The sequence below is a fragment of the Arthrobacter luteolus NBRC 107841 genome (genome assembly GCF_001552075.1).
Taxonomy (GTDB): Bacteria; Actinomycetota; Actinomycetes; order Actinomycetales; family Micrococcaceae; genus Arthrobacter_B; species Arthrobacter_B luteolus.
Map to the genome: position 1 here is coordinate 287658 of NZ_BCQM01000002.1, position 115343 is coordinate 403000.

Consider the following 115343-nt stretch of genomic DNA (forward strand, 5'->3'; position numbering starts at 1 on the left):
GCGTGCTGGCCGCCCGGGGCGTCCGCGCGCTGGTGTTCCGCGGCGGCGACGGCCTGGATGAACTGACGACGACGGGTCCCTCCACCGTCTGGGAGGTGCGTAACGGCACCGTAGAGCGCTCCGTGGTGGATCCCCTTGATCTTGGGATCAGCAGGGCCACGCTGGATGATCTGCGCGGAGGAGACGCCCCCGCCAATGCCGCCGTCGTGCTCAGCGTCCTGGCCGGAGACAAGGGGCCGGTGCGGGACGCGGTGCTGCTGAACGCGGCCGCAGCGCTGGTCGCCCTGGATTCTTCTGCTGACGGGACGCTGCCTGATCGGCTCAGGGCCGCTCTGCGGCGCGCCGAGGAGTCGGTGGACAGCGGTCAGGCGCGGGAGGCCCTGGACCGGTGGGTGGCAGTCACGCAGTAAGTACGCCGCCGCGCGTCCGTCACCGCAAAAAAGAGAGGCAGGCCAGGCGGCCTGCCTCTCTTTTTTGGTGCCGCTATAACCTGGGTCACCCTTGAAGTTCGTTCCCCTAACGCTGCGCAGGACGCTGGGTTAGGGGAACGAACTATCTGTTTTGCCAGCCTAATTAGCCGTCGAAACCGAGGGAAAAAGCGGCGTCCAGATCGTGTTTGGAGTAAGCCCGGAAGGCTATCTGGGTGGTGGTGCCGATCACGCCGGGGACTTTGGAGAGCCGGTTCGCGATGGTGTCGGCCAGGTCCTCGTGGCGGCGGACCCGGGCGATGGCAATCAGGTCCCACTCACCGGTGACCGAGTAGACCTCGCTGATGCCCTCGAGCTCGGAGATTTCCTCGGCACATTCAGGGATCCGGGCGGAGTCGGTCTGGATGAGTACGAAAGCGGTGATCATTGCTTGCCTTTCGAAGGTCCTGCAGGGCGCGGAATGTCAGGCCCTGTCCTTGAGCCTAGTGGAATCCCGGCGGGCGTGCCCGCGCGTGAGAATGGAGCACACGGCCCGCGGCAGCAGCAGGAACGCTGCCAGCACACCGAAAGTCACCAGGGCGAAGCTGGGGGCAACTCCGCCGCCGGCAAGGAAACGGATCACCAGTCCTGCGCCGGCCGTAATGAGCCACAGGACGACGCCCGCCGGCCACAGCACCTCCGGGCGCCGCCAGGCGCGAAGCGCCAGCCAGCCGGCCAGGCAGGCGGCGATAAACGGCGAGGCTGTCAGCAGCACACCGGCCGGATCCACTCCGTGGGCATGCGTGTCCCTGCCGAGGGCCGCGAAGGTGATGATGAGTACGACGTCGATGGCCAGGAAGGCGGGCCAGAAACGGGAGAGCGGGGATTTCACTGGGTAGGTCCTTAGTCCTGTGGATGTCCGCCATGGGCCCGGACATAGGGGCCCAGCAGCTCGTGCACGCGTTCGCGCACCTGTTCGTGCGGGACGCCGGCTTCGAGCAGGCGGGTCCCGGTGTGGACGATTGCGTTGATGAGGGCCGCAGTGCTGGCGGGGTCCTCGGCGCCCATCTCCTCAAGCGTGCCGACCAGCGGGTCGAGCAGCTGCTGGTGCATACGGGTGCTTTGGGCGTCGAGTTCCTCACTGGGCGCAACGGCAGCGAGGGCGCTTCCGACTGCGTGTTCGCCTTCGGCGACCAGGGCGATGTTGGTCAGAACGTAGGCGAGGATCCGGTCGGCCGGAAGGCTCTCCGCAGCCATGGCTTCCTCAACCCGGCGCGCCCAGCGCGGGAAAACGTCGAGCACGAGGGCGTTCAGCAGATCGGTCCGGGACTTGTAGTACTGGTAGGCGCTCGGCCTGGCCAGGCCCGCCAGGGCAGCGACCTCGGCCATGCTGGGAGCCTCACCCGTCTTCGCAAGCAGGGTCCTGGCGGCGTCCAGGAGTGCCCTTTGCTGCGCCGCCCGGTGCTCGGCGACCGTCGGGGCAGTGATGCGGGGCAAAGGGCACTCCTGTTCTTGCATTCTCTAGCTGGCCAGCCGGCCGTCCACCATCTCAACAACCCTGTCGCAGTGATGGAGGACATCGTGATCGTGGGTAACCATAACTGTAGCAACGCCGTGCTCGTGGGTTTCCCTGGCCAGCAGTGCCACGACGTCCTGGCTGCGTTTGCGGTCCAGTGCGGCCGTCGGCTCGTCAACGAGCAGCAGGGTGGGTTTCGTCACCAGTGCCCGGGCGATGCCGACACGCTGCCGCTCACCGCCGGACAGCTGGCCGGGGCGGGCCTTCTGCTTATGTCCCATTCCGACGGCGTCGAGCAGGTCCTGCGGATTGAACCTGCCGCCTCTTTTGGCCATCCGGTGCACCAGCTCGAGCTGTTCGGCGGCATTCAGCGCGGGGATAAGGTTGCCGGACTGAAAGACGAAGCCGATGTTCTCCAGCCGGAACCGTGCTTTCGCAGATTTGCCGAGCCTGCCCAGATCGGTCCCGTTAACGCTGACCTGTCCGGAGTCTGGAGTGGTCAGCGCGCCGGCGATGGCGAGCAGGGAGGACTTGCCCGCACCGGACGGTCCGACGACGGCGACGAGTTCCCCGGGTTCAACGCTCAGGCTCACGTTGTCCAGGGCCTTGACGGTGCTGGAGCCGTCTCCGAGGGAGAGGTTGGCCGCCTCGATGACCAGCCCGCGGGTTCGCAGGGTTTCGGTGGTGATGATCTGCGTGCTCAACGCTGTCCTCCCAGGGCAGCCAGGGGATCCACCCTGGAAATACGGACGATGGCGATAGCGGCTCCCAGGACACCCATGAGGATGGTCAGGGATGCGGCCACCGAAATGGGGCCGGCCTCCAGGGTGAAAGGCATCGCCGTCCCGGACATCCACGTCCCAAGGCCGAGACCGGCTGCAAGTCCGGCCGCGGTTGAGAGGACCAGGATCACGACGGCCTGGAAAATTCCGTCGCGCAGGAGGTAGCCGGTGGACGCGCCGACCGCGCGGAGGACAGCGAGTTCATGCTTCCGCTGGATCGTCCAGACGGTGAAGAAGGCACCGACGACCAGGGCGCAGATTGCGTAGAGGAAGACCTGGATCATCTCCAGCGTCAGGGTTTCTGCGGTGTAGCCGGGGGAGGCATCGAAGGAGTCCTGCAGCGTGGACGTCACCGTACCGGCTGCAGCGTCACCCGCTGCGAAGTCCAGGTCCGCGCCGTCCGCGGCTTTGATGGCGATGGTGCTGGCGGTCTCGAAGCCCGGCGCAGAGATGTCGCCGGCGGATGGGGCACCGGGCTGGGACTGGCCGCTGGCAATCAGCTGCCAGGTTCCAAGCGGAAGGTAGGCAACGGTGACATGGCCGAAGGTTGCCTGGCCCTCGGTGTAGCCAACGACGCGCAGCTCGGTCCCGATACGGTCCAGGGTGATCACTGAACCAAGCTCGATTCCTTCTTCTGCGGCGGTGGGCGAAACGACGATTTCGTCGACGGCTTCGATGCCCCGGCCTTCCCCGATCCGGGGAGCCAGGAAGGATCCGGTGTCCACTCCGAAGAGGGAAAGATCCACCTGGGTCCCGTCTGCGGTGGCACCGTTCATCATGGTGGAGCCCATCATGGTGACCTCGTCGACACCGGGCTGGGTGCGCCAGGCCTCCGCCTGCGACGCGTCGACAACACTTCGTGAGAAAGCGTTGTCTGTTTTGGTGCCCTCGTTGAAAGCGAATGCGGTGGCGGGCATGCTCTTCAAGCCGGAGACGCCGTCGTTGACAAGGCCGGAGGACAGGCCGGAAAGGAGGACCATCAGCACGGAGATGAGCGCTATGACGCCGCCCATCAGTCCGAACCTGGCCCGTGCGAAACGCAGCTCGCGCAGCGCTAGATACATGGGAATTCCTTGGTAGTGGGGATGCAGGTATGTTGCCGACAGTGCGTCAGCAACATACCAACATGATGTCAGAAAGATGCTCTTCGGAAAACCGGAAGCGGCAGCTGCTGCCGTAAGTGCCGCTGGAACCTAGTGCCCGGGCACCGGCTCTGCTGTGCTTGGTGGATGACCGTGGTCCGGGGATTCTGGCGGCGCCTGCGCCGTTCCCGGTTGGTGCGGTGGACAGCGGCGGCGGTGGTGGCGCTGCTCATCTTCGAGTACGTGGTCCTGCCCCAACTGGTGGGCTCGGACAACGTCCTGCGGGCGCTGGCAGGGCTATCCCCGGTCCTGATTGGGGCAGCGTTCTGCCTGGAAGCTGTGTCGCTGTGCTGTTACAGCGCGCTGACCAGGGAAGTTCTGCCGGGTGCCCGCCGCCCGCGCTGGTTCACTCTGCTGCGGATCGATCTCAGCGACCTGGCCGTGAACCACACGGTGCCGGGAGGGGGCACCACGTCAGCTGCCGTCCGGTACAGCCTCCTGACCCGGGCGGGGGTGCTGCCCCAGGACGCCCTGAGCGCCGCGATGGTGCAGGTGGTGGGCGCGAACCTGGTGCTCGGAGCACTCTTTGCCGCAGGGCTGCTGAGCGCGCTGGGCGAGGTGCGGGTGAACCGCTATTTTGCTGCAGCCGGCGTTATTGTGCTGGTCCTTCTGGCCGTGAGCGCGCTGGTCCTTTCGGTCCTGGACCGCCACCTGGCCGGAGCTGTCCACGCGGCGCGCCGGATCGCCGGATGGAGCCGGCTGATCCAACCGGATGCGGCCGAGCGTTTCGTGCGGACCATGGCAGCCGAGACTGCCATGTTCCGGCAGGATCCAGGACGCCTGGCCCGGGCACTGATGCTCGCCGTCAGCTACTGGGTCTTCGACGCGGCCTGTCTCTGTTTATTCGTTGCCGCCTTCGGGCACGTACTTGCGCCCGGGGAACTCCTGACGGCCTACGCACTGGGCAACCTGGTGGCCCTGGCACCGCTGACTCCGGGCGGCCTCGGGCTGGTTGAGGGGGTCCTGGTTCCAGCCCTGGTGGGCTTCGGTACTCCGAATTCGGCCGCCGTCCTGGGCGTGCTGTCCTGGCGGATCCTTAACTTCTGGCTGCCGATCCCCGCAGGCGGCCTGGCGTGGCTGTGGCTGCGTGCGGGCCCGCTGCGCCGGCCGGCACGGCAGGGGAGACGGCGGGCGGGCCCGGGCTGAGACGGATATCCGGGCCTGGCTGCGCTGGGATCTAATGCAGCAGGCTCATCCAGTTCTGCGGTACCCGGCCGGCTGGGCCGGGCACCGGCTGGCTGTCAGGGTGCGCCTGGGGCGGGGCGAGGTCCGGACCGGCAAACATGGCCTGCTCCGGATAGCTGTAGAACCAGTCCTCCCCGGGTTCGAAACTGCGGACCACTGGATGCCCTGAGGCCTGCTCATGCGCGGAAGCGTGCTGCGAAGGGCTGGAATCGCAGCAGCCGATGTGGCCACACTCGGCACACCGGCGGAGGTGGAACCACCAGCCATCCTGCTGGAGGCACTCAACACAGCCTGTCCCGCTGGGTGCAGCCGCCGGATCGATGCCGGGAATAGGGTCCATGATGGGTCTCCTTGGGGTAAGCGGCTGCCGGAACTGACGGAACTGACGGAACTGACGGACCTGCCGGTGCTGCCGGAACCGCCGGAACTGCCGGAACTGACGGACCTGCCGGCCGGGGCCAGCCGGGAGGGTGCTTCCCGGAACGGAACGGGGTGGGCCCCGCTCTTCTTCAGGGTAGCCACGGGCCGGGCGTGCCAGAAGCGGCACCGCCAAATAGCCCGGTGGTGCCCGCGGATCCTAGTGCGGGCGGGCGCAGCGCCAGCCCCGCTGTCCGGACCGCGCGCAGTGGGCCGGGCCGGCCGGGTACCCGGCCTGGAAGCATCTGGCGGGATGCGGCACCGGACACAGCGGGAAAGTCGGATGCGGCACAACAGCCTGTGAAATCCGGCACCAGCAGCGCCGGAGCTTCGCTCTGCGCCGCGGAACCTGCGGCAGAGTGATTTCCGCCGCGCCCTAGCCTTAAAAAATGAAGATCCTGCCTTTGGCGGCAGCGGGGTTCATGGCTGGAGCTGTGGCAGCAGCCGGCACGCTTGCCGCAACTGCAATACACAGAGACCCACGGCCATCGGCGCTTTTTATCCGCGGAGTGTTTTCCAGCGGGGGAAAGGTGCAGCTCCGGACCCTGCGCAAGCACGTTCATGGAGGCGGCGTTAAAGCACACCGCGGCCTGAGCTATCTCGGGAAGTCCAAGCGTCCCAGCCTCGACGTTTTCCTGCCCGAAAATGCCGGCCGGAACCCGCTCCCCGTGGTGGTGTGGGTGCACGGCGGAGCCTGGATTTCAGGGTGCAAGGAGAACGTGGCACCCTATCTGGAAATCCTCGCCGGTCAGGGGTACGCCGTCGTCGGCGTCGGCTACTCGATCTCTCCGGAGGCCAACTATCCGCAGGCCGTGACCGAACTTAACGGTGCGTTGGCCTACCTGCGTGAGAACGCCGGGCAGTTTCACCTGGATCCGGAGCGGATCGTCCTGGCAGGGGATTCCGCGGGCGCCCAGCTGGCCGCCCAGCTCGGCCTGATCATCACCGACCCGGAATATGCCCGCAGCACCGGAGTCGTGCCGGCAGCCGCCCCCGGGCACCTCCGGGGCATGCTGCTGTTCTGCGGTGTCTACGATCTGAAGACCATGGCACGGCTGAAGGGACCGCTCGGCTGGGGATTCCGGACTGCCCTGTGGGCCTACACGGGAAGCAAGGACTGGTCCAACACGCCGGCGGCGGAGCATATGTCCATCGTCGACCATGTCGGCCCGGACTTTCCGCCGACGTTCATCTCCGGAGGCAACGCCGACTATCTCACGGACCAGCAGTCCAAGCCCCTGGCAGACAGGCTCGAAGAGCTCGGCGTGCAGGTTGTCCGCCGTTTCTGGCCCAAGAACCACAAACCTGCGCTGGGCCACGAATACCAGTTCAAGCTCCAGCTGACGGATGCCCGCCTGGCACTGGCCGACACGCTGAACTTCCTGGACGCAGTCACCGCCGGCCGGGCGGCGGAGCCGCGCCCTGCGAAGCACCTGCAGGCTGCCGCTTAGGGGGACGGGAAAAGCCGTTCGGCACCGGCCGTCCCTCGCACTGCCCTCCGGCAGGCACACCTGGTTCGTCCAGACAAATCGCCAATAAACTGAGCGGCGGCCGTATCCCTTTGAGGGGTACGGCCGCCGCTCAGGAAATTAGGACTGCCAGATGTCGTCGCCGCGCAGGGAGGCATCAGCGCCGCCGTCGCAGTAAATCGTCTGTCCGGCAAGGTGGGTGTTCTCTTCGCTGGCCAGCCAGGCGAGCAGACGGGCTATAACCACGGGTTCCGAATGCCCGTTCAGCGGCATGGGGACGTTCTCATCCACCATCTTGGCGCCTTCCGGCGTCGCGAGCAGTTCACGGGTCATCGCGGTCAGGACGGTGCCCGGAGCGACGGCGTTGAGCGGAATCCCGTTGCCGGCATACCGTTCGCTGATGGATTCCCGGCGGACCCAGCGGCTGAGGGCGCGCTTGCTGGAGGGGTAGTTCAGGTAGCCGATCTGGGGACCCTGGTCAGCCAGTTTCTGGCCGATCTGCCGTGCCATGGCCTCATCACCGGCAAGCAGGGCGTCCACGAGTTCGGGGGAGTTCGGCTGCAGGGATGCCATGGAGCTGACGACGACGGCGCGCGGCGCCTCACTGCGTGCCAGTACGGGGGTGAGCCGGTCCAGGAACTCGGTGACGCCGAAGAAGTTCACGGAGACGGTCAGGGGGATGGGAGCTGAGATGCCGGCGCAGGCAATAACAGCGTCAATGGAGCCGCCTGCGGCTTCCAATGCGCGGTCGGCGGCGATCTGCCGTCCTTCGGGAGTGCTGAGGTCCGCCTCGACGTCTGCGTTGCGCAGATCGACGCCGATGACTTTGTGGCCGCGTTCCCTGAGCAGTTCAGCGGTGGCTGACCCAATGCCGGAAGCGGACCCTGTGACGATATAAGTACGTGTTGTCATACTTCGAGCCTACTCCCGCCCCGGGCATGGTATAGGGGGGGTGGGGCGGGCAGCAGGCTAGGTTGCGGGCTGGGTCGAAACCGCCAGCGGAGTGTCTGCTCCGGCAGCCCTGGAGCGGCCGCCGATGAGCGCTGCCCCGACGGCTGCTGCCGGGAAGCTGCGCGGCAGCAGGTTCACGCTGCTGGACAGATCGAGTGAGGCAATGAACCTGGAGTCAGCGGCGGTTTTGTCCAGGCTCCTGCGCACACCTGCCAGCAGCGGTGCCCCCAGGGCGCTCAGGCCTCCGCCGATGACGACGGTTCCCACGCCCGCGCTGAGGGCCAGGATCCGGACGGCCGCGGCCGCGCCGTCGTACAGATCATTGAGCACCCTGATTGCTGCCGGATCGCCGCTCTCCGCGGCGAGGGCAAGGCCGAGGGCCGGCAGGGCCTCGCCGGAGGGCCAGGAGCGTGCAATGGCCGAGCCGGAGGCAAGGGTTTCGAGGCAGCCACGCTGTCCACAGGGGCAGAGCAGGCCGTTGGGCCTAATGGGAATATGGCCGATCTCACCGGCCGCACCGTTACTTCCGCGCCAGATCACGCCGTCGCTGACCAGGCCGGCGGCGAGGCCGGTTCCGAGGTTGAGATACGCCATCAGCCCGGCACCTTGGACTGTTCCGGCACCCAGCCACTTGTGGGCTCCCAAGGCGGCGGCGTTGACATCGTTTTCAATGTGGACCGCCGTGCCCATCCGGTCGCTCAACACCGGCCCGAGCGCCAGCGACTCGAAGCCCAGGTTCACGGCGTGGGAGACGGTCCCCGTGCTGTGATCCACATGTCCCGGGATCCCTGCTCCGATCGATTCGAACGCGCCGAAGGGCAGGCCGCAGGCCCTGCGGACTTCTTCGGCTGCCTCCATGACGGAGCTGACCACTGCGGCAGCGCCGTAACCGGTCGGTACCGTGCAGCGGTGCACAACCCCGCCGTCGTCAGCGGCTACTGCCTCCGTTTTCGTCCCGCCGATGTCTATGCCGAGCCTCATTGCGCACCCTGCGGAAGACCCTGGGTGAGCAAGCCCATCAGCGCGGCGCTGACGAGGCGGGACGCACCGAAGGTGCAGACATCTGCCGGGTCACCGTCAACAGACGGCCAGCCCATCTCGACGACAATGAGGTCTGCGCCGCTCCGACGCAGCTCAGCGATCAGCTGCAGGCTCTGCTGGTGCAGATGAAGGTTCCGCCCCACCAGGGCCAGCCGGCTGCCGGCAGGGGGAGAGGGCAGGCCTTTGCCAGGGTCAACGATGCTGACCCCGGTGGCCGGCTCTCCGGTCCGGTCGAGCGACGCCGGCCCCCAGGGGACGTTGCCCACGGCCTGGTTGGCGGTGCTGGAGATTTGATGAAGCTCGAAGGGCTGTGTGCTGTTGCTCAGCCAATCCTTCGCCGTGCCGTTCAGGCGGAAGGCGGCAGCGGCCTGAGCGGCGCTGACAAGCAGGTCAGGGTCCAGGCCGGGCAGGCCGTCTCCGGCCTGGGCATCCCGGGGGAGAAGGTCAAACAGGCGGGCGGACCTGCTGCACGCTTCCTCAAGCCGGCTGAGCTGAAGCTCCCCGGCACGCAGGGCCTCAAGTACTGCGGCAACAACGGCGTTGTACTCCGCTTCGCTCGTTTCAGAGCCGAGGCACAGCAGATCACATCCGGCCGCCAGGGCACGGACGGCGGCTGCAGGTATCCCGGTACCGCCGCTGGCGCCCCGCATATCCAGGGCATCGGTCATGATAACCCCGGTGAAGCCGAGCTGCTCCCTGAGCAGGCCCTGGAGAATGGATGGCGAAAACGTCGCGGGACGGTCCGGGTCGAGGGCGGGCACCAGGATATGGGAGGTCATGACCGCGGCTGTTCCGGCGGCGATGGCAGCTTCGAATGGTTTCAGCTCGCGTTCAGCGAGAACAGCCAGTTCAGCATCGACGGTTGGCAGTGTCAGGTGTGAGTCCTGGGCGGTGTCGCCGTGGCCCGGGAAGTGTTTGGCGCAGGCAGCTACGCCCGTGGACTGCAGCCCCTGCACCCAGGCCGCTGAGTGCTCAGCGACCAGCGGGACGTTATCCCCGAAGCTGCGGACCCCAATGACGGGGTTGTTGGGGTTGGAATTGATGTCTACGGATGGAGCGAGGTTCAGGGTGCAGCCGGCGTGGCGAAGCTCGCTGCCAATCGCCGCTGCTGACGCGTAGGTCGCTGCTGGGTCGTCCAGGCGGCCGAGGACAGCGTTGCCAGGGTGGGGGGATCCGGCGCCGTAGTGAAGCCGGGTGACGTCCCCGCCCTCCTCATCAATGGCAATGACCGCGCCGGGACGTGCTGCGCGGATGGCGCCGGTCAGCTCGCGCAGCGCTTCGATTGATTCAATGTTGCTGCCAAACAGGCAGACTCCGGCAAGTCCTTCCTCGAGTTCCACAGCAAGCCACTCCGGCAGCCGGGATCCGGCGAAACCGGGAAGCAGGGTTCCTCTGACCAGCGCCCGGAGGTTTCCGGTTTCATGATCTTGGCGGGTAACGGTCATCCTTTTACTGCACCTCCGACCAAGCCGCTGCTCATCCGGCCCTGGACAATCAGGAAGAAAATGATCACCGGCACGGCAACCAGCGTGGACGCTGCCATCACCTGCCCCCAGTCGGTTTCCCGGCTGGCACTTGACTGCAGGAATCCCCGCAGCCACAGCGGGATTGTTTTGCTTGAATCACTGGTCATCACCACCAGCGCCACGGTGAACTCATTCCAGGCCTGCAGGAAAGCATAAACTCCTGAAGCAATCAGACCGGGTGCCAGCAGCGGGAACGTAATCCGCAGAAAAGCCTGCGTGCGCGTCAGGCCGTCCACCATGGCCGCCTCTTCGAGTTCCACCGGTATGCCGGTTACGAATCCCCGAAGCATCCAGATGGTGAACGGGACCACAGCCGCTATGTAGAGAACGCTGATACCCAGCACTGAATTAAGCAGGTCTGCGCTGGCCATCATTTTGTACTGGGCGATGAACAGGCCTTCCGCGGGCAGCATCTGCACCAGCAGCAGAGCAAGCACAAATCCCTTCCGGCCCCTGAACCGGAACCGGCTGATGGCCAGCGCGCCAAAGAAGGCGAAAAGCAGGCAGCAGACGACGGTGATGGAGGTAACGGCCAGGCTGACGCCCAGTGCCGAGAAGAAGCTCCCGGAGGCAGTCACGGCCACAAAGTTGTCCCAGGAGCCGCTGAACGGAACGAAGGTGGGGGTGGCTGACTGCAGGGTGACGTTCGGAAGGAACGCTGAGTTGAGCATCCAGTAAACCGGGAAAGCCCAGCATGCTGCTGCGAAAACTGCTGCCGCGCTCCAGAGGACCGTTGAGATCCTGGGGGGCCGGCGCCGGGTGGTTCCGGTAAGCACGCTCATGCCGCACCGTCCTCTCGAATCATTCTGCGCACATAGAACCAGCTGATGCTGAGGGTCAGCAGGAGCATAAAAATTGACACTGCGCTGGACATGCCGAAGTCTCCCGACCCGGTTCCCAGCTGATGGATGTAGGTGCCCAGCAGGTTTGTTTCGCTGGGAACGGATCCCACGTCCTGGAGCAATCTGATCTGGGTAAAGACCCTGAGGTCCCAGATGACCTGCAGCAGCATGACGATCGCCAGGACCGGCCGGATCATCGGGATCATGATGTGGACCAGCCGCTGCCAGCCCGTTGCCCCGTCCAGCTGGGCCGCTTCCAGGACTTCGTCCGACACCTGGGTCAGCCCGGCATAAACGCTGAACGCGACGAAGGGCACGCTCATCCAGATCACAATGACCGCCGCCACCAGATAGAAGGTGAGCGGAGCAGCCAGCCAGTTGAATCCCTGGAAATTCAGCCCTGCCTCAGTCAGCAGCCAGTTCACGATGCTCCGACGCCAGTCAAAGAGCCAGATCCAGACGGTCATGGCCGCAACAACCGGCATGGCCCAAGCCAGCAGCAGGGCGATCTGCAGAATGTTGCGGATGACCTTATGGACCCTTTTCATCAGCACGGCCAGTGCTATGCCGACTGCCATGGTGCCGCTGGCACAGACCAGGCAGAAGAGAAGTGAGCGGGCAACGACTGCCCAGGTATAGCTGTCGGTCAGAAGCTGGATGTAGTTCTGCAAACCCACAAACTCAGGTGGTTGTCCGAACTGCTGGGCCAGGCCGAACTCCTGCAGCGAGGTGACGATCTGCCAGGCCAGGGGGTATCCCATGGCAGCTGCCAGGACCAGGACCGCGGGGATCAGGAGAATGTACGGTGCGGACCAGCCACGGCGTGGCCTGCGGCGGGAACGCCGCCCGGGGGCTGCAGCCGGTGTGGTTGCAGAACCCGATGTGGCAACAGGCGGGGTATGGACAGTTGTCACAAACCTGCCTCCTTCTGAGTTCGAGCTGAGTTCGACGGAAACTGTGCGCGGTGCCGGGGCGTCCCGGCACCGCGCTTGTACTGCTCTGCTGCAGTTAGCTGTTGGCGTTCAGCATGGGCGTGATTTTCGCGTCGTATTCTTCAGCCAGCGACTTGAGGTCGTCCGTGGTGGCGATTTTGCCGAAGAACTCTTCGAGGATGGAAGCGCCTTCCACAGCAGCCCAGCCGGGTGCGGCGGGGGTCAGCTTGGAATTCGATGCAGCCTCGATCGCGGTCTTGGCGAACTGGTCGTCGCCGAGACTGGAGACGTAGTTCTGGTTGCCGGGGCCGAGTCCGGCACCACCAAGCATGGTCTGGTATTCCTCGGAGAAGATGATCCGCAGGAGTTCCTTCGAGAGGTCCTGGTTCTTGGACGCTGCCGAAATACCGATGTTCGAGCCGCCGGCGAAGACCGGAGCGGGCTTGCCGTCATTGCCCGGAAGAGCGAAGGCGCCGAAGGTCTCATCGTTCCAGACACGTGCGGGCTTGCCGTCCTCGCCGGTTCCGAGATCACCGATGGACCCATTGGCCCACCCCGGTGCCATGATCGTGGCAGCGGCAAGGGACGTCGTCCCCGTGGGGTTGCCTTTTTCGTCCAGAATCTCGTCCGCGTCGTTGATGTAGAGCCAGGGGGTGATGTCCTTGGCGTCCGCGGGTGCCTTGGAAGCGTTCCGGTAAATTCCCTGCAGCTGTGTCAGGCCGGTGATCGTCTTGGGATCGGAGAGGGTGGAGACCCACTGGTCACCGTCCTTGCGGGCCAGGTCACCGCCGTTGGCGAATACCCAGGAGATACCGTTGCGCCAGTCCTGGCCGCCAAGGAAGAATCCGGAGAAGTTCTCGATTCCGCGGGGGTTCGCGCTGGCCAGGTCCTGGACGGCGGTATTGAATTCGTCCAGCGTCTTAGGCTGCTCAATGCCGGCTTCGCTCCAGAGGTCCTTCCGCTGGAACATGTAGCGGGATCCGAAGTAGTAGGGCAGCGTGTAGTTGGCGCCCTCCACTGCACCGACTTCAACGAATGACTGCAGGAGGTCATCACCGCCGAGTTCGTCGTACATATCCGAGATATCTGCGAACGCTCCGACGTTGGTGAAGGTGGGGGACTGGGTATTACCCAGTTCGACGACGTCGGGAGTGTTGTTCGCGTCGGGCAGCGAGGTCGTGAGTTTGGTGACAATGTCACCCCAGGACTGTTCCTCGATGACCAGGGTGGCGCCGGTTTTTTCCTGGAAGGTTGTTTTCAGGTAGTCACGGAGCTCGTCATTGGTGTCACCGCCAGCCAGCCACAGTGTGATTTCCTTGCCGGCGTCAGCAGAGGCATCGCTGCTGGGCTGGGTTTCCGTTCCGCCGGAGCCACAAGCCGCCAGCATCAGCGCCGAGGCCGTGGCAAGAGCCAGGACTTTGTACGGTTTTTTCATTTGAAGCTTCCCTTTCGTCATTGAAATACCGGGTGACCAATCGGTTGGAGACCCGGTTCAGGCAACTCCAAGTTGCGCTGAAAGGACCATCACTGCTGCTCCGCGCAGGACGATGTCCTGGCCTTGGGTGGATCTCCGGAAGCTCACGCCGCTGGTGAATTCCGCCAGCGTGCGCTTCTGGAGTGTTTCGGCGGCCGCATCAAGCAGCGGACCGTCAAAGAGGTGGGAAGGACCGCTGAGGACTACCTCTGAGAGGTTCAGCGCTCCGACTATCGGGGCCAGGGCAATGCCCAGCCGTTGGCCTGCTTCACTAAGAACAAGGTCCCGCTGGCTGCCCGTCCTGCCTGACAGGGCCGCCTCAAGGTTGGGGACTGACAGCCAGGTTTCGAGGCAGCCGATTTTTCCGCAGATACAGCGGGCTCCGCCATCCGTGCCCACGGTGACGTGCCCGATCTCGCCTGCAGCGAACCGGCTGCCCAGCAGCGGGCGGCCTCCGACCACCAGGCCGGAACCAACACCGTGACCGATCTTGATCAGCATGAGGTCATTTGAGGGATTGGAGAATGTGGTCTCGGCCAGCACGGCAGCGTTTGCGTCATTGGCTATCGTGACCGGCAGGCCGGAGGCTTCGGACAGGACCGCCCTCAGATCAAGGTCGAACCAGCCCAGGTTGGGGGCGGACTGGATGACTCCATGGGCATCTACGATTCCGGGGGAGCCGACGCCGATGCCGAGCACGGGAGCAGTCGCCAGCTCGAGGGTCTGTTGCAGGAGACGGAGAGTTTCCTCGACAGTGCCTTTGCCACGGCCGGCGGCGCGCTCAATTTCGCTGCGTTCCAGGACGTTGCCGTCCAGGTCCAGCACCGCGCCGCGGAAGACCGAATGCTCTGCCAGGTCGAGACTGACGATCTGCAGGCCATCCCGGTTGATGTCCACGAGCATCGCCGGTTTGCCGGGCCGGGAACCCTCGCGGTGTCCGCGTTCAACCACGTATCCGTTGGCGATCAGCTCCGCCACGAGGTCCGACGCCGTAACCCGGGTGAAGCCCAGTTCCCTGGCCAGGTCTGCCCGGCTCAGCTCCCCGGCCCGGTACAGGGTCTGCAGCACCAGTGCCAGATTATGGCTTCTTGCATGCCCGGGCAGCGCCCTCGACTCAGGCTGGAAGCCAGGGCGGGAGAGCCGTGAGGTGGCTGGCGCCGCAGGGGACCCTGCCTTGGTTTCGGGGAGCAACATGTTTGAAAGTATGGTTTACAAACAAACTCCTGGCAAGAGGTTTTCGGGTACAAGTTTTGAGGGCATCTTGAACCGTGAAATGACGGGATCCCGCCAGCGTGTTAGCTGCGTGGGAGAGGAGGGCTGAGGTCTGTAAAGGGGCAGGAGCCAGGTGTTAACCCGGTGTTTGGTTGCCTGCTGCCGGGCTCTAGGCAGCTCGGCTTCGAGGAGCTAGCATCTTCATAAGATTCATAAGATTCATAAGATTCACAGAGACTCACCAGGAGCTTTGAGTGGAGAACCCTTTTCGGCCGACTGCCGGAGCTGCGCCGCCTGATCTGGTGGGCCGCGGGGGAGTCCTGGATGAGTTCGCCTATGGCCTGCAGATAGGTTCGGGCGCGCCTGGACTCCTGACTATTTTCACCGGGGCCCGTGGCATCGGCAAGACCGTCATGCTGGGAGCGGCGGAGGATCTGGCGCTCCAACGTGGCTGGGCGGTCGTATCCGAGACGGCAACCCGGGGATTTGTTGGGCGCATCGGCGAGTCCATGCGCAGACTGGCGGAGGAATTGGGGGAGGGGCCGGCCGGCCGCCGGGTCACGGCAATGTCAGTGGCGGGTTTCTCCGTAACCACCCAGCTGGCACCGGAAGCGCAGGTCCACTGGCGCGCCCGCGGCACCGAGCTGCTCCGGTTGCTGGCAGAGCAGGGAACAGGCCTGGTCATCACGGTGGACGAGATTCACGCTGCCGACCGCACTGAACTATCCCAGCTTGCTGCTGACGTACAGCACTTCATCCGGGAAGGGCTTCCGATAGGGCTCATCTTCGCCGGGCTTCCCGCAGCTGTCTCCGACCTGCTGAACGAGGGGGTGGCAACGTTTCTCCGCCGTGCCGACCGCATTGACCTGCACGCCGCCTCCATCAGTGAAGTTGAGCGCTCGTTCCGTGAGACCTTTGCACGCGCAGGCATACCGCTTGGTGCCGGCCTTGCCGGTGACGCCGCCGCAGGAACCGGAGGGTATCCCTTCCTCATCCAGCTGGTTGGCTATTTTCTGTGGCAGGAAGCCGAACGGATGCCAGGTGAGCTCGATGGCGCCGCCGTCGGGCGTGCGGTCAAAGCGGCTCGACGGCGCAACGAACGGGTGGTTATCGAGGCAGCCCTTTCCACCGCCTCGGGCAGGGACCGCGAGTTCCTGCAGGCCATGGCCGAAGATCCGGGACCTTCCTCTGCCGGCGATATCGGTGTGCGTACCGGGATGCGCTCAAACCTGGTGGGCAACTACCGCACCCGACTGATCGCCGCCGGCCTCATCGAACCCGCGGGGTATGGCCGGGTGGACTTCGCCATTCCCGGACTGCGGGAGTATCTGGCCGTTGAGCCGAACCGGCATGCCGGACCGAACACTCGAGGCTGAGGATTGGCGCCTGACGGGCAGTGTTCCTGCCGGAGCCGGCTTCGGCAGAAACACTGGCACGCACGGTCTCCGGAACGGGCCCCGGAGGAGTCGTACCGGCTTCGCGTGCAGGGGGACTGCCAGCGCCGCATAGCCAGCCGCTTCCAATCCTCTAGTTGACATAATGTGGATTATCGGCGCAAAGGATCAGTACCTGAAAGTGGCTCACGTCACCCCCGGGCTGGCTTTGTACCAACCTCTGGATAGCCGCCTTTTCTCCTGCTTCGGCAAGGAGCTGACGCCGTAAAAGTCTGCCGGCAGGAGCCCTGGTGTCCGCCGGAAGTTTCCAGGCAGTGGAATCTGCGAAAGGACCTTACGTGTTTTTGCTCTCGCCCGCGGCGGGGCCGTCCGCCGATTTGAGTTGACATAACTCCCCCGCAGGGCGGCCGGCCATGATTGTCAGCTTTACATAACGTCCACCTTCCCCAGCGGGAACATTTCTACACGCTGGGCCGTTATACCGGGCGTTGACCTGCAGCTGGACAGTTTCGTACCTTCGGAAGCCCATGGCCGGATCTCCCGGCAAACCACCCGGCATCCGTACCGGAGGCATCCGGGATGCCGGCTGGTCACAGGACAAGCCTTATTCGGACCAATATGGCCAACAGAGAAGCGCCGTTTGGTGTGATCGGCCGCTTCGCCTATATGATCTACGCTCGAACCCCCCACAATTTCAGGAGAAAAGCACTACAAATGGCTACCGATTACGATGCCCCGCGCGTCAAGGAAGAAGATCAGCCCACCGACTCGCTGGAGGGGCTGAAAGCCCAGCAGCGCGGCGGAGCGATGACGGCGGTTATCGATGTCGAAGAGTCTGACGCCATCGATGGCTTCGACCTGCCGGGCGCTGACCTTTCGGGTGAAGAACTGCTGATCAAGGTCGTTCCGGCCCAGGCTGACGAGTTCACCTGCATGTCCTGTTTCCTGGTCCGCCACCGTTCGCAGGTGGCACGGGAAAAGAACGGCGAAAAGTACTGCGTGGACTGCGAGGGCTAGCAGCTCTCCCCCGGCACTCAGCGCAGCAAATCAGCACATGCGCCAAATCAGCACAGTGCACCAAACCAGGCCCGAGGCAGAAATGCCCCGGGCCTGGTCTGTTTCCGGAAGTTTTTCGTCTGCCGTCCGGTCTCACCGGACGGGAGACGGCGGCGGCAGCCGGACGGCAGCCCGGCGGCAGGAAACGCTGCGCCCCTTAGGATGGATCCGTGATCTTTGAACCCGGTCCGGCCGAATCCACTGCCGCCATCCGCAGCCTTGTCCTGCCCCTGCTGGAACATGATGTCGTTCCCATCGTCCAGCTCGGACACCCTGTCCTCCGCCGCCGGGCCGTCCCGTTCGAGGGTCAGCTGGCGCCGGATGAACTGGCGGCCCTGGTGGAACTGATGCGGAGGGTAATGCACCACGCTCCCGGTGTGGGGCTGGCCGCCCCGCAGATCGGCATCCCGCTGCGCCTGGCCGTGCTGGAGGACGGGTTCGTCCCCGATCCCGAGTCAGCCGAACTCAGGGAGCGGTCTCCGCTGCCGTTCTTCACCATCCTGAATCCCCGCTACGAACCGCTCGATGACCGTACCGCCTCGTTTTACGAGGGCTGCCTCTCGTTTGAGGGCTATCAGGGCGTAGTGGTCCGCCACCGTTCGGTTGCGCTGGATTACGACGACGAAGCCGGCGTTGCCCGCCGGCGCGAGTTTCACGGGTGGCCTGCCAGGATCGTCCAGCATGAGACAGACCACCTCAACGGCGTTGTTTATGTGGACAAGGTCCTCACCCGGTCACTGTGTGCCAACTCTGAGTATCACCGCTGGGCCGCTCCGGGGATCAGCGAAGCCCAGCGCGGGCTGGGTTTCTAGCCCGCGCTGGGCACCTGGGCATCTGCCCCGGAAGCGATCCGGGCTAGACGCCGGCTGTGGCCGGTTCGCCGTCGTCGGCCATTGATTCCGCCGCGGAGTTTGCCGGGGTGGGCAGCCAGCGTGCCCACCAGTCCAAGATGTGCTCGAACCGCTGGCGCCGGTGCCAGGGAGTACCGGACCGGGACAGCTCGTGGTTTTCCCCGGGGAACAGGAGAAGCCCGGTGGGGATATTCCGGAGCTTCAGCGCCGTGTAATAGCGCTGCGCCTGCTCCACCGGGCACCGCAGGTCCTCTTCGGAGTGGACCACGAGGGCCGGGGTCCGGACCTTGTCCACCTGTGCGAACGGACTCTGCGCGAGCACCCGGTCCGGATCATTGCCGGTGTAGGCCTCGGAGAAGAACCAGCCGATGTCCGAGGATCCGATGAAGGAAAGCGGATCCAGGAAACCGCGCTCGACGACCGCGGCAGTGAACCGGTGGTCCTGGGCGATGGTCCAGGCGGTCAGGTAACCGCCGTAGGAGCCGCCCATCACGCCCAGCCGCCCGGAATCGAGTTCCGGGTGGGACGCAAGCACGCCTTCGAGGAAGCCCAGGACATCCTGCAGGTCAACCGTGCCCATGGCCTCCTTGATGGCACGGCCGTGTTCCTGGCCATAGCTGGCGGACCCGCGGGGATTGCACATCACCACGGCATAGCCGGCAGCGGCATAAATCTGCGCCTCGTCGAAGAGCCCCCACCCGTACTGGGAGAACGGGCCGCCATGGATATTCAGCAGCACCGGATGCGGGCCCTCGCCCGCCGGCACCACCACCCAGCCGTGCACCGGGTAGCCGTCTGCGGAACTGTGCGTTTCTTCCTGCAGCGGCTGCACGGTTGTCCCGCTGTGCAGCGCGGCGGAGAAGTCCGTCAGTACCCGGAGATTCCCTGGCGACGCGGGATCAACGGCGGCCACGTCGCCGGCAGTGTCCTGGTCCGTGAACGTCACGACGACGGCGCCCGAATCCGCTGCGGCGGCACCGGTGACCACCCGCGGGCCTGAGATCAGGGTGCTGACGGTGCCGCGGGCCTGCACCCGCAGCAGTTCACTGCTGCCCCGGCTGAGATTCAGCACCAGAACCGCATCAGCGCCATCGGGAACGATCCCGCCGCCGGACAGGTCCATGGTTGCGGGATCGGTCAGCCGGACGGCGGAGGCGGGGTCCAGGGCCGGCGCAGCATAGAGAGCGGTGTTGCGGGCAACAAAGTCCAGGCCGGATTCCGTGAGGTCCTGGGCCAGGTAGTAGAGCCATTTCCCGTCGAGGCTCTGGGCCGGATCGGACGCGGCGAGCCGTGTCCCGGTCCCGAGGTTGCTCAGGCGCAGCGGCTGTCCCCCGCCCGTGGCGGGGATGGCGTAGACATCCGTCACCAGGTCGGTATCGGCCTCCGGATGCAGGGCGGCCGAAAACAGCACGTGAGTGCCGTCGGCTGAGAACACCGGGTTCTGCACATCTGCATCGAAGCTCGTCAGCTGCAGGATCTCCGGCAGGCCGTTGCCGCCGTTGACGCCGGGAGTTCCGGCGTCAACAGCGGCGCGGCCGGCCGGCTTGATGAAGGGCTCATCCGTGAGTCCCGGCACGGTCAGTACAAACGCCTGGACGCGCTTGTCCCGGGAGTACCCGGCGCCGTTCATCCGGTAGTTGAAGGTGGTAATCAGCCGGGGATCCTCTGCGCCCGGGGATACGCCGTCGACGGTGCCGTAGCGGCCGTGCTCCGGTTCGCGGGAGGAAAACACGATCTTGGTGGAGTCGGGCGAGAAGCGGAACCAGGACACCCCCAGCCGGCGGTCGGTCAGCTGCACCGGCTCGCCGCCTCCTGCCGGCATGGCAAAGAGCTGTGGGCGCTCCCCGGGGCCGGAGCGTAGAAAAGCAAGGATTGCCCCGTCAGGCGAAAAGCGGGGTGCCGCGTCGTTGAAGCCGCGGGTTATCCGCTGCGGTTTCCCGCCATCGAGGCGAACGTTCCACAGCTGCCCCACATAGGCATCGGCGGAAAAGTCAGGCCGTTGGACGGAGACGACGGCGCGGCTGCCGTCAGGATGGAAGGCCGGTTCGGAGACAGAGTTCAGGAGATCCAGGTCACTTGGTTTCACGGTTCCGAGCTTAGCAAGGCGGCGCCGGCGCCTTCACCGGCGGGTACGGGGCGTACCGGTGGGAATCCGCCGCCTAGGATTGGGGTATGCCCTCCCGAAACCGACTGCTGCTGACCTGCCCTGTTTGCCAGGACGCACTCCTCCCACACCGGGAGCGGAAGCAGCTGGGTTGTCCTTCCGGGCACCGTTTTGACGCGGCACGCCAGGGATACTTCAATCTCCTCACCGGAGCGGGCACCAAATTCCAGGCAGACACCGCGGACATGGTCCAGGCGCGGTCGGACTTCCTGGCAGCCGGGCACTACCGCCCGCTTGCCGAGGGCGTCGCTGCCCTGGCAGGGGCGGCTGGATCCGCCCCCGTGCTCGTTGATGCCGGGGCAGGCACCGGCTACTACCTCGCCGAAGCCGCGCGGGCGCTGGATGCTTCCGCCACGGTTGCGCTGGACATTTCCAAGTTCGCCCTGCGCCGTGCGGCCAAGGCCCTCCCCCATGGATACGCGCTGGTGTGGGACGTCTGGCGCCGGCTTCCGTTGGCCGACGACGCGGCAGACGCCGTGCTGAACGTGTTCGCTCCGCGGAACCCGGAAGAGTTCCACCGGGTCCTGCGCCCCGGTGGAATCCTCGTCGTCGTCACTCCCCTGCCCGGGCACCTGCGTGAAATCAGATCGCTGGGCGGGCTTCTCGGTATCGGCCCGGAAAAAGAGGACCGGGTGGCCGGTTCACTCGGTGCGGGCTTCGCCCTGGAGCGCAGCCAGCACGTGGAATACACCATGTCACTGACCCGCTCCGACGTCCGCAATGCAGCACTCATGGGTCCTTCCGCCCACCACCTCGACCCGGCAGCCCTGGAGGCAGCGCTGGACGCAGCAACGTTCCCGTGCAGCGTCAGCGCGGCGTTCGCGCTGCAGCGGTTCCGCGCCGTGGAATCCGGCGGTGCGCAGTTGACGAGGGACGACGCCGGCCCCGGCAACTGACGCGCCGTTACCGGGCCGCCTAGGTAATGGGCTGAAGATCAGGCAGAATAAGCCAAAAGCCTGCATATACTCCTCCGCCCGCAGCCGGTCGGCCAGCAACTCCCGGCACGGGAACGGGTGGAGCCGGAGGGAAGCATCATGCAAGAAGTGTACGAATGGCTCGTGGCTTACGGCTGGGTGGTCTGGCTGGTTCTTTTCCTCGGCCTCGCTGCCATTGAGACCCTGACCCTGGATCTCTTCTTCGCCATGCTCTCGGCTGGCGCCCTCGCGGCCATGCTCACGGCAATCCTGTCCGCCCCCCTGTTCCTCCAGGTGGTGGTTTTCTCCGTAGTTGCACTGCTCATGATTGTCCTGGTCCGCCCGGTGGCCCTTAAACACCTGAATATGGGCACCCGCGACCAGCGCTCCAACATCGACCGGCTCATCGGCGAAGCGGCCGTGACGCTGGAACCGGTTGGTTCCCGCACCGGAACCGTCAAGATCGGCGGGGATACGTGGACTGCCCGCTCGGGTGACGGCTCGCTTCTGCCCGCGGGTGAACAGGTATCCGTGACGAGGATCGAGGGGGCCACGGCAGTCGTGGAGCCCCTGCGTCCCGCCGGAGGCTCAGAAACCGCCGGCCCCTTCGGCCAGGACGACGGGCTGACCGGGCGCTGACAAACCTAACCTGTCCGGAAGGTGCAGCCCTCCGGACACCGGCCGCCGGTTTCGACCGGAGGCAAATATCAGGCAGGACCGCCAAGGATCCCGCCGCAATGCAAGGGGGAATATGAACAACACCATCGTTCTGCTGATCATCCTGGCCGTCCTGGTCATTTTTGTCCTGGTCGTCCTGGTTAAGTCCATTCGGATCATTCCGCAGGCGCGTGCCGGGGTTGTTGAACGCCTCGGTAAATACCTGCGCACCCTGAACCCTGGCCTGAACATCCTCATTCCCTTTGTGGACCGGCTGCTTCCGCTGCTGGACCTGCGCGAACAGGTGGTCTCGTTCCCTCCGCAGCAGGTGATTACGGAGGACAGCCTGGTGGTGTCCATCGATACGGTGGTTTACTTCCAGGTCACGGACGCCAGGGCGGCCACTTACGAAATCGCCAATTACATCCACGCGGTTGAACAGCTCACAACCACCACGCTGCGCAACGTCGTCGGCGGATTGAACCTCGAAGAAGCGCTCACCTCCCGCGACCGCATCAACGGCCAGCTCCGCGGTGTCCTCGATGAGGCGACCGGACGCTGGGGCATCCGTGTCTCGCGGGTTGAGCTCAAAGCGATTGAGCCGCCCCTGTCCATCCAGGATTCCATGGAGAAGCAGATGCGGGCGGAGCGCGAACGCCGCGCGACCATCCTGACGGCCGAAGGTACCAAGCAGTCACAGATCCTCACCGCAGAGGGCCGCCGGCAGGCGGCCATCCTGGCGGCGGAAGGCGATGCCAAGGCTGCGATCCTGCGGGCCGACGGCGAATCCCAGGCAATCCAGAAGGTCTTTGACGCCATTCACAAGGGCAATCCGGACCAGAAGCTCCTCGCCTATCAGTACCTTCAGACCCTGCCGAAGCTGGCGGAGGGCAGTTCCAACAAGGTGTGGATCATTCCGAGCGAGCTCGGGGAGGCACTGCGTGGGGTGGGTTCCGCGCTCGGCGACTTCCTGCCGGACATCAAGGGCGGCTCGGGCCATGCACCCGCCGGACCGGTCCCAGCCGCGGAATCCGGTGCCGGCGTTGCTGGCAGCGTTTCGCCGCAGCCCGCAAAGCCGCTCGGCGGCGAAGAGCCCGCCCCGTAGTCAGCGGTCACGGGCTTGGCCTGCTGCCGGTATAATTGACTGTTTGCCGGGTTCGGGCGGTTGATCCGTTGTGCCGGGAACAGGATCTGCAGCGAGGGCGTTGTACCTGACGGGCCTGTTTGTGCGGCAAGAGGATTTTTAGCGGCTGTGCTCACGCGCAGCGGGCACTATGGATGGACCTTCACGGGTCCTTCGAAACTGATTTAGGGAGAAGAAATGAGCGATCGTAGCCTTCGGGGTATGCGTCTGGGTGCGCAGAGCATGGAGACGGAATCCGGTGTGGAGCCGGCTCCCCGCCAGCGTGTCGAGTACCGCTGCGAAGACGGCGAACGCGTGTTCGTGACCTTCGCCGCGGAAGCGGAAGTTCCTCCGGTCTGGGTTTCCAAGACCGGCAAGGAAGCGCTGCTGGTGGATGGCGAGAAGCCGGACACGAGCAACGAAAAGCCCGTCCGCACCCACTGGGACATGCTGCTCGAGCGACGCAGCATTGAAGAACTCGAAGTCATCCTCCAGGACCGCCTGGACAAGCTGCGGGAACGCCGCGGCGAGCGTACAGCTTCCTAACGGAACACCGCGCATCGGAGATCTGTTGGTCTGCGGCGCGGGCGCCCTGAACGATATCTGAACAACAACAAAGGGCCGGCTGCCAGAAATGGCAGCCGGCCCTTTGTTGTGTCTGCTAGCTGTTGTGTCTGCTAACCGCGGCCGGTCAGCTTCTGCCACCGGGCGGAGAGGCCCCACTTGGTAACGTTGGACATCGCCTCGAAGACGATGTTTCCGCTCATCTTGGAAGCACCGAACTCGCGCTCCACGAAGGTAATGGGGACTTCCTGGATGGTCATACCGAGACGCGCCACCCGGAACGTCATGTCCACCTGGAAGCCGTAGCCGACGGATTCAACGGCCGCGAGGTCCAGCCGTTCCAGCGTGCTGCGGCGGAAGGCGCGGTAACCGGCGGTGATGTCACGGACCCGGATGCCCAGCATCAGCCGGGAGTAGGTGCTCCCGGCACGGGAGAGAAGCTTGCGGTGCAGCGGCCAGTTGACGACGGAGCCGCCCGGAACCCAGCGGGATCCGATAACCAGGTCGGCTCCGGCCTTGGACGCTTCCAGCAGCAGGGGGAGCTGTTCCGGCTTGTGGGAACCATCGGCGTCCATTTCCACCAGGATGTCGTAGCCGTTCTCCAGGCCCCACCGGAAGCCGGCAATGTATGCCGCGCCCAGACCTTCCTTGCCTTTGCGGTGAAGGACGTGGACCTGCGGGTCGCGTGCCGCCTGTTCATCGGCGTAGGCGCCGGTGCCGTCCGGGCTGTTGTCGTCCGCAATCAGTACGTCGGAGTCCGGGACCGCAGTCCGCAGCCGCTGGAGGGTCTTGGGCAGCGACTCGATCTCGTTGTAAGTGGGGATGATGGTCAGGACGCGCACGCAAAGGGCCTTTCAACGGACACGAGCCGCGCTGCTCGCGGCTCGGAGGGCTGCCGCACCGGCGGCAGAATTACCAGTATATGGGACCACCTGTGGAGTTCCGGTTCCGGGATCCGGCACCTGCAGGCAGGCAAAGGGGCGGGTTCCGCCGTCTTCGGGCCAGTCCCGGGAATCCCGGACCTGTTTTCTACTGACGGATGAACCCACCCCAGTGTGTTGCAACTGATGACCCCGCACCAAAATGGGCGGAAGGTCCATCAACCCCCCACGCACGCGTGCTCGGGCCGTGGCAGCTCCAGACCGGCCTGGGCCGGTTCGGACTGCGGTCTCCCTAGACTACGTGCTGAGCGGAAAGTGTCAACACGCTGCTGACTAGGTCAAACTGCATATCCGCAGGTCAGAGGCACAATTCGTGGTTCGCGGGCACCGGAAATATTTTTCGGGTACCTAACTGAAATCGGCTGCGCGGTAGAGTTCCTCGCCGTGGTGCACTGTCTGCAGGCACCGTGGAAGTGTATCGGTATCCAGTGCCGGAAGCAGGGGTGTTCCCGCGCGCGGATCCGTGCTCCAGGAAGCCACGGAGGCATCCGGAGTCTGGACCATCAGCTCATCGGCCTCCCACACGGCAAAGGATGCCGGGGTGCCCGGTGCGAGCTGGCCCAGCATCGGATTGCCGGTTCCCGCGGCCCGCCATCCGGCCCGTGTGTGCGCGATGAAGGCGGCACGTGCAGATATCCGCTCCTGCGGGTTGGAATGCATCACGGCGGCCTGCACCGCGCGCCAGGGATCCAGTGCCGTGACGGGCGCGTCCGAGCCGAACACCACCGGGACACCCGCCGACAGCAGGGATGCGTACCGGTTCATGCTGCCGCTGCGGGAGCCGAGGCGCTGGGAGTACATCCGGTCGGGGCCGCCCCACATCGCGTCAAAGACTGGCTGCATGCTGGCCGTGACCCCGAAACGCACCAGGTCGGCGATCGCGGCGTCGTCGCTGAGTTCCACGTGCTCCAGCCGGTGGTGGGCGGCGCGGACGGCGGACTCCCCCACGGCGTCGGCGGCGAACCGCAGTGCGCTGATGGCTGCATCCAGGCCGGCGTCACCGATCACGTGGAAACCTGCCTGAAGACCGGCACGGGTGGCCAGTTCCAAATGCCGTCCTGCGTCGTCGACGCTGAGGTACAGGCTGCCGGACGTTTCCGGGGCGTCCGTGTACGGCTGGCGGAGCGCTGCGGTCCGGGCGCCCAGGGAGCCGTCGATGTTCAGGTCCCCGCCCAGTCCGAGGAGCTGTCCGCCGAACATTTCTGCCAGCTCTGAGAGTTCGGCTTCACTGCGCACCAGCTGCCCCCAGTATGGAAGGACCTGGGGCGCCGGGCCGGCTCCGAGGCTGCCCTCCAGACCCAGGAGCTGCCGCAGGTCCTCCGCTGGAACGATGTGCGGGGCCGCCATTTCCGCCACGGCAACGATTCCGCGCGAGGCCGCCAGGTTCAGGGCAGAGCGCTGATAGCCCGCCCGTTCGGAGAGACTGAGGTTCCGGGAAACGGTGCGGGCGGTGTCATGGGCGCCGCGGATGACGAACCCGTTGTCCCAGCCGTCCATGCCGTCCAGGCGCAGCTCCGCAGCCAGCGTCCCGGAGACTACCGCACAATGGACATCAGCCCGGGCCAGGTAGACCCGGCGCTGGCCGGACGCGGCATCCAGCTCTGCAGCCGTTGGCACGCGGCCCTCCGGCCAGCCCGATTCGTCCCAGCCATGCCCGGTGATCAGGCCCGGCGTCCTGCGGGATGCTGCAGCGACGGCGTCGAGCAGTTCCGTGAGCGACCGCACCGCGGAGAGGTCCAATGAGGTTTCGGCGAGGCCGGCCTCAGTCAGGTGGACGTGTGAATCCACGAAGCCCGGCGCGGCCAGCGCACCGTGCAGGTCCACCACCCGCATGGTGGAGTCCTGGATGGAGGTCGCAGCCTGCTCTGAACCAACCCAGGCGATGGTTCCGCCGTCCACAAGCATGGCGGTTGCGAAGGGGTCGGCGGAACTGTAGACAGAACCGTTGCGGTAAAGGGTCAGGCTGTTTGCCGGGGCCGTGGTGTTCAAGGACTCACCTGTTCTTCTTTTCGTGCAGATGGAACCGCCCTTTTGAGCGGGACCGGTATATGCCGGCAGCGGAGGGTGCTGCAGGGACTCATCATTGACGGGGACTATTCGCTGACGGCGGAGTACGCGACGACGCCGCGCCGGATCAGCTCGATGGCTTCGCGGCAGCGGCGGCGCAGGGCATCGGGAATCTCCGGGACCTTCGCCAGCTGGTCGATCAGATCGATCACCTGCTTGGACCAGCGCACGAAGTCGCCGGCCGCCAGTTCCGTGCCGCTGAGCGCCACCTGGAGGTGCTTGCCGTTGACCCACTTGTACATCGGCCAGACGAGCCCGAGCTCCGGCTCACCGGTCAGCGGCAGTTTCTCCGCCTCCTCGATGTCCGTCAGTTCCGACCACTGGCGGATGAGGATGTCGACGGCGCCGTCCAGCACTGCGCTCGGCATCCGCGGACGGAGGCCGCGTTCTTCACGTTTGGGCTGGTACACCAGTGCCGTGGCCAGGCATGCCAGCTCCACGGCGTCGACGTCGTCGAACGCGCCGCGCTCGAGTCCGAGGGCCGCCAGCAGGTCTTTTTCGCCGTAGATCCGGCGCAGCTTGTTCCCAGCCGGTGTTACGTGCGGAACGCCGTCGGCGTCCGGGGCGACATAGCCGTAGTGGGACAGGACACCGCTCACCCGGTCGAAGGTCTTCGCAATGGTGTTGGTGCGTCCCCGGATCTGCGCGGAGAGGTTGTCCGTTTCGCGCCGCAGCTTCCACCAGCGTTCGGCCCAGCGCGCGTGTTCCTCCCGGTCACTGCAGCCATGGCACGGGTGGGCGCGCATGCGCCGGCGCAGGTCGGCGATGGCCTTTTCCTGGGCTTCGCTGCCGGCCGCGTGCAGGGAGGCTCCCCGCCCGCCGGCCGGCCGGGGCGGGCGGTGCTCGCGGAGCGCGTTGCGCAGCGAGGATGCAAGGTCCCGGCGGTCCTTGGGTGTGCGGGCATTGAATGATTTGGGGATGCGGATCTGGGAAACAACGTTCACCGGGCCGTCCAGGTCCTGCACATGGAGGCGGCGGATCTGCTTGTCCTCGGTCAGGATGGACGGGACAGGTTCGCGGCCGTTGGTGTCGGTGCTCAGGACGACGGCGTAACCGGGGCTGCGGCCGCCGGGGACGTCAACCACGTCGCCCGGCCGAAGTGTTTCCAGCGAAGCCGCGGCGGCACTGCGCCGGTTCTTCGCCTTGGACCGTGAGGCCGTGTGCTCCAGGTCGGAGAGCTGCCTGCGCAGTGCGGCGTATTCGCCGAAGTCGCCCAGATGGCAGGTCATCGCCTTTTCGTAGCCGGCGAGCGATTCTTCGCGTGCGCGGACCTGGCGTGCCAGTCCCACGACAGACCGGTCGGCCTGGAACTGGGCGAAGGAGGACTCCAGGATCTCGCGGGCGCGGCTGCGCCCGAACTGGGCAATGAGGTTGATGCTCATGTTGTACGTGGGTCGGAAGGATGAGTTCAACGGATAGGTGCGCCGCGACGCAAGGCCCGCTACGGCAGCCGGGTCGGTTCCCGGCTGCCAGAGGACCACGGCATGGCCTTCGACGTCGATCCCCCGCCGTCCGGCGCGGCCGGTGAGCTGGGTGTACTCCCCCGCCGTCACGTCCACGTGGGCTTCGCCGTTGAACTTGTCCAGCTTTTCGAGCACCACCGAGCGGGCGGGCATGTTCACGCCGAGTGCAAGGGTCTCGGTGGCGAACACGGCACGGACCAGCCCTGCGGCGAACAGCTTTTCCACCACCTCCTTGAAGGTTGGGAGCATACCGGCATGGTGGGCGGCAAAACCGCGGATCAGGCCTTCACGCCAGGTCCAGAAACCAAGCACCTCCAGGTCATCCTCCGGAATGTCCTGGCTGGCTTCATCCACCATCCGCGCGATGACCCCGCGTTCCGATTCGCTGGTCAGCGTGAGGCCGGCGTCGACGCACTGCCGGACGGCGGCGTCGCATCCGTTCCGCGAGAAGATAAACGTGATGGCAGGCAGCAGCCCGCGCTTGTCGAGCTGGGCGATCACCTGGGGCCGGGACGCCCTCGGTGTGCGGGTCAGGGTGCCGCCCGCGCCCGAAGCGCCGCTGCCCCGGGACTGGCTCCGTGCCTGGCTCCGGCCACCCGGGCCGGAGCGTCCGCTGCCCCAACGGGCGCGCTGGTTCAGGCGGGACTCCGCGCGTGCGAGTTCCTGCAGCTCTGGATTGACCTTGAACCGGTCCTTGATCCCGGCGGACCCGTCGGAGTCTTCGGCAGCTTCGTCGAAGGAGACATCAGTGGCGAAGAGGTCGAGGATCTCCCGGCCCACCATAACGTGCTGCCACAGCGGCACTGGCCGGTGTTCGGTGACCACCACGTCGGTATCGCCGCGGACGGTGTCCAGCCAGGCCCCGAACTCTTCGGCGTTGGAGACCGTGGCGCTGAGGGAGACCAGCTGCACGTCGGACCGGAGGTGGATGATGACTTCCTCCCACACGGCTCCGCGGAACCGGTCCGCCAGGTAGTGGACCTCGTCCATCACCACGTAGCCCAGGTCATCGAGGGTTTCAGAGTTCGAATAGAGCATGTTCCGCAGGACTTCGGTGGTCATCACCACCACCGGGGCGTCGGGGTTGATGCTGGTGTCACCCGTCAGCAGCCCAACGTTCTCCGCGCCGTAGGAGGCGGACAGCTCAACAAATTTCTGGTTGCTCAGGGCCTTGATCGGTGTGGTGTAGAAAGCCTTGAGGCCCCGCTCCAGTGCCATATAGACGGCGAACTCACCTACGACCGTCTTTCCGGCGCCGGTGGGCGCGGCGACCAGGACGCCGCGGCCTGCTTCCACTGAGCGGCAGGCTTCCAGCTGGAAAGGATCGAGGTCGAACCCCAGGGACTGTTCGAAGACTCCCAGATGGGTCCGTGCGTGGCCGGTTCGTTCTTTGGCGGCAAGATACCGCTCAGACGGGGAAGTCATATATCCAGCCTAGACGCTGTGGAGTCAATGGACTGACTCACCGGTTCCTGCCTCCTGCCGCGCTCCCCGGAGGGGCGGAGGCAGGAGGCAGGCTACAAATCCTCCAGCGATGACGCCTTGTCCGCGTCAGCTCCAACCGCGGCTTCCCGGGCGGCATTCCGCCGGGCCCGCCGCTTGTCGTTGAGGAAGCACAACCCCACGGCCACCGCGAAGAGCACCAGGAGCGGCGCCGCAAGATAGAACATGCTCAGCGCGTCTCCGCCGGGGGCTGCCATAGCCGCGAAGAGGCAGATGATGAAGACGGTGATCCGCCAGTACTTCACGATGGTCCTGCCGGGGAGCAGCCCGAGCAGGTTCAGGCCCACCATCACCACGGGGATCAGGAACGCTATTCCAAAGGCCAGCAGCAGCCGCAGGACGAAGGCCAGATAGACCGAGGCGGTAATGACGTTCGCCGCGCCCTCCGGCGTGAAGTCGGTGAGGACTCCGACGGCGTTGGGCAGAATCAGCCAGGCAAGCCAGACGCCTGCCAGGAAGAGCGGGACGGCGGCCGCCAGGAAACCCAGCGCGGCGCGGCGCTCCTTGGTCTTCAGGCCGGGGGTGATGAACGCCCAGAGCTGATACAGCCAGAAGGGGCTGGAAACCAGCAGGCCGATGAAGACCGAGACTTGGATCATCTGGTCGAAGGAGGTGGCCACGCCGTCGAAGTTGATTGTGGCGAGGCGCCCCTCCTGCTCCGAGAGTTCCCGGACCGGACGGGTCAGTTCGTTAAAGACGGGCATGTAGAGGAAAAATCCGCCTACCGTGCCCAGAACGATGGCGATGGCCGCCTTGAAGAGCCGGTTGCGGAATTCCCGCAGATGATCCTTGAGGGCCATCCGCCCCTCAGGGTTGGATTTGCGCCCTCTTGTCAGCGCCACTGCCACTACGGATTGGTGGGCGGATTACCGGTGCCGGAACTGGTGCCTGACGGCGGGGTCTGTCCGGTCTCGGGGCCTGGGTTCCGGGTGGGGGCAGCCGGGGCCGGGTTGTTCACAACGCGGCCTTCGACGGGTTCCCCGTCAGCGGTGCCGGTTGTATTCTCGTCCTTCATCTGGCGCACCTCGGACTTGAAAATCCGCAGGGACTGTCCAACGCTGCGGGCGAGCCCGGGCAGCTTTGGCGCACCAAAAAGCAGGATCGCAATAACAATGATGATGACAATATGCCAGCCTTCTAGGCGCATGCCGGTGTCCTTTCGTTTGACGTTATTTTATGTCAGAGCCCGGGGATATCGCGCCACGCGCGCGGTTGTCCCCGCAGGCGCCGGCGTTCCACCCGGCGTTCGCGCCGGGCATCCTTCCGCTGTGCCTTGCCCTCTTCATACCGGCGGCGTGCTGCCTCCGGGTCCTCGAAGATGGCCGGCCCGCGGGTGCCTGCTTCCTCCGGTGCTGCCGGAGTTGGGGCGGGCGTGAAAGACAGCCGGGATCCGGCAGCCTGGACTTCGCTGAGCACTGCCATGAACCGGCGGAAGATCCGGTAGCCGATCAGGGCATAGAAGAGCAGGGCCACCGCTGTGAGGGCAACCCATATCAATATCCACGACCACCAAGGCATGGTTCCAGCATAGATGAGGTAAGCAAGGCTGCGTTGCCGGTACTGCTTGCCGCTGTCGAGGTTTCACCGGCTGTTCATTCGTAGTTTCCGAGGGCCGCCGTGAGCCAGGCCGTGGTCCGGGCGCGCAGTTCGGGCGGCTCTGTCACTGCTCCTGCACCGCCCAGGCGGGCGATGAAACCGGGAATCCAGCCGGTTGACGGAGTCCGCAGGACCACCGCCTGTCCCCCGTCGGGCAGGGCGCTGCGCAGTTCAGCGTGGTACGCCTCGGCTACCCATGCGGCTTCGGCACTAAGGCGGATTGTGACGGATTCGTCGCTGTCTCCGGGAGTGAAGAGGCTGGCCGGGAAGTGTGGAGAGGGCTCGGGTACGTCCGCGGTGATCGGGCCGGCGTCTTCCCAGCTCACAATCCGGTCCACCCTGAAGAACCGGGTTGCCTCAGCCCGGTGGCACCAGGCATCCAGGTACCAGGTGTCGTTTTCGGAGAAGATGCGGCGCGGGTCAATGACCCGTTCAGAGACTTCGTCCCGGCTGGGAACCACGTAGCGGATCGCGAGCCGTCTGCGGCCCACGCTGCCGCGCAGCTCTTCGAGGATGGCAGGGGCCGAGCCGGCGGGAACGAGAGTGGCCGCGAGGGTGTTGCCGGCAGCGCCGGCGGTTCCAGCCGCCTCGCTCAGTTTCGCGTGGGCACTGGAAATGGCATCCGGCGGCGCGATGCCCGGCAAGGCGGCCAGCGTGTCGAGTCCCACGATCAGGGCTGCCGCTTCGTCCATGGCCAGCCGCACCGGCTGGGACAGGTTATCGGCGTTGTCAATGAAGATTTCACCGGTTTCGAAGTTTACGTCCATCAGGCCATTGGGATAGTAGCGCGGGCCGCTGACGAACAGCAGGTTCAGGTCAGCTGCCAGCTGATCGCGGCTGATGCCGAATTTCCGGGCCGTTTCATCCATGTCTGCGCCCTGGTTGGCCAGGATGTACGGGACCAGGTCCAGCAGCCGGCTCAGGTGTTCCTGCGCCCCGGAGGCTTTGGCTGGCCGCGTCCGCGCTGCAGCCGGTGTCCGGTGCTCGGGGACGGGTTCTTCCTGTGCTGCCAGGGCACGTGAGAGCGCGTTGCGGACGGCGCTGCGCAGCTCGGGGGGATGGATCGCCTCGGCCGCGGGGCCTAGCGCAGCGGTATCCGCAGCCAGGGTGTCAAGGTCGGTGACCGAGAAGCACAGGCGGTCCCGTCCAGCTACCGGGGCCGGAAGGCCGGCGGGCAGAGAACCGGAACCGGCTGCGCGAAGCCGCAGTTCAGCGCCCGCACCTGAGCTGACGTCGACGACGGCGGTTTGCGGGTCGAAGACAGTGTCCAATGACGCCAGGGAAGCGTGAATGTCGAAGCCCGCCGGGACGGTGAATGCTGCCTTACCGGTCTTGACCGGGGTGGTCATCCGGGAAAGCCGGAAAAACCGCTCTGCCTGGCGGTCCAGGTCCCAGCCCACTACATACCACCGCCCGTAGCGTGAGCCCATTCCCCAGGGCTGAAGGCGCCGGGTGCTTTCCGCTCCCCCGGACGCACGGTAGCCGAAGCTGATGGGCAGGCCGTCGGAGGCTGCCCGGAACACGGCCGTGAAGTTGGGATCCGTGGTCCGGATTCCGGGCTGCACGGGACTGGCTGCGGCGTCCTCGGCCAGAACACCGCGGGCGCGCAGTTTGCGCAGCGCCCGCGCGGCAGCGGAACCAAGGGCGGCCTGTTCCCACATTTGTGCCGCGAGGGCCAGCACCGCGGACTCAGCGGCGGTGAACGCAACCTCCGGCAGGCGGTACTCCTCGCTGCGGATACGGTAGCGCTGTGCGGAGTTGTCCTGTTCGTAAAGCAGATCGTCGCTGTAGGACTCCACCGGGATGCCCTGCTCACGCAGGAAGGCCTTGTCCCGGTCGAAGAGCTTTTCCCGGGCTTCCGGGGTAGCTGCCTCGGAATAGAGCTCGATTTCCTCGAAGAGCTCATGCTTGGTGAAGCCCCGCCGGCTGGAGAGCAGGGCTATGACTAGGTTCAGCAGGCGTTCGGTTCGCTTCTCGGCGGGTTGCGGGCTCACACGGCTAATCTACCGCCCGTCCGCGGGCAAATGCGCAAAGGGCGGACAGCCAGCGGGTTGCGCTGGCCGTCCGCCCTTTGCAGCGGCGGAAGAAACTCCTACCGGACGCCGAGCAGGTCAACCACGAAAATCAGCGACTCGCCCGGGGCAATCGCAGATCCTGCGCCGCGGTCACCGTAGGCGAGGTGGGCGGGGATCTCGAGCCGGCGGCGGCCGCCGACCTTCATGCCGAGCAGGCCCTTGTCCCAGCCCTCGATGACCTGGCCGATTCCCACCTTGAAGTCCAGCGGCGCGCCGCGGTTCCAGGAAGCATCGAACTCTTCGCCAGTCGAGAACGCCACACCGACGTAGTGGGTGGAGACCATGTCCCCGGCCTTCGCCTCGGCGCCGTCACCGACGGTGATGTCTTCGATGACCAGATCGGTCGGGGCGTCGTGCTCCGGGAAATCGATTTCCGGCTTCTGACGGTCGTATTCGCGCTTTCCGAATGACATGTTGCTCCTTCGTTGTGGGACTGCCTGCAATCTTATCCGGATGAGCCGGTTACTTGGCTTCCAGGATGTCGACCACGAACACCAGGGTCTCGTTCTGGAGTTCGTTGCCCTCAGCTGCGCCGTAGGCAGTGGCAGGCGGCGCAACAATCAGCACCTGGGATCCGACCTTCTTGCCGGCCAGTCCGTCGGTCCAGGCCGAAATAACCTGGTCCAGGCCGAAGGAGGTGGCGCTTCCGCGCTCCCAGCTGGAGTCAAAGACGCTGCCGTCGGAGTACTTCACGCCGTGGTACTGCACCGTGACTGTGTCATCGGCTTCCACTACGGCGCCGTCGCCGGTTTTGAGTTCCTGGGCCACCAGTTCCGTGGGTGCTTCACCTTCGGGAATGGTGATGGTCGGCTTGCCGTCCTCAGCGAGGGTAACCGTCGGCAGGCCGTCGACCGGTGCGACGTCGGCGCCCCAGGCACGGGTGGGGACGTCGCGGGCGTCGGAGAGGGTGAAGACGATGAACTGCGCGGCGGTGCCGGCAGTCTCATTGGCAGGCACGTAGTACGCGAAGTCTGAGCCGATGGGCGCACCGACCAGTGCGCTGTACATCTGCTCATTACCCTGCTTCAGGGTGTCGTCCACGGCAATGTCTTCGGCTGTTTCAGCGGTGTAGGTCTCCTGGCCGGCTTCTCCGCTCTCCGGATCGAGCACCACGAGGCGGACGGAGGCGGTCTGTCCTGCGGTGAGTTCCTCCCCGTCGCCGTCGTTGACCCGCACCAGGGTGGGCTCGTCAACGCTCAGGGGCGTGTCGAACTCGACGGTCGGCACCGTGTTGTCACCGTTGGAACTGACCTTCACGGAGGACAGGGGCTCGGAACTGCTGCTGCCGGAGCAGGCGGTGAGCAGCAAAAGGGCGGGCAGGAGCAGAGCTAGTACTTTTCGCACCGTACTTCTTTCAGTGGTGGGCAATGACACGGCCGCCGGGAACTGCACGGCCGGAAGCCCGGCCAGCCCCAGGGCAGCAAGACCCACCCTAACGCGTGGACCTGAAAGGAGCCTAGATCAGCTGCCCTCCGCAGCCCTACAACGTGGAGAGCAGGGCTTCGACCCGCTCATCGACGGCAGCGAATGGGTCTTTGCACAGCACGGTCTGCTGGGCCCGGTCATTGAGTTTGAGATGGACCCAGTCCACGGTGAAATCCCGGTTCGCGGCTTTGGCCCGCCGGACAAAGTCCCCGCGCAGCTTGGCCCGGGTGCTCTGCGGCGGCACATCCACGGCTTCCTTGATCTCCCGGTCATCGACCACCCGTGCCGTTTCACCCCGGGACTGCAGGAGATAGAACAGTCCCCGCCGCCGCGAGATGTCATGGTAGGTGAGGTCGATCTGGGCGAGACGGGGAGAGGCCATGTCCAGGCCGGCCCGTTCCGCATAACGGTCCACGAGCTTCTTTTTGATGGCCCAGTCGATCTCCGTATCGATCCCGGAGGTGTCGCCCGATTCCACGGCTTCCAGGGTCCGCTGCCACAGGTCGAGGACCCGCGGAACATGCCGGTTGTGGGCGCCGTTCGTGTTCACGAACTCCTGTGCCCGCTCCAGATAAATGTGCTGGAGCTCAAGGGCAGTCATGGTGGAGCCGTTGGCCAGCTTCAGGGGGGCGGAGCCGGTGAGGTCGTGGGAGATTTCCCGGATGCTGCGGATCGGATTCTCCAGCCGGAGGTCGCGCATGATCACCCCGGCTTCGATCATCCGCAGCATCAGATCCACGGAACCAACCTTGAGCATGGAGGTGGTCTCGGACATGTTGGAGTCTCCGGCGATGACATGGAGCCGCCGGTAATGTTCAGCGTCCGCGTGCGGCTCGTCACGGGTATTAATGATGGGCCGGGACCGGGTGGTGGCTGAGGAGACGCCTTCCCAGATATGGTCGGCCCGCTGTGAGAAGGCAAACAGGGCACCGGACTGGGTGCGCAGGACCTTGCCCGCACCGACGAGCAGCTGCCGGGTGACCAGGAAGGGAATCAGAATGTCTGCCAGCCGGGAAAACTCCAGCCGCCTCGGGATCAGATAATTTTCGTGGCTGCCGTAGGAGTTCCCTGCCGAGTCGGTGTTGTTCTTGAACAGGTAGACGCTGCCGTTGAAGCCCTCAGCCTTGAGCCGCTCTTCCGCCTCCTCCACCAGGTCTTCCAGGATGAGTTCTCCGGCCCGGTCATGGGCAATGAGCTGGGCCAGGTCGTCACATTCCGCAGTGGCGTACTCCGGATGGGAGCCCACGTCCAGATACAGGCGTGAGCCGTTGGTGAGGAAAACGTTGGAGGACCTTCCCCAGCTCACAACCTTGCGGAAGAGATACCGGGCCACTTCCTCCGGGGAAAGGGGGCGCGAATCGGGTCCCGAGTAGGCGATCCCGAACTCTGTTTCGATCCCGTAGATCCTGCGGTCCATCAGTCTCCCTCCGCGCTGGCCAGGAAACGGTCCAGCTCCACCGTGCCGATCCGGCGGAAAGCCCGGACGCTTCCCCGGGCAGACTGCGGATCGCGGTCCAGTACGGCCACTTCCAGCAGACTGGCCCCGAGGAGCTCAGCGCTCTGGCCGGTGCCGGCGGATTCACCGTTGGTGGTTGTTTCCGGGGCCTGCCGCGTCGAGGAGAGTGCCCTGACCGCCACCAGGATGGCCTCGCTGAACGATGTATCCGGCGACCACGAACGGGCAAGCGAATCGTTGACGATGTCAGCCTGGCCGCCCATCACCACATAGTTGCTTTCATCGGCGATGGACCCGTCGAAGGTCAGCCGGTACAGGTGGTCGCTGTACGGGTCGGCGCCCACTTCGGCGACGGCCAGCTCCACCTCGAAGGGTTTCCCCTCCGTGGTGAATACCGAGCCCAGGCTCTGCGCGTAAACGCTGGCCAGTCCCCTGGCTGAGACGTCCTCCCGGGCGTAGGAATACCCGCGGACGTCGGCATACCGGACACCGGCCTGCCGGAGGCTTTCGAACTCGTTGTACTTGCCCACCGCGGCAAACCCGATGCGGTCGTAGATCTCGCCAAGTTTGTACAGTGAGGGCGACGGGTTCTCTGCCACCAGGGCGATACCGTCGCGGCAGGTCAGGACCACCACGGAGCGGCCCCGTGCGATTCCTTTCCGGGCAAAGTCAGCCCGGTCCTTCATAAGCTGTTCGGGTGATACGTAGAACTGCTGGGTCATGTCCTACGCCTCCAGTCCGGCGGCACTGCGGCGGCTTACGAGCTCCTGGGCGAGCTGGTGCAGCTCACGTTCGGGGATTTCCCGCATTCCGGCGGAGTTAACCACGTAGACCACCGGCCACAGCTGGCGGACCAGGTCCGGACCGCCCGTGGCGGAGTCGTCGTCGGCGGCGTCGTAAAGGGACTCGACGGCAACCTGCACGGCTTCATCCTCGTCCAGCCCGGGACGCCACAGCTTCTTCAGCGCCCCGCGTGCGAAGACGGAGCCGGAGCCGACGCTGTGGTGTTCGTACTCTTCGTACCGGCCGCCGGTGACGTCGAAAGAAAACAGCCTGCCCACGTGCTTCTCGGTGTCGTAGCCGGCAAACAGCGGGATGACGGCGAGGCCCTGGAGGGCCAGCGGAAGGTTCTGCCGCACCATGGCGGCCAGCCGGTTGGACTTGCCGTCCAGGCTCATTGCCGTGCCTTCGATTTTCTCGTAGTGCTCAAGCTCAACCTGGAAGAGCCGGATCATGTCCAGGGCCAGTCCGGCTGTCCCGGCGATGCCGAGCACCGAGTAGCTGTCGGCCGGGAAAACCTTGCGGATATGGCGGCTGGCGATGATGTTGCCCATGGTCGCCCGCCGGTCACCGGCCACAAGGACGCCCCCGGCATAGGTGAGGGAGACGATGGTGGTCGCCTGCGGTGCGGCCGCGCCCGCCGATCCTGCCGGTGCCGATCCGAGGCTGCGGGCCGAGGGCAGCAGCTCCGGATAATGACGGCCAAGGTGCTCGGTGAAGGACGAGCCCGCTGCCGCGGCGACGGCCTGGGCAGGATCTGAGTGCGTCATCCGCTACTGACCGCCCTTCTGGATGAAACCCCTCACGAACTCTTCGGCGTTGTTTTCCAGCACACCGTCAATCTCGTCCAGGAGGTCGTCCACGCCTTCGGTCTGCGCCGTGGACTGCTCCGTGGGTTCTGCGGCAGGCGGCGGAGTAACCTCGTCGGTTTCTTCGACTTCCTGCGGACGTGATCCTGTGTTCCTGCGATCCTGGGTTGCCATGCTGCTGCCCTTTCTTGCTGAGCGGATGTGCCCTACGTCCTATGGTGCCACGGTAGGTTCCGGACCGGTCAGCAGCCGGGTCACAAAATCCTCCGCATCTGCAGAAACGTCAAAAAGTTCCCCGGTGAGCTCTTTCGTTCCGCGCAGCGGTTCGCGGGTGGGGACCCGCTGCAGGCGGCGCCTGGAGGGCAGTTCGAAGATGATTGAATCCCAGCTCGCACCGATCACCTCGTCCGGGAACCGGGTGACGCACCGGCCCCGGAAGTAGGCGCGGGTGTCTTCCGGGGGGTGGGTTACCGCCGCGGCGATTTCCTCATCCGTCAGGATCCGTTCCATCTGGCCGCGGGCCGCCAGCCGGTAGTACAGCCCTTTCTCCGGGCGCATATCCGAGTACTGCAGGTCGATCAGGTTCAGGCGGGCATCATCCCAGGCCAGTCCGTCGCGGTCGCGGTAGGCCTGCAGCAGTTTCAGCTTGGCTACCCAGTCCACCTGCGCAGCGGCGGCCATCGGGTCCCGTTTCAGGGTTCCCACCACCGAGGTCCAGCGGTTCAGCAGATCCTCGGTGGCCTCATCCGCTCCCCCGCGGCCCCGGGCGTGCCCGGCGGCGGCTTCCAGGTAGATTTCCTGCAGGTCGAGTCCGGTGACCATCCTGCCGTCCTTCAGCTCCACCAGCTGGGACAGCGTGGGATCGTGGCTGATGGCCTGAAGCGCCCCGACGGGATCGCGCAGCTCCAGCACCGGGGCGGTTCCGTCCTCGATCATCGAAAGGACGGCCGACGCCGTGCCCAGCTTCAGGAGCGCCGAAACCTCGCTCAGGTTGGCGTCGCCGATGATCACGTGCAGGCGGCGGTACTTCTCCGCGACGGCGTGCGGTTCGTCGCGGGTGTTGATGATGGGCCGGCGGATGGTGGTTTCCAGGCCCACCTCGGTTTCGAAAAAGTCCGCGCGCTGGCTCAGCTGGTAGCCCTGCCGCTGGTTGCTGGTTCCGATGCCCACCCGCCCGGAGCCGCAGATCACCTGGCGGGAGACAAAAAACGGCAGCAGTCCGGCGACCAGGCGGGTAAACGGCACGCTGCGCGGCACCAGGTAGTTTTCATGCGCGCCGTAGGAGACACCCTTGTTATCGGTGTTGTTCTTGTAGAGGTGGACCGGAGCGAAGCCCGGGGTCGAGGCAATGTGGCGCATCGCTGCCAGTACGACGGCGTCGCCCGCCTTGTCCCACAGCACCGCGTCCCGCGGATTGGTGACTTCGGGTGAGGAATACTCGGGATGCGCATGGTCGACATAGAGGCGCGCCCCGTTGCCCAGGACCATGTTCATCAGCACCGCATTGTCCTCGGTGTCGCCGTACAGGGCCGACGGTCCCCCGCCCTCCATGGCAATCTGTTCCGCGTCCATGACCGGAGGCGAATCGGTGAGCTGCGAGGGGTCTGCGGCGGTCCGCGGAACCGTATAGCCGCGGGCATCGTTCAGGGGCGCCTCGTCCGTGTAATCCCAGCGGGTTCCGGTGAGGTTTCCCATTCCGGAGCGCACCGTCGCAGCGTAGGCGTTGACGATCTGGCTGGAGAGGACGGTGGCGTTGGCGCTCGGCAGAGCGGGTGCGAGTACGCCGTACTCCGTCTCCGTCCCCATCACCCTGCGGACCGTCACAGATACTGTCCCGGATTGGCTGTCGTTTCGATGGTCCGGCCGGGTTCCTGGCCCGCCTTGCCCTGGATGATTGTCCGGATGTAGGTGATGCGTTCGCCCTTTTTGCCGGAGATGCGTGCCCAGTCATCAGGATTGGTGGTGTTGGGCATATCCTCGTGCTCGCGGAACTCGTCCACGACGGCGCGCATCAGGTGCTCGATGCGCAGCCCGCGCTGGCGCAGCGTCAGGAAATCCTTGATGGCGTACTTCTTCGCCCGGTCCACGACGTTCTGGATCACGGCTCCGGAGTTGAAGTCCTTGAAGTAGAGCATTTCCGTGTCCCCGTTGGCATAGGTCACTTCCAGGTACTCGTTGGACTTGTCCTCCGCGTACATCTTCTCCACCGTCCGGCGGATCATCTCGCGGACCGTGGCCACCGGATCGTAGCCGTGCTCGGCCAGGTCATCCCGGTGCAGCGGAAGGTCAGGCGTGAGGTACTTGGCGAAAATCTCCCCCGCCCCTTCGGAATCGGGGCGCATGATCTTGATCTTCACATCCAGCCGGCCGGGGCGCAGGATCGCCGGATCGATCATGTCCTCACGGTTCGAGGCGCCGATCACGATCACGTTTTCCAGTTTTTCCACGCCGTCGATCTCGCTGAGCAGCTGCGGCACAATCGTGGTCTCGACGTCGGAGGAAACCCCGGTTCCGCGGGTGCGGAACAGCGAGTCCATCTCGTCGAAGAACACCACCACGGGGCTGCCGTCGGACGCCTTCTCACGGGCGCGGGCGAAGATGAGCCGGATATGGCGCTCGGTTTCGCCAACATACTTGTCCAGCAGCTCGGGTCCCTTGATGTTGAGGAAGTAGCTGCGGGTTCCCAGCGTGCCGGTCTGTTCCATCACCCGGGCTGCCAGCGAATGTGCGACGGCCTTGGCGATCAGGGTCTTTCCGCAGCCGGGAGGGCCGTAGAGCAGAATCCCCTTGGGTGCCTTCAGGCCGTGCTCACGGTAAAGGTCCGGATGCATAAAGGGCAGTTCGACGGCGTCCCGGATGGCCTCGATCTGCGGACCCAGGCCGCCGATATCGGAGTAGGAAATATCCGGGACTTCCTCCAGGACCAGATTCTCGACTTCGCTGCGCGGGATTTTCTCCAGGGCGTAGCCGATGCGGGTGTCCACGGTCAGGGCGTCGCCGACCCGGATTTTCTCCTCGATCAGCGGCCCGTTGAGCCGGACCACGCGCTCGTCGTCGGCCCGGCCCACCACCAGGGCGCGGTCCCCTTCCAGGAGTTCCTGCACGGTAAAGAGTTCGCCGGCCTTCTCGAAACCAAGCCCGGCCACCACCGTCAGCGATTCATTCAGCAGGACTTCCTGGCCCGGGACAATCTGGCCAAGGTCCAGGAGCGGGCTCACCGCAACCCGGAGCTTGCGCCCGGACTGGATGATGTCCACGCTTTCCTGGACCGTGGCTGTGGTGCTGACGCCGGGTTCGGGTTCCTGCCGTCCGTTGACGGCGATGACCGTGCCGAAGCTGAAGGGCGTGGCGCCCTCCTTCTCCAGCGCGTCCTTCAACCGGATGATCTCCGCCTTGGCGGTTTCCAGCATTGCCACCAGCCGCGCATTGTTGTGCGTCAGTGCTGCCAGCTGACGGTCCACGTTGCGCAGCTTATCCCGCAGGATGTTGAGCTGCCGGGATTCCGCACCGGCTGCAGTTCCGTAAGGGGCATCGGTACGCGTACCTTCAACCCCGGCCCCGCTGGTGTTTTCCGCTTCAACCATTGTCCGACCGCCTTCATCGCTCCAGGGTCCCCTGGTTTGACGATAACGCAGTGGCGCACGCAATGCACCGTGCCCGGAGTCTTGTGTTTTCCAGCTTTCCGGCTATGGCGGGGCTACTCGGCGCCGTTGTCCTCCTGGAACCGTTCAGCCTTTGCCAGGGCACCGCGCTGGACGGTCGAACTGGCGTCCTTCGCGGCCCGGCGGAGCTTCTTATCGGAGACCTGACGTTCGCCGACGGCTGCCGGAGTCCAGGCGTTCAAATCCTCCTGGCTGAAGTCCGTTTTGGAGGCGCGCCGCTTGGCGACCAGGCCGGTGGCGCCCTCAGCGAGCCGGCGTGCTGAAAGCAGGAACCCGGTGTGGGCGACCATCCGGTGGTCCGGACGCACTGCCAGACCTTCCAAGTGCCAGCCGCGGACCATGGATTCCCAGCCCTCGGGCTCGGTGAACCGGCCGTCGGCGCGGATGGCTTCAGCTGTCCGCGAAAGCTGGGTGACCGTGGCGACGTAGGAGATCCAGACGCCGCCCGGGGCCAGGACCTCGGCCACCGCGTCGGTGCATTCCCACGGAGCCAGCATGTCCAGGACCACTCGGTCCACGCTGCCGGGTTCCTGGTTTTTGACGACCTGGTCCTGGAAGTCGCCCAGGGTGATTTCCCAGGCGGGGTGCGGGCCGCCGAAGAAGGTCTCCACATTGCCGCGGGCGATGTCAGCGAATTCCTCGCGGCGCTCGTAGGAGTGCAGCGAGCCGTTGTCTCCCACGGCGCGGAGCAGCGAGATGCTCAGCGCGCCGGATCCGACCCCGGCCTCGACGACCCGGGCGCCCGGGAAGATGTCTGCCATGGTGACGATCTGGCCGGCGTCTTTCGGGTAGACCACGGCTGCCCCGCGGGGCATGGAGAGCACGAAGTCCGAGAGCAGCGGCCGGAGGACCTGGTACTGGTGCCCCGTGGTGTTCGTGACAATCGTGCCTTCGGGAACGCCGATGATGCTCTCGTGCGGGAGGTAGCCGCGGTGGGTGTGGAAAGCCCCGCCCTCGGTGAGGGTGATGGTGTTCCGGCGCCCCTTTTCATCGGTGAGCTGGACGCGTTCCCCGGGCCGCAGGGGTCCACGGCGCATTTCCGCGCCGTGGGCAGCGGGAGAAGAGGGTGTACCCGGGTTGTTCATATGTGGCTGTCCTTCGGTTTCGGGCGGTGCGGTTGAATGCGGGGCCAGGCCTGCTGTCCCGCTGGTGGGTGGTTAGCTGCTGGTTTTCGGCCGGCGGCCGGTGACAGCGGCGACGACGGCGGACTGGCGGAGCAGGCCGACCACCGTGCCTTCGCGGTTGATGACGGCATACTCGCTGCCGGTCAGCTGCGATAGGTACTGGATGAGTTCCTGACCGGTGGCGGCATCCGGAACGTAGGCTCCGGCAGCCAGCGCGCGGGCCACGGCGTTCACCGGGGTCTGGAGCGCCAGGTGGGCGGGCACAGAGGACATGGCGCCGGGGTCGACGACGGCTTCCGGCCGCCCGGTGGGGCCGGTCACCACAAGCACTGTGCCCGGAGGGCAGTCAGCTGCGAGCCGCCGGGCTTCGGACACCGGCGTCCCCGTGGGCAGCTGCCGGGCCGGTTCCATCAGGCTGCCGGCGGAAACCTCCGGCAGCCGAAGCCGCAGGCGGGCATTGCTGATCGAGGCTGAGGCACCCATCCACAGGAAGCCTGAGACCAGGGCCGTGATTATCACCAGGCTCAGGCCGGGCGTTTCACCTTGCAGATAGGGGGGAATAAAGACGGCGGCCACCAGGGCGGCGGCAATAATCCGCCCGGCCCAGCCGGCGGCGATCGTGCCCTTCTCCTGGACGCCGGTCGCCTTCCAGACCGCAGACTCCACGATGCGTCCCCCGTCCAGCGGAAGGCCGGGGAGGACGTTGAAGATGGCGACCAGAACGTTGGCCCAGACAAATATGTCCGTCAGCAGCCAGCCCACGGTTCCGGGTTCGAAGAACGGCAGAACCAGGCGTCCGGCGAGGGCGAGGAGGAAGTTCGCCGCGGGTCCGGCCAGGGCGACGACCAGGGACCTGCCGGGGGTGGCGTTCACGTCGCCGAACTGGGTGTGTCCGCCCCACAGTGTCAGGACGATCCTGGGTGTGGGCCATTTCCAGGCCTGGGCAGTCAGGGCATGGGCCAGCTCGTGGGCCAGGACGGAGAGCAGCAGGAGCAGCGCATAGCCCAGGGCGACGGCGTACGCCCCGGGGCTGCCCAGTTCCGGGAGCGCCCGGGCGACCTGGGGTCCGAAAAGCAGGACGATCGCCGCGGCAATCACAAACCAGGACCAGGCCAGGGTGACCGGGACTCCCCCGATCTTTCCCAGCGGAATGCCTTCGCTGCGTCCTCCGCCGGCCGTCCCGCCGTCCGGGCCCTGCGTCACTTTTGGGCTCCGGACTCTTGGGCTGCGGACCTTTGGGCTGCGGCGCTGGGCGCCGTCAGGGCCTGCAGGTCACTGACGCTGCGTCCGGCCAGCGTGGTCCATTCGATCCGGTCCGGATCCGGCGGCAGGGGAATGAAATGGGGTACGGCCAGGGCAGTCAGGCCGGCAGCACGGGCGGAGGTATAGCCCGGGTAGGAGTCCTCGATGGCGATGCACCGGGACTTCACCAGGCCGGGAACACTCAGCGCCAGTTCGTCGAAGGCGAGCTGGTACGGCTCGGGATGCGGTTTGCCGCGTTCCACCATGTCGCCGGTGACCAGGAACCGGAACGTGCCCTCCGGAAGGTGGGCGGCGATGGCCCGGGCCAGGACCGCGGTGGACATGGTGACCATCGCACAGGGAATCCCGGAATCTGCAAGTTCCTCAAGCAGCTCACGGGCACCGGGCCGCCAGGGAACATCGGTGCGGACCTGCCGCGCCACCCGGTCCGTCAGGGTGGAAATAATGGCCTCGGCACTGAGGTCAACGCCGGCCTGCTGGAGCCGGTGCGCTGAGAAGGTGAGCGCCTGCCCCACGAGTTCCTCGGCCTCTTCATCAGTCCAGGTGCCGCCATGGGCGGCAACAAGGTCCTTCTCCGCCTGGATCCAATAGGGTTCCGTGTCGACGATCGTTCCGTCCATATCCCAGAAAACGGCCTGCAGCGGGCCGCCGGGGCCGCCGGACGGGAGGAAACTTCCAGGGAGGGACATACCGCAAGTCTACGTGGCTCCGGGTGGGGTTCCTTGTCCCGGCCGGGTGACTCGGACAGGGGCGGGACTGACACTGCGGTGCGGGGAGCATATGGTGAATCTGTGAGTTATACCGACAAGACCCCAGCCGCCGGCCTGCAGGATTTCTTTGGTGGCGGCTCCGGAGAGCGGGTCACCGTGATGCTGGCCGCCTTTGAAGGCTGGAACGACGCCGGAGAAGCGGCCAGTGACGCCCTGAGTTTCCTCTCCCAGTACTGGGACAGCGAGAAGATCGCTGGAATCGATGCCGACGAGTACTACGATTTCCAGTTCACCCGCCCTGCAATCGAGCGGAACGCAGCAGGAAAGCGCAGGATCAAGTGGCCTACCACCCGGATTTCCCGGGCAGAGGTCCCGGGGACCAACCTGGACCTGATCCTGGTTTCCGGGGTTGAACCGTCCTACAAATGGCGTGCCTACACGGCGGAAGTTATTGGCCTGGCCAAGGAACTCGAGGTGGACTGCATCGTGCTCACCGGCGCGCTGCTGGCCGATGTTCCGCATACCCGTCCCATTCCGGTGACTGCCACCTGTGAGGAGGAGGACCTGAGGGAACACCTCGGCGTCGAGTCCTCGCAGTATGAGGGTCCCATCGGGATTGTGGGCGTCCTGGCCGAAGTGGCCAGCCTGGCCGACATTCCCACCCTCTCCCTCTGGGCAGCGGTGCCGCACTATGTGGGGCAGCCGCCCTCGCCCAAGGCGCAGCTGGCCCTGCTCCACCGTCTGGAAGAGCTGCTGCAGACCCCCATCGACACCGCGGTCCTCACCGAGGAAGCCGAGGCCTGGGAACGCGGTGTGGATGAACTTGCCACCGAGGACCCGGAGATCGCTGCCTATGTCCGGCAGCTCGAGGAAGCCAAGGACACTGCTGAGCTGCCCGAGGCGACCGGTGAGTCGATTGCGCGTGAGTTCGAGCGCTACCTCAAACGCCGGCGCCGGGACTAGCCCGGAACGGCACAGGGACCGCGGACAGAATCCGCGGTCCCTGTGCCTTCCGAAGGATGTGCCTAGCGCAGGCGGATTCCCAGGAGGGCGTCGAAGGCTGCTTCGGCCAGTTCCGCTCCGGCCAGGGACCCGGCTGCTGATTCCGCCGGCGCGTCGAGGAGCGCAGCGGCCCAGGCATCAGCGGCGGCCAGCGCGGCAGGTGCATTGAGGTCATCTGCCAGGGCCATACGGAAACTCTGCAGCAGCTCAGCGGCCGCCTGCTCCCCGGTCAGCGGCAGCGCCATGCGGTAGCGCCGGAGCCGGTCCTCGGCCCGGCCAAGGTCGTCAGCGGTCCAGAACCAGTCTGACCGGTAGTGGTGGCCGGCAAGGGTGATGCGGACGGCTGCCGGTTCCACCCCTTCCGTCCGCAGGCGGGAGACCAGGACCAGGTTGCCCAGGGACTTGCTCATCTTCTCGCCGTCGAGGCCCACCATGCCGGCGTGGGCGTAGTGCTTTGCCAGCGGCTCACCGGAGCAGGCGTACGCGTGTGCGGCGCTCATCTCATGGTGCGGGAAGGTCAGGTCCGATCCCCCGGCCTGGACCGTGAAGGGTGCCGGGAGGAAGCGGCGGGCAATGACCGAACACTCGATGTGCCAGCCCGGACGCCCGTCGCCCAGCTTCCCGCCGGGCCATACAGGTTCACCGGGGCGGGCGGCCCGCCACAGCAGCGCGTCGAGCGGATTCCGCTTTCCGGGCCGGGCGGGGTCACCGCCGCGTTCCGCGAACAGCGGCAGCATCTGCTCCGGCGTGAGGCCGGAAACCTGCCCGGGCCACCACGCGTCGGGGCCCTGCTTCTCAAGTTCCTGCGCGGCGTCGACCGAAAAGTAGACATCTCCGTCGGGTTCGGTCCCCGTCCCCGGCACACGGTATGCGATGCCCTTGTCCAGCAGTTCCTCGACCACGGGCACAATCCATTCAATGGACTCCACGGCACCGATGTAACTCTGCGGGGCAATGACGTTCAGCGCTTCCATGTCCTCACGGAAGAGCTGGGTCTGTTCCTTGGCGAGAACCGTCCAGTCGACCCCCGTCGCTTCAGCGCGTTCGAGGAGCGGGTCATCAATATCGGTGACGTTCTGCACGTAGTTGACTGTGTAGCCGGCGTCCCGCCACTGCCGGTTCAGCAGGTCGAACGCAACGTAGGTCGCTGCGTGTCCCATATGGGTCGCGTCGTACGGGGTGATCCCGCAGACGTACAGGCCGGCTTCACCCTCTGGCTGGACAGGCACAGCCCTTCGCAGCGACGAATCGAAGAGGACAAGGCCTGGAGACTTTCCGGGCAGGACGGGCAGGGGGCGGGTTTTCCAAGCGATCACAGAATCAACTCTACTGACTTCGACAGCGGTTTCCGTTTTGCGTCCGGGACCGGTTCACGGTCAGGCCTGCAGCACACCGAAGCCCAGGGCAAGGTAGATGGCCACGCCAAGGGCGATCCGGTACCAGACGAACAACTGGTAGCTGCGGGTCGAAACGTACCGGAGGAACCAGCCAATGATGATGAAGCCAACAACGAAGGCCACCACGGTGGCGAGTGCCGTCTCCGCCCCGCCGTAGGGACCGGTCTCTCCCCAGGACTTGGCCAGCTGGTACAGGCCGCTGCCGAAAACGGCGGGGATGGCCAGCAGGAAGGCGTACCGGGCCGCGGCTTCCCGGGTGTAGCCCATCAGCAGGCCCGCCGTGATGGTTCCACCCGAACGGGAGACGCCGGGAATGAGCGCCAGGGCCTGGGCGAAGCCGTAAAGGATGCCGTGCTTGTAGGTGAGCTTGTCCAGCGTGCGCTGCTGTTTGCCCACAATGTCCGCGATCGCGAGGAAAATGCCGAACACGATCAGCATGGTCGCAACGATCCAGAGGCTGCGGAAGGTGCTTTCGATCTGGTCCTGGAACAGCAGGCCCAGGACGACGATCGGGATGGTGCCGACGATGATCAGCCAGCCCATGCGTGCATCCGGATCGGAGCGCGGTACCCGGCCGGTCAGCGAGCCGAACCAGGCCTTGACGATCCGGACAATGTCCTTCCAGAAGTACACCGCAACAGCCGTCTCGGTACCGAGCTGGGTGATAGCTGTGAACGCAGCGCCGGGATCCTGAGCGCCGGGAAGGAGCTCACCGGCAATCCGCAGGTGCGCGCTGGACGAAATGGGCAGGAACTCGGTCAGGCCCTGGAGGAAACCGAGGAATATCGCTTCAAACCAATTCACCCTACGACTCTAGGGCACAGCGCAGCCCGGACCCGTCATGCGGTGCCCGTGCTACCGGTCCGTGCCGGACTGCCGCCGGTAATCGTCCTGGTCCGAGGAACCTGCAGGAATTTCCTCGGTCTCTTCATCCGCGCCGAACCGGGAAGGCTCATCAAACCCGGACCGGCGGAGCATTTCTTCATCGTCGTCGAGCAGGTCCTCGTCGCCGTCTTCGTCGTCGTAGATTTCCAGCGGCGTCACTTCGCCATACGCGTCGTAGAGGACTTCTTCATACACTTCAAACGCGTCGGCGATGGCCAGGTAAGCACCTTCGACGGCGGGATCCTTCTCTCCGCGGCGGGCAGCAGCGGCAGCCAGGTGCTCTTCGAAGGCAGCGACCAGGGACTGGAGCGCAACGCGCGGATCTATGCTCATGGACTAGACGTTATCGGTAAAGCAGGCAAAATGGGATGCAAATGCGAGAACAAATTCTTAGACCGGACCGGTCCCCTCAAGCCGGTCCCGCCAAGGGCTATGAGTACCTGGTCCTCTCCGTAGGCCCCGCCGAGTCCCTCCCTGAAGCCCGCCGGGCACTCACGGACCACGCTGAGTACGGCAAGTGGGAACTGGAACGGACCCGCATCTACCGCGGCGGCCACCACCGGTACTGGCTTCGGCGGAAGATCATGCGGGTCGAGCGGACTTTCTAGCCCGCGTCCTGTATATCCGTGCTGCCGGTTTCGCCTGCCTGCTCCTGGTCCACCGGGCCCAGCAGGGCATTTGCCATGGTGTTGTGGGCGGAATCCTCGCTTGAAGGATGGAACATACCGGCAAGGACGTCGCGGTACAGCCGCTCCAGTTCCTGGCCGCGGAAGTAGCTCCGGCCGCCGGCCACCTTCAGGGCGGTTTCAACGACCCCGCGGACGGTATCGGTGGTGCGCAGCTTGAGTCCTGACAGCCGCGCGAACCAGAACCCGCCGTGGTCCGCCCCGGATTCGAGGTCACGGGCCACGGCCTCCAGCTCCAGCGCGGCTCCGTCCATCCGGATGGCCGCGTCGGCGATCCGCCACCGGGTATGCGGATCCTGGGTTGCCGGCACCCCGTCCGGTTTCCGGAAGGCTGCGGCCTCGGCCGCAAGGGTGACCGCCCGGTCCCCGATCCCGGTGTAGACCGCGGAGAGCAGTGTTTCAAAAAGACTGAAGATGCCGAACACGAACAGATCAGCGTGCGGCCCCACCGGGGTGTGCCGGACGATCCGTTCCGAGGGCACAAGAGCGCCCTCCAGCACCGTGGTGCAGGACTGGGAAGCCCGCATCCCCATGGTGTCCCAGTCATCCAGCGTGGTGATCCCCCCGGTGTCCCGGTCGGCAAAACCAAATACGAGCCGCGGCTCGTCGGGATCAGTGCTGTCCTTGCCGAAAATGCCCAGCCGCGTCCACGCCGGGGACAGGCTGGTGAAGATCTTGCGTCCGGTGAAGGCGTAGCCGCCGCTGCGCGGTTCTGCCACCGTCTTGGAATCGAAAAGCACGGCGCTGTTTCCCGGTTCGGAGATGCCGAACGCAAAGACCTCACCGCGCGCCGCTTCCTCGAGGACGAAGGCAAGCGAGTCATCACCCCGCAGCGAGAGCAGATGCGCCACCCCGCACCAGACCAGGTGCATGTTGATGGCCAGTGCGGTGGCCGGCGCAGCGGAAGCCAGCAGCCGCTGGCAGGCGGCCACCTCCGGGATGCCGAGTCCGGCTCCGCCCTGTGCGGGTGTGGAAAACAATGCCAGGTAGCCGGCACGGCGGAGGTCCTCGAGGTCTTCGGCAAAGAACTCGTTGCGCCGGTCGTATTCCGGTGCCCGGCTGCGCAGCCGTTCGAGGAGTTCGGGGCTGAGGATATCTCCGGCAGACATGGTGCTCTTCCTTTTTCGGTTCGGTTTCTGGTGGTGCGGTTTGGTTCGGAGCTGGGTCGGGAAGGGTTCCCTTTTAGTATCCGTGGAGCAGGCGGGAGAGGACCCGGGTGCCGAACTTCAGTGAATCCACTGGGACCCGCTCGTCGACGCCGTGGAACATGCCGGTGAAATCCAGGTCCTCCGGCAGGCGGAGCGGGGCGAAACCGTAGCCGGTGATACCCAGCCGGCTCAGGGACTTGTTATCAGTTCCGCCGGACAGCGTATAGGGCAGGACCGGGGCCCCGGGGTCTTCGGCCTGCAGTGCACTGACCATGCTGTCCACCAGGTTCCCGGCAAACGGCACCTCCAGGGACACATCGCGGTGTTCGTAGCTGATGTCGATTCCGTCGCCGGCCAGGCCCCGGATCACCTCGAGCAGGTGTTCCTCCTGGCCGGGAAGGGTCCGGGCGTCGATGAACGCCTCGGCCGTGCCCGGGATGACGTTGTGCTTGTAGCCTGCGGAGAGCAGGGTCGGATTGGCGGTGTTCTGGAGAGTGGCTCCAACAAAACGCGCCACCGTCCCAAGTTCCGCAAGAAGTTTCTCCGGATTGTCCGGATCGAATTCCACTCCCGTGAGTTCCGTAACCCCGTCCAGGAAGGCCCGGGTGGTGTCAGTGAGCTCGATCGGCCACTGGTGCGCGCCGATACGCGAGACAGCACCGGCCAGCCGGGTCACCGCGTTGTCGGTATTGATCTGGGAGCCATGGCCGGCCCGGCCGTGGGCGCGCAGGCGAAGCCAGGAGATGCCCTTCTCCGCGGTCTGCAGGAGGTAGGTGCGGCGTCCGCCGATGGTGGCGGAGAATCCCCCCACTTCCGAGATCGCTTCGGTGGCACCTTCGAAGAGCTCGGGCCGGTTCTCAACCGCCCAGCCGGCGCCGTAGCTTCCACCGGCCTCCTCGTCCGCGAAGAAAGCGAAAATGATGTCGCGCTGCGGCCGGGTTCCGGTGCGCGCCATATCCCGCATCACGGAAAGGATCATGGCGTCCATGTCCTTCATGTCAACCGCGCCGCGGCCCCAGATCAGCCCGTCCTGTTCTTCCCCGCTGAAGGGATCCACGCTCCAGTCCTGCTTCTGCGCGGGAACGACGTCCAGGTGGCCGTGGACCACGAGGGCCGGCAGTGAGGGATCGGTGCCTTCCATGCGCGTCACCACGGAGGCGCGGCCCGGGGCGGATTCGAAGAGATCCGGTTCGAGGCCGGCTTCCGCGATGAGGCCGGCGGTGTATTCGGCCGCCAGGCGCTCCCCCGGCCCGCTGCCGTCTCCATAATTGGAGGTATCGATCCGGATGAGGTCCTGGCAGATGCGGGTGACTTCGTCTTCGGCGCGGATAGTCATGCAGGTCTCTCCTTGATCGCGGGTTTAGGGCCAGCCTAGCCACTTGCCGGCCCAGCGTCCCGGCGTTCTTAGCGCGGTGACATCTGCCGTGCGGCGTAAATGGGCCGATTCGTACTTCGTGCCAAAACCGTGTTAGAGTTTTTCCCGTTGCAAACGAAGAAACGGAATAAAAACCGATCTTCGGAAGACACCCTGCGCGGGTGGCGGAATGGCAGACGCGCTAGCTTGAGGTGCTAGTCCTCTTATTGAGGGTGGGGGTTCAAGTCCCCCTCCGCGCACAGTGGAGATACCCACAGCAAAGATCCTCCCGGATTCCTTATGGAAACCGGGAGGATTTTTTGTTTTGAGGTTTTCCGCGGCCGGTGTGTTCTTTATCTCAACGCCAGTCTCACCGGCGTGAGAAGTGCTGACCCTGTCACGGCCGCCGGGCCACCGGGTACGCTCGCATCATGGACGGCAGCGGGCTCCTGAACGTGATCCTGGTGCTCTTCTTTGTCCTGCTGGGCGGAGTGTTTGCCGGTGCGGAAATGGCGCTCGTGTCGCTGCGTGAGGGACAGATCCTGCGGATAGAGAGCTCCGGAAAGCGCGGTGCGAAAACGGCGCAGCTGGCCCGGAACCCGAACTTGTTCCTGTCCGCCATCCAGATCGGCGTCACCCTTTCCGGGTTTTTCTCCGCTGCCTACGGGGCATCTGCCCTGGCACCGGCTGCCGCGCCGGTCCTGGAAAGCTGGGGGCTGAGCCCCGCCGCGGCCCAGAGCACGGCATTCATTGCGATGACGCTGGTGGTCGCGTACCTGTCCCTGGTGTTCTCCGAGCTGGTGCCCAAACGGCTCGCCATGCAGAACGCCGAAGCCTTCACCCGCATCCTGTCTCCTCCCCTGGCCGGTTTCGCCACCCTGATGCGCCCGGTGATCCGCCTGCTGTCCGTCTCCACCAACACCGTGGTGCGGCTGCTGGGAGCAGACCCGAACCTCAAGAACATGCCCATTTCACAGCAGGAACTCCTGGAAATGGTGAAGTCCAGCCCGGTGCTTGCCGATGAAAGCCGGAGCATCCTGGCTGATGTTTTTGGTGCCGGTCAGCGCCTGCTGCAGGAGGTGATGCGGCCGCGTCCCCAGGTGGAATTCCTGCCGGCCTCACTCACCCTGGCCGAAGCCGGGCGCAGGGTGCACGTGCTGCCCTATTCCCGGTATCCGGTGACCGGGGAGTCCACCGACGACATCCTCGGTTTCGTCCATGTGCGGGACCTTCTCGGCCGGAGTCCGGAGTCTGCTGCAGACGTGCTGGTGGGCGGCATTGTCCGGCCTATCCTGTTCCTGCCCGGCACAGCCACGGTGCTGCCCACGCTTTCACGGATGCGGCGGGGAAAAAGCCATATCGCCGTCGTTGTGGACGAATACGGCGGCACCGACGGGATCGTGACGCTTGAGGACCTGGTGGAGGAGCTGGTCGGAGAGATTTACGACGAGTATGACACCGGCCGGGATCCGGAGGACAGGCACCTGCTGGTGGAGGGCGAGCTGATGGTCGACGGCGGCCTCATCCTCCAGGAGTTCGCCCGCCTCACCGGCATGGAGCTGCCCGAGGGCCAGTATGAGACGGTGGCCGGCTACATCCTTGACCGGCTGGGACGAATGGCGGTGCCCGGGGACACCGTATCCGCGCCCGGCGGCCGGCTGCGGGTGACCGACGTCGACCATCATCGGATCCGTGCCGTGCGCGTGATCCCGGGGCCGCCGGTTGCTGACCGGAGCACCGGCGGCGCGGAAATCTGAATCTGCCGGTCCGCCGGATGAATGCCCTCAGGTCCATTGCAGCCTGCTGGGCGCGGGGCGGAGAATACCGGGCATGAGTCTTCCCAGCCCCGGCGAGGAAACAGCGGCCGGCAGCGCGCCGCAGAGCAGCACCGGCCCTGCCCTGAAACGGGTCATGGGGAGCAAGCTGCTGCTGCTGTTCATCATCGGCGATGTGCTGGGAACAGGCGTCTACGCCCTCACCGGGCAGATCGCCGGCGAGATCGGCGGCGCCGCCTGGGCGCCAATCCTGATCGCGTTCATCGTTGCAACGGTCACGGCGCTGTCCTATCTGGAACTTGTGACGAAGTACCCGCAGGCCGCCGGCGCTGCCCTTTACACGCACAAGGCCTTCGGCATCCACTTTGTCACCTTCCTGGTGACGTTCGCCGTCCTGTGCTCGGGGATCACCTCAGCCTCCACAGCGTCGAAGTTCCTGGCAGAGAACTTCCTGGTCGGCTTCGACCTGGGCTGGGGGCAGTTCGGGGTCACCGTGGTGGCCGTGAGCTTTGTGCTGCTCCTGGCCGCGGTCAACCTGCGCGGTGTCGGCGAGAGCATCAAGTTCAATGTCTTCCTGACCGTGGTGGAGCTGACCGGACTGCTGATCGTCATCGGCATCGGTTTCTGGGCCATGGGGCAGGGCAACGTGGACTTCTCCCGGGTGATGGTCTTCGAAACCGAAGAGGGGAAATCTGTCTTCCTTGCCCTGACCGCGGCCACCTCCCTGGCGTTCTTCTCCATGGTCGGCTTCGAGGATTCGGTCAACATGGCGGAGGAAACCCGGGACCCGGCCCGCATCTTCCCGAAGGTTATGCTCACCGGACTCGGCATCACCGTCCTCATCTACGTCCTGGTGTCCGTCGCTGCCGTGGCCGTTGTGCCCGTCGGTCAGCTGTCTGAGAGCCAGACGCCCCTGCTCGAAGTCGTGCAGACGGGTGCCCCCGGATTCCCGATCGACGTTGTGTACCCGTTCCTGTCCATTTTTGCCGTCGCCAACACGGCGCTGATCAACATGCTGATGGCCAGCCGCCTGCTCTACGGCATGGCCCGCCAGGAGGTCCTGCCCCGGCCCCTGGCCCTGGTCCTGCCGGGGCGCCGCACCCCGTGGGCCGCGATCATCTTCACCACGGCCATCGCAGTGGGCCTGATCATTGTGGTCACCAATGTGATGGGCCCGCAGACTGTTTCTGCCCTCGGCGGGACCACCGCCCTGCTGCTCCTGTGCGTCTTCACGGTGGTCAACATCGCCTGCATCGTCCTGCGCCGGCATCCGCCGGATCCACAGCCCGGCGAGGAGGAAGGCCACCCGCGCAAGACCTTCCGCTCCCCCGGAATTACCCCCTGGTTCGGAGCCCTGAGCTGCGCCTTCCTCGTTGGCCCCTGGGCCCAGGACCCCATTGAATACCGGATTGCCGGGATCCTGCTCGCCGTCGGCGTGGTGCTGTGGTTTTTCACCTGGCTCTGGAACCGGGCGGTCAAGGCCAAGCGCACACGCTTCACAGATCCGGAGGAACTCCATGGCTAGCGTCATCGTCGGGTACGTGCCCGGGCCCGAAGGTGAGGCGGCGCTGACCCACGCGCGGGCGGAAGCCGCCGTTGAACGGGACCTGCTGGTGATCGTCAACGTCCGCACCACAGGCCGCGGGCTGGGGCACGGTCACGCCCACGGCGAGGATGCCGCTGACGACCTCGACGCGATCGCGGCGGAGCTGCAGGCAGACGGCCAGCCCTTCGAGATAGCCCACCCCGAGGGGGACTTTGACCCGGCGGATGAGATCCTCTCCGCGGCGGAGCGGTATTCCGGCAGACTGATCGTTGTAGGGATCCGGCACCGGACTCCGGTCGGCAAACTCATCCTCGGAAGCACCGCCCAGCGGGTGCTGCTCGAAGCTGGCTGCCCGGTTCTCAGTGTTAAGGCGGGGCAATAGGGTTGTAGGGCACTAAGGTTGTGGCGGGTCAGTGCACCAGCGGGGCAGCGGGGGCAGTACTCCAGCGGGGCAGTACTCCAGCGGGGGCAGTGCGCCGGCCTACCTGCTGCCCTCAAGTTCCTCCGCAATCGCCTCGATGCCCGTCCATGTCTCCGCGAACGACGTCGACAGCGGTGAGAGGCCCAGCCGGATGCCGTCCGGGTTGCGGTAGTCCGGGATGATGCCGCGCTGCCACAGCCGTGCGGTGATGTCCTTGAACGCCGGATGGTCGATGGTGATGTGGCTGCCCCTGCTCGCCGGGTCCCGCGGGGACGCGAGCACAACACCGTACCGGGCCAGGACCTCGTCCACAGCTTCGACGGCGAAGGCCGTCAGGGCTACGGACTTTGCCCGCACAGCCTGGATCCCCACGCGGGCGATGAGGCTTGCCATGTCCTGCATGGCGAGCATCCCCAGGATGGGTGGGGTTCCGGAGACCACCCGCGCAATACCGGCAGCCGGCACGTACTCAGCCCCCATGGCGAAGGGGTCACCGGCACCCAGCCACCCCTGGATCGGCTGCGTAAAAGTCTCCTGGTGCCGGCGGGCAACGTAGGCCCAGGCGGGCGCGCCGGGGCCGCCGTTGAGGTATTTATAGCTGCAGCCCGCCGCGTAGTCCACATTCCAGGCATCCAGTTCCGCCGGCACCGAGCCGGCCGAATGGCACAGGTCCCACAGCACCCGTCCGCCTGCCGCGTGGACCAGTCCGGTGATCGCCGGAACATCGGCGATAAACCCGGAACGGTAGGCCACATGGCTCAGCACCACCAGGGCGGTCCGGGGTCCGACGGCGGCCGCAACCGCTTCGGGCGACACACCGCCGTCGTAAGCCGCATCCACCCAGCGCAGGGTCAGCCCGCACTCGCGGGCGATGCCGTCCATCACATACCGGTCGGTGGGAAAGTTGTCCCGGTCCAGTACGATCTCCGTGCGCCCGGTCCCTGCGGCAACGGCGGCGCGGGCCAGCTTGTACAGCAGGACCGTGGTTGAGTCGGCGACGATGCACTGACCCGGAGCCGCGCCCAGGACGCTGGCCCCGAGCTGGTCGCCGACCGCCGCGGGCAGGCCCAGCCAGCCCTCGTCCCATCCGCGGATCAACCGGCCGCCCCACGCCTCACTGATGAACTCGGCCATCCGGTCCAGTGTTGCCGCCAGCGGCCGGCCCAGGGAGTTGCCGTCCAGGTAGGCACTGACACCGGGATCATTGTGCCCGATGAACAGTTCACGCAGGCCGGCCAGTGGATCTGCGGCGTCGAGTTCCTTGGCGCGGTTCAGGAAGGTGGAGGCTGTCATGGCCCGAAGGCTAGCAGCCTAAACGCCGGTCGATCCTCCCGCCGCACCCAGCGGACGCGCGGCTCCGTGGAAATGACGGCGGCGGGTCCGCTGGTTCCAGCCGGTGAACGTGGTTTCCCCGCGCTCCCCCGGTGATCCGGCGTCTGAAATCCGCAGGCTGACCGTCGCTGGGAGGAACACCGGAGACTCGAAGTCAATCTCCCATTCGAACGGTTCCTGCACTGCCGGCCCCGTCTCCGCGACCACCCGGGAGGCGAGGTACATCCCGTGGGCGATCGAGCGTTTCATGCCCAGCGCCTTGGCGGACAGGCTGCTGAGATGGATGGGGTTGAAGTCGCCGGAGACCCTGGCATAGTTCCGCCCGGCATCCGCACCGAGCCGCCACTGCGCCGTGGGCAGCGGCGGAACGAAGTCGGCCCGTTCCGCGCCGCGGGCCGGACGGTCGAGCCGGGGAAGGAACACGCCCTTCGCGAGGTACGTGGACCTCCCGGTCCAAACCAGTTCCGTCCCGGACCGGACTTCGGCGACCAGCTCAACCCGGGTTCCGGCACGGTGGCCGGCCAGGTTTTCCGCCCATGCCGTCACGGACAGCGGTTCCGTGTAGTGGATCGGCCGCAGGTGCCGGACCTCGTTGCGCAGATGCACCATTCCCAGCAGCGGCAGCGGGAAGTCCTCCCGCGCCATGACACTCATGGCCACCGGGAACGCGAACGTGTGGACGTATCCGGAGGGAAGGGTGTCCTGCGCGTTGTGCATGACCAGCCGCTGGAAGTCCGTCAGCTTTGCCAGGTCCACCCGGGCCTGCGGCACGGAGTGCCGCGCCGCAGGAAGCTCGTCCGTGGACGGCGGCGACAGCCTGCTGCGGGCAGCGTTGCCCACGGCGGCGAGGTACAGCCGTCCGAGGGCCGGGATTTCCTCCAGTTCCTGCACGCTCATGCGCCCACCATATTCTGGCCGCAGACCCGCAGGACAGTGCCGTTGATACCGGCGGCCGCATCCGAGGCCAGGAAGGCGATGGTTTCAGCGACGTCCAGGGGAAGCCCGCCCTGCTGCAGGCTGGAGAGCCGGCGGGCGACCTGCCGGGTCAGGGCAGGCATCCGGGCAGTCATGTCTGTTTCGATGAAGCCCGGCGCCACGGCGTTGATTGATCCGCCCCGCGGAGCCAGCAGCGGTGCGGTGGCCTGGACCATGCCGATGATCCCGGCCTTCGACGCGGCGTAGTTGGTTTGCCCACGGTTCCCCGCGATGCCGCTGGTTGAGGCCAGGGAGACAATCCGGCCGCTCCGGCTGAAAGTCTCCGAGGCCAGGAAGCGCTCGTTCATCTTCAGCTGGGAGGAAATGTTGACGGCCAGTACCGAATCCCAGCGGGAGGAGTCCATGTTGGCGAGCAGCTTGTCCCGGGTAATGCCGGCATTGTGGATCACAATGTCCAGGTGCCCGTAGCGGTCCGCCGCGTGCTGCAGGATCCGGTCCGCGGCGTCATCCCGGGTGATGTCAACCTGCAGGGCCGTTCCGCCGATTTCGTTGGCCACGGCAGCAAGCTGCTCCCCGGCGGCGGGAACGTCAACCACAATCACCGTGGCGCCTTCGCGGTGCAGCACCCGGGCGATCGAAGCGCCGATTCCACGGGCTGCCCCGGTAACGACGGCGGTTTTCCCGGCCAGCGAGGCCGTCCAGTCCGCCGGCAGCTCACCGGAGGCAGAACCGACGGTGATGAACTGGCCGTTGACGTAGGCGCTGCGGCCGGAGAGCAGGAAGTGCAGGGCGGCGGCCACGGATGGTGCGCCGGCGTCCGTGCCGTTGGCCAGCACGATGCCGTTGGCGGTGGCGCCTCCCCGCAGTTCATGGGCGAGGGACCGGAGGGTCCCGTCGATGCCCTGCCGGACTGCGGCGGCTGCCGGGTCCCCGGCTTCGGCGGCCGGACGGGAAACGGTGATGATCCGCCCGCCGGGGGCCAGATCCCGCAGGCTCGCACCGGCGTCGAGCACGACGGCGGAGAGGTCCTCCGGAGCGAGGGCCTCGTCCAGAACCAGGAGGATGGCGCCCAGGCGTTCCTTCGGAGTGGCATGCCGGCGCACATCCTGCTGCCAGGAAAGCAGCGTGGACGCCAGCACATCCGCCGACTCTCCCTTGCCCAGCAGCAGCACAGGGCCGGGGACCAGCGGTTTGGCAGGATCAAAGCGCCGCAGCACGGCCGGCCGGGGCAGGCCGAGTTTTTTGGCGATTTCCTTGGTGAAGCCGGAATTTACAAGGTTCAGATAGGCATCGGTCATGATCAGCGCGCCTCCAGGATAGCCACGAGGCCCTGGCCGCCGGCGGCGCAGATGGAAATCAGCCCCCGGCCGGAGCCCTTCTCGTGCAGCATCTTCGCCAGGCTGGCGACAATCCGGCCGCCGGTGGCCGCGAACGGGTGGCCGGCTGCGAGGGAGGAACCATTAACGTTCAGCCTGCTGCGGTCAATACTTCCCAGCGGACCCTCCAGGCCCAGCCGGGTGCGGCAGAATTCGTCGTCTTCCCATGCCGCGAGGGTGCTGAGCACCGTCCCTGCGAAAGCCTCGTGGATTTCGAAGAAGTCGAAGTCATCGAAGCTGAGGTTGTTCCGGGCCAGCAGCCGCGGAACGGCGAAGGCCGGGGCCATCAGGAGGCCGTCCCGGCCGTGGACGAAATCGACCGCACCGGCCTCGGCGTCGACAATGTTGGCGAGCATGGGAAGGTCGTTCTCCCGCGCATAGTCCTCGGAACCCAGCAGCACCACGGAGGCACCGTCGGTGAGCGGTGTGGAGTTGCCGGCCGTCATGGTCGCTTCGTCACCCAGTGCCCGGCCGAAGACGGGTTTGAGGGACGCGAGTTTCTCCAGGGAGGTATCGGCGCGCAGGTTGGAGTCCTTGGACAGGCCCCGGTAAGGGGTCAGGAGGTCATCGAAGAACCCGCGGTCATAGGCGGCCGCCAGGTTCCGGTGGCTGTTGTAAGCCAGCTCGTCCTGGCTTTCCCGGGTGATCTTCCACTGTGCCGTCGTGAGCGCCTGATGTTCCCCCATGGACAGCCCGGTCCGGGGTTCGCCGGTGTTGGGCGCATTCGGCGCCAGGTCCCTGGGCCGGATCTTCGCAACGGCCGCGATCTTCTGCTTGGTGGTCCGGGCCCGGGAGAGATCCAGCAGTGCGCGGCGCAGCCCTTCGCTGACGGCGATGGGGGCATCGGAGGCGGAGTCGACGCCACCGGCGATCCCGGACTCCAGCTGACCCAGCTTGATCTTGTTGGCCAGGGACACCACGGTCTCGAGTCCCGTCGCGCAGGCCTGCTGAACGTCGTAGGCCGGCGTCTGGGGCGAAAGCGCGGAACCCAGCACCGCTTCGCGGGTCAGGTTGAAGTCCCGGGAGTGCTTCAGGACTGCACCGGCGGCAACGGCGCCAATCCGCTCGTTTTGGAGGCCGAACCGGGCCACCAGTCCGTCCAGTGCGGCGGTCAGCATGTCCTGGTTGGAGCTGTGTGCGTACGCTCCGCCGGACCGGGCAAACGGGATGCGGTTGCCGCCGATGACCACGGCATTCCGCACGGCGGGACCTGAGGGCTGGGCGGGCCGGGGCGCGGACGTGGGTTGAGCAGCCATTCGTCGATCTCCTTGGGGGTCGGTGTGTGACGGGAGTTACTGTTACCCAGCGTACCTGATACGCTGGGTATCGTGAACAGCGCAGTGAAACAAACCACATCTGCACCGGATGGCCGCTCCATCCGGTGGGAAGCCCACCGGGCCGAGCGCCGCGGCGCCCTGATCAGGGCCGCCCGCCGCGCTGTGCACACCCTCGGTGCACAGGCATCGATGGAGGAGATCGCCGCCGCCTCAGGGACCTCGAAATCCGTCTACTACCGGTATTTCGGTGACAAGTCAGGGCTGCAGCAGGCGATGGGTGAAGTGGTTATCAACCAGATGCAGGAGAAGATCCTGGCGGCCGCCCGCAGCGCTGCCTCTCCCCGGTCCGGCCTGCGCGCCATGGTTTCCGCCTATCTGCAGATGGCGCAGACCTCCCCCAACGTGTATGCCTTCGTCACTGGAAGTCCCGCCGGTGAAGCGGCAGCAACGAACGGAAACGGTGTTGCCGCCGCCCTTTCAGACTTTTTCGCCAATATCAGCGCCATGATGGACCACGCCGTGAAGGCCTACCTGGAAGGCCATGAATCGAATGCCCTGACCCAGGCCGCCGCCGGCTTCTGGCCGACAGCAGCCCTGGGCATGGTCCGGGCCGCCGGTGAGCGCTGGCTCGCCACGCCTCCCGGACCGGGCCGTCCCACCGAAGCAGAAATGACCGACCAGCTGACCGTCTGGTTGTTCGACGGCATCGGATGGGACACCCCGGACCCCGCACTGACTTCAGACTCATCCTCAGCCACACCGCCGAACCGCACCGGGCGCAGGCCCGCCGCAGCCGGTGCCGACAAGTAAGGACACGCCATGACGCAATCAGTCTCCACTCCCGAGCGCGAGCTTCCGGCCAGCACCGTCATCAGCGATGACGATACGGCTACGGTCAACGTCGAGGCCCTGGGCCGCGCACTGCTTGGCAAGTGGCACGACATCCGGCTGCAGGCCCGCAGGCTGGCGGGCAGCGACGCCCTGCACACACCTGCGGGGCTGACCCACACCGAGCACCGGCTGCGGGTTATGGACCAGCTGAAGGTACTGGTGGACGCTGACGCCGTGCACCGGGCGTTCCCGGCCTACGTCGGTGGCCAGGACAACCACGGGGGCAACATCGCCGGCTTCGAGGAACTGGTGGTTGCAGACCCCTCCCTGCAGATCAAGGCCGGCGTCCAGTGGGGCCTCTTCGGCTCCGCTGTCCTGCATCTGGGCACCCGGGAGCACCATGAGAAATGGCTTCCGGGGATCATGAGCCTGGACATTCCGGGCTGCTTTGCGATGACGGAAACCGGCCACGGTTCCGACGTCTCCAGCATCGCCACCACCGCCGAGTACGACGCAGCGGCCCGGGAATTCATCATCAACACCCCGTTCCGCGCGGCCTGGAAGGACTACATCGGCAACGCGGCAGTCAACGGCAAGGCGGCCGTGGTCTTCGCGCACCTGATCACCAAAGGCGTGGACCATGGCGTTCACGCCTTCTATGTGGAGCTCCGCGATGACAACGGCTTCCTGCCCGGGGTTGGCGGCGAAGACGACGGCGTCAAGGGCGGGCTTAACGGCATCGACAACGGCCGCCTGCATTTCGACAACGTCCGGATCCCCCGGACCAACCTGCTCAACCGCTACGGTGACGTTGCTGAGGACGGTACCTATTCCTCGACCATCGAGAGCCCGGGGCGCCGGTTCTTCACCATGATCGGCACCCTGGTCCAGGGCCGGGTCTCCCTGGACGGGGCAGCCGTCGCCGCCTCCAAGCTCGGCCTCAAGATCGCCGTCCAGTACGCCACGGAGCGCCGCCAGTTCAACGGCGGCTCCGACACGGTCGAGGAAGTCCTGATGGACTACCAGCAGCACCAGCGCCGGCTGCTGCCGCTGCTGGCCACCACCTACGCGGCATCGTTCGCGCACGATGAACTGCTTGCCAAGTTCGATGACGTTTTCTCCGGCGCCGACGACACCGTTGAGAACCGCCAGGACCTGGAAACCCTCGCCGCGGCCCTGAAATCGCTCTCCACCTGGCATGCCCTGGACACCCTGCAGGAATGCCGCGAAGCGACCGGCGGGGCTGGCTTCCTTGCAGAGAACCGGCTGACGGCCCTTCGCGCCGACCTGGATATCTACGTCACCTTCGAAGGGGACAACACCGTCCTGCTCCAGCTGGTCGCCAAGCGGCTGCTGGCCGATTACGCCAAGGAGTTCCAGGGCGCCGACTTCGGAGTCCTGGCCCGCTATGTGGTTGGCCAGGCAACTGAGCGCACCTTCAACCGTTCGGGCCTGCGCCGGATCGTGCAGACTGTCGCCGACACCGGTTCGGAAAAGAAGTCAGCGATCGCCCTCCGGGACCCCAAGGCGCAGCACGATCTCCTGACCGACCGGGTGGCAACTATGGTCGCCGAAGTCGCCGGTAACCTGCGCGAAGCACGCAAGCTGCCCAAGGCCGAAGCCGCCGCAGTGTTCAACCAGAACCAGCACGACCTGATCGAGGCGGCCCGCGCGCACGCCGAGCTGCTGCAGTGGGAAGCCTTCACGCGGGGCCTGGACGGGATTGACGACGCCGGGACGCGCCAGGTGCTTACCTGGCTGCGGGATCTGTTTGGCCTGGGCCTGATCGAAAAGAACCTGGCCTGGTACCTGATGCACGGCCGGCTGTCCTCCCAGCGGGCCCGCACCCTGGGTGACTACATCAACCGGCTGCTCGCCAAGATCCGGCCGCACGCCCTGGACCTGGTGGACGCCTTTGGCTACGGCCCGGAGCACCTCCGGGCAGCCGTCGCCACCGGTGCCGAGAAGGCGCGCCAGGACGAATCAATGGAGTATCAGCGGCTGCTGCGCGCCAGCGGCGGTGCAGCGATCGACGAGAAGACGCTCCTCCTGCGGAAGAAGCAGGCGGCCAAGGCCAAGGGCTGACACCGCTCCCAGCCGCCGCTGCGGGGCGTAAAACGCCGGTGCCCGCCTGGAGATCCAGGCGGGCACCGGCGTTTTCCGCAGTCAGCTCAGCTCAGCTCAGGCCAGGTCAGGCCAGAAATGGTTACGGCACTACGGAGCGGTAAACGTCGAGCGTGGCCTCGGCGATCGCATCCCAGGAGAACTCCTTCGCAGCCCGCCGCCGTCCGGCTTCCCCCATTTCCCGGGCACGGAGCGGATCAGTGACGACGGCGGTCAGGGCCGCAGCGAAGTCGCGGACGAAGACCTCAGGGTGCAGCGGCGTGCCGGTGCCGTCATCAACCTGTTCCAGCGGAACCAGCAGTCCGGTCACGCCGTCGTCGACAACCTCAGGGATACCTCCCGTGGCGCTGGCTACCACCGCGGTCCCGCAGGCCATCGCTTCCAGGTTCACGATGCCGAGCGGTTCATAAATGGAGGGGCAGGCGAAAACCGTGGCGATGCTGAGGACCTTGAGCAGCTCCTGCCGCGGCAGCATCCGCTCAATCACAACCACCCCGCCGCGGGATTGTGAGAGTTCCTTGATCAGCACCGCTGTCTCAGCGGCGAGTTCCGGAGTGTCCGCCGCGCCCAGGCACAGGACCACCTGGACTTCGGGAGGCAGCAGGGCTGCAGCGCGCAGCAGGAACGGAACACCCTTCTGGCGGGTGTTGCGGCCCACGAACACAACGCTGGGCGCATCCGGATCGATGCCAAGGGCGCGGACAGCATCCGGGTCCTCGTCGGGATGCCAGGCGGCGGTGTCGATGCCGTTGTGGACCACCCGGACCTTGCCGGGAGTGACTTCCGGATAGGCGCGCAGGATGTCCCGGCGCATACCTTCAGAGACGGCAATGATGGCGGAGGCGGCGTCGTACGCGGTTTTCTCGACCCAGGAGGAGAGCGCGTAACCGCCGCCGAGCTGCTCGGCCTTCCAGGGCCGGAGCGGTTCCAGGCTGTGGGCGCTCAGCACGTGCGGCACGCCGTACAGCAGGGAACCCAGGTGTCCGGCCAGATTCGCGTACCAGGTATGCGAATGAATGAGGTCGGCGCCGGCAAAGCCCTGAAGCATGTCCAGATCGGTGCCGAGGGTCTGAACCGCCGGGTTGGCCTGGGACAGTTCAGCCGGCACGCCGTAAGCCAAGACCTGCGCGCCGTGGAAATCTGCCTGCCGCGGCGCACCGAAGCAGTGAACGCGCAGGTCAACCCGGCTGGCCAGCACCCGGCTCAACTCCGCGACATGCACACCGGCACCGCCGTAGATTTCGGGCGGGAATTCCTTGGAAACGATATCTATTCGCACCCTGACCAACGTAGTGCACGTCCCTTCCTTGATCTAGTGTGTTGGTCAGCAGGCTTATCTGCCCCTTCAGCGCTCAACATTTTCCCTGGGGAAAAGTCAGGAGTACGCACAATGGCACCCAAGAAAGTCCTGGCCGTGGTTCTCGCCGGGGGCGAGGGGAAGCGGCTGATGCCGCTCACGGCCGACCGGGCCAAGCCCGCGGTGCCCTTTGCCGGCAAGTACCGGCTGATCGATTTTGCCCTGTCCAACCTGGTCAATTCCGGTTACCTGCAGATCGTGGTGCTGACTCAGTACAAGTCGCACAGCCTGGACCGGCATATTTCCGAGACCTGGCGGCTTTCGACCCAGCTGCAGAACTACGTGGCTTCCGTTCCCGCACAGCAGCGGGTCGGGAAGAGCTGGTTCCTGGGCAGTGCGAATGCCCTGTACCAGTCCATGAACCTGATCGACGACGCGCGGCCGGACATCGTCGTCGTCATCGGTGCAGACCACGTCTACCGGATGGACTTCTCCCAGATGGTGGAGGCGCACCTGGAGTCCGGTGCACCGTGCAGTGTTGCCGCGGTCCGGCAGCCGCTCGAAATGGTCGACCAGTTTGGTGTCATCGAGACCAACCCCGCGGTTCCGGGGCGGATCGCCGCCTTCGTGGAAAAACCGTCCACTACCCCCGGCCTGCCTGATGACCCGGACAGCTTCCTTGCCTCCATGGGCAACTATGTGTTCACCACCGACGCGCTGGTTGAGGCGCTGCGGGTCGACGCCGAGCGGCTGATCACCAAACACGATATGGGCGGGGACATCATTCCCTACTTCGTGGAGCGCGGCGAGGCGGCGGTGTACGACTTCACCGAGAATGTTATTCCCGGTGCCACCGGCCGCGACCACCGGTACTGGAGGGACGTCGGGACACTGGATTCCTACTACGACGCCCACATGGACCTGATCTCCCCGTTGCCGGCCTTCAACCTCTACAACCTGCAATGGCCCATCTACACCCGCCAGAGTATTTCCCCGCCCGCGAAGTTCGTCCGCGGCGCTGATGACGAGCCGGGCACAGCCGTGGACTCGATTGTGTCCAACGGCGCAGTGATCTCCGGCGGCAGCGTCAGCGGCTCCGTGCTGGCCCACGACGTCTACATCGACGCCCAGTCCACGGTCAGCGACAGCGTCATCATGGACGGCGTCCATGTGGGTGAACGCTCGATCATCCGCCGGGCCATCATCGACAAGTTCGTCCAGGTCCCGGCCGGGGCCACTGTCGGCGTCGACCGGGAACTGGACCTCGCCCGCGGATTCACGGTGACGGCGTCGGGCCTTACGGTGGTGAGCAAGGGACAGTCCGTGCGGACCGGATAACGCCCGCAGCGGGGTTGGCCGATACCGGGCTCTGCCCGGGTTCGCGGTAGAGTCGAGGAGCAGCAGATTGCCTCCGCCGTGTACACCGCCGGCGGACCCACACCGCAGAAACGACTCCATGAGCAGCACTGACCTGAGCCCTGAAGACCTCGACGCCTGTCTTCGGGTCCTGTCCCAGATCCACGTCCTTGATGAAGAGCACCCGGACCATGTGGCCGTCCGCCGGGCCACGGCGAAGATGTTCAAAGCCGTCAAGAAACACCGCAAGGTCACCAAACGGGACGCTGTGGCGGAAGCAGACCGCGCCGTCGTCGCCCGCACGGCCACCGGCGCGCCGGACCGGATCGATGACGAAACCCGCGGTGCCCAGCTGACCAGCGCCGCCCACGGTCCCTCCGCCGGTACCCTGCTCAAGGCGCGTAACTGCTACATCTGCAAGCAGCCCTACACCCTTGTCGACGCGTTTTATCACCAGCTTTGCCCGGAGTGCGCTGCCTTCAGCCACAGCAAACGGGATGCACGCACGGACCTGAGGGGCAAGCGGGCACTGCTGACCGGCGGGCGCGCCAAAATCGGCATGTACATCGCCCTGCGGCTGCTGCGTGACGGTGCGCATACCACCGTCACCACGCGGTTCCCCAAGGATGCTGCCCGCCGCTTCGCGGCCATGGAAGACTCCGCGGACTGGCTGCACCGGCTCAAAATCGTGGGAATCGACCTGCGTGATCCCGCCCAGGTGATTTCACTGGCCGACGCCGTGGCGGCCGAGGGCCCGCTCGACATCCTAATCAACAACGCGGCGCAGACCGTCCGGCGCACCTCCAACGCCTATCAGCCGCTGATGGACGCCGAGCTCGAAGAGCTGCCGGCCGGCCGGCCGATGCCGGAACTGGTGACTTTCGGCAACACCTACAACGCCCATCCCACGGCCCTGGCCGGGTCGGTGGCTGAGCACCCGGTGCTGGCCGGAGACGCTGTGACCTCCCTCGCCCTGACCGCTGGATCATCCTCGCTGGCCAGGCTCGAGGCGGGCACCGCGATCGACGCCGGCGGACTGGTCCCGGACACCGCACCGATCAACAGCTGGACCCAGGTGGTGGACCAGGTTGAACCGCTCGAAATGCTCGAGGTGCAGCTGTGCAACGTCACTGCGCCGTTCCTGCTGGTGAACCGGCTGCGTCCATCGATGGCGGCCTCACCGGCACGGCGCAAGTACATCGTGAACGTCTCGGCGATGGAGGGCCAGTTCGCGCGCCGCTACAAGGGCCCCGGCCACCCGCACACCAACATGGCGAAAGCCTCGCTGAATATGCTGACCCGAACCAGTGCGGGCGAAATGCTTGAGACCGACGGGATCCTCATGACCGCCGTGGACACCGGGTGGATCACGGATGAACGTCCGCACCCAACCAAGGTGCGGCTCGCCGAAGAAGGGTTCCATGCTCCGCTGGACCTGGTGGACGGAGCGGCGCGGGTTTACGATCCGATCGTGATGGGCGAAGCGGGAGAAGACCTGCACGGGGTCTTCCTTAAGGATTACCGGCCCTCTCCCTGGTAGCCCGCCGCCGGCGCACCGCACCCACGGCTTTGCTGAGCTCGGAAACCACCACAATGGTCGCGGCCACACCGATGCAGAGCAGCCACTGGTCCGCTGTCAGAGGGACGGTGTCGAACAGCGCCTCGAAGACGCCGAGCTGTACCACCAGGATCTGGAGCACGACGACGGCGCCCAGGGCCAGCCAGATGGTGCGGTTCGTGAACGTCTGCAGCGAGAACAGCGAGGACGTTTCGCTGCGGACGTTGAGCAGGTTGAAGACCTGGTAAAAAACGAAGGTCGTGAACGCCATGGTGGTGGCGAAATTGGGGCTCGCCGCCGCACTGTCCGGGAAAAGCGCCGGGACGCTCAGCAGCACCCAGCAGGTCCCCGCAGCCATCACCAGGCCCGAGACCAGGAGGGCGGCCAGCCGCTGGCCGGTCAGCAGGGGCTCCCGGGGTTTCCGGGGCGGCTGCTGCATCACTTTGGGATCCGTGGAGTCCACCCCCAGTGCCAGTGCCGGCGGCCCGTCCATGATGATGTTGACCCACAAAATCTGGATCGCCGTGAAGGGTGCTCCTCCGGCGAAGCCAAAGGTGGCCGCGGCCAGGAAGATCAGCACGAAGCCCCAGGCAGTCGTGAGCTGGAACCGGACGAACTTCAGGATGTTGGCGTAGATTCCGCGTCCCTCTTCGACGGCGGCGACGATCGTGGCGAAGTTGTCATCGGTGAGGATCATCCGTGCGGCGCCCTTGGACACATCAGTACCGGTGATGCCCATGGCGATGCCGATGTCCGCGCGCTTCAGGGCAGGTGCGTCGTTGACGCCGTCGCCGGTCATGGCAACCACATCACCGTTGGCCTGGAGCGCCTCGACGACCCGCAGCTTATGCTCTGGTGAGACCCGCGCCAGCACACCGTACTGCGGTGCACGCTCCTGGAGTTCCTGCTCACTGAAACGGTCCACTTCGGCTCCGGCCACCGCACTCCCCCGGATGCCCAGGTCCTTGGCGATCGCCGAGGCTGTGACGAGGTGGTCCCCGGTGATCATGTGCACCTGGATGCCGGCGGCGTGGGCCACCGCGATGGCTTCGCGGGCTTCGGCGCGGGGCGGGTCCATGATACCGACCACGGCGAAGAGCACCAGGCCGGTTGCCGCTTCCTTCAGTCCGGCTGCGGAACCGGGGAGCGGTCCGTCCAGCGGGCGGCCTGCCACTGCCATGGTCCGCAGGCCCGTATCGGCCAGGGCCGTGATATCCGCCAGCAACCGTTCACGGTCGCCGTCGGTCAGCGGCTGCACACCGTCCGGAGCGGACATCGCGGTGCAAAGATCCAGCACAACGCCCGGGGCGCCCTTGACATTGCAGTAAACCGCGCCGGGCCGGTTGACGTTCTCATTAAATGTGGCCATGTACTTGTACTCGGAGTCGAAAGGAATTTCCGCGGCCCGCGGATGCTCGGCGCGGGCCCCGGAGGGGTCAATTCCGCCCTTTTCCGCCAGCACCACCAGGGCTCCCTCCGTGGGATCCCCGGTGAGCACACCGTCGGAAACGGTGGCGTCATTGCACAGGGCCATCACCAGGTACGCCTCGGTAAGCGCGGGAACCGGCAGCCCGTCCGGACTCAGGATCCGGCCCTCAATTCCATACCCGGTCCCGGTGACCCGGAACTGCCGCCCGTTGGCGGTGATGATCCGGCGCGCTGTCATTTCGTTGAGCGTCAGCGTGCCGGTCTTATCTGTGCAGATCTGCGAGGTTCCGCCCAGGGTCTCCACGGCGGAGAGCTGTTTGATGATGGCCCCGCGGGCCGCCAGCCGGGATGCGCCCATGGCCAGGGTGAACGCGACGACGGCGGTGAGTCCCTCCGGGATGGTGGCCACGGCCAGGGAGACCGAGGTAAGCAGCAGGGAGTTCAGGTCCTCGCCGCGGAGCAGGCCCAGGACAAAAACCAGCGCGACGACGCCCAGGGCGATCCAGGTCAGCAGTGCCGCGAGCTGGTCGATGCTGCGCTGCAGGGACGTCTTTTCTTCAACGGTGCTTCCCAGAAGGTGGGCGATCCGGCCCATCTGGGTGCCCATGCCGGTGCTGGTCACGACCATAACGGCACGTCCGCGGCTGATTTCTGTGCCCATGTAGAGCATGCCGTGCCGGTCGGCCACGGGTACGTCCTCCGTCTGGAGGGAGGCGGCGTCTTTGTTCACCGGCTGGGATTCACCGGTGAGGGCGGCCTCGGCGGCCTGCAGGCGCACCGCCTCCAGGAGCCTGCCGTCCGCCGGCACGGCGTCCCCGGCTTCCAGCAGGACGATGTCCCCGGGCACGAGGTCGGTGCGCGGAACCTGGGTCGCCCGGCCTCCGCGCCTGACCCGCGCCGTGCCGACATCGGTGCGGCGCAGCGCTTCCAGGCTGTTTTCGGCCCGGCGTTCCTGGACGTAATTCAGGATGGTGTTCAGGACGACGACAGCCAGGATGACGATCGGCGTCTCGAGATCCCGGGAAACGACGGCGCTGAGGACGGCAGCGGCCAGGAGCACCAGGATCAGCCGGTCCGAGAGCAGGGCAAGGATCTTCCGCCAGGCAGGTACCGCCGGAGCGCCGGCGAGCTGGTTGGGACCGTATCGGGACAGGCGTTCGTTGACCTGCTGTTCGCTCAAGCCGGTTTCGGGGCTGGATTCCAGCGCCGCCGCAGCATCCGGACCGGGCATGGTCCAGGGCGGCGGGATCTGGGTCTGCGGCTCTGCCTCTGCCTGCGCCTGGGCCTGTGCCTGCGCGCCGGGCCGTGGTTTGGGTGACGGGGCGTTCCTGCCGGACCGCCCGGAATCCGGGTTACTGCCATGCTGCATGGGCTGCCCCTGTGCTGGGCTCGTCGGATGGTCCGGCCAGTCTAGCAACGGGGCATCGGGGCGGTAATGGTCCGCTGCCGAGTTGGTTGGCCCGGCCTGCGTCAGGGATTGTGGAGCAATGCGTTCACTCTCCGCCGCCAAACACCTTCCCGGGCTGGCCGCCTCGGCTGTGGCCGTTGTTGCCTGCCTGGCGCTGCACCGGCTGCTGCCCGGCATTCCCGTCCTTACCGCAGCCGTTGTCCTGGGCCTGCTGGTGGGGAACCTGCCCGGTACGGCGCAGCGGACAGCTGGCTCCTGGAAACCGGGGCTGGCGTTGGCCGCGAAGAAGTTCCTGCGCTTCGGGATTGTGCTGTTGGGACTCAAGGTGTCCCTGGTAGACATCGCCGGGCTGGGCTGGCCAGCGGTCCTGCTGATCATCACCCTCGTGGGTTTTTCCTTCGGAGTGACCTATCTGGTCTGCCGTGCATTCGGGTTGCCGGGTGATGAGCCGGTGCTGATCGCTGCCGGCTTTTCGATCTGCGGTGTCTCCGCGATCAGCGCCGTCGCTGCGGCCCGGCAGATCCGGCAGGCTCAGACGGCGGTTCCGACCGCGATGGTCACCCTGTTCGGAACCCTGGCCATCGGCGTCCTGCCGTTGCTGTCCTCCCTGCTGGGCCTGCCGCCGGAAGTCTTCGGCTTCCTGGCCGGCGCCGCCGTCCACGACGTGGGGCAGGTGGTGGCCACGGCGCAGACCGCCGGCACAGCGGCCCTCGCCCTCGCCGTCGTCGTTAAGCTGGTCCGGGTGCTGATGCTGGCGCCCGTCAGTGCCGCGGCCGGCCTCCACCACCGCCGCCGTTCCGGCAGCGAGGGGAAGCTTCCGCCCCTTGTTCCGCTGTTCGTGGCCGGGTTCCTGGCCGCTGTGCTGCTGCGGACCACCGGAATCGTGCCGCCGGCGGTCCTGGGAGCAGCGGCCAGCGTGCAGGACTTGCTTTTCACGGCGGCGCTGTTCGGACTCGGGGCATCGGTGAAGGTCCGCAGCCTCCTGCGGTCCGGCGGGCCGGCCGCAGCCGCCTCACTGGTGTCCTGGCTGATCATCGTCGGGGCGTCGCTTCTGCTGGCCGTCCTTCTGGTTCCCGCGGCCTGACACGCTTGTCTTCCGGATTCGGCCATGGTTAGGATCTGGCTCACTGAGGGCCGGGTGTTTGGTGCCCGCCGGCGGCAGGGGGACAATATGACGGCTGTCCACCCTCGAACGCGCCGCGGGACGGGTCACGAAGCGGTCCCTCGGAAGGCCGGCCTGCTGCCCAGGATTGCCGGGTTGGTGTGGTCCGGCCTCATCTTGTGGCTGCTCTGCTCAAACCTGGTTCTGCCTTCCTACGGATTCTCCCGTTACGAGACGTGGGCTGCTGTACTCTGCGGTGTGGGGGTACTGGGGCTCACCGTGGCCTTTCCCTGGCTGCTTGCCAGAATAGACGCAGGAACTGCCGGGCACCGGTGGCTGCGGGCCCTTCTCTCGGTCCTGGGCTGGTCTGTGCTGTTCGCCTGCCAGGCCCGGGTAGCAGATGCCGTCCGGCTCCCGCCGGACTGGGACGCGGCTGCGGTGTACTTTTCCGCCCAGGCGCTGGCGGACCAATCGCCGGGAAACGTTGACTCGAGCTACTTCCAGATCAACCCCAATAACGTGCTGCTGATGCTCCTATTGAGCAGATTCCTGGAAACGGCTCAGGCCATGGGCAGTACTGACCTGCGGCAGTCGGTGGCCTACCTCAACGCGGCCATTCTCTTCTGCGGCATGCTGCTGACATATGCGGCGGCCGCACTGGTCGGCGGCCGGCAGACAGCCCGGCTGACGCTGATACCCTCCTTCATCCTCGTACTTCTTTCGCCGTGGCTGCCGGTTTTTTACTCCGATACGGCGGGGCTGCTGTTCCCAATTCTCATATTCTTCCTTCTGGCCGCCGCCGCGCGGTGCTCCTGGCCTATGCGGATTATTCTCTGGGCAGCAGCGGGAGCTGCCGGGGCTGTGGGATATGGCATCAAACCGACAGTTTTGATCTGCCTGGTGGCAGCCGGACTTGTGGGCATATGCTCGCTCCGCAGACGCCTGTGGCGGCGGGACGCCGCGCTCACGCTGCTCGGGGTGGCAGTGACAGTGTTCTCTTTTGCTGGGACTCACGCTGCTATTGCGGCCTGGGAAAACTCGGGAGTGTTCAACGGCGCTCCCGTCTCCGCGGAATTCGCCATTCCCCCGACGCACTTCTTGAAGGTTGGGGCCCAGCAGTACCCAGGACCGTATGGTGACTACTTCGGTGCCTACAACGAGCCAGACCGTCTATCGACACTGGCAATTAGGGACCCGCAGGAGCGTTTCGACGCAGGTCTCGAGGCATACCGGGACCGAGTGGACGCTATGGGCCCGGCAGGATACGCCGGGTTTCTGAATGCGAAACTGCGCTGGATCACGGGCGATGGTTCCTTCTTCAGCTGGGGCGAAGGGCGGATGACAGCGAACGAGTTTATCGCCGAAGATGGGCTGAGCCGGACCATCCAGGATTTCTACGGCCCGGGCCGACCGGGATTCGGATTCATCCTCGACCTTTGGCAGGGGACCTGGTTCCTGCTCCTTGCTCTGTGCGGCGGAGCCCTCTTCCTGCGGGATCCCCGTTCGGCTGCGCTGGGCCCGGTTATGGCCCGCGTGAGCCTGCTGGGACTCTTGCTGTTCCTCATGTTCTCGGAGGGCAGAGCGCGGTTCCTCTATCTCTATGTCCCCTACTTCATTCTCCTGGGCGCAGTTTCGCTGCGTTGCCTGCCCGGCCTGACCAGCCGCTGGCGGAACGCAGGCCGCAGGCCCCGGCCTGTGGAAGATGGGGCCAAGGTGGTTGAATGGACGGGTGTCGAACCAAAATCTGCGCCGCGATGAGGCCGCCGCCCGTTCCCGTCTGCTGACTGTCGATTCCTATGACGTCGACCTGGACCTGGGCAATGCCGCTGATCCAGCCGCCGCCGGTTTCCGTTCCCGCACCACCATCCGTTTTTCGTGCAGTGAGGCGGGCACCACCACGTTCCTGGACTTCATCCACGGCGGAGTGGACGCCGTCGTCGTTAATGGGAATGCCTACGACCCGGCGGAGTCAGTGACCGGATCCCGGATTGCCCTGCACAACCTCCAGGCCGGAGAGAACACGGTGACTGTGCAGGGAACTGCCCTCTACAGCCGCAGCGGCGAAGGCCTGCACCGCTTCACCGACCCGGCCGACGGGCAAACCTACCTGTACACGCAGTATGAACCCGCGGATGCCCGCCGTGTCTTCGCGAACTTCGAGCAGCCGGATCTCAAGGCATCATTCACCTTCCATGTGACCGCTCCGGCTGACTGGGAAGTCGCCTCCAATGGTGTGGAAGCGGCCCGCACGCCCCTGGCGGACGGAAGGCTCAGCCGCTGGGATTTCGCTCCCACCCAACGGATCTCCACCTACATCACCACCGTGCTCGCCGGCCCGTACTTCAAGGCGTCTGACACCTGGTCCACGGAACTGCCCAACGGTACCGGGCTGGTGGTCCCCCTGGGCGCCTACTGCAGGGCGTCGCTGGCGGAGTACTTCGACCCGGAGAGCATCTTCGACACCACCAAGCGGGGCCTGGACTACTTCCACCAGCTCTTCAACTACCCCTACCCTTTCGGCAAGTACGACCAGGCGTTTGTGCCCGAATACAACCTGGGCGCCATGGAAAACCCGGGGCTGGTGACCTTCACCGAGGCGTACGTCTTCCGGACCAAAGCGACTGAAGCGCAGTACGAGGCCCGGGCCAACACGATTCTGCACGAAATGGCGCACATGTGGTTCGGGGACCTGGTCACCATGCGCTGGTGGGACGACCTGTGGCTGAAGGAGTCCTTCGCGGACTACATGGGTGCCCTGGCCGTGGACGAGGCAACCGGCTGGACGAACTCCTGGGTCAGTTTCGCCAACCGCCGGAAGGCCTGGGCCTACGTCCAGGACCAGCTTCCCACCACCCATCCGATCGTGGCTGACATCCCGGACCTCGAGGCCGCCAAGCAGAACTTCGACGGCATCACCTACGCCAAGGGCGCCTCCGTCCTGAAACAGCTGGTTGCCTATGTGGGCTTTGAACCGTTTATCAACGCCTCCCGGGCCTACTTCGCCCGGCATGCCTACGGCAACACAACGCTGGCAGACCTGCTGGATGTCCTCGCTGAGGCATCAGGACGGGATATGGGGCACTGGGCACAGCTCTGGCTTCAGACCGCCGGCGTGCCGGTCCTGGAAGTGGACGCCGAGACGGCGGAGGACGGCACCTTCGAGGCCGTCACGGTCCGCCAGGACGCTCCCGACCCGGTCAGCGGCGAGCAGGTTCCGCGCCCCCACCGCCTGCAGCTGGGTCTGTACGACTTCAACGCCGAGGGCTGGCTGGAACGCTCCGGCAGCGTGGAGGTCGACGTCGAGGGGCGGCGCACGCCGGTCCCCGGGCTGGTAGGCAAAGCGCGTCCCGCCCTCCTGCTGCCGAACGACGGCGACCTCACCTACGCGAAGATCAGGTTCGATCCGGTCTCCCTCGCCAACCTGCTGGATCACCTCCCCCGGCTTCGTGATCCCCTGGCCCGTGCCATTTGCCTGTCGGCGCTCTGGAACAACGTGCGGGACGGTGTGCTCTCCGCTCACGACTACGTTCGGCTCGTCATCCGGGCCGCACCCACGGAAACCGGGGCGGGGGTTCTTCAGGCACTGCTCGAAAACGCCCGCGCCGCAGTGGAACGGTACGCTCCGGAGGAGATCCGGGCGCAGCTGCGTGAACAGCTGTTCACGGCCGTTGCCGCGCAGCTGGCTGCCGCCGCCGGCGGCAGCGACCTGCAGCTCATCTGGGCGCGGGCCGCCGCTGCCCTCGGCCGGCGCAGTTCCAGCCATAACCCGCTGTTCCGCGGCCTGCTCTCCGGTGAGGTGGCCTACCCGGGCCTCATCGTTGATGCGGACCTGCGCTGGAAACTGTGGCAGGCCCTGGCCGGGACGGGGTCTGCGGGGACCGGCGAACTGAAGTCCGAACTTGACAGCGACAACACTGCGGCCGGCCGGGTAGGTTTCACGGTGGCTGCCGCGGCGCTGCCGGATCCCGCCGTCAAGGCAGGTGCCTGGAACGCAGCTGTCCATTCGAACGAGCTGTCCAACGAGCTGCTCTCCGCCACCATTGAGGGATTCAACATTGGCGGCCACGACCTTCTGGATCCTTTTATCGAGGACTACTTCGCGTCGCTGGCCGGGGTGTGGAGCAGCCGCAGCATCGAGCTGGCCTCACGGGTGGTCGCCGGCCTCTATCCGGCCGGTCAGGACCTTCCTCCGCACGTGGTTCCAGCGGACCATCCCGTCGTGGAACTGAGCCAGCAGTGGCTTGAAACGAATCCGGAGGCACCGGCGGCGCTGCGCAGGATTGTCCTGGAACAGCAGGATCACCTGCTGCGGTCGCTTCGGGCGCAGGCGGCTGCGCGCTAGGCTACGGCCTTTTCGCGACGCTGAGCAGGAAGGCGGAGTCTTCCAGCGCGGACACGGCATGCCGGGCCTGCGGCACAATCAGCAGGTCGCCGGCGGATCCTTCCCAGGAGGTGCCTTCGGAGCTGAGGCTCACCCGCCCCTTGAGCACCATGATGGTGGCTTCGCCGGGGTTCTCATGTTCGTCCAGGACAAAACCGGCCGCCAGGGCAATAACCGTTTGGCGCAGGATGTGTTCGTGTCCCCCGTACACCGTGGCGGCGCTTCGCCCGGAGGAAGCCTGCCGGGCGGTTTCCAAATGGTTCCTGACCAGCGCCGTCAGCGACTTCTTTTCCATACGGCGAAGTCTAAGGGCCGCTCCCGGCGGCCGTAAGAGTGTTACGGCACGCGGTTGATCCACTCGGGCGTATCGAACTTCGCCTCGACCTTCTCCTTGGCCCGGTTCATCTCCTTCTCCGAGATGGCGGACTGTTTGGCGCCGTACCGTCCGGCGAAGGTCTCCATCATCGTCTTGATAATCTCTTCGCGGCTGAGGCCCGTTTGCCGGCGCAGCGGATCCACGCGCTTTTTTGCGCTGCGGGTTCCCTTGTCGGAGAGTTTCTCCTTGCCGATGCGCAGGACGTCGACCATTTTGTCGGCGTCGATGTCGTAGGACATCGTGACGTGGTGCAGCATTCCACCGGAGCTGAGCCGTTTCTGCGCCGCCCCGCCGATCTTCCCCTGGTCGGTGGCGATGTCGTTGAGCGGCTGGTACCAGGCCTTGATGCCCAGGCGTTCAAGGGATTCCATGACCCACGCGTCCAGGAACGGGTAGGAGTCAGCGAAGCTGAGCCCGTCCACGAGGGACTGCGGGACGTAGAGGGAGTAGGTGATGGCATTGCCGTGTTCCATGAACATGGCCCCGCCGCCGCTGATACGCCGGACCACGGTCACACCGTGCCGCTCCGCGCCGTCGGGATCCACTTCGTTGCGCAGCGACTGGAAGCTGCCGATCACCACAGACGGGGTTTCCCACTCCCAGAAACGAAGGGTCGGATGCCGCCGGCCGGCACCAACCTCTTCGGCCAGGACTTCATCCATGGCGACATGCATGTGCGTGGAGAGCGGCGTGGGAGGAATGATCTCCCACTCGTGGTCGGCCCAGCTGGTGGCCTTCGCCAGTGCCCGGCGTATGGTGATGGCGACTGCCTCCGGGGAGAACCCGAACAGCACGGCGTCGGGGCTCAGCCGGGCCCGGACGGCAGCGCTGATCTGCTCCGCCGTACTCTCCGCCGGCAGGCCGTTAAGGGCAGCGTTGATGTCCTCGAGGGCATCATCCGGTTCCAGGAAGAAGTCTCCGCTGAGGGAGACAGACCCCAGGACTCCATCGCGCACTTCAAGGTCCACAACAACGAGTTTCCCGCCGGGTACCTTGTATTCCCCGTGGCGGCTGTCGCGTTCTTCGTTCATTCTGACCCCTCTTGGATACGCAATCCGGACTTCTTCGATGCTGATGAAAACGAAAGGCCCGTCCGGAACAAACCGGACGGACCTTCCAATCTTAGGCTGCTGCCAGGAAGCGAAATGCTACTTCTTGCCGCCGAAGCCCTTGAAGCGTGCGTTGAAGCGCTCGACGCGGCCTGCGGAGTCCATGATGCGCTGCTTGCCCGTGTAGAACGGGTGCGATGCGGAGGAGATTTCCACCTCGATGAGCGGGTAGGTGTTGCCGTCTTCCCACTCGATGGTCTTGGAGGAGGAGGCCGTGGAGTTCGTCAGGAATGCGGTGTCGGACGCGAGGTCGCGGAAGACTACCGGGGCGTACTTGGGGTGGATATCAGACTTCACAGTAATACCTTCTTTAGGTGACTGGATTTTGCCAGGCACGATGGGTTTCAAAAACTTAGGTTTTCACAAGCTCTGATGGCCAAACGGCCAACACTCAATCTTAGCCTAAACGGGCCAGCGGCTGTTAACCACGCCCCCAGTCTGTCACTGATGCGCGGATCGAGGAGCGGATCCCCCGGGTTGTACCCGTGTATTCAATGATCAGTGGGCGGTAGAGCTCATCGAGCACCAGCACCAGTGACCCGGTGAATCCCCCGGGCTCGGCTGATTCGATGACTGCGGTGAGCTTGGTGGCCGGCTCCCCATTGTGCTCGGCATCGTAGTCCGGAAGCGCCGGCCGGGCGGCGTCCAGCAGGCCCCGGAGGCGTTCGGGATTCGACGTCAGTTCCGCGGCGTCAACCAGGACAGCTGCATAGGCTTCCTCGGCGCCTCCGTCCGCGTTGGCCGCAACCTCGGAATCGCCAGTGCGCAGGGTGCGGTCCGCCCCGTCGACGGTGATTTCCAGTTCACCGTCCTGGCTGCTCAACTCCATGCTGAACCCGGGAGCGGTCCGGAAGTCCATGCTGTACGTTCCCGGCGGCAGCCAGCTCGCCGCCGTCGTCAGGCTTTGCCGGGCGCCGGCTCCCGCCACCATGGCCGCCGAAATGCAGGATCCAGCGTCCGGGAAGGGTGCCGTGTCTCTGCGGAGAAGCCATTGGCAGGCCTCCTGAACATCTGACGCCATGCCGGCCTGGGCCCCGCTGACACCCACCTGCAGCGGCGGGGGCGCCGGCTCCGCATCAGGTTCCGCGGTGCGCACCCGCGCCTGCTGCGGGGCAGCAGGCACGGACGCGGAGGCGGCCTGCGTGGCCTGCCGCGTTTCCAGCTGCTCTGCCGTCGGACCGCAGGCGGCCGCCGCCGGCAGTAGCGCAGCCAGGCACAGCACGGTTATCCGTTGCCGCCGGATCGGGTGGACGCGTCTGGCCATGGAAGAGATCCCGGAGTCGGTGAGTGGTGCTTCGTGCACCGACAGTGTTGCACCGCAGGCCCTGGAACATAAGGGTGATCCGGCGCTAGGAAACGCGGCACTCCCAGAAGGCGACGGCGCTGGCCGCGGCGACGTTCAGGGAGTCCACTCCCCCCTGCATGGGGATGCGAACCGTGAGGTCCACCTCGGCCAGGGTGCTGCGGGACAGTCCGTCCCCCTCGGTTCCGAGCACCAGCGCCAGCCGGTCGTGATGCTGGGCGCCCAGCTCCTGCAGCGTCAGCGAATCTTCTTCCAGTGCCAGCGCAGCAGTGGTAAACTCTGCCAGGCGCAGATCCGCGAGGACCCCGGGCCAGGCCTGCAGCCGCAGCCACGGCACCTGGAACACCGTTCCCATGCTCACCCGGATGGCCCGGCGGTACAGCGGATCGGCGCACTGCGGGCTCACCAGGACTGCGTCAACCCCCAGGGCTGCGGCCGACCGGAAGATTGCACCGATGTTGGTGTGGTCCACGATGTCCTCCAGCACGGCAACCCGCCGGGCTGCTGCGAGGACGGGACCCAGCTCCAGCGGCTTCGGCCGGTGCATGGCAGCGAGAGCTCCGCGGTGCAGATGGAAGCCGGTGATTTCCTCCAGGACTGCCGGTGATCCCACGAAGGCGGGAACATCGGGAAACGCATCGAGCACGTCCTGCAGATCCGGGAGCCACTTATCGGCCAGGAAGAAGGAACGCGGCACATGGCCGGCTTCAAGTGCCCGCCGCAGGACCTTGGATGACTCCGCGATGTACATACCCTCGGCTGGTTCCCGGAGCCGGCGCAGCGAGGTGTCGGTCAGCCTGGTGTAGTCGGCAACACGGGGATCCCCGGCTGATTCCAGGCGGTGGATGCTCATGCGGTCACCATGTGCCACAGGGCCACAAGGCCGAGGCTGACAATAACCGTGCGCAGCACGACCGGGGAGAGCCGCCGGCCGACTGCCGCGCCCACGAAACCGCCGATCAGGGAGCTGACGGCAATGAGGGCCACCACGGGCCAGACGATGCGGTCGAAGGCGAAGATCATGTAGGACGCGGCGGCCACGAGGTTCACGCCCAGGACCAGGATGTTCTTCACGGCATTGGCGTTCTGCATGGTCCCGTGCAGGAAGATGCCGAGGATGCCGACCAGCAGAATGCCCTGCGCCGCCACGAAGTAGCCCCCGTAGACGCCCGCAAAGTAGACCAGGGCAATCAGGATCCAGGAATGGCCCGAACCTTTCGGCTCATCGGCCTGTCCCTCAGCCCGGGCGGCACGGGCCCGGACCCAGGACTGCAGCTTCGGTTGGAAAATAACGAAGAACAGGGCCAGAACGATGAGGTACGGCGCCACCGCGCCGAAGACGGCTTCGGGCAGGTTCAGCAGCAGCCACGCCCCGGTGATCCCACCAAGGATCGACGCCGGCAGCAGGCGGAGCAGGGTGCCCTTCAGGCCTGCCAGCTCGCGCCGGTAGCCCCAGGAGCCGGCCATGTTCCCGGCTACCAGTCCCATGGCGTTGCTGATGGTCGCGGTGACCGGGGCATAGCCCAGTGCCACGAGCACAGGGAAGGTCACCAGAGTGCCGGATCCAACGATGGCGTTGATGGTCCCGGCCCAGAGCCCGGCGAAGAAGATCAGGGCATCGTGGAACAGCCCCGCGGAGGACATAAACATGGAACGCGGTGGCCCTAGCGCCGGGCCACGGCGCTGTAGCGGCCGGAGGCGTCCCGCTGCACAGCCAGCGGCAGGTCGAACGCGGTGCTGAGGTGCTCCTCGGTGAAGACGGAATCTATCGGACCGGCGGCCACCACTGTGCCTTCACGCAGCAGCAGCGCATGCGTGAAGCCGGGCGGTACTTCCTCCAGATGGTGGGTGACCAGGACCATGGCCGGAGCCTCGTCGTCGGCAGCCAGGTTGGCCAGGCGCTGCACCAGGTCCTCGCGGCCGGCGAGGTCCAGGCCGGCAGCCGGCTCGTCCAGGAGCAGCAGTTCCGGGTCTGTCATCAGGGCGCGGGCAATCTGCACGCGCTTGCGCTCCCCTTCGCTCAGCGAGGCGAAGGGGCGGTTGATGAACGTGGACATGCCCCAGTCATGCAGCAGGCGGAAGGCCCGGCGCTCATCAAGCTTGTCGTACTTCTCACGCCACCGCCCGGTCATGCCGTAGGCGGCGGTGAGAACAACGTTCAGCACGGTTTCATGCTCGGGGATCTGGCTGGCCAGGGATGCGGATGCCAGTCCGATCCGGGGACGGAGTTCAAAGACGTCAACCGCGCCCAGGATCTCCTCCAGGATGCCGGCCATGCCGCGTGTGGGATGCATGCGCCCGCCGGCGATCTGCAGCAGTGTGGTTTTCCCTGCACCGTTGGGTCCCATGATGACCCACCGTTCACCTTCCCTGACCTGCCAGTCGACGCCGTCCAGCAGGGTCTTTCCGCCCCGGACGACGCTTACTCCGGCAAATTCAAGAACATCACTCATAGCAGTAGACACTAGGCTAAAGAAAGGCGCGTTGGCGAAACGCTACGCCGCTGTGCCGCTGTGCCGTTCCACAGGCCGGCCGGCAGACAGTGCCCCTTCAGGACTACCCGCAGAATGGAACCCGCATGCCCCCCGAGAGCTTCCCGGAATTCAGTGTCGTCAGCTACGGTCGGGAGCTTGCCGATGAGTATCTTGGCCGCGTCCAGCAGTCAGTGACCGAACTCGGTGCGCGCATCCTGGAGCTCGAAAACGCTGACGGCGAAGGCTATACGGTGTCCAAGCTGTTTGTTTCCTATGGCGGCAGGCTGGAATCCCTGCGCCTGGCCGTCGCGTCAGCTGCCGCAGCGGCACTGGACAGCGGTGCAGCGCCGGCGGAAAGCACCGTAGTCCCCGCATCGCTGCTGGAGCCGGCCCGGAAGCTGCTGGTGATGGACGTTGACTCGACCCTCATCAAGCAGGAGGTGATCGAACTGCTCGCCGCCCACGCCGGACGTGAGGCCGAGGTGGCGGCGGTGACCGAAGCCGCGATGCGCGGGGAACTGGACTTCGCCCAAAGCCTGCACGAACGGGTCAAAACCCTGGCCGGACTCCCCGAAACCGTGATCGATGAGGTCGGAACGCGGATCGAGCTCTCCGACGGCGCTGAAATCCTGGTGCACGCGTTCCTGGCGGCTGGACACGCCGTCGCCGTTGTCTCCGGCGGATTCAACCAGGTCCTTGCGCCACTGGCGGAGAAGCTGCAGCTGACGTTCGCCCGCGCCAACGAACTGGGAATTGAGGGCGGGGTCCTGACCGGCGCCGTCACCGGCGAAGTGGTGGACAGGGCGGTCAAGGCCCGCTCATTGCGGGAATGGGCAGCCGAGCTGGGTATCAAGGAAGAACACACCATCGCCGTGGGCGACGGTGCCAATGACCTGGACATGCTGGCCGCAGCGGCCCTCGGCGTGGCGTTCAACGCCAAGCCGGCCGTGCAGGCCGCCGCTGACTCCGTGCTGAACCTGCCCAACCTGGACGTGGTCCGGCACTTCGTCAAGCTCTAGGTCCCCGGAGGCTTCTCCCCCGGCAGCGCGTGCGCCGCCGGGGGATGAAACTGGATACTGCGGCTAGGAGCCGAGGTAGTCCCGGCCGCCGATGTACTCGGTGTGGCCTGCCGGGACGTCGGCCACGGCCATGCGGGCCACCTCGGCGGCGAACTCTTCGACCGAGTAGAGCCGCCCGGCCTCTTCCCGGCGCGCTTCGATGGCTCCCGGATTGGCGCGGTCCAACAGGGTCGCGGTGACAGTTCCTTCGATCATGTCGCCGGAAACCACCACCAGGGAAATACCCTTCTCCTCCAGTGCCGGAATCATCGCCCGCAGGGCGTCTTCCCCGGCGCGCTTGCTGCGTGCCACGGGCTCGTACTCCGGCATGGTCGGCACAGTGTTGATGAAGTGTGCCTGGTGGCTGGTGACGAACACCACGCGGGAGCCCGGCTTCATGGCTTCCGCGGCGGCTGTAAGCATGTTCACCTGCGCGTCACGGTTCAGCTTCAGCGCATAGTCCTCGCCGAGCCCGGTTTCCATGCCGCCGGAGGCATTCAGCACCAGGATGTCCACTCCACCGAAGGATTCCCGGGCCGCATCGACCAGCGCTGCCGGGCCTTCCGGGGCGGTGAGGTCTGCTCCGACAGCAACGGCGCGGCCGCCGGCGGCCTCGATGCCCGCCACCACCTTGTTGGCCCGCGGGGCCTTCTGCCGGTAATTCACGACGACGCCGGCACCTTCGCCGGCGAGCAGCTTGGCTACCTCGGCTCCGATACCTCGCGAAGACCCGGTAACAATCGCGGCTTTGCCCTCAAGCTGGCCCATGGAAACTCCTCTTTGTGGAAAGTAGCTAAAAAGATAGCTGGCGGTACTGACGCTGCAAACCATCCTGCCAGCCAGCACGGCAGGGAGCGTTGGTGGAAACCTCCAAGGAATCCCCGCAGGTGGCGGACGGCAGGGCGTCCGGTTAGTGCCCCATCCCCAGGCCGCCGTCAACCGGAATCACGGCGCCGGAGATGTAACCGGCTTCCGGGCCCGCGATCCACCGGACAACCCCGGCCACTTCCTCCGGATCCGCGAAGCGGCCGGCGGGAATGGAGGACAGGTAGCTCTTCCGGGTGTCTTCGGGCAGGGCCTGGGTCATGTCCGTGTCAATGAAGCCGGGCGCCACGACGTTCGCCGTGATATTCCGTGACCCAAGTTCGCGGGTCAGGGACCGGGCAATGCCGATCAGGCCTGCCTTGGACGCCGCGTAGTTAACCTGGCCCGGGGATCCGTAGAGGCCCACAACGGAAGAAATCAGCACAACCCGTCCGCGCCGGAGCTTCAGCATGCCCTTGGAGGCGCGCTTGACCACCCGGAAGGCGCCGGTGAGATTCGTGTCCACCACATCGGTGAAATCTTCTTCGCTCATCCGCAGCAGAAGGGTGTCGCGGGTGATGCCAGCGTTCGCGACCAGGACTTCCACCGGCCCGTGGACGGCTTCCACCTCGGTAAAGGCGGCATCGACAGAGGCCATGTCCGTGACGTCCGCTTTGACGCCGAGCATGCCTTCGGGGACGTCCCCGCTGCGGTAGGTAATGGCTACCCGGTCCCCCGCTTCCAGGAAGGCCTTTGCAATCGCCAGGCCTATGCCGCGGTTGCCGCCCGTGACGAGTACGCTTCGGCCGGCTGGTGTCGAGGGATCGTTCTGCACGCAAAAATCCTTAAGCTGGGGTCAGGTGAGTAAGCTCCGATCCTATCGGCGCCCGGGTCAACTTCAAGAACTACGGCGGCAGTGGGATAATAGAAGGACCTGTTTGGAGAATCATGAAAAAGGCTACCCGCCGCGGCGGCCACATCCCGCGGATTACGGATGCCCCCACGGCCCACACTGACGAGATGCACTCGCGCATGGTCAAGTACACCGTGTCCATGAGCATCAGGCTCGTGTGTCTTTTCCTGCTCTTTTTCGTTCACGGCTGGATGATGTGGGTGGTGATCGCCGGAGCTGTCGTACTGCCCTGGTTTGCCGTCGTGATTGCCAACGGAGGCAGCGACACCCGCAACATGGAGGGCTCTGATTCCGTGTACCACGAGGCTCCACAGCCGCAGTTGGAGGCTCGGCAGGCCCAGGACTCCGCCGAGACGACAGTCCTCCACGGAGAAATCATCGACGACGACGGCCAGTCCGGCCGGGGCAAGGCAGAGCCGCACGCATGAACCTGCTTGACCAGTTATCCGGCGGCGCCGCCTCAGAAGACCGCGCCCGCTGTTCCCGCAAAGGCTGCCGCGCGGACGCCGCCTGGCAGCTGCTCTGGAACAACCCGAAGATCCACACTCCGGAGCGGAGGAAGATCTGGCTTGCCTGCGGAGAGCACCGCGGCTGGCTGGAAGAGTACCTGCAGGTCCGGTCCCTGTGGAAAGAAACACTGCCCTTGGGGCCGGTTACCGAAAGCGACGCGCCATAAATGTATAAGTTCCTCCTGTCCAGCCGCTGGCTCGGCTGGTTGGCCCTCGTCTGCGCGCTGGCGGCGGTCTGTGCGTACCTGGGCACCTGGCAGCTGGAGCGCCGGGATGCCATCCGAGAGGACATCGGCTGGGTGGAAACCAATTATTCGGCCGATCCCGTTCCCTTCGAGGAAGCGGCCGGGTACTTCCAGGAATTCGATCCCTCGGCCGAGTGGCTGCCGGTGGAGCTGACCGGGACCTATGACACCGCCAATCAGCGCATCGTCCGTAACCGTCCGCTGAACGGACGGCCCGGCTACGAGGTGCTGGTACCGCTGAAGCTTGCGGACGGGACCGCCGTCGTTATCAACCGCGGCTGGCTGCCCATCGGCGACAACGAAGCCGGCTGGCCGGACGAGATTCCCGGGGCACCGGCAGGAGAAGTGACTGTGACCGCCCGCCTCAAGCCCGCGGAGCCCACCCTGCTGCGCGGGGCGCCCGCCGGCCAGCTGGCGTCCATCGACCTCACTGAATACGAACGCCAGGCCGGATATCCGCTGCAGACCGCCGCGTACGGCCTGATGGACACCGAAGATCCCGCCCCCGAAACCCGTCCGGAGGCCGCGCCGAAACCGTCCGTGGATGAAGGGCCGCACCTTTCCTACGCCCTGCAGTGGTACGCGTTCGGGCTGCTCTTTTTCGTGGGGCTGGGCTATGCCGCCCGCCAGGAAGCCTGGAACCGGATCGAATCCGGCGAGGATGAAGAGTGGGATGAGGAGGACTGGGAGGACGACGGCGGGGTCACGCATTCCGCCGCACCGGCACCCAGGCGCACGCGCCCGGTCCGGAAACGCCGGAACCCGACCGGCGAGGAAGAGGAAGACGCGATCCTCGACGCCCAGGGAATGTAGTCCACCGGAGGGGTTCCAGCCTGTGAAGCTGACTCTCCGTTAGACGGCAGAGAGGTTCAGAGGGCAGAGGACTTAAGAGGACAGAGGCCGCCGTGTTCCGATAGGAACGCGGCGGCCTCTGCCGTACCGGACCTGCTCCGGCGTGGCCGGTTTCCCGCCCGGTGGCCGTTGCTAGGCCAAGGTCACCAGGTCCAGGTAGTCCTCGTTCCAGTGGTCTTCGTCGCCGTCCGGCAGCAGCACCACCCGTTCCGGGTTCAGGGCCGAGACGGCACCCTCATCGTGGCTGACCATCACCACCGCGCCGGAGTAGTTGCTCAGTGCACCCAGGATCTCCGCGCGGGAGGCGGGGTCCAGGTTGTTCGTCGGCTCGTCCAGGAGCAGGACGTTGGCGGAGGACGCCACGATCGTAGCCAGCGCCAGGCGGGTCTTTTCACCGCCGGAGAGCACGCCTGCGGGCTTGTCCACGTCGTCACCGCTGAACATGAAGGAGCCCAGCACGCTGCGGACCTCGGCGTCATCCATGTCCGGCGCCGAGGAACGCATGTTCTCCAGCACGGAGCGCTCGGTATCCAGGGTTTCGTGCTCCTGGGCGTAGTAGCCAACCTTCAGGCCGTGCCCCGGAATGATCCGGCCGGTGTCCGGCTTGTCCACTCCGGCGAGCATCCGCAGAAGCGTCGTTTTGCCGGCACCGTTCAGGCCCAGAATGACTACCTTGGAACCACGGTCGATGGCCAGATCCACATCAGTGAAGATCTCCAGCGATCCATAGCTCTTGCTGAGTCCCTCCGCCATCATGGGCGTTTTGCCGCACGGCGCCGGATCCGGGAAACGAAGGGCGGCAACGCGGTCCGAGGCACGGACGGCGTCGAGCCCGCTCATCAGCCGGTCAACACGCTTGAGCATGCTCTGCGCAGCGGAGGCTCCCGAAGCGCGGGCCTTCATCTTGTTGGCCTGGGCCAGCAGAACGCCGGCCTTCTTCTCGGTGTTGGCACGTTCACGCTTGCGGGCGCGCTCATCGGTCTCACGCTGGATCTTGTAGCGCTTCCAGTCCATGTTGTAGATGTCGATGGTGGCGCGGTTGGCGTCCAGGCTGAACACCTTGTTGACCGTTGCTTCCAGCAGCTCCGTGTCGTGGCTGATAACGATCAGTCCGCCGGTGTGGTTCTTCAGGAACTCACGCAGCCACGCGATGGAATCCGCGTCGAGGTGGTTGGTCGGTTCGTCCAGGAGCATGGTCTCGGCGTCGGAGTAGAGGATCCGGGCCAGCTCCACGCGGCGCCGCTGGCCGCCGGAAAGCGTCTTCAGCGGCTGGTTCAGCAGCCGGTCCGGAAGGGCCAGGTTGGCGCAGATGGTTGCTGCTTCAGATTCCGCAGCGTAGCCGCCGGCAGCAAGGAACTCTGCCTCAAGCCGGTCGTAGCGGTTCATCGCCTTCTGCGAGACCTTCGGATCATCGCTGGCCATTTCGTCCTGGCACTTCTTGAGCTGTGCCACGACGATGTCCAGTCCGCGGGCGGAGAGGATGCGGTCACGGCCGAGCTGCTCCATGTCCGGGGTCCGCGGATCCTGCGGAAGGTAGCCGATGTCTCCGGTGCGCTTGATGTGTCCGTTGGCGGGAAGCGCCTCGCCTGCCAGGACCTTGGTCAGGGTGGTCTTGCCGGCGCCGTTGCGCCCGACAAGTCCAATCTTGTCTCCCTTGTCCACACGGAATGAGACCGCTTCCATGAGCAGGCGTGCACCGGCACGAAGCTCGAGATCAGATACGGCAATCACTAAGGGGGACCTTTCGAAGGGGGTGGGGTTGTGAAGAAAGCTGCCCGGGCAGCCTTTCAAGTCTACCGGTCCCACGCGGTTTGTAGGAACCCGACAAACAGATTGCCCGCTGGGCGCCGCTAATGTCGGAACTGCCAAGGAAATATGCGCACCACCTCACATCAGGTGTTGTAGGACCCCAACGAAATGAGCCGAAATGTCCGCCGTAAAAGAACCCGCGGTACGCCGCCCCCGCCGCACCCCGTGGACAGCCACCGACCTGTCCTACATAGCGGTCTTTGCTGCCCTCACGGCCGCATTTTCGCTGCTTCCCGGAATTCCGCTGGCGGCCGGCGTTCCCATTACGCTGCAGACGCTGGCAGTAATGCTGGCCGGACTGATCCTTGGCCCGCTGCGCGGAGCGGCGGCTGTGGGACTGTACCTTGTGGTGGGCCTGGCCGGTTTGCCGGTCTTTAGCGGCTTCAGCGGCGGCCTGGGCGTACTGGCCGGCCCTTCTGCCGGATACCTGCTCTCCTTTCCCCTGGCTGCGCTGGTGGTTGGGCTGATTTCCCGCGCCGTCCTGCGCCGGTTCCGCAGGGCAAGGTTCGCGGCCCTGTTTGGTGCCAGCCTGGCCACCAGCTTCCTGGTCATCCACCCGCTCGGCATCGCCGGCATGATGCTTAACGCCAAGCTCCCCTTCGCCGCAGCGGTGGCAGCGGACATGGCGTTCTGGCCCGGTGACGTCATCAAGAACCTGGCCGCGGCTGCCGTGGCGATCAGCGTGATTGCGGCGTTCCCCCGGCTGGTACCCAACCGTCCGGCACCGGCCGCGCTCTGATGCCCACCGTCGTTTTCGCGGCCGCAAGTGTCCTGGCGCCGGACGCCGGCACCGGAACGCAGGCTGTTCCCCGCCCGATCCTGCACCCGGTCAGCCTGGAACTCACCGAGCGCCGGGTGGCGGTGATCGGGGCCAACGGCTCGGGGAAGTCGACGTTCCTGCGCCTGATCAACGGACTGCTCCTGCCCTCCAGCGGAACTGTCAGTGTTGATGGTGTGGACACCGCACGGAACGGTTCCCGGGTACGGCGCCGGGTCGGATTCGTCTTCACCGATCCGCTGTCCCAGCTGGTAATGCCGACTGGCCGCGACGATGTTGAACTGTCCCTGCGCCGCAGCATCCGTGACCCCAGGGCCCGCCGCGCGGCAGCTGAGCAACGCCTCGGCTCCCTGGGCCTGCTGGAGCTTGCGGACCGCAGCATCTATGACCTCTCCGGCGGTGAGCGGCAGTTGATGGCGCTGGCCACGGTCCTGGCGGTGGAGCCGGCGGTGCTGGTGGCTGATGAACCAAGCACCCTGCTGGACCTGCGGAACACGGCGCGGCTGCGTCAACTCCTCGCTGCACTCCCCCAGCAGGTTATGTATACAACCCATGACCTGGATTTCGCTGCCGACGCAGACCGCGTGCTGGTCATCGACGACGGCCGGATCGTCTGTGATGCCGGCCCCGAAGAGGCCATCAGCCGGTACCGGTCCCTGGCACTGGGGATCCGGTGACGGGCCGGGCTGCGGGCCCAGGCAGTGAACCGGAGCCCTGGCCCGAGACAGGCGGTGACACGGCATGAGGAACCGGGATGCGCTGCTTGGCGCCTACGCCGCCGGGGACTCAGCGGTGCACCGGGCGCCGTTGGCAGTGAAGGCTGCCGCCGTCGTCGTCCTGTCCATCCTGACCCTCGCCCTCGCAGCCCTGCCGGTGACCGCGGCGGCCGCCGTGCTGACCGCTGCCGCCTACGCAGCTGCCGGCCTGCTGCGTGAATTGCCGCGTCCCCTCGCGGTGATGTGGCCTGTCCTGGTGCTGATCGCGGCGGTTCAGCTGTGGACCGTGGACGCCGCGGCTGCAGTGGTGACGGCGGGGAACATCCTGGTCTGCGTGGCTGCGGCCAGGCTGCTGATCCTGACCGTACCGGTACCGGAGCTCCTGGACGGTGTTGTTGGGCTGGTCCGGCCGCTGCGGGTGTTCGGAGCCGATCCGGAACGCTTCGGACTTGCCCTGGCTCTGATGATCCGCAGCCTGCCTTACCTGCTCGGATCGGCTGCGGATGTGCGGGCGTCGGCAAAAGCAAGGGGGCTGGAGCGGAACCTGCGGGCACAGGCCGTCCCGGTGGTCATCCGGGCGGTGGCGTACGCCCAGCAGACGGGGGACGCGCTGGCAGCCCGCGGAATCGGGGAGCCCGGCGGGACTGAACCGGATGAGGCTGAACCGGATATGGCATAAGTCCCGGCAGGCAAAAGGGCGGACACCCATCAGGGTGTCCGCCCTTTCTGCGTACTGCTGGCCGGTGAAGCCTAGATGTTGAAGCCCAGGGCCCGCATCTGGTCACGGCCGTCGTCCGTGATTTTCTCCGGACCCCACGGCGGCATCCAGACCCAGTTCAGCCGGAACTCGTCGACAACGCCCTCAAGTGCTTTGCCGGTCTGCTCTTCGAGGACATCGGTGAGCGGGCAGGCAGCGGTGGTAAGCGTCATGTCGATGAGCAGGGCACCGTCGTCGGCGTACTTCAGGCCATAGAGCAGGCCCAGGTCAACGATGTTCACCCCCAGCTCAGGGTCAATGACGTCCTTGAGGGCCTCTTCGACATCCTCCAGGGATGTCTGGGCCAGATTGGCGTCAGTCATGTTCTGCTCCTGTTCCTCAGGCTCGTGCGGTACAGCCTAGGCGCTGACGGCGCCGGTCTTGGCGAACCGGTCGTAGCCTTCTTCTTCCAGGCGGTCGGCAAGCTCAGGGCCGCCCTGCTCGGCGATCCGGCCGTCCACGAACACGTGCACGAAGTCCGGCTTGATGTAGCGCAGGATCCGCGTGTAATGCGTAATCAGCAGGGTACCCATTTTGCCATCTGCGTGCTCGCGGTTCACGCCTTCGGAGACAACCTTCAGTGCGTCAACGTCCAGGCCGGAGTCCGTCTCATCGAGGATGGCGAACTTCGGGTGGAAGAGCTCAAGCTGCAGGATCTCCACGCGCTTCTTCTCGCCGCCGGAGAAGCCTTCGTTGACGTTGCGCTGGGCAAAATCAGCGTCGATGCGCAGCTGGCCCATGGCCGTCTTGACGTCCTTGGTCCAGTGGCGCAGGGACGGAGCTTCGCCGTCCAGCGCGGTCTTGGCGGTGCGCAGGAAGTTGGTCATGGTGACGCCGGGAACCTCCACCGGGTACTGCATGGCCAGGAACAGGCCGGCGCGGGCGCGCTCGTCAACGCTCATCGCCAGGACGTCTTCGCCGTCCAGGGTGATGGTGCCGCTGTCCACGGTGTAGCGCGGGTGGCCGGCGATGGTGGAGGCGAGGGTGGACTTGCCGGAGCCGTTCGGCCCCATGATGGCGTGGGTCTCGCCGGTCTTGATGGTGAGGCTGACGCCCTTCAGGATCTGCTTCTTGACACCCTGTTCGGTCTCAATGCTGACGTGAAGGTCCTTGATTTCAAGAGTGGACATGCGTAGTTTCGCTTTCTCTTTGCACGCTGTTGGTGCGGTCTGCGGGTTTCTTCGGAGGAGGTGCTTTAGGCCTCGACGGCGGCGAGCTCACGCTCGACGGCGGCCGTAAGGCGCTCTTCCAGTTCCGGAACCTTGATCTGCTGGATGATTTCGTTCAGGAAGCCACGCACGACGAGGCGGCGTGCAACGTCCTCCGGGATACCCCGGGCCATCAGGTAGAACAGGTGCTCGTCGTCGAAGCGGCCGGTGGCGCTGGCATGGCCGGCGCCTTCAATGAGGCCGGTCTCGATCTCGAGGTTGGGCACGGAGTCGGCACGGCCGCCGTCGGTCAGCAGCAGGTTGCGGTTCACCTCGTAGGTGTCCGTTCCCTCGGCCTCCTTGCGGATCAGCACGTCGCCAACCCAGACGGTGTGCGCGTCCTTGCCCTGCAGCGCGCCCTTGTACATCACGCGGGACTTGCAGTTCGGGACGGCGTGGTCAACGAAGAGGCGCTGTTCCAGGTGCTGGCCGGCGTCTGCGTAGTAGAGGCCGAACATCTCCACCTCACCACCGGTGGCAGTGAACCTGGAGGACGGGGTAACCCGCACCAGGTCGCCGCCGAGGCTGACCACAACGTGCTTGAAGCGGGCGTCGCGGCCGATCCGGGCGTACTGTGCCGAAGCGTGCACAGCGTCATCGTCCCAGTCCTGGACGCTGATGACGGTGAGTTCCGCGCCGTCGCCGACGAGGATCTCCACGTTCTGGGCCAGCGTGGCGGAGCCCTTGTGGTCCAGGACCACAACAGCCTTGGAGAAGGCTCCGGCCTCAATGACCACGTGCTGGGCCGCAGGATCAGTTCCCGCACCGGTGATGGTGAGGGTGACAGTGCCTTCGGCCTGGGTGTCCTTGGGGATGCTGACCAGGGTGGCTTCCGTGAAGACTTCCCAGGCGGCTGCTGCCACCAGGTCCTCGGGGATGCCCGCGGTGCCGATCCGGGCATCATCGCGGCCGATGCCGGCCACGGTGACCGACTCGGGTGCGACGACGGCGACCTCCGGGGCGGTGCCCGTCAGTTCTGCTGTGTGCAGTCCGCGCAGGCGCTTGAGCGGGGTGAACCGCCAATCCTCTTCACGGCCGGTGAGCTTGCCGAAGTCGGCCCGGTGGAAGGAGGTGGGGCGGCCGGCGCGTGAGCTGTCCGGAATGCCCGCACCGGCACCGTGGCTGTGGGACTTGCTGCTGTCGCCGCCCAGGACGGGAGAAGAATCGTTCAGCGGGGAAAGGTTTTCGCCTTCCTCGGTGAAACCGTCAATGCGGACACGGCGTTCGCCCGAAGGTGCACCGATCCGTGCCTTGACGCCCTCCACTGCACTGCTGACCTTTTCGGCCACGGTTTCAGCGATGTTCTCGGCTGCGTTTACTACGGTGTCGTTGAGCTTCGACATTAACCGACGGCTCCTTCCATCTGGAGTTCGATGAGGCGGTTGAGTTCAAGGGCGTATTCCATCGGCAGTTCACGGGCGATCGGCTCAATAAAGCCGCGCACGATCATGGCCATTGCCTCGTCCTCGGGAAGGCCGCGTGACATGAGGTAGAACAGCTGTTCTTCGCTGACGCGCGAGACAGTGGCCTCGTGGCCCATGGTCACGTCGTCTTCGCGGATGTCCACGTACGGGTACGTGTCGGAGCGGGAGATGGTGTCCACCAGCAGGGCGTCGCAGCGCACGGTGTTAGCCGAGTTCTTGGCGCCTTCGCGGACCTGGACCAGGCCGCGGTAGGCTGCCCGGCCGCCGCCGCGGGCCACCGACTTGGAGATGATCGAGCTCTTGGTGTTCGGTGCGATGTGCACCATCTTGGAGCCCGTGTCCTGGTGCTGGCCCTCGCCGGCGAAGGCGATGGAGAGCGTCTCGCCCTTGGCGTGCTCGCCGACCAGGTAGACGGCCGGGTACTTCATGGTGACCTTGGAACCGATGTTGCCGTCGATCCACTCCATGGTGGCGCCTTCGTGCGCGATCGCACGCTTGGTCACCAGGTTGTAGACGTTGTTGGACCAGTTCTGGATGGTCGTGTAGCGGACGCGGGCGCCCTTCTTCACGATGATCTCGACGACGGCCGAGTGCAGCGAGTCCGAGGTGTAGATCGGCGCCGTGCAGCCTTCGATGTAGTGGACGTAGGAGTCCTCGTCGGCGATGATCAGCGTGCGCTCGAACTGGCCCATGTTTTCCGTGTTGATCCGGAAGTATGCCTGCAGCGGGATCTCCACGTGCACGCCCTTGGGGACGTAGACGAAGGAACCGCCGGACCATACGGCCGTGTTCAGCGACCCGAACTTGTTATCGCCCACCGGAATGACGGTGCCGAAGTACTCCTGGAAGATCTCCGGGTGTTCCTTCAGTGCGGTGTCGGTGTCCAGGAAGATAACGCCCTGGCGTTCCAGATCCTCACGGAGCTGGTGGTACACAACCTCGGACTCGTACTGCGCTGCGACGCCGGAGACCAGGCGGCCGCGCTCAGCTTCGGGGATGCCGAGCTTTTCGTACGTGTTGCGGATGTCTTCGGGCAGGTCTTCCCAGGTGTTCGCCTGCTTCTCGGTCGAACGCACGAAGTACTTGATGTTGTCGAAGTCGATGCCGGAGAGGTCTGCGCCCCAGGTCGGCATGGGCTTGCGGTCGAAGTACTTCAGGCCCTTCAGCCGGATGTCCAGCATCCATTCGGGCTCATTCTTCTTCGCCGAAATGTCGCGGACAACCTCCTCGGAGAGGCCGCGGCGGGCGTTGGATCCGGCTACGTCGGAGTCAGCCCAACCGTACTCATAGGTGCCGATCCCCTCGAGCTCGGGGTTCTTTTCCAGAATGTCTGAAATTACGGAATCGGGCACCGTTGCGGGTGCCTCCGCCTTCCGGGTTACTTGATCCGTCATCACGGCCTTTCTTGCTGATGAGTGGATGTGGACTGGGTTGCGGCGCCCACCGGCTGGTGCGGCGCAGACATGGAACGGCCCACGGGAATGTGGGTCGTACAGACGTGCCCGCCGCGGGACAGCGTGGACAGCCTGCGCACGTCCACTCCCAGCAGCCGGGAAAAAACTTCGGTCTCCTTGTCACAGAAGACGGGGTAGGCGCTTGCCAGTGCCTGAATCGGGCAGTGCCCCTGGCACAGCTGGATGCTCAGCAGGGTGCTGGGGGTCCGGCTGGTGCCGATCATGGTGGTGGATCCGACGAACCCGTCCTTGGTCAGCAGGGCGGCCAGGGCCTCGGCCCGGTCTTCAATAGCCGGCCCGGCGGCGTCGAGCACCGGACGGTAGCGGTCCTCCATTTTCTGGAACCGCGCCGCGGCGAAAGCCTCGATGGCCTCGGGGCCGGCGGCCTTCCCCAGCTCCCGCAGCGCCTCGGTGGCGATGGTCAGGTAGTCATTGCCAAGGTAGGACTGGCCCTGGTGGCTCACCACATAGCGCCGTGCCGGGCGGCCTGCGCCCGAGCCGGGGTTGCTGACGCGCTTGACCTCGATCAGGCCTTCACGCTCCAGCGTATCGAGGTGGCGGCGGACCGCCGCAGGAGTGAACCCCAGCTGTTCGCCGAGTTCAGCGGCGCTGACAGGGCCGCGCTCCAGGACGGCTCCGAGCACGCGGTCCCGGGTGCGCTCGTCCGGCTCCCGGACAACTGTGGTGGGGGCGGTGTTCACCGCCCCTGGGGTCTCCGTCTCAGAACTCTTCACTGAATACACAACACAATCATGACCTAATCCATTCCTCCAGGCTACTAAGGGCAGGCTTCCCCGGAGACGGGGCAGCAGGTCATGCGGCGGGACTGGACTACTACCTAACGTAGAATATGGGCGTGCCTATCGACGAACCGTGCCTGACCATCCATGGCCTGATCCGGGACCGCGGTCCTGTTCCCGGCCTGGACGGCAAAATGATCCGGGTCCTGGCCGGCGTCGACTTTACCGCCAGACGCGGCCAGGTCACTGCCCTGCTGGGCGCCAACGGTGCCGGTAAAACCACCACCCTCGAATGCGCCCAGGGGCTTCAGCCGATCGACGGCGGCGAGGTCCGGCTGCTGGGCCGCTCGCCCTACGGTGCCGGCGCTGACCTGCGCGCCCGCGTAGGCGTGATGCTGCAGGACGGCGGGCTGCCGCCGTCGGCCCGTCCCGTGGCGCTGCTGCGCCACGTCGCCCGGATGTACGCGGATCCCCGCGATGTTGATTCGCTCGTGGACCGGCTGGGGATCGGCAGTTTTGCCAATACCGGAATCCGGAGGCTCTCCGGCGGCCAGCGGCAGCGGGTAGCCCTCGCCGCCGCACTGGTGGGAAACCCCGAGGTCCTGTTCCTGGATGAACCCAGTGCCGGGCTCGATCCGCAGTCCCGCCAGATCGTGTTCGACCTGATTCAGGAACTCCGCGCCGAGAACCTTGGCATTATCCTCACCACGCACCTGCTCGACGATGCGCAGAAGCTGGCGGACTACGTCTACATCATCGACGCCGGCCGCACGGTCGCGCGGGGAACCGTGGCCGAGTTGACGGCGCGGACGGAGGATCACGCCTCCGGCCGGGAACTGACCTTCGAAGCCCCGCCCGGACTGGCGGTGTCCCTCCCCTCGCTGGCGCACCTCGCCCTCACCGAAGAAAGTCCGGGGCGGTACGCACTGCGCGGCGAAATCTCCCCCGCAGATCTGGCGAACCTGGCCGGCTGGTGGCTCGAAGCCGGAATCCTGCCGGACAGTATCCACATGGCGTCGCGGACGCTGGAGGATGTATTCCTCGAACTCTCCGGAAGGGAGATCCGATGAGCGCCCCAGCCTCCCTGCCGGTCCGGGTTATCAACCAGGGCAAATACGAAGCCGGCACCATGCTGCGCAACGGCGAACAGCTGGTTCTCGCCGTCGTGCTTCCCCTGCTGGGACTGATCGCGCTCAGCGTGACACCCATCCTCGACGCCTACGGCCCGTCCCGGGTGGACACCGCCACCCCCGGAATCCTGGCGCTCTGCGCCATGTCCACGGCTTTCACCGGCCAGGGAATTGCCACCGGGTTCGACCGGCGCTACGGCGTCCTGCGCTTCCTTTCCACGACACCGCTGGGCCGGGCCGGGCTGATCGCCGGCAAGGTCATCGCCGTACTGTCCGTCCTGGCCATCCAGGTCCTGCTGGTAACCGTTATCGCCGTGCTTATGGGCTGGCGTCCCTCCCTACCGGGGATCCCCCTGGCGCTGCTGCTGCTGGTACTGGGTGCGGTGGCCTTCACTGCGCTCGGCCTGCTGGTGGCAGGGACCGTCCGGCCCGAAGCAACGCTGGCCATCACCAACCTGCTCTGGATCCTGCTCGCAGGCCTTGGCGGTATCATCATTCCCTCCAACAGCCTCAGCGCAGGCCTCGAACCCTATGTCCAGCTGCTGCCCTCCGCGGCTCTGGGTGATGCGCTGAGATCAGCCCTGATCGATACACAGTTCAATCTTCCCGCCACGTTTATCCTGCTGGCGTGGACAATCCTGGGCGGCCTTGCTGCCGTCCGCTGGTTCAAATGGAGTTAGCCCCCGTGCCGAAGACACCCGCACCTGCCCCAGCCGCCCGAAACCCGGAGCCCACCACAGCTCCCGCGACGAGCCGCCTGGTCCGTTCCCTGGCGGTCGCCACCCTGGCCGCCAATATCGGGATCGTCGTCACCGGCGGCGCCGTGCGCCTCACCGCTTCCGGGCTGGGCTGCCCGGAATGGCCGCTCTGCACCGCCGATTCCCTGGTCACGACCCCGGAGATGGGCGTCCACGGCATCATCGAATTCGGCAACCGGCTGCTGACCTTTGTGCTGGCAGCGATTGCCTTCGCCATGGTCGCCTCGGTCTGGAAGTCACGGTCCACACGCCCGGACCTCTTCTGGCTCTCGGTGGCTGCCCTGGCCGGTATCCCGGCCCAGGCCCTCATCGGCGGGGTCACCGTGTGGACGGACCTGAACCCCTGGGTGGTGGGCCTGCACTTCATCGTCTCGATGGCCATTATTGGCGTGGCAGTTGCCCTGGTGAACCGGGCCTGGCTGAGCTCAGATCAGCTTGGTTCGGGTCATGCCCCGCTGGCTGGCGCAACCCTGCGTCCGGTGGTCTGGGCCATCGCTGTCCTCTCCGCGGTCACAGTGGTCCTCGGCGTGATTGTGACCGGTTCCGGCCCGCATGCCGGAGACCACGGCGCTGCCCGCAACAACCTCGATCCCGACCTGATGACCCGCTTGCACGTGGTTCCGGTCTACCTGCTGGTCTTCACGACCGCCGTCGCCCTGTACCTTGTCTACCGCCGTGCCGCCGACCCCCGGCTCAAGCGCGCCCTGATCATCTTCACGGCGGTGCTGCTGGCGCAGGCCGTGATCGGCTACACGCAGCACTTCCTGCACCTGCCGATCGCCCTGGTGGCCCTGCACATGCTCGGTGCCTCGATGATGACGGCTGCTGCTGCGAACGTTGTGTACACCGGACTTTCGCGGAAGGTTCCGGGCGGATCGGGCGCCAGCCTCCCTGCTGCCTCCGCATCTGCCCAGGGCTGACGGCCCGGACGGCCTCGACTGGGCCGCCGGCTCGGACGGCTGCGACTAGGCGCCGGCTCGGACGGCTTGCCGGCTGTTCCGGTTGCTGCTCTAAAGGCTTCCCCGTGTCTCGGCCTCCCCGCGTCAGGGCCTCCCCGCGTCTCGCGGGGAGGCCCTTCCCGTTAAGGGGGTGGGTCCGGGGATGGGAATGGGGCTGGGGTTGAACCTGCGTGGGTGAACGTCCTGCCCGGGCGTTCGGGGGCGTGATTCTGCTGGCTGGACACGCCTGCCCGGGGCTACGTGGCATGGGACGGCTAGGTTGGGGATGGACGGCGTGGAGCGTGCGGGCAGAACGTGCCCGGCTGAACGTCCGGGATTACGGGCTGCGGGTCTGCGGGCTTCGGGCTTGGTGGGGGCACCGCGTTTCCGCCTTCCCAGGCGCGGTCCTGGTTCCGTCCGCCGCGCTGTTCTCTTTCGCGGCGACGCTCCCACGAGGTGGTTCGGCACTACGTGGCTGGCGTTGTTGCTGAGACCCCAGCAGAAACGTCAGCCCCACCCGGAAGCACTGAGTCGCCAAGGTTCCCACCAACTGTTACCTCTGTTGCTGGTGAGTCCCCTCCAATCACTTCCGTAACGATGCGTGGGAAACCGCGCTGTGGACCGGTGTATCCGTTGATTCGCCGACCTGTGGACCCGCCGACCTGTGGGCGCCGACCCCGTGGATCCATCGGCCCTCGGACCTCCGGACCCCGAACCTGCGGACCCCGGACCTGCGGACCCTGAACCTGCGGACCCTGAACCTGCCAGGCCGTGGTCGAAAGGGACCAAACCGTCTTCGAAAGGGACCGGGACGGAACACCGATTGAACACCAACGCTCAACCAGGGGAACCGGGCCGCATACTGCTGATTCGGCCGCGCCTCCGACAAGGGTTCCCACTCTTTGTCCACTCCTGAGGCTGGAGTGACCCCACCAGCCTCAGGACGCTACATAGAGTGGGAACCCGTGTCGTGGAGTTTCGAGCCTTGGAGCCTTGGAGCCTGGGGAACTGGGTACTGGGTACTGGGGTACTGGGTACTGGGTGCCCGGGTGCCTGGGAGGCAGGGAGGGGCTGGGCTGGTGTGGGGCAGGGGACGCTGAGGGTGGGAAGGGCAGAGTGGCTCAAAATGTACTGTCGCAGTCATGGCGGTGGCCTGTTGCGAGCAGGTTCAGCAGGTCAAGGACGGACTCAACAGCGGGGGTAGCGCCCAAGTACGAGCTCTACAGCGGGGGGTTCCGCCCAAGGCCGGACTCGACAGTTGGGGCCGCCCATAGTACGGGCCAGAGGGTTGAGGCTGCTCCCGACCCACGGCCGTCAAGCGGCCCGTCGCTCCGGCCCGTCACCCGCCCGCCGCCCACGCTGCTCCGGCCGTCGATCCGTCCGTCAACCCGTCCGAACAGGCCTATGCCTCCCCGCGTCATGGCCCGAAGGTCGATCGGCGCCCGCCAGGCACCGCCGGATAACCGGCATCGCCGCCCGGGGACGACGCGGGTGGAAGCGAAGAACGGGCTAGAGGAGCGGGCCGCCGACGAAGGGGTCGATGGCGAGAGCCACAAAGAGGATTGTGAGGTAGCTGATCGAGCCGTGGAAAACCTTCATGGCCGACTTGTCGCTGACTTCGCCGCGCTGGGCCCGGGAGTGCAGGCGGTGGGTCTCGGCAAGGAACCAGATGCCGCTCAGGGCAGCACCGATGGTGTAGACCCAGCCGGCGCCGCCGACGGGAACCAGGAGCAGGGAACAGACCACGGTGGCGTAGGCGTAAAGCACAACCTGCACGGAGACCAGCTTGGCGCCGGCCACGGCACCGAGCATCGGCACGGAGGCGTTGCGGTAGTCCTCGCCGTACTTCATGGACAGCGGCCAGTAGTGCGGCGGCGTCCAGAGGAAGATGACCATGAACAAGATCACGGCCGGCCACTCGACAGTGTTGGTGACGGCGGCCCAGGCGATCAGGACCGGCATGCAGCCTGCGGCCCCGCCCCAGACGATGTTCTGGGTGGTGCGGCGCTTGAGGATCAGGGTGTACAGCACCACGTAGAGCAGGATGGCGCCGAGTCCGAGCAGCCCGGTCAGCGGGTTCGCACCGAACCACAGCAGGGCAATCGAAATGATTCCCAGCGCCCAGCCGAAGACCAGTGCCTCGCGGGGGCTTACCTCGCCGGTGACCAGCGGGCGCTTCTCGGTCCGGCGCATCAGCCGGTCCATGTCGCGGTCGATGTAGCAGTTGAAGACGCCTGCACTGGCTGCAGCCAGCGCGCCGCCGACCATGGTTGCCACCATGAGCCAGACGGAGGGAATTCCGCCCTGCGCGAAGAACATGGTGGGAAGCGTGGTGACCAGCAGGAGCTCAATGACGCGGGGCTTTGTCAGTGCTACGTAGGCCCGAAGCTTACGTCCCGCGCTCATTTTTCCGGCATAGACCGGAACCTCGGCGGGGGCATGCTGCGTACTCACGAAACGATCACTCAGTCCTGTCTAGGTCCTGTCTGGGCCGGAAAAGTCCGAGTTCATCATAACCTCTATCCCCTGTAGAAAACGAAGCCCGCGGCCCGTTCCCGCGGTAACACCGCCAGCTTCCGCTTTTCCCCCGGCAGGATCGCACGATACACCCGGAGAGATCACACGGTTGACGGTCACGATACGCCCAATGGCGGGCCCTTCGGGATAAGGTTGGAGCGGACATTCCCACGGAGCCGTCGAGCCCCGCAGGAGGAGCGCAGAGCCTGCTGTCCCGCAGGACCGCATCAGCGGCAGCGGATGAGCAGGAGGGCGCAATTGTCCGGTAACGATTCAGCACAAGGCTCCGGTGCTCAAGGCGCCGGTATCCCCGAAAGAGAGGGCCCGGTAAACGTGCCACATTTGGAAGAGCAGAACCTGACCTGGACCGAGACGGACAGCAAGGCAGTGGACACGGTCCGCGTCCTCGCTGCCGACGCCGTCGAGAAGGTCGGCAACGGTCACCCCGGAACTGCCATGAGCCTGGCTCCGGCAGCCTACCTGCTGTTCCAGAAACTCATGCGCCACGACCCGTCCGACCCGCACTGGATCGGCCGCGACCGGTTCGTCCTCTCCCCCGGCCACACGTCGCTGACGCTATACATCCAGCTCTTCCTCTCCGGCTACGGGCTGGAACTCGATGACCTGAAGGCGCTGCGGACGTGGGGCTCCAAGACTCCCGGCCACCCCGAATACCGGCACACTGACGGCGTGGAGATCACCACCGGCCCACTGGGCCAGGGCCTGGCCTCCGCCGTCGGCTTCGCCTTCGCGCAGCGCCGCCTGCGCGGGATGCTCGACGCCGGGGCTCCCGCCGGCGAGAGCCCCTTCGACCACACGGTCTGGGTCATTGCCTCCGACGGCGACCTTCAGGAGGGCGTCACCTCCGAGGCCTCCTCGCTGGCCGGGCACCAGGAACTGGGCAACCTCGTAGTGATTTACGACGAGAACCACATCTCCATCGAAGACGACACCGACATCGCCTTCACCGAGGACGTGCTCAAGCGCTACGAGGCCTACGGCTGGCACACCCAGCGCGTGGACTGGACCGCCAGCGGCGAATACAAGGAAGACTTGGCAGGGCTCTACGAGGCGCTGATGGCGGCCAAGGCTGAGACCTCGCGTCCCTCGATCATCTCGCTGCGCACCATCATCGGTTGGCCCTCCCCCAACAAGCAGAACACCGGCAAGATCCACGGTTCAGCCCTGGGCCGGGACGAGGTTGCCGCGCTGAAGGAAACCATGGGCTTCGACCCGGAGAAGTCCTTCGACGTTGACCCCGCCGTTCTGGAGCACGCCCGTGCGGCCGTCTCCCGCGGCGCCAAGGAACACGCCCTGTGGAACGAGGCGTTCACCGCCTGGCAGGAAACCAACCCGGAGGGCGCCGAGCTGCTCCAGCGGATCCAGGCCGGCAAGCTGCCCGCCGGCTGGGAAGCCTCCCTGCCCGAGTTCGCGGCAGGCAAGGACGTCTCCACCCGAGCCGCTTCCGGCAAGGTGCTGAGCGCCATCGGCCCGGTCCTGCCGGAGCTGTGGGGCGGTTCAGCTGACCTGGCTGAGTCCAACAACACCACCATCGAAGGAGCCCCCTCCTTCATCCCCGCAGGCAAGCAGACCAGCACCTGGTCCGGCGGCCCCTACGGACGGGTGCTGCACTTCGGCATCCGTGAGCACGCCGCGGCAGCCATCGTTAACGGCATCACGATGTCGAGCAACACCCGCGCGTTCTCCGGCACCTTCCTGATCTTCAGCGACTACCAGCGCCCCGCCATCCGCCTCGGTGCCCTGATGGGTGTTCCCTCCATCTACGTCTGGACCCACGATTCGATCGGTCTTGGCGAAGACGGACCGACGCACCAGCCGGTGGAGCAGCTGGCATCGCTGCGTGCCATCCCGGGCCTCGACGTCGTCCGTCCCGCGGACGCCAACGAAGTGGCCGTGGCCTGGCGCACGATCCTCGAAAACACCGAAAACCCCGCAGGCATCGTCCTGACCCGCCAGAACGTTCCCACCTGGGAACGCGGCACGGGTGCGGCGGACGCCGGTGCCTTTGGCTCCGCTGAAGGTGCTGCCCGCGGCGGCTACGTACTGGCCGAGGCCGTGCGCGGCGGCGAAGCCGTCACCCCGGACGTTGTCCTGATCGGTACGGGTTCCGAGGTCCAGCTGGCCGTCGCCGCCCGCGAAGCCCTGGCAGCCGAAGGAATCGCCGCCCGTGTGGTCTCCATGCCCAGCGTTGAGTGGTTCAACCGCCAGGACGCGGACTACCGCGAGTCGGTCCTCCCCCGCGGCGTCAAGGCCCGTGTTTCGGTTGAAGCCGGCATCGCCCAGGGCTGGCGCGAGTTTGTCGGAGACAACGGACGCATGGTTTCCCTGGAACACTTCGGCGCGTCAGCCGATTACAAGACCCTGTTCAACGAGTTCGGCATCACCGCCGACGCCGTTGCCCAGGCCGCCCGCGACTCCCTGGCTGCCGTCCGCGGCCAGGACGCCGCACCCGCCGGCACACCAGCCGCGCCTTCCGGCGCCGCGTCCACCAAGACCGGCGACCAGAAGTAAAACGGAACAAAAGGAGCACACCAATGACTTCCACCCCTACCGCCGCCCTCTCCGAGGCCGGAGTCTCCATTTGGCTTGATGACCTTTCGCGCGAAAGGATCACCTCCGGCTCGCTGAAGGACCTGATCTCCTCGCGCAACGTTGTTGGCGTCACCACCAACCCGAGCATCTTCGCCGCTGCACTGGCGAACGGTGAGTCCTACGCGGCCCAGGTCCAGCAGCTGGCAGCCAGCGGCGCCGACGTCGACAAGGCTGTTTTCGAAATCACCACCGACGACGTCATCCAGGCATGCGACGTCTTCGCTCCCGTGTACAAGGCCACGAACGGTGTTGACGGCCGGGTCTCGATCGAGGTGGACCCCCGCCTCTCCCGCGACACCCAGGGCACGATCAACGAAGCGAAGGAACTCTTCGACAAGGTTGGGCGCAGCAACGTGCTCATCAAGATCCCGGCCACCCAGGAAGGCCTGCCGGCCATCTCGGCTGTCATCGCCGCCGGCATCAGCGTAAATGTCACCCTGATCTTCTCGCTGGAGCGCTACCGCGAGGTCATCAACGCGTTTATGGTGGGCATCGAGCAGGCCCGGGAGAACGGTCATGATCTCTCGACCATCCACTCGGTGGCTTCCTTCTTCGTCTCCCGCGTCGACGCCGAGATCGACAAGCGGCTCGACGCCGCCGGGTCGGACGACGCGAAGGCACTCAAGGGCAAGGCCGGCCTGGCCAACGCCCGCCTCGCCTACCAGGTGTTCGAAGAGTCGTTCGCGACGGAACGCTGGCAGGTCCTGGCAGCAGCCGGCGCCAACGCGCAGCGTCCCCTGTGGGCTTCCACCGGTGTCAAGGACCCGGCACTGCCGGACACCCTGTACGTCACCGAACTGGTGGCTCCCGGCGTCGTGAACACCATGCCGGAGAAGACCCTCGAGGCGACGGCAGACCACGGCAAGGTCACCGGCGACACCGTCACCGGCACCTACGCCGAATCCGCAGCCATCCTCGACGCGCTGGACCGCCAGGGCGTTGACTACAAGGAGGTTGTCGACCTCCTTGAAGCCGAAGGCCTGGACAAGTTCGTCGTCTCCTGGGGCGAGCTGCTCGAGACCGTATCCACCGCACTCAACGGCGCACGGGAGGCATAAACACCATGACGACACTGTCCTTTGAAGCGGCCGGGGCCGCCCGAGACGCTGTGGAAGCGAAGGTCCCTGGGCTGGTCCGCGACGAGGTAGCTTCGCGGCTGCTCGCGCAGGACTCCACCCTGTGGGGCCCCGACGCCGAAGCTGAAGCCGCCATCCGGCTTGGTTGGCTGAACCCCTCGGAGCATTCCCGGCCGCTGCTGGGACAGATCCGTGCGCTCCGCGGCGAACTCGCTGCTGAAGGGGTCACCCGCGTGGTCCTGGCCGGCATGGGCGGCTCGTCGCTGGCGCCGGAAGTCATCACCCGCACTGCCGGTGTGGACCTCACCGTCCTGGACTCCACCGATCCGGACTCCGTCGCTTCGGCCCTGGCCGAAGACCTGGCGGGGACCGTGATCGTGGTGTCCTCCAAGTCGGGCTCCACTGTGGAGACCGACTCGCAGCGGCGTGCCTTTGAGGATGCCTTCACCAAGGCCGGAATCGATGCCGCATCACGCATTGTTGTGGTGACCGATCCCGGTTCCCCGCTCGACGGCGCGGCCCGCGAGGCCGGCTACCGGGCAGTCTTCAACGCTGATCCGAACGTTGGCGGGCGCTATTCGGCGCTCACCGCGTTTGGCCTGGTGCCCTCCGGGCTGGCCGGTGCGGATATCGAAGCCCTGCTGGATGCCGCCGAGGACACCGCCGAAATGCTGAGCGGCGACGATGTGGATAACATCGGGCTCGCCCTTGGCGCTGCCCTGGGCGGGACGGACCCGCTGCGCAACAAGATCGTGATCGTCGACGAGAATTCCGGCCTGGCCGGATTCCCCGACTGGGCTGAACAGCTGATCGCGGAGTCCACCGGCAAGCTTGGCACCGGGGTTCTTCCGGTCGCCGTTGAGCCTGGGGCCCCGGAAATCCTCAGCAGCGCACCGGACGTCCTGGTCGTGCGGATCACCGCGCCGGATTCGGATGCCCTTCCGGAGGGTAACCAGGTGGTTGTCTCCGGAAGCCTCGGAGCGCAGATGATGCTGTGGGAGTACGCCACTGCTGTTGCCGGGCGCCTGCTGGGAATCAATCCGTTTGACCAGCCCGACGTCGAAGCCGCCAAGAAGGCGGCCCGCGGCCTGCTGGACGCACAGCCGAAGCCGGCAGCCCCGTCGTTTGTTGACGGTGCCATCGAGGTCCGGGCCGATCCCGCACTGCTCGGCGGTGCCACCACCCTCGACGGCGCGCTCCGTGCGCTCCTGCAGCAGCTCGGTGACGACGGCTACCTCAGCATCCAGGCTTACCTGGACCGGGCGGCCCAGGCCCCGCTGGAACAGCTGCGGCCCGAGCTGGCGCAGCTGACCGGCCGGCCGGTGACCTTCGGCTGGGGACCGCGCTTCCTGCACTCCACCGGCCAGTTCCACAAGGGCGGCCCGGCACAGGGTGCCTACCTGCAGATCACCGGGGCGCCTTCCCAGGACGTGCCGATTCCCGGCCGGCCCTTTACCTTCGGTGAGCTGATCACCGCGCAGGCAGCAGGAGACGCCCAGGTCCTCGTCGACCACGGACGGCCTGTCCTGCGGCTGAATCTGCTGGACCGCGGCGCGGGAGCCGCGCAGCTGACTGAAACCATCAAGGGACTATCCAAGGACGGTAACTAGCTGATGTCCCATGAGCAAGACAACGGTTCCCCCAGCCCGTTGCGGGACCCGCGTGACCGGCGCCTGAGCCGGATCGCAGGTCCCTCTTCACTGGTAATTTTCGGTGTCACCGGAGACCTGGCCCGCAAGAAACTCATTCCGGCGGTCTACGACCTGGCCAACCGCGGCCTGCTTCCGCCAAGCTTCTCCATGGTCGGATTCGGCCGGCGGGAATGGAGCGACGCCGACTTCACCGCCTATGTGAAGGAAGCGGTGCAGGCGGGTTCCCGGACAGCATTCAGCGAAAGTGTCTGGGACCAGCTGGTCGAAGGCATCCGCTTTGTGCAGGGCGGCTTCGACGACGACCAGGCGTTCGACAAACTCCGCACCACGCTCGAGGAACTGGACGCGAAGCGCGGCACCCGCGGCAACGTGGCGTTCTACCTGTCAGTCCCGCCGAAGAGCTTCGAGCAGGTATGCCAGCAGCTCTCCAGCCATGGACTGGCGGATTCGGCCGAAGGCCAGTGGCGCCGTGTTGTCATTGAGAAGCCGTTCGGCCATGACCTCCAGTCCGCCCGGGACCTGAACCAAGTGGTTGAGGCAGTCTTCCCTGCCGATTCGGTTTTCCGGATCGACCACTATCTGGGCAAGGAAACGGTCCAGAACATCCTGGCGCTGCGCTTCGCGAACCAGCTCTTCGAACCGATCTGGAACGCCAACTATGTTGACCACGTCCAGATCACTATGGCCGAGGACATCGGCATCGGCGGGCGCGCCGGCTATTACGACGGCGTCGGGGCTGCCCGCGACGTGATCCAGAACCACCTGCTCCAGCTGCTGGCGCTCACGGCGATGGAAGAGCCCATCTCCTTCGACGCAGCCCACCTGCGCGCCGAGAAGGAAAAGGTCCTGGCCGCCGTCCGGCTGCCCAAGGACCTCTCCACGCATTCGGCCCGCGGCCAGTACACCGGCGGTTGGCAGGGCGGCGAAAAGGTTACCGGATTCCTGGAGGAAGAAGGCTTCAATCCGGAATCCAAGACCGAAACGTTCGCGGCGATCCGGCTGGACATCAATACCCGGCGCTGGGCCGGAGTACCGTTCTACCTGCGCGCCGGCAAACGTCTGGGACGCCGTGTCACCGAGATCGCCGTCGTTTTCAAGCGGGCACCGAACCTTCTGTTCCGGGATCACGAAGAGGACGACTTCGGCCAGAACGCCGTCGTCATCCGCGTGCAGCCGGACGAAGGCGCCACGATCCGGTTCGGCTCCAAGGTGCCGGGAACCCAGATGGAAGTCCGGGACGTTTCCATGGACTTCGGCTACGGACATTCCTTCACGGAGTCCAGCCCGGAGGCCTACGAGCGGCTCATCCTCGACGTCCTGCTCGGCGAACCGCCGTTGTTCCCGCGGCACGAAGAGGTGGAGCTGTCCTGGAAGATCGTGGATCCGTTCGAGGAATACTGGGCGTCCCTGGATGAACAGCCGGAGCCGTACGCCCCCGGGAGCTGGGGCCCGCCCTCAGCTGCCGAACTGCTTGCCCGCGACGGAAGGACCTGGAGAAGGCCGTGATTGTTGAGCTGCCAGACACCACCACGTCCAAGGTGTCGAAGAAAATTGTTGCCATGCGGGACAAGGGCGGTGTGGTGGCCCTGGGCCGCGTCCTGACCCTCGTCATCGTCGCTAAGCCCGATTTCGTGGAAGAAGCCATCGACGCGGCAAACGCCGCCAGCCGGGAACACCCCTGCCGGATCATCGTCCTGGTGGCAGGTTCACCGGACGAGCCCTCCCGGCTGGACGCCCAGATCCGCGTTGGCGGTGACGCCGGCGCCTCCGAGGTCATCCTGCTGTACGGCTACGGTGAGCTGGCCGCCGAGAGCGAGTCGCTGGTCTCGGCCCTGCTGCTGCCGGACGCACCGATCGTGGCCTGGTGGCCGCACGGCGTCCCCAAATCCGCGGCCTCCACTCCCCTGGGCCGCATCGCTCACCGGCGCATCACCGATGCCGCGAATGAGGCGAATCCGAAGCAGGCGCTGCTGGACCTCAGCCACAGCTACCAGGCCGGCGACACGGACCTGAGCTGGACCCGGCTGACGCATTGGCGGATCCAGCTGGCAGCCGTGCTGGAGCAGAACGGCTCCAGCGGCATCCGTTCAATCACGGTGGAGGGAGCCTCGGATTCCGCGAGTACCTTCCTGCTGGCTGCCTGGCTGAAGAATGCCCTCCGCGTCCCGGTGGAGATCATTGAGGATAAGGCCGGTAGCGGCATGCGGCGGGTACGGCTGGAACGTGACGCCGGGATGATCGAGCTGTACCGGCCTGACGGCAGTACGGCCTACCTCACCCAGCCCGGGCAGCCCGAACAGCGGATAGCCCTGCCCCGGCGGAACCTGCACGAGTGCCTGGCCGAAGAACTCCGCCGGCTGGATCCTGACGAAGTATTCGGAGAAGTACTAACGCAGGGACTGGCTGCGTGCCTGATCCCGGAACGGATTGACGCATGAGGCAATTCCCCAACGGTGTGAGCATCCACCCCGACTTCGAAGCCCTCTGCAGTGCAACTGCGGGCCGTATGATCACGAAACTGGTGGACGTGCAGAGCCGGCGGGGAGAGGCCACTGTGGTACTGACCGGCGGGAGCGCAGGCATCGCGGTGCTGGCCGCCGTGGCAGCTGCCCCCGCACGTACCGCGGTGGACTGGAGCCGGGTGAACTTCTGGTGGGGTGACGAGCGGTTTATTGCCGCTGACTCTCCGGACCGCAACGCCCGGGCGGCTTGGGAGGCCATGCTGGAGCCCCTGGGAGTTGATCCGGTGCGGGTCCACGAGGTTCCCTCCACCGAAGGCGCCAGCGACGTCGAAGCAGCGGCTGCGGCGTATGCCGGGGAACTGGCTGCAGTGGCCGCGGCAGAGGAGCTCGCGGCAGGGTTTGAGGAGATCGACCCGCGTCTTCCGCGGTTCGATGTCCTGCTCCTGGGGGTGGGGCCAGATGCGCACGTCGCGTCCCTGTTCCCGGAAATGGCCGGTATCCGCACCACCGGCGAGACCGTCGTCGCGGTGCGCGACTCCCCCAAGCCGCCGCCGGAGCGCGTGTCGCTGACGCTGGAAGCGATCAACACCGCCGAAGAGGTCTGGCTGGTGGTGGCCGGCGAGGACAAGGCCGGAGCCGTGGGCCTGGCCTTGGCCGGTGCCGGTCCGGTCCAGGTCCCTGCAGCCGGCGCACAGGGCCGGGCGAAGACCCGGTGGCTGGTTGACCAGGCGGCTGCTTCGCAGCTCCCGGACCGGCTGCTGGAGTCCGGGAACTAGGACTCCGGGCAAGGCCAGCTAAGACCTGCCGTTACCAGCATGAGAGTGGCCCCGGATCTAATGATCCGGGGCCACTCTCATGTGTAGGCTGACGCCTGTACAAGCTGATTAAGGCTGCCGCCGCGCCCGCTGCCTGAGCGGCCGGGGCGGCAGATCTGCCGGGAGGGTCCTAGGACTCGCCGGAAAAACGCTGGATCAGGCCGAGGGCAATGATGACCAGGCCCCAGGAGAGGCCCAGCACCACGGTGAAGCGGTTGAGGTTCTTCTCCGCGACACCGGAAGAACCCATGCTGGTGCTCATACCCCCGCCGAACATGTCCGACATACCGCCGCCGCGGCCCTTGTGAAGAAGGATCAGGAAGGTGAGCAGCAAGCTGGTCAGGCCAAGCAGAACCAGCAGGATGATCTTCAGAATTTCCACTTACGGCCTTTCACGGGTGACACATTGAATTGGAGACGCTGCCGCTGCGCAGGTCAGTCGGTCACCAGGTGTTGTTCGAACCTGACAATATTAGCAAATTCGGCTACGTCCAAACTGGCACCGCCCACCAGCACGCCGTCCACGTCACGCTCCTTGAGGATGCTGGCGGCATTGGCAGCCTTCACCGATCCCCCGTAGAGCAGCCGGACCTTGGCGGCAACGGCGTCGTCGTACAGATCTGCGAGTTCTGCGCGGATGGTGCTGCACATTTCCTGGGCGTCCTCCGGGCCTGCCACCTCGCCGGTGCCGATGGCCCAGACCGGTTCGTACGCGATGACCAGGCGTGATACTTCCTCAGCTGACAACCCCACCAGGTCGTTGCGCACCTGTTCCAGGGTGTGAAGCAGGTGGTTGCCGGCCTGCCGTTCGGCGAGGCCTTCGCCAACGCAGAGCACCGGAACCAGGTTGTTCCGGAACGCGGCCTGGAGCTTGGCATTCAGCAGGGCGTCCGATTCACCGTGCACGCTCCGACGTTCGCTGTGCCCGACCAGGACATAGCTGCAGCCCAGCCGGGACAGGAACTGCCCGGAGATGTCTCCGGTGAAGGCGCCGGAATCTTCCGGGGAGAGGTCCTGGGCGCCGTAAGCCACCTTGAGCTTGTCCCCCTGCACCAGGGTCTGGGTGCTGCGCAGGTCGGTGAACGGAGGGAAGACCACAACTTCAACACGGCTGAAGTCGTGCTTGGCGTCACTCAGTGTCCAAGCCAGTTTCTGCAGCAGCGTAATGCCCTGCACATGGTCCATGTTCATTTTCCAGTTGCCCGCGATCAGCGGTGTGCGGTCGAACTTGCCGTTGGTCGAGGTTGTCATCTCTGCTCCGGTTCGGTTGGGTTAGGGTGTCCTGGCGCGGACATGGGAACGGGTCCGCCGGCCAAGGACCGGCGGACCCGAAAGGGTTATTTGTCGAGGACGGCGATGCCCGGGAGTTCCTTGCCCTCGAGGTATTCCAGGCTGGCGCCGCCGCCGGTGGAGATGTGCCCGAAGTCGGAGTCGGAGAATCCCAGTTTGCGCACGGCTGCCGCAGAGTCTCCGCCGCCCACCACTGTGAGCCCGGAGCACGCCTTCAAACCTTCGGCAACGGCCTTCGTCCCGTTGGCGAACGCATCGAATTCGAAGACCCCCATGGGGCCGTTCCAGAACACCGTGGCACCCGAACGGATACGATCGCTGAAGGCGGCCGCTGAGTCGGGTCCGATGTCGAGGCCGGTCCCGGAGGCACCGAAGCTGCTGCCCTCGATGGCAGAGGCCGGGACAACCTCGTGCTGGGCATCCGGTGCAAACCTGTCCGCCACCACGATGTCAGTGGGCAGGACAAACTCGCAGCCGGCCGCCGCCGCACGGGAAAGGTAGTCCTTCACGGTCTCGATCTGGTCCTCTTCCAGCAAAGAGGCCCCCACCTTGTATCCCTGAGCGGCCAGGAAGGTGTAAACCATGCCCCCGCCGATCAGGAGATAGTCGGCCCGGGTCATGAGGTTCTCGATCACGGCCAGCTTGTCCGAGACCTTGGAACCACCCAGCACCACAACGTACGGCTTGGCCGGGTCCGAGGTCAGCCGGGAAAGTACCTCGAGTTCCGAGCGGACCAGGTTTCCCTCGTACGCGGGGAGGACTTCGGCAATGTCGTACACGCTGGCGTGCCTGCGGTGCACGGCGCCAAAGGCATCGTCCACGTAGGCGCCGGTCCCGCCGGTGAGTCCGGCCAGTTCGTGGGCCAGTTCCCTGCGCTGGGCGTCGTCCTTGGAGGTTTCCCGGGCATCAAACCGGATGTTCTGGAGCACCAGGACGCTTCCCGCCGCGAGGCCGGCAGCGCGTTCCCGGGCGCTGGGGCCGGTCACGTCGTCGGCGAACTCGACAGCGAAGGGTGCAAGTTCGTCGAGCCGGTCCACGGCGGGGCGCAGGCTGTACTTCTCGTCCGGCTGGCCCTTGGGCCGGCCGAGGTGGGCCATGACAATGACTTTGGCGCCGCGCTCCACCAGCAGCTGCAGGGTTGGAATCGAGGCGCGGATGCGGCCGTCGTCGGTAACCCGGCCGTTGTCCAGCGGTACGTTCAGGTCGGAACGGACAAGCACGTATCTGTTGTCAACGCCATCGCTGAGCAGTTCGTCGAGTGTCTTGATTGTCATGTCTACCTTTGTTTTCTCTCTGCCGTGCGGGCGGTGGGGCTAAAGTTTGGAAGCTACGAGTGTGGTGAGGTCCACCAGCCGGCAGGAGTAGCCCCACTCGTTGTCGTACCAGCCAACAACCTTAACCTCGTTGCCCATCACACGTGTCAGCCCCGAGTCGAAGATGCAGGACGCCGGGTCGGTCACGATGTCGGAGGAGACGATGGGCTCGTCCGTGTAGCGGAGGTATCCGTTCAGGGCACCTTCCCCGGCAGCCTTGTACGCCTCATTAATGGCGTCGACGCTGGCCTCCTTGCCCAGGGTGACCGTCAGGTCGGTCACGGACCCGGTGGGCACGGGAACGCGCAGGGCGAAGCCGTCCAGCTTGCCGTCCAGCTCAGGGATCACGAGCCCGATCGCCTTGGCGGCTCCGGTGCTGGTGGGAACGATGTTCAGGGCTGCGGCACGGGCGCGGCGCAGGTCGCGGTGCGGGCCGTCCTGCAGGTTCTGGTCCGCGGTGTAGGCGTGGACGGTGGTCATGAGCCCGCGTTCAATCCGGAAGGCGTCGTGGAGGACCTTGGCCAGCGGCGCGAGGCAGTTGGTGGTGCAGGAAGCGTTGGAGATGATCGTGTCCGTGGCGGGGTTGTAGGTGCTGTCGTTCACGCCCATCACGATGGTGCGGTCTGCGCCCTTGCCGGGGGCGGAGATGAGCACCTTTTTGGCGCCGGCCTCAAGATGGGCCCTGGCGTCGTCGGCCTTGGTGAAGAACCCTGTGGACTCGATGACGATGTCCACGCCCAGGTCCTTCCAGGGAAGCTTTGCGGGGTCGCGTTCCGCGAGGACCTTGATGGTTTTGCCGCCCACTACCAGGTTGCCGTCCTGGACCTCCACGCTGGAGCCGATCCGGCCGGTAATGGAATCGTATTTGAGCAGGTGGGCCAGGGTCTCGGGACTCGTCAGGTCATTGACGGCAACGATGTCAAGGTCGGCGTTCTGTTCCAGTGCGGCCCGAAAGTAGTTGCGTCCGATACGCCCGAATCCGTTGATTCCAACACGAGTAGTCACTTTTCTTCTCTCCTTGATAGCGGGTCGTTCGAGAATCAGTGACCTCAGTGGGAAAAGGCCACTTCAGTTGACTTCGCAGGAGCGGCGGGCCGGACCTGCGCCGGCGCACGGACTGCCTTCAGGCACTGCATGAGCCGTTGCTTCATCTTACGCGTTGGTGCCGCCGGTATGTGACCGGCGGCACCCAATTTGGCGCGTGCCTGCCGTGATTAGGCGGGCAGGATCAGCTTCGAAGCGCCGGTGCGTGCAGCGTCGAAACGGGCTGCGACGTCGGCCCAGTTGACGATGTTCCAGAATGCTTTGACGTAGTCAGCCTTGACGTTGACGTAGTCGAGGTAGAAGGCGTGCTCCCACATATCCAGCATCAGCAGGGGAACGGTGCCCACGGGGATGTTGCCCTGCTGATCGTAGAGCTGCTCGATGACAAGGTTGCCGCCGAGGGGCTCGTAGGCCAGGATGGCCCAGCCGGAACCCTGCAGCGAGTTCGCCGCTGCCGTGAACTGGCCACGGAAGGCGTCGAAGGAACCGAAGAAGTCGTCGATGGCCGCTGCGAGCTCGCCGACAGGCTTGTCTCCGCCTTCAGGCGAGAGGTTGTTCCAGAAGATGGAGTGGTTCGTGTGGCCACCGAGGTGGAACGCGAGGTCCTTGGACAGCTTCGGGATGGTGCCGAAGTCGCCCTTCTCCCGGGCTTCTGCCATCTGGGCGAGGGCGGTGTTGGCGCCGGCGACGTAGGTGGCGTGGTGCTTGTCGTGGTGCAGTTCCATGATGCGCGCAGAGATGTGCGGTTCCAGCGCAGCGTAGTCGTACGGCAGTTCAGGCAGTGTGTATTCGTTCACGAAAATCCTCCGTTGATTGTCGGATCCATTATCCGGACGGCTTTTCCATCCGGAAGCTCATCGGGCTGAACAGGTCAGCAACCTTAGTCCATCCTATGCGGGTGGCTACTGGTCAAGCATTTCAGGGGTCACATTTGCTTCGGTGCCAGGAATTCCCAGTTCACCTGCGCGTTTGTCGGCCATGGCCAGAAGACGCCGGATGCGGCCGGCAATGGCGTCCTTCGTCATGGGCGGGTCGGCCAGGCGTCCGAGTTCATCCAGGCTGGCCTGCTTGTGCCCCACCCGCAGTTCACCGGCATAACGCAGGTGTTCCGGGACGTCCTCCCCGAGGATTTCCAGGGCGCGTTCCACCCGGGCGCCGGCAGCGACGGCGGCCTGGGCCGAGCGGCGCAGGTTGGCGTCGTCGAAGTTGGCCAGGCGGTTGGCGGTGGCGCGGACTTCCTTGCGCATCCGCCGCTCTTCCCAGACCATCAGCGCGTCGTGCGCGCCCATCCGGGTGAGCAGGGCAGCGATGGTGTCTCCATCGCGGATCACCACGCGGTCCACACCGCGCACTTCGCGGGCCTTGGCCGCAATACCGATGCGCCGGGCGGCGCCGACCAGTGCCAGGGCAGCTTCCGGGCCGGGGCAGGTGACTTCCAGTGAGGAGGAGCGTCCGGGCTCGGTCAGGGACCCATGGGCAAGGAACGCCCCGCGCCAGACTGCCTCGGCGTCTGCGGCGGAGCCGTTCACGACGACGGACGGCAGTCCGCGGACGGGCCTCCCCCGGGCGTCCAGAAGCCCGGTCTGGCGGGCCAGGGACTCGCCGTCCTTCACGACCCGCACCACGTAGCGGTTTCCGCGCCGCAGCCCCGAACCCGTGACTACCACGATGTCACTCGCGTGGCCGTAGACCTCGGCAATCGCCGCACGCAGCCGCCGGGCCGTCGAAGCGAGGTCAACCTCGGCCTCGATGACGATGCGGCCCGAAATGATGTGAAGACCTCCCGCAAAGCGCAGCATTGCCGAAACTTCGGCTTTTCGAACTGAGGACTTTTTCACGGTCAGACGTGAGAGTTCCTCTTTGACTGCAGCAGTCAGCGCCACAAATACACTCCTAGCTTTCCCCGAAAATATCGTGATAGGCGGCTGCCAGACGCAGCGGATCATGGATCGGCCGCCCGGCCGCTGCCCCTACCTTACCGAAGACCGGACGGGCCCCCATTTCGGCGGCCGCCGCTGCGAAGGCCCCGCGGTCCTCCACCACCGCCGGATCTGCCAGCACCACGTCCACCTTGAACCCGGGCGCATAGCGCCGGATCACCTGGAGGTGGTCGACGGCGGTCATCCCCGACGTCTCCTTGGTTTCGTTGCTGAGGTTCATGGTCAGGCACCGGCGGGCCCGGGTGTCGCACAGGGCTTCACGCATTTCCGGCAGCAGCAGGTGCGGCAGCACGGAGGTGTACCAGGAGCCGGGTCCCAGGATCACCCAGTCCGCCCGCCGGATCGCGGAGACCGCTTCCGTGCAGGCGGGCGCATCCGGAGGCAGCAGGCGGACATTGACAACATTCGAGTGTGTTCCGGCAACGGCCAGTTCCGCCTGCCCGGTGACGGTTTCGTGCCGGAGCCCGGAACCGGTCAGCCGCAGGACGTCGCCCTCAATGGTCAGCGGGACCGTGGACATGGGCAGCACCTGGCCGCGCGCACCGAGCAGGGCGCCGGCCCATTGGAGCCCCGCGACGGGGTCCCCCAGCAGCTCCCAGAGAGTGACAATCAGCAGGTTTCCCAGCGCATGGTTGTCCAGGGCGCCGTCGACGCCGGGGCGGGAGCGGAACCGGTGCTGCATCACGTCCCGCCAGGTGCGTCCCCAGTCGGTGTCATCGCAGAGGGCTGACAGCGCCATCCGCAGGTCTCCTGGCGGCAGCACATCGAGTTCCTCGCGGAGCCGGCCGGAGGATCCGCCGTTGTCAGCAACGGTGACGACGGCGGTCAGATCCGTGGTGAGCAGGCGCAGCGCGGAGAGGGAGGCAGACAGACCGTGGCCGCCGCCCAGCGCCACGACCGCCGGAGGTTTCCCTCCTCCCGGGGGACGGAGGGACCCGCCTTCGGGAAGGATGGGGATGGGGCCGGTAAGGAACCCCACCTATTCGCGCCCAAGGTCGCGGTGGTGGGAACTTACGGTCACATGCGGCAGTTTCGCCAGCCGCTTGGCCAGTTCCTCGGTGACGGCAACGGAGCGGTGCTTTCCACCGGTGCAGCCGACAGCGATCGTGGCGTAGTGCTTGTTTTCCCGCCGGTACCCGTCGATGACCGGCACCAGGGCCTCCACATAACGGTCCAGGAAGTCTGCGGTGCCGTGGGCGCCAAGCACGTACTCGCGCACGTCGGCGTCCTGGCCGGTGTGCGGGCGCAGCTGCGGAACCCAATGCGGGTTGGGAATGAACCGGACGTCGGCCACGAAATTCGCGTCAACCGGAAGACCGTACTTGAAGCCGAAGCTCATCACGTTCAGGCGCAGCACAATCGGGCCGTGTTCGGTGAACAGCTCGGTGATGGTGGTGGCCAGGGCATGGACATTGAGTTTTGAGGTGTCCACGATGACGTCCGAGGCATCCCGCAGCTCACGCAGCACATCCCGCTCGGCAGCGATTCCGTCCAGGATCCTGCCGTCTTCCTGCAGCGGGTGCGGACGGCGGCCGCTTTCGAAGCGCTGGACGAGGGCCTGGTCCGAGGCGTCGAGGAACAGCACACGGTAGGTGACGCCGGCGGCTCGGAGGTTGCCCAGCGCCTCGCGGATGTCCTGGAAGAGTTCCTTGCTGCGGACATCGATCACCACTGCGAGCTTGGGGATCGAATGCGGCATCCTCGACACGAGCTCGGTGAGTGTGCCAAGCATCAGCGGCGGGAGGTTTTCCACGACATACCAGCCGTGGTCTTCGAGGGCGTTGGCTGCGGTGGTTCGTCCGGCACCGGACATGCCGGTGACAACGAGTAGTTCGGACTCGGCAGGCTTGACGCTTTGCAGCCCGTCCACTTCTGTCATGTTCTTCTGTGTCCCGTCAGTCAGCCAACTAGTGCCGGTGCCTATTTTCGGTGCCTATGCTCCTTGCAGTGCCGGTCTTGCCCGGCGCCGGGACGGCCTGTCAGGCCGCCGTGCACCGGCAGTCCCAAGCCTAGCTAAGATTCGATTATTTCGCCGGTGGCCATATTGACCGCCGGAGCGGCTTCGGCGCCGGCCAGGGAGGACTGAATGACGGAAGCCATCGCCGGACCGATGCCGGGAACCTCCATCAGCTGCCCGGTGGTGGCCTGCTTCA

The 115343-nt window shown here is 65.9% G+C and carries 105 protein-coding genes, 1 tRNA gene and 1 pseudogene (2 of these 107 cut by a window edge); 39 read left to right on the top strand and 68 right to left on the bottom strand.

Going from position 1 to position 115343, the window contains the following annotated elements; translation table 11 throughout:
- On the top strand, positions 1-410 hold the 3' portion of the coding sequence (gene trpD / locus AL3_RS05345) for an anthranilate phosphoribosyltransferase (protein ID WP_066297706.1). Its footprint begins 637 nt before the window's first position; only the last 410 of its 1047 coding nucleotides appear in the window; its start codon lies beyond the left edge, outside the window; its stop codon occupies positions 408-410.
- A gap of 163 nt (positions 411-573) precedes the next feature.
- Here trpD and AL3_RS05350 read toward each other — a convergent pair whose 3' ends face one another.
- From AL3_RS05350 to AL3_RS05370, 5 genes are read right to left on the bottom strand one after another with little or no spacing between them, the layout of a single operon-like run.
- Entirely contained in the window at positions 574-855 is a 282-nt protein-coding gene (locus tag AL3_RS05350) for an Lrp/AsnC family transcriptional regulator (RefSeq protein WP_066297707.1), read from the bottom strand.
- A gap of 36 nt (positions 856-891) precedes the next feature.
- Positions 892-1299: a DUF3054 domain-containing protein gene (locus AL3_RS05355; protein ID WP_066297708.1), complete on the bottom strand. Its 408-nt coding sequence runs from the start codon at positions 1297-1299 to the stop codon at positions 892-894.
- An 11-nt stretch (positions 1300-1310) separates the two neighbouring features.
- Complete coding sequence (locus AL3_RS05360; protein WP_066297709.1) at positions 1311-1904, bottom strand: TetR/AcrR family transcriptional regulator; 594 nt, start codon at positions 1902-1904, stop codon at positions 1311-1313.
- A 24-nt stretch (positions 1905-1928) separates the two neighbouring features.
- Positions 1929-2627 (bottom strand): ABC transporter ATP-binding protein, encoded by a 699-nt coding sequence (locus AL3_RS05365; protein WP_370665038.1) that lies wholly within the window; start codon positions 2625-2627, stop codon positions 1929-1931.
- On the bottom strand, positions 2624-3769 hold the full coding sequence (locus AL3_RS05370; protein ID WP_066297710.1) for an ABC transporter permease: 1146 nt from the start codon (positions 3767-3769) through the stop codon (positions 2624-2626). The genes AL3_RS05365 and AL3_RS05370 overlap by 4 nt, the downstream gene beginning before the upstream one ends.
- Before the next feature lie 171 nt (positions 3770-3940).
- On the opposite strand from AL3_RS05370, the gene AL3_RS05375 reads away from it, so the two are divergent.
- The gene (locus AL3_RS05375; RefSeq protein ID WP_066297711.1) at positions 3941-4993 is read left to right on the top strand and encodes a lysylphosphatidylglycerol synthase transmembrane domain-containing protein; all 1053 of its coding nucleotides are present in this window, start codon (positions 3941-3943) and stop codon (positions 4991-4993) included.
- A 31-nt stretch (positions 4994-5024) separates the two neighbouring features.
- On the opposite strand, the gene AL3_RS05380 is transcribed toward AL3_RS05375, so the two are convergent.
- On the bottom strand, positions 5025-5372 hold the full coding sequence (locus AL3_RS05380) for a UBP-type zinc finger domain-containing protein (protein WP_066297712.1): 348 nt from the start codon (positions 5370-5372) through the stop codon (positions 5025-5027).
- 607 nt (positions 5373-5979) lie between these two features.
- On the opposite strand from AL3_RS05380, the gene AL3_RS05390 reads away from it, so the two are divergent.
- Positions 5980-6900, top strand: coding sequence for an alpha/beta hydrolase (locus tag AL3_RS05390; protein WP_205054110.1), 921 nt, complete (start codon positions 5980-5982; stop codon positions 6898-6900).
- A 138-nt stretch (positions 6901-7038) separates the two neighbouring features.
- On the opposite strand, the gene AL3_RS05395 is transcribed toward AL3_RS05390, so the two are convergent.
- From AL3_RS05395 to AL3_RS05425, 7 genes are all read right to left on the bottom strand, one after another.
- Positions 7039-7830 (bottom strand): SDR family oxidoreductase, encoded by a 792-nt coding sequence (locus AL3_RS05395; protein ID WP_066297722.1) that lies wholly within the window; start codon positions 7828-7830, stop codon positions 7039-7041.
- A 57-nt stretch (positions 7831-7887) separates the two neighbouring features.
- Entirely contained in the window at positions 7888-8850 is a 963-nt protein-coding gene (locus AL3_RS05400) for an ROK family protein (RefSeq protein ID WP_066297727.1), read from the bottom strand.
- Positions 8847-10355, bottom strand: coding sequence for a glycoside hydrolase family 3 protein (locus tag AL3_RS05405; protein WP_066297739.1), 1509 nt, complete (start codon positions 10353-10355; stop codon positions 8847-8849). Before AL3_RS05405 ends, AL3_RS05400 begins: the two co-directional genes overlap by 4 nt.
- Complete coding sequence (locus tag AL3_RS05410) at positions 10352-11218, bottom strand: carbohydrate ABC transporter permease (RefSeq protein WP_066297741.1); 867 nt, start codon at positions 11216-11218, stop codon at positions 10352-10354. Before AL3_RS05410 ends, AL3_RS05405 begins: the two co-directional genes overlap by 4 nt.
- Entirely contained in the window at positions 11215-12192 is a 978-nt protein-coding gene (locus AL3_RS05415; RefSeq protein WP_066297748.1) for a carbohydrate ABC transporter permease, read from the bottom strand. Before AL3_RS05415 ends, AL3_RS05410 begins: the two co-directional genes overlap by 4 nt.
- A gap of 94 nt (positions 12193-12286) precedes the next feature.
- The gene (locus AL3_RS05420; protein WP_066297752.1) at positions 12287-13645 is read right to left on the bottom strand and encodes an extracellular solute-binding protein; all 1359 of its coding nucleotides are present in this window, start codon (positions 13643-13645) and stop codon (positions 12287-12289) included.
- 57 nt (positions 13646-13702) lie between these two features.
- Positions 13703-14878, bottom strand: a complete 1176-nt coding sequence (locus tag AL3_RS05425; RefSeq protein WP_066297754.1) for an ROK family transcriptional regulator — start codon at positions 14876-14878, stop codon at positions 13703-13705.
- Between the two features lie 272 nt (positions 14879-15150).
- On the opposite strand from AL3_RS05425, the gene AL3_RS05430 reads away from it, so the two are divergent.
- From AL3_RS05430 to AL3_RS05440, 3 genes are all read left to right on the top strand, one after another.
- Positions 15151-16272, top strand: coding sequence for an ATP-binding protein (locus AL3_RS05430; protein WP_066297756.1), 1122 nt, complete (start codon positions 15151-15153; stop codon positions 16270-16272).
- Between the two features lie 732 nt (positions 16273-17004).
- Positions 17005-17307 carry a DUF4193 domain-containing protein gene (locus AL3_RS05435; protein ID WP_066297758.1) on the top strand — a complete coding sequence of 101 codons (303 nt, stop codon included), beginning with the start codon at positions 17005-17007 and terminating at the stop codon, positions 17305-17307.
- Positions 17308-17516: 209 nt separating this feature from the next.
- Positions 17517-18158 carry a peptide deformylase gene (locus tag AL3_RS05440; RefSeq protein ID WP_066297760.1) on the top strand — a complete coding sequence of 214 codons (642 nt, stop codon included), beginning with the start codon at positions 17517-17519 and terminating at the stop codon, positions 18156-18158.
- A 43-nt stretch (positions 18159-18201) separates the two neighbouring features.
- Here the strand turns inward: AL3_RS05440 and AL3_RS05445 are convergent, their stop codons facing one another.
- Complete coding sequence (locus AL3_RS05445) at positions 18202-20283, bottom strand: S9 family peptidase (RefSeq protein WP_066297764.1); 2082 nt, start codon at positions 20281-20283, stop codon at positions 18202-18204.
- Between the two features lie 86 nt (positions 20284-20369).
- Between AL3_RS05445 and AL3_RS05450 the strand changes: the two genes are divergently transcribed.
- The 4 genes from AL3_RS05450 (at position 20370) to AL3_RS05465 (ending at position 23601) form a co-directional block, all read left to right on the top strand.
- Positions 20370-21257, top strand: coding sequence for a putative RNA methyltransferase (locus tag AL3_RS05450; protein ID WP_066297766.1), 888 nt, complete (start codon positions 20370-20372; stop codon positions 21255-21257).
- Between the two features lie 138 nt (positions 21258-21395).
- Entirely contained in the window at positions 21396-21914 is a 519-nt protein-coding gene (locus AL3_RS05455) for an NfeD family protein (RefSeq protein WP_306303024.1), read from the top strand.
- Between the two features lie 112 nt (positions 21915-22026).
- On the top strand, positions 22027-23037 hold the full coding sequence (locus tag AL3_RS05460; protein ID WP_246168565.1) for an SPFH domain-containing protein: 1011 nt from the start codon (positions 22027-22029) through the stop codon (positions 23035-23037).
- 216 nt (positions 23038-23253) lie between these two features.
- Positions 23254-23601: an RNA polymerase-binding protein RbpA gene (locus AL3_RS05465; RefSeq protein ID WP_066297768.1), complete on the top strand. Its 348-nt coding sequence runs from the start codon at positions 23254-23256 to the stop codon at positions 23599-23601.
- A gap of 131 nt (positions 23602-23732) precedes the next feature.
- Here AL3_RS05465 and AL3_RS05470 read toward each other — a convergent pair whose 3' ends face one another.
- From AL3_RS05470 to AL3_RS05555, 18 genes are all read right to left on the bottom strand, one after another.
- Positions 23733-24461: a polyprenol monophosphomannose synthase gene (locus tag AL3_RS05470; protein WP_066297770.1), complete on the bottom strand. Its 729-nt coding sequence runs from the start codon at positions 24459-24461 to the stop codon at positions 23733-23735.
- Positions 24462-24908: 447 nt separating this feature from the next.
- Positions 24909-26549 carry an amidohydrolase gene (locus AL3_RS05475; protein ID WP_066297771.1) on the bottom strand — a complete coding sequence of 547 codons (1641 nt, stop codon included), beginning with the start codon at positions 26547-26549 and terminating at the stop codon, positions 24909-24911.
- A gap of 104 nt (positions 26550-26653) precedes the next feature.
- Positions 26654-29515 carry a DEAD/DEAH box helicase gene (locus AL3_RS05480; RefSeq protein WP_066297773.1) on the bottom strand — a complete coding sequence of 954 codons (2862 nt, stop codon included), beginning with the start codon at positions 29513-29515 and terminating at the stop codon, positions 26654-26656.
- Positions 29516-29607: 92 nt separating this feature from the next.
- Entirely contained in the window at positions 29608-30393 is a 786-nt protein-coding gene (gene tatC, locus AL3_RS05485; RefSeq protein ID WP_066297775.1) for a twin-arginine translocase subunit TatC, read from the bottom strand.
- 47 nt (positions 30394-30440) lie between these two features.
- On the bottom strand, positions 30441-30740 hold the full coding sequence (gene tatA / locus AL3_RS05490) for a Sec-independent protein translocase subunit TatA (protein ID WP_066297778.1): 300 nt from the start codon (positions 30738-30740) through the stop codon (positions 30441-30443).
- A gap of 32 nt (positions 30741-30772) precedes the next feature.
- Positions 30773-31111, bottom strand: coding sequence for a hypothetical protein (locus AL3_RS05495; protein WP_083521475.1), 339 nt, complete (start codon positions 31109-31111; stop codon positions 30773-30775).
- 74 nt (positions 31112-31185) lie between these two features.
- Positions 31186-33183, bottom strand: a complete 1998-nt coding sequence (locus tag AL3_RS05500) for a helix-turn-helix transcriptional regulator (protein ID WP_066297782.1) — start codon at positions 33181-33183, stop codon at positions 31186-31188.
- 98 nt (positions 33184-33281) lie between these two features.
- Positions 33282-33677, bottom strand: a complete 396-nt coding sequence (locus AL3_RS05505) for an FKBP-type peptidyl-prolyl cis-trans isomerase (protein WP_066297784.1) — start codon at positions 33675-33677, stop codon at positions 33282-33284.
- A gap of 49 nt (positions 33678-33726) precedes the next feature.
- Positions 33727-34608 (bottom strand): FKBP-type peptidyl-prolyl cis-trans isomerase, encoded by an 882-nt coding sequence (locus AL3_RS05510; RefSeq protein WP_083521476.1) that lies wholly within the window; start codon positions 34606-34608, stop codon positions 33727-33729.
- Between the two features lie 136 nt (positions 34609-34744).
- Positions 34745-36106, bottom strand: coding sequence for a Pup--protein ligase (gene pafA, locus AL3_RS05515; RefSeq protein WP_066297792.1), 1362 nt, complete (start codon positions 36104-36106; stop codon positions 34745-34747).
- A complete protein-coding gene (prcA, locus tag AL3_RS05520) occupies positions 36106-36867 on the bottom strand; it encodes a proteasome subunit alpha (protein ID WP_066297795.1) in 762 nt (253 codons plus the stop codon). Before prcA ends, pafA begins: the two co-directional genes overlap by 1 nt.
- Before the next feature lie 3 nt (positions 36868-36870).
- Entirely contained in the window at positions 36871-37695 is an 825-nt protein-coding gene (gene prcB / locus AL3_RS05525; RefSeq protein WP_066297799.1) for a proteasome subunit beta, read from the bottom strand.
- A gap of 3 nt (positions 37696-37698) precedes the next feature.
- Entirely contained in the window at positions 37699-37908 is a 210-nt protein-coding gene (locus AL3_RS18320; RefSeq protein WP_066297801.1) for a ubiquitin-like protein Pup, read from the bottom strand.
- A 39-nt stretch (positions 37909-37947) separates the two neighbouring features.
- Entirely contained in the window at positions 37948-39540 is a 1593-nt protein-coding gene (gene dop / locus AL3_RS05535; protein ID WP_151723991.1) for a depupylase/deamidase Dop, read from the bottom strand.
- Between the two features lie 14 nt (positions 39541-39554).
- Entirely contained in the window at positions 39555-41318 is a 1764-nt protein-coding gene (gene arc, locus AL3_RS05540) for a proteasome ATPase (RefSeq protein ID WP_083521477.1), read from the bottom strand.
- Between the two features lie 113 nt (positions 41319-41431).
- Positions 41432-42481: a tRNA (adenine-N1)-methyltransferase gene (locus AL3_RS05545; RefSeq protein WP_066297805.1), complete on the bottom strand. Its 1050-nt coding sequence runs from the start codon at positions 42479-42481 to the stop codon at positions 41432-41434.
- Positions 42482-42553: 72 nt separating this feature from the next.
- Positions 42554-43723, bottom strand: coding sequence for a site-2 protease family protein (locus tag AL3_RS05550; RefSeq protein ID WP_066297808.1), 1170 nt, complete (start codon positions 43721-43723; stop codon positions 42554-42556).
- Complete coding sequence (locus AL3_RS05555) at positions 43720-44472, bottom strand: HAD family hydrolase (protein ID WP_066297811.1); 753 nt, start codon at positions 44470-44472, stop codon at positions 43720-43722. Before AL3_RS05555 ends, AL3_RS05550 begins: the two co-directional genes overlap by 4 nt.
- Positions 44473-44574: 102 nt before the next feature.
- On the opposite strand from AL3_RS05555, the gene AL3_RS05560 reads away from it, so the two are divergent.
- Positions 44575-45456, top strand: a complete 882-nt coding sequence (locus tag AL3_RS05560) for a PAC2 family protein (protein ID WP_066297817.1) — start codon at positions 44575-44577, stop codon at positions 45454-45456.
- Between the two features lie 62 nt (positions 45457-45518).
- Here the strand turns inward: AL3_RS05560 and mshC are convergent, their stop codons facing one another.
- From mshC to AL3_RS05575, 3 genes and pseudogenes are all read right to left on the bottom strand, one after another.
- Positions 45519-46811 carry a cysteine--1-D-myo-inosityl 2-amino-2-deoxy-alpha-D-glucopyranoside ligase gene (gene mshC / locus AL3_RS05565; RefSeq protein ID WP_066297819.1) on the bottom strand — a complete coding sequence of 431 codons (1293 nt, stop codon included), beginning with the start codon at positions 46809-46811 and terminating at the stop codon, positions 45519-45521.
- Positions 46812-46871: 60 nt separating this feature from the next.
- Positions 46872-47696 carry an undecaprenyl-diphosphate phosphatase gene (locus AL3_RS05570; protein ID WP_066297822.1) on the bottom strand — a complete coding sequence of 275 codons (825 nt, stop codon included), beginning with the start codon at positions 47694-47696 and terminating at the stop codon, positions 46872-46874.
- 171 nt (positions 47697-47867) lie between these two features.
- Positions 47868-48110, bottom strand: a pseudogene (locus tag AL3_RS05575) (hypothetical protein); the annotation flags it as partial.
- 41 nt (positions 48111-48151) lie between these two features.
- Between AL3_RS05575 and AL3_RS05580 the strand changes: the two are divergent.
- Positions 48152-48385: a DUF5703 family protein gene (locus tag AL3_RS05580; protein ID WP_066298452.1), complete on the top strand. Its 234-nt coding sequence runs from the start codon at positions 48152-48154 to the stop codon at positions 48383-48385.
- Here AL3_RS05580 and AL3_RS05585 read toward each other — a convergent pair.
- Both AL3_RS05585 and AL3_RS05590 read right to left on the bottom strand, forming a co-directional pair.
- Positions 48382-49572 (bottom strand): acyl-CoA dehydrogenase family protein, encoded by a 1191-nt coding sequence (locus AL3_RS05585; RefSeq protein WP_066297829.1) that lies wholly within the window; start codon positions 49570-49572, stop codon positions 48382-48384. The two genes, AL3_RS05580 and AL3_RS05585, sit on opposite strands and share 4 nt — an antisense overlap.
- 73 nt (positions 49573-49645) lie before the next feature.
- Entirely contained in the window at positions 49646-50947 is a 1302-nt protein-coding gene (locus tag AL3_RS05590; RefSeq protein ID WP_066297832.1) for a M20/M25/M40 family metallo-hydrolase, read from the bottom strand.
- A gap of 194 nt (positions 50948-51141) precedes the next feature.
- On the opposite strand from AL3_RS05590, the gene AL3_RS05595 reads away from it, so the two are divergent.
- The 4 genes from AL3_RS05595 to AL3_RS05610 all read left to right on the top strand — a co-directional run bounded on the left by AL3_RS05595 (position 51142) and on the right by AL3_RS05610 (position 54668).
- Positions 51142-51225 (top strand) — tRNA-Leu (locus AL3_RS05595).
- Between the two features lie 171 nt (positions 51226-51396).
- Complete coding sequence (locus tag AL3_RS05600) at positions 51397-52722, top strand: hemolysin family protein (RefSeq protein WP_066297839.1); 1326 nt, start codon at positions 51397-51399, stop codon at positions 52720-52722.
- A gap of 73 nt (positions 52723-52795) precedes the next feature.
- On the top strand, positions 52796-54265 hold the full coding sequence (locus AL3_RS05605; protein ID WP_066297845.1) for an APC family permease: 1470 nt from the start codon (positions 52796-52798) through the stop codon (positions 54263-54265).
- Positions 54258-54668, top strand: a complete 411-nt coding sequence (locus AL3_RS05610; RefSeq protein WP_066297847.1) for a universal stress protein — start codon at positions 54258-54260, stop codon at positions 54666-54668. The genes AL3_RS05605 and AL3_RS05610 overlap by 8 nt, the downstream gene beginning before the upstream one ends.
- A 99-nt stretch (positions 54669-54767) precedes the next feature.
- Here AL3_RS05610 and AL3_RS05615 read toward each other — a convergent pair whose 3' ends face one another.
- The 4 genes from AL3_RS05615 to AL3_RS05630 form a co-directional block, all read right to left on the bottom strand.
- Positions 54768-56000, bottom strand: coding sequence for a kynureninase (locus tag AL3_RS05615; RefSeq protein WP_066297850.1), 1233 nt, complete (start codon positions 55998-56000; stop codon positions 54768-54770).
- A gap of 18 nt (positions 56001-56018) precedes the next feature.
- Positions 56019-56693 (bottom strand): MaoC family dehydratase, encoded by a 675-nt coding sequence (locus AL3_RS05620; RefSeq protein WP_370665046.1) that lies wholly within the window; start codon positions 56691-56693, stop codon positions 56019-56021.
- Between the two features lie 239 nt (positions 56694-56932).
- Positions 56933-58273: a 3-oxoacyl-ACP reductase gene (locus tag AL3_RS05625; RefSeq protein WP_066297856.1), complete on the bottom strand. Its 1341-nt coding sequence runs from the start codon at positions 58271-58273 to the stop codon at positions 56933-56935.
- 2 nt (positions 58274-58275) lie between these two features.
- Positions 58276-59607 carry an acetyl-CoA C-acetyltransferase gene (locus AL3_RS05630; protein WP_066297858.1) on the bottom strand — a complete coding sequence of 444 codons (1332 nt, stop codon included), beginning with the start codon at positions 59605-59607 and terminating at the stop codon, positions 58276-58278.
- Between the two features lie 84 nt (positions 59608-59691).
- Here AL3_RS05630 and AL3_RS05635 point away from each other — a divergent pair, with 84 nt between their 5' ends.
- Both AL3_RS05635 and AL3_RS05640 read left to right on the top strand, forming a co-directional pair.
- Complete coding sequence (locus tag AL3_RS05635) at positions 59692-60438, top strand: TetR/AcrR family transcriptional regulator (RefSeq protein WP_246168562.1); 747 nt, start codon at positions 59692-59694, stop codon at positions 60436-60438.
- Positions 60439-60447: 9 nt separating this feature from the next.
- Complete coding sequence (locus AL3_RS05640) at positions 60448-62544, top strand: acyl-CoA dehydrogenase family protein (protein ID WP_066297862.1); 2097 nt, start codon at positions 60448-60450, stop codon at positions 62542-62544.
- A gap of 121 nt (positions 62545-62665) precedes the next feature.
- Here the strand turns inward: AL3_RS05640 and glgA are convergent, their stop codons facing one another.
- Positions 62666-63862 carry a glycogen synthase gene (gene glgA / locus AL3_RS05645; RefSeq protein ID WP_066297863.1) on the bottom strand — a complete coding sequence of 399 codons (1197 nt, stop codon included), beginning with the start codon at positions 63860-63862 and terminating at the stop codon, positions 62666-62668.
- Positions 63863-63973: 111 nt separating this feature from the next.
- On the opposite strand from glgA, the gene glgC reads away from it, so the two are divergent.
- On the top strand, positions 63974-65218 hold the full coding sequence (gene glgC, locus AL3_RS05650; RefSeq protein WP_066297864.1) for a glucose-1-phosphate adenylyltransferase: 1245 nt from the start codon (positions 63974-63976) through the stop codon (positions 65216-65218).
- A gap of 118 nt (positions 65219-65336) precedes the next feature.
- Positions 65337-66776 (top strand): SDR family NAD(P)-dependent oxidoreductase, encoded by a 1440-nt coding sequence (locus tag AL3_RS05655; protein WP_066297866.1) that lies wholly within the window; start codon positions 65337-65339, stop codon positions 66774-66776.
- On the opposite strand, the gene AL3_RS05660 is transcribed toward AL3_RS05655, so the two are convergent.
- Positions 66748-69591, bottom strand: a complete 2844-nt coding sequence (locus AL3_RS05660) for a cation-translocating P-type ATPase (protein WP_246168560.1) — start codon at positions 69589-69591, stop codon at positions 66748-66750. The two genes, AL3_RS05655 and AL3_RS05660, sit on opposite strands and share 29 nt — an antisense overlap.
- Positions 69592-69709: 118 nt before the next feature.
- Here AL3_RS05660 and AL3_RS05665 point away from each other — a divergent pair, with 118 nt between their 5' ends.
- The 3 genes from AL3_RS05665 to pepN are packed head-to-tail and all read left to right on the top strand — an operon-like array spanning position 69710 to position 75074.
- The gene (locus AL3_RS05665) at positions 69710-70714 is read left to right on the top strand and encodes a YeiH family protein (protein WP_066297868.1); all 1005 of its coding nucleotides are present in this window, start codon (positions 69710-69712) and stop codon (positions 70712-70714) included.
- 24 nt (positions 70715-70738) lie between these two features.
- Positions 70739-72490: a glycosyltransferase-like membrane protein gene (locus AL3_RS05670; protein WP_151723938.1), complete on the top strand. Its 1752-nt coding sequence runs from the start codon at positions 70739-70741 to the stop codon at positions 72488-72490.
- Positions 72462-75074: an aminopeptidase N gene (gene pepN / locus AL3_RS05675; RefSeq protein WP_066297873.1), complete on the top strand. Its 2613-nt coding sequence runs from the start codon at positions 72462-72464 to the stop codon at positions 75072-75074. Before AL3_RS05670 ends, pepN begins: the two co-directional genes overlap by 29 nt.
- 1 nt (position 75075) lies before the next feature.
- Here pepN and AL3_RS05680 read toward each other — a convergent pair whose 3' ends face one another.
- The 7 genes from AL3_RS05680 to AL3_RS05710 form a co-directional block, all read right to left on the bottom strand.
- Positions 75076-75408 carry a cupin domain-containing protein gene (locus AL3_RS05680; protein WP_066297875.1) on the bottom strand — a complete coding sequence of 111 codons (333 nt, stop codon included), beginning with the start codon at positions 75406-75408 and terminating at the stop codon, positions 75076-75078.
- Positions 75409-75449: 41 nt separating this feature from the next.
- Positions 75450-76520, bottom strand: coding sequence for a lipoate-protein ligase LplAB (gene lplAB / locus AL3_RS05685; RefSeq protein WP_083521480.1), 1071 nt, complete (start codon positions 76518-76520; stop codon positions 75450-75452).
- 117 nt (positions 76521-76637) lie between these two features.
- A complete protein-coding gene (locus AL3_RS05690) occupies positions 76638-76895 on the bottom strand; it encodes a type B 50S ribosomal protein L31 (RefSeq protein ID WP_066297878.1) in 258 nt (85 codons plus the stop codon).
- A 124-nt stretch (positions 76896-77019) separates the two neighbouring features.
- Complete coding sequence (locus AL3_RS05695) at positions 77020-77862, bottom strand: cupin domain-containing protein (RefSeq protein WP_157075241.1); 843 nt, start codon at positions 77860-77862, stop codon at positions 77020-77022.
- A gap of 85 nt (positions 77863-77947) precedes the next feature.
- Positions 77948-78754: a TrmH family RNA methyltransferase gene (locus AL3_RS05700; protein WP_066297883.1), complete on the bottom strand. Its 807-nt coding sequence runs from the start codon at positions 78752-78754 to the stop codon at positions 77948-77950.
- Positions 78751-79551: a sulfite exporter TauE/SafE family protein gene (locus tag AL3_RS05705; protein WP_246168558.1), complete on the bottom strand. Its 801-nt coding sequence runs from the start codon at positions 79549-79551 to the stop codon at positions 78751-78753. Before AL3_RS05705 ends, AL3_RS05700 begins: the two co-directional genes overlap by 4 nt.
- A 14-nt stretch (positions 79552-79565) precedes the next feature.
- Positions 79566-80354, bottom strand: coding sequence for an ABC transporter ATP-binding protein (locus AL3_RS05710; protein WP_066297887.1), 789 nt, complete (start codon positions 80352-80354; stop codon positions 79566-79568).
- 125 nt (positions 80355-80479) lie between these two features.
- On the opposite strand from AL3_RS05710, the gene serB reads away from it, so the two are divergent.
- On the top strand, positions 80480-81394 hold the full coding sequence (serB, locus tag AL3_RS05715; RefSeq protein ID WP_066297889.1) for a phosphoserine phosphatase SerB: 915 nt from the start codon (positions 80480-80482) through the stop codon (positions 81392-81394).
- Between the two features lie 63 nt (positions 81395-81457).
- Here serB and AL3_RS05720 read toward each other — a convergent pair whose 3' ends face one another.
- Both AL3_RS05720 and AL3_RS05725 read right to left on the bottom strand, forming a co-directional pair.
- Positions 81458-82201, bottom strand: coding sequence for an SDR family oxidoreductase (locus tag AL3_RS05720; RefSeq protein WP_066297891.1), 744 nt, complete (start codon positions 82199-82201; stop codon positions 81458-81460).
- A gap of 142 nt (positions 82202-82343) precedes the next feature.
- Positions 82344-83072 (bottom strand): beta-ketoacyl-ACP reductase, encoded by a 729-nt coding sequence (locus AL3_RS05725; protein ID WP_066297893.1) that lies wholly within the window; start codon positions 83070-83072, stop codon positions 82344-82346.
- Positions 83073-83185: 113 nt separating this feature from the next.
- On the opposite strand from AL3_RS05725, the gene AL3_RS05730 reads away from it, so the two are divergent.
- The 3 genes from AL3_RS05730 to AL3_RS05740 are packed head-to-tail and all read left to right on the top strand — an operon-like array spanning position 83186 to position 84717.
- Positions 83186-83578 carry a DUF3099 domain-containing protein gene (locus AL3_RS05730; RefSeq protein WP_066297895.1) on the top strand — a complete coding sequence of 131 codons (393 nt, stop codon included), beginning with the start codon at positions 83186-83188 and terminating at the stop codon, positions 83576-83578.
- Positions 83575-83826: a hypothetical protein gene (locus tag AL3_RS05735; protein WP_066297898.1), complete on the top strand. Its 252-nt coding sequence runs from the start codon at positions 83575-83577 to the stop codon at positions 83824-83826. The genes AL3_RS05730 and AL3_RS05735 overlap by 4 nt, the downstream gene beginning before the upstream one ends.
- A complete protein-coding gene (locus tag AL3_RS05740; RefSeq protein WP_066297900.1) occupies positions 83827-84717 on the top strand; it encodes an SURF1 family cytochrome oxidase biogenesis protein in 891 nt (296 codons plus the stop codon).
- Between the two features lie 171 nt (positions 84718-84888).
- On the opposite strand, the gene AL3_RS05745 is transcribed toward AL3_RS05740, so the two are convergent.
- Positions 84889-86487: an ABC-F family ATP-binding cassette domain-containing protein gene (locus AL3_RS05745; RefSeq protein WP_066297902.1), complete on the bottom strand. Its 1599-nt coding sequence runs from the start codon at positions 86485-86487 to the stop codon at positions 84889-84891.
- Positions 86488-86683: 196 nt separating this feature from the next.
- On the opposite strand from AL3_RS05745, the gene AL3_RS05750 reads away from it, so the two are divergent.
- The 3 genes from AL3_RS05750 to AL3_RS05760 all read left to right on the top strand — a co-directional run bounded on the left by AL3_RS05750 (position 86684) and on the right by AL3_RS05760 (position 88738).
- Positions 86684-87304, top strand: a complete 621-nt coding sequence (locus tag AL3_RS05750) for a biotin transporter BioY (RefSeq protein WP_066297904.1) — start codon at positions 86684-86686, stop codon at positions 87302-87304.
- Entirely contained in the window at positions 87304-88020 is a 717-nt protein-coding gene (locus AL3_RS05755) for an energy-coupling factor ABC transporter ATP-binding protein (protein ID WP_066297906.1), read from the top strand. The genes AL3_RS05750 and AL3_RS05755 overlap by 1 nt, the downstream gene beginning before the upstream one ends.
- A gap of 64 nt (positions 88021-88084) precedes the next feature.
- Positions 88085-88738 carry a CbiQ family ECF transporter T component gene (locus AL3_RS05760; protein ID WP_066297909.1) on the top strand — a complete coding sequence of 218 codons (654 nt, stop codon included), beginning with the start codon at positions 88085-88087 and terminating at the stop codon, positions 88736-88738.
- Between the two features lie 71 nt (positions 88739-88809).
- On the opposite strand, the gene AL3_RS05765 is transcribed toward AL3_RS05760, so the two are convergent.
- From AL3_RS05765 to AL3_RS05785, 5 genes are all read right to left on the bottom strand, one after another.
- Positions 88810-89139: a metal-sulfur cluster assembly factor gene (locus tag AL3_RS05765; RefSeq protein ID WP_066297911.1), complete on the bottom strand. Its 330-nt coding sequence runs from the start codon at positions 89137-89139 to the stop codon at positions 88810-88812.
- A gap of 36 nt (positions 89140-89175) precedes the next feature.
- Complete coding sequence (gene sufC / locus AL3_RS05770; protein WP_066297914.1) at positions 89176-89946, bottom strand: Fe-S cluster assembly ATPase SufC; 771 nt, start codon at positions 89944-89946, stop codon at positions 89176-89178.
- Between the two features lie 65 nt (positions 89947-90011).
- Positions 90012-91367, bottom strand: a complete 1356-nt coding sequence (gene sufD / locus AL3_RS05775; RefSeq protein ID WP_083521481.1) for a Fe-S cluster assembly protein SufD — start codon at positions 91365-91367, stop codon at positions 90012-90014.
- Positions 91367-92842, bottom strand: coding sequence for a Fe-S cluster assembly protein SufB (gene sufB / locus AL3_RS05780; RefSeq protein ID WP_066297916.1), 1476 nt, complete (start codon positions 92840-92842; stop codon positions 91367-91369). Before sufB ends, sufD begins: the two co-directional genes overlap by 1 nt.
- A complete protein-coding gene (locus tag AL3_RS05785) occupies positions 92842-93603 on the bottom strand; it encodes a helix-turn-helix transcriptional regulator (RefSeq protein ID WP_066297919.1) in 762 nt (253 codons plus the stop codon). The genes sufB and AL3_RS05785 overlap by 1 nt, the downstream gene beginning before the upstream one ends.
- Before the next feature lie 149 nt (positions 93604-93752).
- Here AL3_RS05785 and AL3_RS05790 point away from each other — a divergent pair, with 149 nt between their 5' ends.
- Genes AL3_RS05790 through AL3_RS05800 form a run of 3 tightly spaced genes read left to right on the top strand, consistent with a single transcriptional unit; the run spans position 93753 to position 96450 of the window.
- Entirely contained in the window at positions 93753-94712 is a 960-nt protein-coding gene (locus AL3_RS05790; protein WP_066297921.1) for an ABC transporter ATP-binding protein, read from the top strand.
- The gene (locus tag AL3_RS05795; RefSeq protein ID WP_066297923.1) at positions 94709-95452 is read left to right on the top strand and encodes an ABC transporter permease; all 744 of its coding nucleotides are present in this window, start codon (positions 94709-94711) and stop codon (positions 95450-95452) included. The genes AL3_RS05790 and AL3_RS05795 overlap by 4 nt, the downstream gene beginning before the upstream one ends.
- A 5-nt stretch (positions 95453-95457) precedes the next feature.
- Positions 95458-96450 (top strand): COX15/CtaA family protein, encoded by a 993-nt coding sequence (locus tag AL3_RS05800; protein WP_066297925.1) that lies wholly within the window; start codon positions 95458-95460, stop codon positions 96448-96450.
- Positions 96451-97977: 1527 nt separating this feature from the next.
- On the opposite strand, the gene AL3_RS05805 is transcribed toward AL3_RS05800, so the two are convergent.
- Positions 97978-98874 carry a heme o synthase gene (locus AL3_RS05805; RefSeq protein ID WP_066297928.1) on the bottom strand — a complete coding sequence of 299 codons (897 nt, stop codon included), beginning with the start codon at positions 98872-98874 and terminating at the stop codon, positions 97978-97980.
- 453 nt (positions 98875-99327) lie between these two features.
- Here AL3_RS05805 and tkt point away from each other — a divergent pair, with 453 nt between their 5' ends.
- The 6 genes from tkt to pgl are packed head-to-tail and all read left to right on the top strand — an operon-like array spanning position 99328 to position 107564.
- The gene (gene tkt, locus AL3_RS05810; RefSeq protein ID WP_083521485.1) at positions 99328-101517 is read left to right on the top strand and encodes a transketolase; all 2190 of its coding nucleotides are present in this window, start codon (positions 99328-99330) and stop codon (positions 101515-101517) included.
- Between the two features lie 23 nt (positions 101518-101540).
- Positions 101541-102656 carry a transaldolase gene (tal, locus tag AL3_RS05815; RefSeq protein ID WP_066297936.1) on the top strand — a complete coding sequence of 372 codons (1116 nt, stop codon included), beginning with the start codon at positions 101541-101543 and terminating at the stop codon, positions 102654-102656.
- A 5-nt stretch (positions 102657-102661) separates the two neighbouring features.
- Positions 102662-104284, top strand: coding sequence for a phosphoglucose isomerase-related protein (locus AL3_RS05820; protein WP_066297939.1), 1623 nt, complete (start codon positions 102662-102664; stop codon positions 104282-104284).
- Positions 104285-104287: 3 nt separating this feature from the next.
- Positions 104288-105832: a glucose-6-phosphate dehydrogenase gene (zwf, locus tag AL3_RS05825; protein WP_066297941.1), complete on the top strand. Its 1545-nt coding sequence runs from the start codon at positions 104288-104290 to the stop codon at positions 105830-105832.
- On the top strand, positions 105829-106764 hold the full coding sequence (locus tag AL3_RS05830; protein ID WP_066297943.1) for a glucose-6-phosphate dehydrogenase assembly protein OpcA: 936 nt from the start codon (positions 105829-105831) through the stop codon (positions 106762-106764). The genes zwf and AL3_RS05830 overlap by 4 nt, the downstream gene beginning before the upstream one ends.
- Positions 106761-107564, top strand: a complete 804-nt coding sequence (pgl, locus tag AL3_RS05835; protein WP_066297945.1) for a 6-phosphogluconolactonase — start codon at positions 106761-106763, stop codon at positions 107562-107564. Before AL3_RS05830 ends, pgl begins: the two co-directional genes overlap by 4 nt.
- 169 nt (positions 107565-107733) lie before the next feature.
- Here the strand turns inward: pgl and secG are convergent, their stop codons facing one another.
- From secG to uvrC, 9 genes are all read right to left on the bottom strand, one after another.
- Complete coding sequence (gene secG / locus AL3_RS05840; protein WP_066297948.1) at positions 107734-107985, bottom strand: preprotein translocase subunit SecG; 252 nt, start codon at positions 107983-107985, stop codon at positions 107734-107736.
- Between the two features lie 53 nt (positions 107986-108038).
- Positions 108039-108854, bottom strand: coding sequence for a triose-phosphate isomerase (gene tpiA / locus AL3_RS05845; protein ID WP_066297950.1), 816 nt, complete (start codon positions 108852-108854; stop codon positions 108039-108041).
- A gap of 86 nt (positions 108855-108940) precedes the next feature.
- On the bottom strand, positions 108941-110167 hold the full coding sequence (locus tag AL3_RS05850) for a phosphoglycerate kinase (RefSeq protein ID WP_066297953.1): 1227 nt from the start codon (positions 110165-110167) through the stop codon (positions 108941-108943).
- Between the two features lie 39 nt (positions 110168-110206).
- Entirely contained in the window at positions 110207-111211 is a 1005-nt protein-coding gene (gene gap / locus AL3_RS05855; protein WP_066297956.1) for a type I glyceraldehyde-3-phosphate dehydrogenase, read from the bottom strand.
- Between the two features lie 209 nt (positions 111212-111420).
- Entirely contained in the window at positions 111421-112047 is a 627-nt protein-coding gene (locus AL3_RS05860) for a superoxide dismutase (RefSeq protein ID WP_066297958.1), read from the bottom strand.
- A gap of 105 nt (positions 112048-112152) precedes the next feature.
- A complete protein-coding gene (gene whiA / locus AL3_RS05865) occupies positions 112153-113133 on the bottom strand; it encodes a DNA-binding protein WhiA (protein WP_066297960.1) in 981 nt (326 codons plus the stop codon).
- Between the two features lie 10 nt (positions 113134-113143).
- Positions 113144-114169, bottom strand: coding sequence for a gluconeogenesis factor YvcK family protein (locus tag AL3_RS05870; protein WP_066297964.1), 1026 nt, complete (start codon positions 114167-114169; stop codon positions 113144-113146).
- Entirely contained in the window at positions 114170-115069 is a 900-nt protein-coding gene (gene rapZ / locus AL3_RS05875; RefSeq protein ID WP_151723936.1) for an RNase adapter RapZ, read from the bottom strand.
- 134 nt (positions 115070-115203) lie between these two features.
- Positions 115204-115343: the 3' end of an excinuclease ABC subunit UvrC gene (gene uvrC / locus AL3_RS05880; RefSeq protein WP_066297969.1), read on the bottom strand. The gene runs 1873 nt beyond the window's last position; 140 of the gene's 2013 nt are visible here — the last part of the coding sequence; the start codon falls outside the window, past its right edge; the stop codon is at positions 115204-115206.

Bases quoted from the DNA above. Each gene is read 5' to 3' on its own strand.
- AL3_RS05350 (WP_066297707.1), bottom strand. From the start codon at position 855: ATGATCACCGCTTTCGTACTCATCCAGACCGACTCCGCCCGGATCCCT.
- AL3_RS05370 (WP_066297710.1), bottom strand. From the start codon at position 3,769: ATGTATCTAGCGCTGCGCGAGCTGCGTTTCGCACGGGCCAGGTTCGGA.
- AL3_RS05380 (WP_066297712.1), bottom strand. From the start codon at position 5,372: ATGGACCCTATTCCCGGCATCGATCCGGCGGCTGCACCCAGCGGGACA.
- AL3_RS05395 (WP_066297722.1), bottom strand. From the start codon at position 7,830: ATGACAACACGTACTTATATCGTCACAGGGTCCGCTTCCGGCATTGGG.
- AL3_RS05400 (WP_066297727.1), bottom strand. From the start codon at position 8,850: ATGAGGCTCGGCATAGACATCGGCGGGACGAAAACGGAGGCAGTAGCC.
- AL3_RS05405 (WP_066297739.1), bottom strand. From the start codon at position 10,355: ATGACCGTTACCCGCCAAGATCATGAAACCGGAAACCTCCGGGCGCTG.
- AL3_RS05410 (WP_066297741.1), bottom strand. From the start codon at position 11,218: ATGAGCGTGCTTACCGGAACCACCCGGCGCCGGCCCCCCAGGATCTCA.
- AL3_RS05420 (WP_066297752.1), bottom strand. From the start codon at position 13,645: ATGAAAAAACCGTACAAAGTCCTGGCTCTTGCCACGGCCTCGGCGCTG.
- AL3_RS05425 (WP_066297754.1), bottom strand. From the start codon at position 14,878: ATGTTGCTCCCCGAAACCAAGGCAGGGTCCCCTGCGGCGCCAGCCACC.
- AL3_RS05435 (WP_066297758.1), top strand. From the start codon at position 17,005: ATGGCTACCGATTACGATGCCCCGCGCGTCAAGGAAGAAGATCAGCCC.
- AL3_RS05450 (WP_066297766.1), top strand. From the start codon at position 20,370: ATGCCCTCCCGAAACCGACTGCTGCTGACCTGCCCTGTTTGCCAGGAC.
- AL3_RS05455 (WP_306303024.1), top strand. From the start codon at position 21,396: ATGCAAGAAGTGTACGAATGGCTCGTGGCTTACGGCTGGGTGGTCTGG.
- AL3_RS05460 (WP_246168565.1), top strand. From the start codon at position 22,027: ATGAACAACACCATCGTTCTGCTGATCATCCTGGCCGTCCTGGTCATT.
- AL3_RS05465 (WP_066297768.1), top strand. From the start codon at position 23,254: ATGAGCGATCGTAGCCTTCGGGGTATGCGTCTGGGTGCGCAGAGCATG.
- AL3_RS05480 (WP_066297773.1), bottom strand. From the start codon at position 29,515: ATGACTTCCCCGTCTGAGCGGTATCTTGCCGCCAAAGAACGAACCGGC.
- tatC (WP_066297775.1), bottom strand. From the start codon at position 30,393: ATGGCCCTCAAGGATCATCTGCGGGAATTCCGCAACCGGCTCTTCAAG.
- tatA (WP_066297778.1), bottom strand. From the start codon at position 30,740: ATGCGCCTAGAAGGCTGGCATATTGTCATCATCATTGTTATTGCGATC.
- AL3_RS05495 (WP_083521475.1), bottom strand. From the start codon at position 31,111: ATGCCTTGGTGGTCGTGGATATTGATATGGGTTGCCCTCACAGCGGTG.
- AL3_RS05505 (WP_066297784.1), bottom strand. From the start codon at position 33,677: ATGTCATTCGGAAAGCGCGAATACGACCGTCAGAAGCCGGAAATCGAT.
- pafA (WP_066297792.1), bottom strand. From the start codon at position 36,106: ATGGACCGCAGGATCTACGGGATCGAAACAGAGTTCGGGATCGCCTAC.
- prcA (WP_066297795.1), bottom strand. From the start codon at position 36,867: ATGACCCAGCAGTTCTACGTATCACCCGAACAGCTTATGAAGGACCGG.
- prcB (WP_066297799.1), bottom strand. From the start codon at position 37,695: ATGACGCACTCAGATCCTGCCCAGGCCGTCGCCGCGGCAGCGGGCTCG.
- AL3_RS18320 (WP_066297801.1), bottom strand. From the start codon at position 37,908: ATGGCAACCCAGGATCGCAGGAACACAGGATCACGTCCGCAGGAAGTC.
- dop (WP_151723991.1), bottom strand. From the start codon at position 39,540: ATGGGGACGGAGACGGAGTACGGCGTACTCGCACCCGCTCTGCCGAGC.
- arc (WP_083521477.1), bottom strand. From the start codon at position 41,318: ATGGTTGAAGCGGAAAACACCAGCGGGGCCGGGGTTGAAGGTACGCGT.
- AL3_RS05545 (WP_066297805.1), bottom strand. From the start codon at position 42,481: ATGAACAACCCGGGTACACCCTCTTCTCCCGCTGCCCACGGCGCGGAA.
- AL3_RS05555 (WP_066297811.1), bottom strand. From the start codon at position 44,472: ATGTCCCTCCCTGGAAGTTTCCTCCCGTCCGGCGGCCCCGGCGGCCCG.
- AL3_RS05580 (WP_066298452.1), top strand. From the start codon at position 48,152: ATGCGAGAACAAATTCTTAGACCGGACCGGTCCCCTCAAGCCGGTCCC.
- AL3_RS05585 (WP_066297829.1), bottom strand. From the start codon at position 49,572: ATGTCTGCCGGAGATATCCTCAGCCCCGAACTCCTCGAACGGCTGCGC.
- AL3_RS05590 (WP_066297832.1), bottom strand. From the start codon at position 50,947: ATGACTATCCGCGCCGAAGACGAAGTCACCCGCATCTGCCAGGACCTC.
- AL3_RS05600 (WP_066297839.1), top strand. From the start codon at position 51,397: ATGGACGGCAGCGGGCTCCTGAACGTGATCCTGGTGCTCTTCTTTGTC.
- AL3_RS05605 (WP_066297845.1), top strand. From the start codon at position 52,796: ATGAGTCTTCCCAGCCCCGGCGAGGAAACAGCGGCCGGCAGCGCGCCG.
- AL3_RS05610 (WP_066297847.1), top strand. From the start codon at position 54,258: ATGGCTAGCGTCATCGTCGGGTACGTGCCCGGGCCCGAAGGTGAGGCG.
- AL3_RS05615 (WP_066297850.1), bottom strand. From the start codon at position 56,000: ATGACAGCCTCCACCTTCCTGAACCGCGCCAAGGAACTCGACGCCGCA.
- AL3_RS05620 (WP_370665046.1), bottom strand. From the start codon at position 56,693: ATGAGTGTCATGGCGCGGGAGGACTTCCCGCTGCCGCTGCTGGGAATG.
- AL3_RS05625 (WP_066297856.1), bottom strand. From the start codon at position 58,273: ATGACCGATGCCTATCTGAACCTTGTAAATTCCGGCTTCACCAAGGAA.
- AL3_RS05630 (WP_066297858.1), bottom strand. From the start codon at position 59,607: ATGGCTGCTCAACCCACGTCCGCGCCCCGGCCCGCCCAGCCCTCAGGT.
- AL3_RS05640 (WP_066297862.1), top strand. From the start codon at position 60,448: ATGACGCAATCAGTCTCCACTCCCGAGCGCGAGCTTCCGGCCAGCACC.
- glgC (WP_066297864.1), top strand. From the start codon at position 63,974: ATGGCACCCAAGAAAGTCCTGGCCGTGGTTCTCGCCGGGGGCGAGGGG.
- AL3_RS05655 (WP_066297866.1), top strand. From the start codon at position 65,337: ATGAGCAGCACTGACCTGAGCCCTGAAGACCTCGACGCCTGTCTTCGG.
- AL3_RS05660 (WP_246168560.1), bottom strand. From the start codon at position 69,591: ATGCAGCATGGCAGTAACCCGGATTCCGGGCGGTCCGGCAGGAACGCC.
- AL3_RS05665 (WP_066297868.1), top strand. From the start codon at position 69,710: ATGCGTTCACTCTCCGCCGCCAAACACCTTCCCGGGCTGGCCGCCTCG.
- AL3_RS05670 (WP_151723938.1), top strand. From the start codon at position 70,739: ATGGTTAGGATCTGGCTCACTGAGGGCCGGGTGTTTGGTGCCCGCCGG.
- AL3_RS05680 (WP_066297875.1), bottom strand. From the start codon at position 75,408: ATGGAAAAGAAGTCGCTGACGGCGCTGGTCAGGAACCATTTGGAAACC.
- lplAB (WP_083521480.1), bottom strand. From the start codon at position 76,520: ATGAACGAAGAACGCGACAGCCGCCACGGGGAATACAAGGTACCCGGC.
- AL3_RS05695 (WP_157075241.1), bottom strand. From the start codon at position 77,862: ATGGCCAGACGCGTCCACCCGATCCGGCGGCAACGGATAACCGTGCTG.
- AL3_RS05700 (WP_066297883.1), bottom strand. From the start codon at position 78,754: ATGAGCATCCACCGCCTGGAATCAGCCGGGGATCCCCGTGTTGCCGAC.
- AL3_RS05705 (WP_246168558.1), bottom strand. From the start codon at position 79,551: ATGTTTATGTCCTCCGCGGGGCTGTTCCACGATGCCCTGATCTTCTTC.
- AL3_RS05710 (WP_066297887.1), bottom strand. From the start codon at position 80,354: ATGAGTGATGTTCTTGAATTTGCCGGAGTAAGCGTCGTCCGGGGCGGA.
- serB (WP_066297889.1), top strand. From the start codon at position 80,480: ATGCCCCCCGAGAGCTTCCCGGAATTCAGTGTCGTCAGCTACGGTCGG.
- AL3_RS05720 (WP_066297891.1), bottom strand. From the start codon at position 82,201: ATGGGCCAGCTTGAGGGCAAAGCCGCGATTGTTACCGGGTCTTCGCGA.
- AL3_RS05730 (WP_066297895.1), top strand. From the start codon at position 83,186: ATGAAAAAGGCTACCCGCCGCGGCGGCCACATCCCGCGGATTACGGAT.
- AL3_RS05735 (WP_066297898.1), top strand. From the start codon at position 83,575: ATGAACCTGCTTGACCAGTTATCCGGCGGCGCCGCCTCAGAAGACCGC.
- AL3_RS05740 (WP_066297900.1), top strand. From the start codon at position 83,827: ATGTATAAGTTCCTCCTGTCCAGCCGCTGGCTCGGCTGGTTGGCCCTC.
- AL3_RS05750 (WP_066297904.1), top strand. From the start codon at position 86,684: ATGTCCGCCGTAAAAGAACCCGCGGTACGCCGCCCCCGCCGCACCCCG.
- AL3_RS05755 (WP_066297906.1), top strand. From the start codon at position 87,304: ATGCCCACCGTCGTTTTCGCGGCCGCAAGTGTCCTGGCGCCGGACGCC.
- AL3_RS05760 (WP_066297909.1), top strand. From the start codon at position 88,085: ATGAGGAACCGGGATGCGCTGCTTGGCGCCTACGCCGCCGGGGACTCA.
- AL3_RS05765 (WP_066297911.1), bottom strand. From the start codon at position 89,139: ATGACTGACGCCAATCTGGCCCAGACATCCCTGGAGGATGTCGAAGAG.
- sufC (WP_066297914.1), bottom strand. From the start codon at position 89,946: ATGTCCACTCTTGAAATCAAGGACCTTCACGTCAGCATTGAGACCGAA.
- sufD (WP_083521481.1), bottom strand. From the start codon at position 91,367: ATGTCGAAGCTCAACGACACCGTAGTAAACGCAGCCGAGAACATCGCT.
- sufB (WP_066297916.1), bottom strand. From the start codon at position 92,842: ATGACGGATCAAGTAACCCGGAAGGCGGAGGCACCCGCAACGGTGCCC.
- AL3_RS05790 (WP_066297921.1), top strand. From the start codon at position 93,753: ATGGGCGTGCCTATCGACGAACCGTGCCTGACCATCCATGGCCTGATC.
- AL3_RS05795 (WP_066297923.1), top strand. From the start codon at position 94,709: ATGAGCGCCCCAGCCTCCCTGCCGGTCCGGGTTATCAACCAGGGCAAA.
- AL3_RS05805 (WP_066297928.1), bottom strand. From the start codon at position 98,874: ATGAGCGCGGGACGTAAGCTTCGGGCCTACGTAGCACTGACAAAGCCC.
- tal (WP_066297936.1), top strand. From the start codon at position 101,541: ATGACTTCCACCCCTACCGCCGCCCTCTCCGAGGCCGGAGTCTCCATT.
- AL3_RS05820 (WP_066297939.1), top strand. From the start codon at position 102,662: ATGACGACACTGTCCTTTGAAGCGGCCGGGGCCGCCCGAGACGCTGTG.
- zwf (WP_066297941.1), top strand. From the start codon at position 104,288: ATGTCCCATGAGCAAGACAACGGTTCCCCCAGCCCGTTGCGGGACCCG.
- pgl (WP_066297945.1), top strand. From the start codon at position 106,761: ATGAGGCAATTCCCCAACGGTGTGAGCATCCACCCCGACTTCGAAGCC.
- tpiA (WP_066297950.1), bottom strand. From the start codon at position 108,854: ATGACAACCTCGACCAACGGCAAGTTCGACCGCACACCGCTGATCGCG.
- AL3_RS05850 (WP_066297953.1), bottom strand. From the start codon at position 110,167: ATGACAATCAAGACACTCGACGAACTGCTCAGCGATGGCGTTGACAAC.
- rapZ (WP_151723936.1), bottom strand. From the start codon at position 115,069: ATGACAGAAGTGGACGGGCTGCAAAGCGTCAAGCCTGCCGAGTCCGAA.